The organism is Undibacterium sp. GW821-FHT11H02 (genome assembly GCF_058808015.1).
Map to the genome: position 1 here is coordinate 1 of NZ_JBXARG010000007.1, position 115,343 is coordinate 115,343.

The window sequence follows — 115,343 nt, forward strand, 5'->3', positions numbered from 1 at the left end:
AGGCACAAATGCTATCGCATCTTGCCCTCATCAACCGGTACCGTTCATAAATTGCACTTCATCCTAGAATTCGCCAAACTATTTAAAGGAAGAATGATGAGTATTTTCAATAGGATTATGGGCAGTATCGTTGGCGTCGATAAAGAGCTTCCAGCAAATGCATGTCTGATTGATGTCAGATCTCCTGCTGAATATGCTTCCGGCTACCTTGAAGGTGCGATCTCCATTCCTTTGGGCGATTTAATGCCAGGCATTAGCAAAGCGGTACCAGATAAAACGACCGAAATAATTGTGTATTGCCAATCTGGTGCGCGTTCTGCCGCTGCGAAAAATCAATTACACAGCATGGGTTATCAAAATGTGAGTAATGGGGGCGGTATAGGCAGTCTCGCGACCGCTCTGCAAAAGAAGATCTGTTAAGTAAGCACGCTTTCCTGCGCACAAACTAAAACGCCGATGTGGAATGTATTCCACATCGGCGTTTTTCATCATTTATGCCAACTCAATTCAACTTATTTGAGTGCTCATTTGTATCCTTTAGCACGCTGTATCAATTTAAAAGAAGCGGACAAATCCGCTAATTTCTGCGCCTGATCTTGCAAGGTAACAGAAATTGCCGAGGTTTCCTCGACCAGCGCAGCGTTTTGCTGCGTCACGCCGTCAAGTTCCAATACCGATTGATTAATTTGTCCAATACCGGCGGATTGCTCGCGACTTGCCTGCGCGATTTCACCAACGATGGAGGCAACGCGGGCAATGCTACTGACGATCTCTTCCATGGTCGCACCGGCACTCGCCACTTGCGAAGTGCCTAATGCGACTTTTTCTACCGAATTCGTAATCAGGTTTTTAATTTCTTTAGCAGCCTCAGCGCTACGTCCTGCCAATGATCGAACTTCACTCGCTACCACTGCAAAACCTCGGCCTTGTTCACCGGCTCTGGCAGCTTCGACCGCCGCATTTAATGCCAGAATATTCGTCTGAAATGCGATGCCATCAATCACCGAAATAATATCGACGATTTTTTTCGAAGAAGCATTGATCTCTTCCATCGTCACGACAACATTGGCGACCACCGCACCGCCAGCAGTTGCGGTATCCGCCGCCGTAAAGGCCAGCTTACTGGCTTCGGCAGCGCTTTCAGCATTCAATTTAACGGTACTATTTAATTGGTCTGAAGCGGATGCAGTTTTTTCTAATTCATTCGCCTGTTGCTCAGTACGCCCAGATAAATCCAGCGTACCAGTGGCAACCTCGCTGGCGGATGAGGCAATCGCATCAGCACCCTCACGAAAACTCACCAAAAGACTATGCAATTTCGAGCGCATAATCTCCATATTTGCCAATAACTCAGCAATTTCATCTTGCCCATCATGCGCAACCGGCTTGGATAAATCGCCTTCCGCAATAGCCGCAGCAGCACTGTCTGCCGAACCGAATCCTGACTTAAGACGCTGAAAAAGTGCAATTGTCATCCACGATGCCGGAATGCCCAAAAATACCACGATACCGATCGCTATTATGACTGCCAGCTTAAATCTTGCCTGCGCATCTTTGTAAGCGACTTCTCCTTGGGTTTGATAAAAATTACGCAACTGTACCGCCGCCGCTAAGGCTGCTTCCGCTTCCACTCTACCTGCCGCTAAAAAAGCAGCCATCGTCGCGGGACTGAAATCATTCGCCTTGACTGCCGCAGTCGTTTGATCAAGTTTGATGCGCCAGGCTTTACGCTTTTCTTGCATCGCTAAAAACATAGACTGGCTACCATTTTTCTCGGAAAAATTGGACAGCTCTTTCAGCATTTGATCAGCGGCAGTGCGATTATTTTCAACTGCATCCACATGCACACTGGTTGCATGATCGTGAATACTCGCCAAAGGTCCCTCCGGCGCATGTTGAAATGCCAGCAAAATCTGCAAACGATTTTTCGTCAAAATATCGTTAATCGCGTCTAACTTCAAAGACATAGACATCGATTCTTCGTGCAAGGTTTTCAAGCTATTTTGTGACATATTCATGCCCCAAAACCCCGTCACAACGATAGTTGTAAAGGCTATCCAAAATGCGATCAGGACTAAGCTAAAACGTTGTGTGATGCGAAAATTATTCAACATAGACAAGGAAGGTAAAGTGAATTAAATAAAGAATGACTAGAAATTAATATTGAAATAAGATTGGAGACCGTCAATCTATGTGAGCGCCCTGCGAGGATCGCAGCCCTATCCAAATAGCGCCAATTCAATATAAGCGATATCCAATCACCCATCAATAATAATTAAGTTGATTCAAGTCAATTTAACCCACATTAACAATCTGTGCACACAAGGCAAGCCTGTTTTTGCATATGTGTATCAAAAAGCCATCATGATAGATTTTTACTACGCACCACAGGATCAAGTTCACCTTTGCGATAACGCTGCGCCATCTCATCTAAAGAGATGACTTTGATTTTTGAAGCTTGTCCGGCTGAACCGAAGGCCTCAAAACGCAGTTGACATAAGCCTTTTGCTGCAACTGTGGCATCTTTAAAAAACTTACGTGGGTCAAATTCCGCCGGATGTTGCGCCATCGTTCTGCGCATTGCACCTGTCATTGCGAGACGAATATCCGTATCAATATTAATCTTACGCACACCGTATTTAATGCCTTCTACAATTTCTTCGACTGGCACACCATAGGTTTCTTTCATATCGCCGCCATACTGACGAATGATATTCAGCCACTCTTGCGGTACGGAAGACGAACCATGCATCACCAGATGCGTATTTGGCAAACGCGCATGAATTTCTTTAATACGTTTGATGGCGAGAATATCGCCGGTCGGTTTGCGGCTGAATTTATACGCACCGTGGCTGGTTCCTATCGCAATCGCCAAAGCATCAACCCCAGTCTGCTTCACAAAATCAGCGGCCTGCTCCGGATCGGTCAGCATTTGCTCGTGCGATAAAATACCTTCCGCGCCCGAACCATCTTCTTCACCCGCTTGTCCAGATTCTAAAGAGCCGAGGCAACCCAATTCGCCTTCGACTGAAACGCCAATATAGTGCGCGAAATCCACCACCTTACGCGTCACTTCCCTATTGTATTCATAGGATGCAGGCGTCTTCATATCTTCTTGCAGCGAGCCATCCATCATCACGCTAGAAAATCCTGAACGTATCGACGCCTGACAAACGGCCGGACTAGCGCCATGATCTTGATGCATACAAATCGGAATATGCGGATAGGCTTCAACTGCTGCTTCCACCATTTTTCTCAAGAACACTTCGCCTGCATATTTACGCGCACCGGCAGATGCTTGCAAAATAACCGGACTATCGCAAGCATCAGCGGCTTGCATAATAGCCAGAATTTGTTCCAGATTATTTACATTAAATGCGGGCAAACCATACTGATGTTCTGCAGCGTGATCCAGCAATTGACGCAGGGATACGAGGGCCATAACTATCTCCTTAATTGATGTTTTAAAACCGTTTTTTATATTAGGACTTACGCAAAACAGACGCTGGCGTTGTTGTGTTCGCCTTGCCGTGCAATTGCACTGTCTTCGGCTCCACGCCTAGCCAGCGCAATTTTGCGTAAGTCCCATATATTCAGAAATCTATGCAAACCTGCTCCGTAAGCAAATTCATTCAGGCAGTGGCGCCAATATCCGCTTTCATGCCGCTCTTAATGGCGATAAATTGATAGGGGATTTCGATGAACGACTGGATTAAGGCGTCGCATTCCAATTCATGCAAAGCTTGCACGCCGGGATAGCCATATTTGACGATCAGCACGGGCATACCGGCAGCTTTAGCGGCAGCACAATCGACCTTGGAATCGCCTACCATCACGGCATGTTTTGCGCTGCCTTTAAAAACCGCGCAGGCATGTAACAATGGTTCTGCTGCTGGTTTCATCTGCGGTAAAGAATCACCGCCGATCAGCAATTCAAAATAATTCGCCAGACCAGTGATGCGCAATAAATCTTGCGCTAGTAAAAAAGGTTTGTTCGTCACGCAAGCCAATCGAAAACCGTGTTTTTTTAAAATTCCCAAGCCTTCCAATACACCCGGATAAACCTTACCAAGACTGCCGTTCAATACCCGATAGTGTTTAAAGAAAATCATCTCAGCCGTCGTCACGCTGATCTGCGTATTCAATTCGCTGACATTCAACACGCAATGCACCAGATTCGTCACACCTTTACCGATAAAACTGCTAACCAAATCAAACGGCAACGCCGGAGCGTGCAAGTCCGCCAGCATGCAATTTGCTGCCGCCACAATATCGGGCGCAGTATCGACCAAAGTACCATCTAGATCGATCAAAATAATCGCCGGAGAATATTCCTCGTTCAACATCCTCATCCTTTCTTGAGCAAGGCTAGCACCGCATCGGCGACATGTCCGGATGTCATTTGAAAATGTTGATACAACTGCGCAGCGGGTGCGGATTCACCGAAACTATCGATGCCGATTGCCACACCTTGTTCACCGACCACAGCGCGCCAGAACCAGCTCACGCCAGCTTCCAGACTGATGCGCGGCAGCCCAGCTGGCAATACGCTGTGACGATAAGCGGCATCTTGTTGATAGAAAATTTCAACACAAGGCATGGACACCACGCGTACAGCAATGCCTTGTTGCAGCAATTCGCGTGCGGCCTGATAAGCGATTTCGACTTCAGAACCTGTCGCAATAAGCACAGCCTGTGGCTCTGCGACATCATGCAAAACATAAGCGCCGCGCGCAATCTCCGCGCACTGCTGCGCACTACGCACAAAAGGCGTTAAGGCCTGACGTGATAACAATAGGCAGGTTGGCCCATCTTTGCGATTGATTGCCGCTTGCCAGGCGACTGCAGTTTCTATGCCATCACATGGACGCCAAACTTGATTATTCGGGATTAAACGCAAACAGGCGGCGTGTTCTATCGGCTGATGCGTAGGGCCATCTTCGCCCAAACCTATGGAGTCATGCGTCAACACATGGATCACGCGTTGCTTCATCAAGGCCGCCATGCGTATCGCATTGCGCGAATAATCCGAGAAGGTCATGAACGTTCCGCCGTAGGGAATAAAGCCACCATACAAAGCCATCCCGTTCATGATCGCGGCCATACCGAATTCGCGCACGCCGTAACTCAGATAATTACCACTCCCCTCTTGATTCACCCAACGTGATGCCTTGACGTTGGTCAGATTCGAACCAGTCAAATCAGCCGAACCGCCAAAAAATTCTGGCAAACTCGCACTAATATGTTCCAACACTAATTGCGAAGCTTTGCGAGTGGCGACTTTCTTATGTAATTCGCCTGGCGTGCTAATGAGATCAGAAAATACGCTTGCCAATGTAGCAGGCAACTGCTCTCGTGTTCGACGCAATAAGTCGGCAGCCAATTCAGGATAAGCTTGCTGATAAGCCGCAAACTGGCTCTCCCAATCACTTTGCATCGCGCCACCATGCTCACGCGCATCCCAAGTTTTGGCGAATGCTGCTGGCACTTCAAACGGTGCAAAGTTCCATCCTTTCTGATCCCGCATACGGGCAATTTCGGCGGCACCCAATGGCGCGCCGTGTACATCATGACTGCCCGCTTTACTTGGCGCACCTTGTCCTATCACAGTCTTACAGCATATTAATGTTGGACTTGCATCGTCCGATTTTGCTTGCTGTTTCGCTTTGCGAATTGCCAGATCCAAGGCACTCACATCATGCCCATCGACATCGGCAATCACATGCCAGCCATAGGCCGCAAACCTTTGTGGCGTGTCATCGGCAAACCAGCCACGCACATCACCATCGATAGAAATCCCATTATCGTCATACAAACAAATCAGTTTTCCCAAACCCAGCGTGCCTGCTAAAGAACAGACCTCATGACTGATGCCCTCCATCAGACAACCATCTCCCACAAATACATACGTAAAGTGATCGATGATGTTGTGCTCAGGCTGATTGAAACTCGCTGCCAGCATTTTTTCCGCGAGCGCCATACCAACAGCATTTGCTAAACCTTGGCCGAGCGGGCCGGTGGTCGTTTCTACACCGGGTGTGACGTCGACTTCAGGATGTCCCGGCGTCTTAGAATGTAATTGACGAAATTGCTTAAGCTGGTCGATGCTGAGATCGTAGCCAGTCAAATGCAATAAGGCATACAACATCATCGATGCATGCCCATTCGAGAGTACAAAGCGATCGCGATTTAACCACTGCGGATCAGCAGGATTATGGCGCAGGTGCTGACGCCACAAGACCTCAGCCATTTCTGCCATACCCAGCGGCGCGCCGGGGTGTCCGGATTGCGCTTTCTCAACCGCATCTGCAACTAAAAATCGTAGTGCATCGGCGGCGATCGCCGCCACCTTATTGTGTTCAGGAGCATTCATTTTGTGTCCTTATTAATTCAAACTAAGACAACCTAAAGCAAACCAAAGCAAACTACAGCAGGCCCGTGGCGCGTTTTTTTCGCTCCATCATGCGTAAGATAAATGGCGTGAAAATCAATTGCATTGCCAGTTCCATCTTCCCACCCGGTACCACGATGGTATTCGCGCGCGACATAAATGAATCACCTATCATGTTCAGCAAATAAGGGAAATCGATGCCCTTAGGATTGGCAAACCGGATCACCACAAAGCTCTCATCCGGTGCAGGAATTTCACGGGCAATAAAAGGATTGGATGTATCAACACAAGGTACCCGCTGAAAATTCACATGCGTGTGCGAAAACTGCGGGCAAATGTAGTTCACGTAATCAGGCATACGACGCAAAATGGTATCGGTCACGGCCTCGGTCGAATAACCGCGCTTGGACTTATCACGCCACAATTTTTGTATCCATTCGAGATTGATGACCGGTACGACACCAATCAGCAAATCAGGGTGTTGAGCGATATTCACCTTATCGGTCACAACACCGCCATGCAAACCCTCATAGAACAATAAGTCATTATCTTTATCGAGATTTTCCCAAGGCGTAAAAGTGCCAGGTTCTTGCTGATACGGCGCTGCTTCTTCTGCATCATGTAAATATTTTCTATGCTGGCCCGTGCCTGTTTTAGCGTAATTCGCAAATAAAGACTCAAGCTCTGCAAACAAATTATTGTCGGGGCCAAAGTGACTAAAATTTTTATCGCCACTCGCTTCGGCTTCAGCTAACTTGATTTTCATTTCCTGACGGTTATAGCGATGAAAACTATCGCCTTCAACAATCACAGAACGTACCTTTTCACGACGAAAAATATTCTCGAAAGTACGCGTCACGGAAGTAGTTCCGGCACCGGATGAACCGGTAATAGCAATAATAGGATGGCGTTCAGACATAATATTCTCTCGAAAAATTAAAGGGCAACACGGAACAAACTGCGCTCGTTAAATAAAGGATTTGGCAATTCATTGGTATTGGGTGCGAGGTGATAACTTTCGATACGCTCGACTTCATTGCGCGAACCAAAAATCAAGCCTATGCGCTGATGCAGTGACGTAGGTTGCACGCCACTAATCGCCTGACGACCTGTACTCGCTTTACCACCCGCCTGCTCCATCAAGAAAGCAATAGGATTCGCTTCATACAACAAACGCAGACGCCCTGGCTTATTTAAATCTTTGCAATCACGTGGATACATGAAAACACCGCCACGCATTAATATGCGATGCGCCTCTGCCACCATGGATGCGATCCAGCGCATATTGAAATCTTTATCGCGCACGCCACTTTTACCGGCCAGACATTCATCCACATAACGTTTAATTGGCTCCTCCCAAAACCGGCTATTCGATGCATTGATGGCGAATTCATTGGTGTCGGCAGGGATTTGTAAATTCGGATGTGTCAAAATAAATTCACCCAGATTCGGATCTAAGGTGAAGCCATTCACGCCCGTACCAACCGTCAGCATCAACATCGTCGAGGGACCATAAATGGCATAACCGGCGGCGACTTGCTGTGAGCCAGCCTGCAAAAAGTCTTGTTCGCTCACACTCTCAACGCCATCGGGTGCGCGCAGCACTGAGAAAATACTCCCCACCGCCACATTCACATCGATGTTCGATGAGCCATCTAAGGGATCAAATACCAGTAGATATTTTCCCTTCGGAAAAGCGGCTGGAATTTGATAAGGTTCTTCCATTTCTTCTGATGCCATTCCCGCCAACTGACCGCCCCACTCAGTAATATGCAAGAAGGCGTCATTGCTTAACACGTCGAGTTTTTTTTGCGTTTCTCCTTGTACATTCACCGAAGCTGTATCACCGCCAGCGTTTCCTAATACACCTCCCAATGCGCCTAAGGCGACGGCACGGGTAATGCTTTTGCAAGCGAGTGCCACATTTAAAATCAGGCTATTAAAGTCGCCGCTCGCGTCAGGAAAACGGCGCCGTTCTTCGATCAAAAATTGCGTTAATGTGGTGCGATGCTGAGTTAAAGGCATGATGCTCTCCATTCATAAATTATGTGGCCGCACTAATCGTTTTTTTATTCATTTCGCAGCTATCAGTTGTCAGTTGCTAGTTGTCAGGCAGGGACTGGCACCATGTTTCGGTGCCAGTCTTGTAATGTCGCCAGGTCGGCGACATCGCTCAATTGCGGAAGTACCCGCAAAGCCTGTTCAAATTGATGATGTTGGGTAAATTTGGTGGGCGTAATGATGGTTGGAATTCCGGCTAAAGCAGCCGCCCGAAAACCGTTTTCCGAGTCTTCAAAAGCCATACATTCCGCACCATGCAAACCAAGTAAATCTAAAGCGCGCAGATACACATCCGGCGCGGGCTTTTTAATTTTGACGCTAGAAGCATCACACACGGCGACAAAATATTTGCGCCAGTCTTTGCCTAAATTCATGCCTAGCAAAACTTCAATGTTTTCTGGCGTGGTGGTAGTCGCAATTGCCATCGGTAGTTGTGCGGCATACGCTTGCTCAATCAAGTCTTGAACACCTGAACGCAAAGGCAATTCTCCACTCTTCACCAGTTGCTCGTAATGCCGAGTCTTGGCGCGATGTATGTGATCCACCATTTCACCAACTCGGCTATTGTCCATGTGATCAGGATCATGCATTTTCCAGAAGTACAAAATACGCTCTTTGCCGCCTGCAATCTTCAATAGATCGGCATATAAAACTTCGTTCCAATGCCAATCCAAATCCAGATCTTTAAACGCCAGATTAAAGGCAGCGCAATGCACGCTCTCCGTATCGGCCAGCGTCCCATCGACATCAAAAATTAAAGCCTTTAGCGTTGTGAACATGGCTCATCGCTCTTTTCGCACAACTTATTTTCAGCATCAGAAAAAACCCGGCTGGCTAACAAATCTGCCGCCGTGATGGTTGTCAATGTGGTGTCGGTCAACTGCGCCAAAGGATCTTGTAAGAGCCGCGATGCATGGCGCAAACGCGCTCTATCCAAAGCGTTTCTGACACTGCGGGCATTCGCAAAATGTGGCTGCTGCATACGTTTTTGCAGGTAGTTGCTGAATACCTGTGTGGCCTCGGTATCAAAGCGGTACTGCATGGTTTCCAGCATCAAGTCAGCGATCTGCGCCAACTCGTCCACAGCATAATCAGGGAAATCTATGTGATGAGCAATCCGCGAAGACATCCCGGGATTGGATGCAAAGAATTGATCCATACGATCTTTATAACCAGCCAAAATTACAACCAGATCATCGCGATTGTTTTCCATGACTTGCAATAAAATTTCTATCGCTTCTTGCCCATAGTCTCTTTCGTTTTCTGGGCGGTATAAATAGTAAGCTTCGTCAATAAACAACACGCCGCCCATGGCTTTCTTTAATATTTCTTTGGTTTTAGGCGCGGTGTGACCGATGTATTGCCCCACCAAATCGTCGCGCGTAACGGCGACCATGTGCCCTTTGCGCACATAACCCAGACGATGCAAAATTTCCGCCATGCGCAATGCAACCGTGGTTTTTCCGGTGCCAGGATTGCCCGAAAAACACATGTGCAAACTTGGCGCGCCCGCACTAAATCCGCGTTCCAATCTTAATTTATCGACTAAGAGTAAAGCCGCAATATCACGAATCCTTTGTTTGACTGGTGCCAGACCAATCAATTCACGATCAAGTTGCGCCAATAATTCTGTGATACCAGAACTGGCTAGGACCGTTACCAAGGGATGAGAGACACTGTCAGTCACGCCGGGATTCGCTAAAATATTCATGATCTTCACTCAACAATATTTCTCCCTCTTATGCCAAATCTCATGCCAAATCGAGAGGGAGAAGTTTGACGTCTTAGTAGCGCGCACCCTCAGGATTCGCCTGCACTGCATAACTCTCTATGCTGTAGCGAATCGTGCGCCCTGCCTCTTCGTGTCGTACCAGCCGGAAGCCAGGCTCGACTTTCGGTCGGTTGACGATAAAGGCCATCACTAAAGATTCGACACCCTGACTAGAATCAAAGGCCGTTAAGCGGATGTAGTAATTCGAAAACGTATTGCGGCAGTTAGTCAGCTCTTGCATGATGCCAGCCGAATCATGCAGATCAAACATCGGTGGCCCATACATTTCCCAGTAGGTATTACGAGGATGCGGATCGTCTGTGTACTCAACTGCGAGTGCCCAGCCCTTGCCCAGACAATAATTGATTTGCTTAGTGATCTGTTCATCTGTCAGATCGGGCAAAAATGAAAACGTACCTTGTGTAACGCGCATGATATTCCTCTCGATTGCGAAGTCAGTTTTTCAATAACTTAATGTTTCAATACTGCTTCAAGATACCGAAGCAGTCGGTGTAAAGTCCGATGTATCGGTAGAAGCGTAGTTAAAAGAGATATCGCCCCAGGTATCGAGTGCGGCACGTAAGGGGCCGCACCATTTCGCCGCATCACGGAGAATTTCTGGCCCTTCGTTTTTGATGTCACGTCCTTCATTGCGTGCCATAACCATCGCTTCCAAAGCCACCCGATTCGCTTGCGCACCCGCCTGAATTCCTTGTGGATGTCCGATCGTGCCGCCACCAAATTGCAGCACCACATCGTCACCAAATAAGTCCAGCAACTGATGCATCTGACCTGCATGTATGCCGCCTGAAGCCACAGGCATCACCTTGCGTAATGAGCCCCAATCCTGATCGAAGAAAATGCCGCGCTCTAAATCCATCTTGGTATGGGTATCTCGACAAATATTGTAGTAACCCTGTACCGTCATAGGATCACCTTCGAGCTTGCCGACGGCGGTGCCGGTATGCAAATGATCGACACCGCACATGCGCAGCCATTTCGCAATCACGCGGAAAGAAATTCCATGATTTTTTTGGCGGGTGTAAGTACCATGCCCGGCTCTGTGCATGTGCAAAACCATATCGTTTTGACGACACCAGTTCGACATCGATTGGATCGCTGTCCAGCCCACCACCAGATCAATCATCACGACCACAGATCCTAGTTCTTTTGCGAACTGCGCACGGCGATACATCTCTTCCATCGTGCCCGCAGTGATGTTGAGGTAGTGTCCTTTGACTTCACCTGTCGCGGCGGTAGCGCGGTTGACGGCTTCCATCACAAACAGAAAGCGATCACGCCAATGCATGAAGGGTTGCGAGTTAATGTTCTCGTCATCCTTCATGAAATCGAGCCCACCTTTCAAACCTTCATACACGACCCGGCCATAATTACGACCAGATAAACCCAACTTAGGTTTCGTAGTAGCACCCAGCAAAGGACGTCCGAATTTATCTAAGCGCTCACGCTCAACAATGATGCCAGTTGGCGGGCCAGGGAAAGTTTTGATATACGCTACGGGAAATTTCATATCTTCCAAACGCGCGGCTTTGAGTGGTTTAAAGCTAAAGACATTACCGATAATCGACGCTGTCACATTGGCAATCGAACCTTCTTCAAACAAAGATAAGTCGTAAGCCACCCAACAAAAATATTGACCCGGTGTATTCGGCACAGGATCTACCCGGTACGCCTTAGCACGATACATATCACAAGCAGTCAGACGATCAGTCCAAACCACCGTCCAGGTCGCGGTGGAAGATTCACCAGCGACAGCCGCCGCCGCTTCGATAGGATCAACGCCATCCTGTGGGGTAATGCGGAACAGGGCCAGAACATCGGTCTCCTTAGGAACATAGTCGGCATCCCAATATCCCATTTGTGCGTATTTCAAGACACCTGCGGAATAACGCTTTTTGCTGTCAGTAATCAAACTAGATGCTGCTTTGTCCATGCTATTCTCCTATATGCGTTTATGCTTAAATAACCATGGACTTGACTCTACAAAGCTTTTATCATCAGGTCTAATCAATAAAAATGTTACTCACATCAGCAAAAACTTATAGGTGACTTGTTATGCGACGTTACACCTTGCGCCAATTGGATACTTTTCTGGAGGTTGCCCGTGATCTGTCGATCTCGCAGGCGGCTGAGAAAATGCACGTCACGCAACCAGCGGTCTCTATGCAAATGCGGCAGTTAGAAGACGCTGTTGGAGTGCCTCTATATGAGCAAATGGGACGCAAAATACGATTAACGGAAGCGGGTGAAGACTTTCAGCAATATGCGATTGCGGCGATTGCACAATTAAAGCAAATGGAAGATGCAATGGCACAAAGGCGAGGCTTGAAAAAAGGCCGGGTCGAGTTAGCCATCGTCAGCACAGCGAAGTACTTTGTGCCCATGTTGTTAGTGAAATTTCGCAAACGCTTCCCGGATATCGATGTCACTTTACACATACACAATCGTGAAAACATCGTCAAACTACTGAATCGCAATGAGATCGATCTGATCGTCATGGGCAGAGCGCCCGACAATCTCGATTGTGCAGCGACTGCATTCGCTACCAATCCCATGGGCGTCATCAGCGCCCCGGAACATCCCTTATCCAGACGACGTAGTGCGCCACTGGCGATTTTGAATGATCAGGAATTTGTGGTGCGAGAAAGCGGCTCAGGCACGCGTCAGGCAATGGAAAGACTCTTTGCAGAACACCAGATTCAAGCCAAAATAGTGATGGAAATGCCGAGCAATGAAACCATCAAACAAGCCGTAATGGCGGGCATGGGATTGAGTTTTCTGTCACTACGCACAATACGCCACGAATTGGCATCTGGCCATTTAGTCCGGCTGGATATCGAAGGTTTACCCTTAATCAAACACTGGTATGTCACCCACCTCAATTCAAAACGACTGTCTCCCGCCACCGAAGCACTGAAGAATTTTCTGATCGAAGAGGCTGGGCCTTTGATTAATTTGTGGGCTTAAAAACAGCATGGGAATTTACCGCTGAATTTACCGCGTAAACCGCAGTACAAAGCACCTTCATTAATTTATCCGAAACCTCAAATAAATCCTTTTTTATTTCTGCAAACCTTGACGGATCGCTTTAGCTAACAAAGCAAAAGCCGGCTCAATATGCGAATCTTCTACACAGGCATACCCCAGCACCAAACCTGTGTCATTGCTTGATGCATCGTGAAAATAAGAAGACAGTGGGCGCACCGCAATCCCGAGTGTGTTTGCGTCTTGCGCTATCGTTTTATCGTCAACCCCAGCCGGAAATTTTAAGGCCAGATGCAAACCCGCATCGGTGCCAACGGTGAGCACTTCTTTTGCATCAAAGTGCTTGCGCACTGCCTCTTGCAAAATCTCATTGCGACGGCCATACACAATTCGCATACGCCGGATATGCGAGGTGAAATGTCCTTGCTGCATAAACTCCGCCATCGTCGCTTGCAAAGGCGTCTGACCAGAGCGATGCAATTCTTCCATGCCTGTAATGAAGGGTGTTGCCAAACCTGGTGGCAGCACCATATAACCTAAGCGCATACCCGGAAACATGGTTTTACTAAACGTGCCCATATAGATCACGCGCTCATCATTATCCATTCCTTGCAACGAGGCTAAAGGTCTGCCGCCATACCGAAACTCACTATCGTAATCATCTTCGATGATCCAGCACTGATGCTGCCTTGCGTACTCCAGCAAAGCGCGCCGCCGTGCCAGGCTCATGACCATACCCAGCGGATATTGGTGCGATGGCGTGATAAAAATAAAGCGTGGTACCACCGCCAAATCTTCGGAATTTGGACACATGCCTTCGGCATCAACACTAATCGGGCGGATTTTTATTCCCGATGCCGAGAGCAAATTTCGTGCACCCCAATAGCAAGGATCTTCTACCCATGCGATATCACCTGGATCTCCCAGCAAGCGCAAACATAAATCTATCGATTGGTGTATCCCGTTCGTGATCACTACCTGACTGGCATCACCGGCGACAGAGCGCGAGCCGATCAGATATTCTGCCACCGCTTCACGCAGGGGCTGATAGCCGCCACCATGCCCATAGGTCAACGCGGCGACTGCGGGTTTGCGCCAGACTTTGTTTTGAATCTTGTTCCAGATCTGATGGGAAAATTGCGTCACGTCGGGAACCCCCGGTACAAATGCACCCCACTGACGCGGAGCTGCACCTGCATGCTTTACCAGCTCTCTACCTCGTCCAGATAAATCGGCACGGGTGTTTTTCATCTTAGCCGTCGTCTTTTTTGAAACTGGTAACAACATGGTGTCAGGCACAGTATCTGCGACATAGGTACCACTTCCAGAACGCGCTTCGACATAGCCTTCGGCGAGTAACTGCTCATAGGCATAGAGCACAGTGTTTCTTGAAATAGACAATTCCAGGGCTAAATCACGACTCGAAGGCAGCCGCGTATCTATCGTCAATACCTGATCCAAAATTGCCTGACGTAGCAGACGGTATAACTGACGATTCACGGGGATATGCAGATTTTTATCTAAATGCTGCAAAAGATAATCCGACAAATTAAAAGCACGCATAGCAAATTCCTTGTATGAATTTTGATTATAGATGGAAAAGCAAAGTGGCTCCATTAAAAACATGTAATTGGCGCTATTTAATAGATCCAAAATACAGCACCATTTGTCTGCGATTTTAATTTCATTTTTTTAAGGAAAATCATGCATACCAATCTTGACCTGCAAACACGTAAGAACAAAATCACCCCAAGAGGGGTCGGCGTCATGTGCAATTTTTATGCCGAAAAAGCGATCAATGCAGAACTATGGGATGTCGAAGGCCGCCGCTACATTGACTTCGCAGCCGGTATCGCCGTTCTCAATACGGGACATCGCCATCCAAAAATCGTCGCTGCGATCAACCAACAATTAAACCAGTTCACGCATACTGCCTATCAAATTGTGCCGTATCCAAGCTATGTCGAACTGGCAGAAAAAATATGCGATCTGATGCCGGGTTCACATGAGAAAAAGATCGCATTTTTTACGACGGGTGCAGAAGCCGTTGAAAACGCGATCAAGATCGCACGGGCAGCAACCGGACGCGCAGGGGTCATTGCTTTTTCAGGTGGATTCCATGGTCGCACCATGATGGGGATGGCCTTAACTGGCAAAGTTGATCCTTACAAATTAAATTTCGGCCCGTTTCCTGCCGAGGTTTTTCATGCGCCGTATCCCAACCAGTTGCATGGTGTCAGCGTGGATGACTCCCTCGACGCATTGCAGATGTTATTTAAAGCCAGTATTGATCCTAAGCGGGTCGCTGCCATCATTCTTGAACCGGTTCAAGGTGAAGGTGGATTCGTCGTGGCACCAATTGAATTTATGCGTGCGCTACGTGCTTTATGTGATCAACACGGCATTTTGCTCATTGCGGATGAAATTCAGACTGGCTTTGCCAGAACCGGCAAGCTTTTCGCGATGGAACACTATGATGTGCATCCCGATCTGACAACCATGGCAAAGAGCCTTGCTGGTGGCCTGCCTTTATCGGCAGTTTGTGGGCGCGCTGAAATCATGGATGCGCCAGCACCCGGTGGCTTGGGCGGAACCTATGCAGGTAATCCCTTAGCGATTGCCTCTGCACTGGCCGTGTTAGAAATTATTCAGGATGAACAACTTTGTTCGCAAGCCAACCGCTTAGGTAGTCTGTTAAGAAAACGCGTACTCGAAGCACAAAGCACAGTTCCTGAAATCGCAGAGATTCGCGGTCTGGGCGGCATGTTGGCAGCCGAATTCCACCACCCTGACAGCAAAAAACCCAATCCTGAATTCGCCAAAAAAGTGCAGACCTATGCCCTGCAGCACGGTTTGATTTTACTGACCTGTGGCACCTATGGAAATGTGATCCGTTTCTTATTTCCGTTGACGATTTCTGAGGCAACGATGGAAGAAGCATTAGCTATCCTCGATAAGGCTTTGCACGCTTAACCGCTTTTATACTGTAGAGAAAAATGTTAACTTTAAAAGACCCAAGCTTACTCAAACACCAGGCTTTCATTGATGGTGCCTGGGTAAATGCAGATAATCACACGACCATAGACGTATTCAATCCAGCGACGGGAGCCCTTGTAGGCACGGTTCCTCAAATGGGAGTGAGCGAAACGAAATGTGCTATTGCCGCCTCTGACAAAGCAAAGAAATCCTGGCGTCAGCTATTGGCAAAAGATCGCGCTGCCATTTTGCGCCGCTGGTATAACCTCATGCTAGAACATTGCGAAGACCTCGCCATTATCATGACGGCGGAACAAGGCAAATCACTCAGCGAAGCGAGAGCCGAGGTGTTGTATAGCGCCGCCTATATCGAATGGTTTGCAGAAGAAGGCAAACGCGTGTATGGCGATACCATCCCTGCAGCGGCGCCGGGGCGACGCATCATGGTCACCAAAGAACCAATCGGTGTTTGTGCCGCAATTACGCCTTGGAATTTCCCATCTGCAATGATAGGTCGCAAAGTCGGCCCGGCATTGGCGGCTGGTTGCACGATGGTGGTCAAACCATCAGAACTAACCCCACTCTCTGCACTGGCACTCGCCGAACTGGCGCATCGCGCTGGCGTTCCACCGGGCGTCTTCAATGTCATTACCGGTAATCCGGTAGAAATCGGTAATGAATTATGTGCCAATAGCATCGTCAGAAAAATCAGCTTTACCGGTTCCACTGCCGTTGGGCGCCTACTGATGAAGCAATCCGCAGACAACATCAAAAAATTGTCTTTGGAATTGGGCGGCAATGCCCCCTTCATCGTATTTAATGATGCCGATCTCGATGCCGCAGTGGAAGGTGCGCTGGCATCTAAATACCGTAACTCGGGTCAAACCTGTGTGTGCGTTAACCGCTTCTATGTACAAGATGAAGTGTACGAAGCCTTTGCCCAAAAATTGGTGGAAGCCGTCAAAAAGAACTTCAAAGTTGGCAATGGATTTGATGCGGGCGTCAATCAAGGCCCGCTAATCAACGAAAGTGCCGTATGCAAAGTTGAAAATCAAATCAGCGATGCAGTCGCAAAAGGGGCGCGCATTTTAACTGGCGGGCGCAGGCATATCTTAGGCGGTACTTTCTTTGAGCCTACGGTATTGGCCGATGTCGATCAAGACATGTTGGTGTCCAAGGAAGAAACTTTCGGCCCAGTCGCGCCCTTATTTCGTTTCAAAACCGTGGACGATGTTATTGCGATGGCCAACGATACAGAATTTGGCTTGGCGTCTTATTTCTACAGCCGCGATATTGGCTTGATTTTTCAAGTGGCAGAACAACTGGAGTATGGCATGGTCGGTATTAACACCGGCCTCATTTCCAGCGAGGCTGCGCCCTTTGGTGGCGTCAAACAATCCGGGACGGGGCGAGAGGGTTCTAAATACGGCATTGAAGAATATCTGGTGATGAAATATTGGTGTTTGGCTGGTATGTGAAATGTAAATCACTCCCTGAAAAATTCTAGGTGAATTTGAGTGGCTGACAAAATACTTCTGATACCAAAAATCAGACTGGTATTGCGTCAGCCATTTTTGTTTTATCGACGCAAAGCGCATTTTTATTTACGGCAGTCGAATACGATTGTCAACTTTTTGGATGATATCGATCATGTTTGTCTCTCTTGCTTTTAAACCCATTGTATTAAAAGATCCAACCTTACTCAAAGACGCTGCCCTCATTAATGGACATTGGCATAAGGAGGAAGATGGGCCAGTTTTCACGGTTCACGATGCAGCAACCGGCATCTACCTTAACGAAGTCCCGAATAGTTCACGCGCAACACTAGTATCCGCGATTTCCCAAGCGCACAGCGCATTTAACCAATGGCAACATCAGCCCGACTCACTAAGAGTTGCTTGTCTTATCGAATTAAATAAGCTGATATTGGATAACCTGCAAGATTTAGCAAACATCATTCGTAGCGAAAACGGAAAGTCAGCTGAAGAAGCAAAACAAGAAGTTCACTATGCAAGCGCATTCTTGGACTATCTTTTATTAAGTGAAAATGCAGAATCTATCCGGAACAAAGTCGTCCAAATCGACGATCATGATATCAGTGTTAAAACACAGGCATTGGGGGTTTGTGCCGGTATCACCTCGCTCGATTTTCCGCTTGCCAGTGCCGTTAGCATTCTTGCGCACGCCTTATTCTTTAACTGTTCCGTGGTGTTGGTCGCGAATGAAAGTCAACCTTTATCCGCATTAGCGATTGCCGAACTTGCGACAAGAACCGGACTGCCAGCGGGCATCCTGAATGTACTGAGCTGTGAATCTAATCTCGCTAGGGAGGAACTTTTGTTAAATTCCATAGTTCGCAAAGTCACGCTGCCTTCCATCCGTGAAATTAATTGCTACGACAAAGAAGCCTGCATGACTATCGTTAACAAATCCATGCTGGAATCAAAACAAAATATTGATCTCCTTGTTTTTGACGATGCCGATTGCGATCTGGCGTACGACACCGCGCTCACTTTGGCGGCGATGAATAGGCATATTAGTCAAACATTAAGCGGCAATCAAAGCAATTTCCGCCTCTACGCACAAGAACATATTTATGCACGACTTCTCAAGAAACTATCGAAGGTGACTCCAAATCAATTAACGCTCTCGGGACAATTTAATGGAGCGAACTCAGTGCCGGTGGAATTTCCTTCTTTTTCTTTTAAGGAAGGATGCGAAGTGATAGAGAGTATTCGGACAAAGAATAAAAAACAGACACCTGCCATCTACTTTTTTGCTCGCGATGTTGATCAGGTATGGCCTGTCGCAGCGGCGCTGCGTTGTGAAATTTTGGGTATCAACCCGTGTCTGATACGAACAGATATCTCGATCGATACCGGACTATACCCTTTAATTACTGACATGCACGGAATGGTAGCAACCCGAAGCGAATATAGTATCGTCAAATGCACAGCACTTGCCTAGTCCTATAACTAGAAAGCAACGAAGGTGATTGAAAAGAATCACCTTCATCGGCCTAGACTTGGCGTTTTTATGGCTTTACAAACTTGGCTCTGCAACATCAGATCTGGTTGAACGATCGAGTCGCCATGCAGGCATACCAGAAGCAATTGTCGCAATCATTAATAGCACAACCGCCATCCAAATCAGTAACACATAATTATTCTGAACTAACAAAAATGACCCTATCATCGGCCCTGACGCCAACCCCATTTTAGAAGCGAAACCGCCCCACACTGCCGTTTGCCCGGTCTGATCAAATCGCGCGCACATACCTAATAAGTACGCGATACAAAAATTCCAGGTAATACCTGTAGTGAAGTTCGCTGATATCCAAATCCATTTCACTTCACTATGCATTAACGCCCAACTACCAATAACGGCGACTAACATACCACCGAGAATTGGCTTGAAAATGCCAAACCGTGTGGACAGCACAACCACTAGCAATGCGCCTAACATGCCCAACCAATTTGCAACGCCCAAGGTATCGCTGATAAATGCTATATCAAGACCTGCATTTTTTCCTAGACCAATGATAAAAGCATACAGCCCCATATTGGCAGCTTGAAATAGGAACACACTAAACAAAGCAAACAATAAAGGTTTCAGCATTAAGGGTGCAGTCGTGACTGAAGCTGAAACCGGACTGACTGCTTGATATGCCGGTAAAAAATTCAGCATCAACAAAGTAATAAGGGAAAAGCCAATCAAGGTAATGAACAAGATTGGCGTACCAAATGCACCAACGAGGAAAGGTAAGAACATCACACCTAATCCACCAGCACCTGCCTGTACAAGTAATAAGATACCGAAGGTGCGATCAGGCGCTTTCGTTCTGGCAAAGACGGAGAATCCAACGCCGACTAAAGCGCCGCCGATACAACCATGCACAAAGCGAACCAACATGAGTAAGACCGGATCTCGTACCGGCATCGATAGCAAATCTATGAGGATTAATCCTAGCAGCATCCACCGGGCAACTGACTTCCATGCTACGCGCCGGATGATAAAGGCGATTAGTAAAGCGCCACAAGCACCGCCATACATATTGAATGAGCCGACCATCCCTGCTTCTTTATTGGTGAAACCTATCCCCTCTTTTAATCCATCGATTAAAGCTGGCATGATATTTACGTAAAACAAACCGGCTGTCGCTAGGAAAGACAGAAGTATGCGCGCGACCATACCATCTGCATCTACGGGTCGAAAAAACTTTGAAATTATCATTGTGATTTTTATTTTGTTTATTGTTTTGATTCAGGAGAAAAAAACTAACTGCAATCAATCCCATTTTTTTCTAAAAATGTAGCGAGAGGAGCGAGCTCTTCCGCATAGTCTTTCCATCGTTGCAGTGAACTTCTATACACCGGCTGTCTGACTTGTGCGGCACTAGCTGTGGCTGCTGGAGCTGCATTCTTTTGGAACTCCAAACAATCATCTTCCCATGCCAACCCGCAAAATTCCAAAAGCGCGCGACTGGTAAGTTCCTGTTGATCAACAAGCGTTTCATAGTCAATATCAAGAAATTTTCCAGGTAAGACATCGCGCCAATGTTGCATCAACTGATGATAAGCGAGGTAGTAATGTCCAAGATCTTCCAAATTATAGGAGAATGGATAACCCATGCGAAACAAAGTCTTATACATCGCATAGCAGCTATCCAATGGATGCCGCCGCAAATGAATCATCTTAGATTCTGGAAGTGCCAGATGAATCAATCCGGCATAGAGAAAATTTTGTGGAGTTTTATTAATCAGATGCGGTGCAGTAGCACCAAAACCTTGAATTCCCTGACCATAAATACGACCCAAATCAGCCATGTCTATCGTCGCCGAGCGCTTGATCATTGCTAACTTGCCGCCAGGACCTGAGGCTAATTGCATAATCGCATACGCTAAATTACTAATTTCGCCTAAGCTGTCCACTTCGCTATGTGAACTTAAAATACGATCCACCAAAGTCGTACCCGTGCGAGGCAAACCAAATACGAAATAGGCTTGCGCACCTTGCGCTTGTGAAGACGCACCAGCAAATAATTCGCTATTAAAAGTTTCTCTGATTTGACGCATTGCATCGACATCTTGCTCTACTTTGTAGGCCAGCATCGTACGACGCCTGTCAGCACCACGTCGCAAATATGCAAATGATTTCTTGAATTCACCAAGATCTTCATATTCTTTGGCAAGTGCATAACTCAGCGGAACTTCGCCAGCATCGTTTGGTTTCAATCGAGAGAGGGAATCAATGAGTTGTTTGATGTGATGTGTTTCTGATTTCCATGTTTTTAGCATGGAACGATTGAGCAAAGCACCATAGTCTAAAGGGCTTTTTTCAATCAATTGATTAAAAACTTGTTCGGCACGAGCAATGTCGCCCAGTGTCACTAGAGAGGATGCTAGATTAAATAAATAAGGTGCATGATCTGGCTTTAATTCAACCGCCTTCTCGTAACATCGCCCTGCCTCGACGTGCGCAGAACAATGCAAGTAAAGTTGGGCAACTTCTTGAAGCAATTGGGTATCGGATCCAGCAAGTTTCTCCAAATGCGCAAGATTTAATCGTGCTAGCTGTATATCACCGCAATAAATGTCGCTTTCAATCTCACGCAACAACACCTCAGGATGAATAGAATTTAACGCGCGCGCAGTTTGCGTAGCCTTACGCATCGCTTGAAAATCTCCCAATCGTTGCCAGATCCGACTCAACAATAGGTATTCTGGAATCGATAACGAAGTATTGTCACCCAATTCAGCACAAGCAATTTTTGCTTCTGCATACCTATCTTGTTGAATTAACTGATCGAGATGCTTAACTTTTTTTGAAAATTTATCGGAATACATACACGCTCTAACAGTTAAATCAAAGGACCAATCTCTCTTCTCATCAATCCGCTGACTGTCATTTCTGAAGTCAGCGGATTGCACTCAGTTAGAAATTATAGTTTGCCGAAACGCCAATCGTGCGAGGTTGAGAAATCAACACTTTGGAACCATTACCATAATAATTTTGAGCTGGACTTGTTCCCATAGAGGACTCAAGGAAACCACCAGTAATACCATCATTATTAGTCAAATTCTTCACGTAGAAAGTTGCACTCCAGTTGTCACTCATCAGCGTAGATGAGAAACCCCACTGTGAGAAAGCCTTCCAGGTATTTTTAACTTTGACCGAAGAGGAAATCGCATTCTCAGTATCACCCTGATAATACGCATTAATACGATTTGTCCAATACCAACCATTCTCAAACATTTGCGTGTTTTCCAACGAAACGCTGAACGTGTTTTTTGCGGTGCCAGGCAAACGCGTTCCTTTTGCTGCAGTAATGATGCTTGGCTTATCCGCACGCAATACGTCCTCATCCAACTTCGCATCGATGTAAGCATAGCTCATGCCATAGCGCCAAGCATCGCTCAATTTTCCACTCAATTCCAATTCCAATCCACGACTACTTGCCTTGCCACCGTTTTGCGCAACGTAGAAGCCCCAATTAGGTGTCGTTGTATCGATTTGAATATCTTTCCAGGCGATATTAAATACTGACAAGTTATATCGGAAATCGCCTTGTGTTCCTTTGATACCTAATTCGGTATTGACATTGGTGTCCGGCTTAAAAGTTTGCCAAGCTTTGTTTTCTGCAAAATTTCCTGTTAGGGGAACTGCATTGGCGCCAGCACGACGATAACCTTCGGATACAGTCATATACAACATTTGTGTTGGCGTTAAATCCCAAGAAGCATTTGCTTTAAATAGATTGCCAGAGTCATTTTGCGCAAATACCGTATGTGTAGTCGCGTTATAAGGCGCGACTACACCAGAACCCAAGGTAGAGTCGTTATTGAAATCTGTCTTAAAGGAACGCATTCCACCGGTTAAACGAAATACCGGTGAAAGATTCCAAGTAAGTTCACCAAACAATGCTTTTTCCGTAAAATTTTGCGTCCGTTCAAACACAAAATCATTATCGTTAGTCACGCCCGCTTTTGGTTTCGCGACATCTGCCCAAGCCTTCAGACCACGCAAATAACTATATTGCGCAGCACTTAAATCTTGATTCTGATAATAAGCGCCAACGATATAGTCCAGAGCACCGCCCTTTTTCGAAGCAAGTTTTAATTCCTGAACAAAGGCCTTATCGCCGTAGCTGCGGCTAGCCTGCGCCATCGGACGTGGGTAGTTGTAGTAGTAGTCAGCCAACCAGCTATTCTTTGCATAAAAACCCGTATTCTCGGACAAGCTACTGCCACTTTGATCGTAGTGCGACGTGCCGCTAGAAAGTGTCGCAAAACCCAAGTCCAGATCCATTTCTAAAGACGCGAGTTTGACTTCACGATCTGATGGTTCAAGTTGGATCGAACCGTTTTCATACTGTCCATAAGCTACGCCATGACCATCATTGCCACGGGTAGGCTGTCTTCTGCCGCCGATATCATCGCTTTGAATCTGATAAGTCAACAGTGCTTGAAAATTTGAGCTCGGCTTCGCCAACATCGAGACCCTTGCATAATCGATTTTTACCGTATCGGCATCTTTCACGTTACGATAACTAGCAGCTTGATTCAACAAACCATTTGGTGCGACCGGAGTACCTTGACCATCCAGTACATAGACATTTTTGTAGTCAATAATACCGGCGTTATCTACCTTCCCTGCAGCCACCCTAAAGGCGACATTGTCACCCAAGGGCATATTAAGAACAGCATCGACCGTCTTATTCAGACCATCAGAGCCATCTGTTTTACTCACACTAGCTTCAACTTTGCCTGAGAAGCTCTTCAATTCTGGACGACGGGTCAGATAGCGCACTGTTCCACCTAAAGAACCGGAACCATACAAAGTACCCTGAGGTCCACGCAGAACTTCTACCCGTTCCAAATCTTTAATCAGAAAATTGGCAAAAATGGGCGTGTTATTAACGTAGGTAGAGACTGATGGCACTGCGGATGTCTGAAAATCACCGAGGGCTGAACCGTTCACGTTCAAACCACGAATCGTTACGCCGCTGATGACACCAGAATTGCGTGCGCCGCGGTCAACCACGGAAGCACCCGCAATAAAGCGCAACATTTCGGATTGTTCGGTAATATTCTTATCCTCTAAACTCTGACCGCTTATCGCCGAAATATTGTAAGGAATCTTTAAGATATTCTCCTTACGTCCCTGTGCAGTAACGGTGACGGTTGCTATTTCATCCTTTTTTGTGTCTTGTGCAATGGCTATCTGTGCCGAACTTATGGCTATGGTCATGGCAACTGCCGATACGATGACTTTCTGCTTTAATTGAATATTTCTGTTCATAACTACTCTCTCCAGTTTATGCTCGAGCCTACTCGATGCGTGTTGTTGATCTCGTGATCGCAAGCTAAGTTCTTGCTATGTGTGTCGCACTATCAGCGATTCAAATAACACGGTCAATTCCCAGTTAGGGTTACCAAGTTTATGTAATTGTGGTTGCGCAGATTCTTCAATACATTCCATCTGCGCCAAAACGATTGATTCAAATGAATGCATCCGAACGAAACAGCGTTAAAAAAGCGGACAATTGAAAACACGTGAAACGAGGACACGATGAAAAACTCCATCAAGACGTTAGCGAAAGCCGATACTTGCTTTAGACAGTTGTATTTCACGCACAAGCCGCCTCTTCCAATGAATTAAAAGCGTTTTCACTTTTTTCAATTAATGAGTGCAAATGAATAAGGATACGATCAATACTAAATCGCCACAGCGCATTTGTTGTAAAGCGACACAATCTAAATCCAATAGAATTCGTAACAGAAATAAGGAAGTTGAACGGACCGAACTGAGTCACATTGCCAGCAAACTGAATCAGATACGGAAAGTATCCGCAGACTTATGCCATTCGATACATTAATTTTTGTAATATGAAAGAAAACCAGAAATGACGTTCTTCACCATAGCCGCAGTTCAAATCCCAGTCCCTGCTAATGCCGATAATATGGCGAATATGCGCCAGCAGCTAGACGCTACCGTTAAGCGCTTTCCTTCAGTGAAAATGATTATTTTCAGTGAACTATGTGCCATGGGGCCATCGAAATCACATGCACAATCACAAGGTGGCTCGATAGAAAAAGCATTTTGTGAAATGGCAGCCACATACAAAATCTGGTTAATTCCTGGTTCCATATATGAACAGGATGGAGAACATATTTACAATACAAGCCCGGTAATCAACCCTGATGGAATCATTGTCACCAGATATCGAAAAATGTTTCCATTTCTGCCTTACGAAACTGGCGTCAGTGCAGGCAGTGAATTTTGCATCTTTGATGTACCTGATGTTGGCCGTTTCGGCGTTTCAATCTGCTACGACAAATGGTTTCCCGAAACAACCCGCACCTTAGCCTTGATGGGTGCAGAAGTGATTCTGCAGCCGACCATGACAGACACTATTGATCGCGGTATCGAGTTAATTATTGCCCGTACCAATGCAGCCATTAATCAATGTTACTTTATTGATGTCAATGGAATTGGGGAGTGTGGCAATGGTCAATCAATCATCGTTGGACCTGCTGGAGATATCATTCATCAAGCCGGCGTTGGGCGCGAAATTATTCCTGTCGAGCTTGATTTTACGAGGGTCAGAAGGGAACGTCAGCGTGGACTAATGCAGCTCGGACAACCCTTAAAAAGCTATCGCGATCGCCCTATCGATTTCTCTCAAGCTCAAGACTCGGTTGAAATCAATCAATATTTAAATTCGCTTGGCGAAATTCAGAAACCCTCATGACCAGAAACATGCCAGATCAGAATTACTTCAGGTAGATCCGCTGGCATCTTGATTTTTTTGTGCCTGATAAAAAATGGCGAACAATTCTGATTGCGAATTAATCTCGAGCTTGGCGTAAATATGTTTCTTATGCGCTCGAACTGTTTCAATTGAAATCATCAATTTCGCAGCAATATTTTTCGAAGAGTATCCGCTCATCATCAATTGCCCAATCTCCACTTCCCTAGAAGTTAACTTTGGGCCCTTTACTTTACTGATCGCTTTTTCAACACCTTCCCGCCAACTGGTTTCATTTTTAGTCTTGGCCTGCTCCTCATTCGGCGTCTCAAAGTGTTCTCGCTGTTGCATCAGTGCGATGACCCAAGCAGATATCACCGACAAAAAAGCAATTTCGTCTAAACTAAATTTTCTACTACGTCCGATTGAAAAGCATAGAGTTTGCCGATTATCACTGGCATAGTTAAATTGAATTTCATCTGCCACTATATTTTTTTGAAAATACAAGCGATAGTAATCAGTACTCGTGAAACTTTCTGGCGCTACCTCATCTAGCACAAACATGCCAGATTGATGTTGATTGCGGCTCGCGATAAAAAAAGGATCGAATAAATATAGTCCATTCAAATAATCTTGAAATAACAAATCAGCCGTGCCATCTTCCGTAGGGTTCTCGACATAAACGACAGGTTTTTCGGTATCTGAAAAGCGCAACACAACCCAATTATCAAAATCAATATGCGTCTTGATCGTCCGCACCAATAACATCCAGAAATTAGGTTTATCTAACGATGCGATCAAATGCGCAATTTGGCGATTTTGAGTCAGCTCTTTTAATTTCAATTCCATTTTTTTCGATCAAGAATCTGCAATATCTGAAAAATACCTGATTCACGTAATTTCAGCGAGATGATCCAGATTTCTGTCTCATTTTAGTGCTGAATCTTATGTAGACCTGTATTTTTCGCACGATATAAAGCAAGGTCTGATGACTTCAACAAATGCTCGGCACTCAAGAGTCCATCTGAAGTGACCATTCAAATACTCGGGTGACGAACTCTTCACCGTCATACTGTGTCACGAGATTGCCTGGCTTAATTGTCACTTGTGCGACGACCGGCACAATCTTATGCTTGCAATCATCGCCTTATTGAAGTCTAAAAATTGGCCAAGGATAGTATAGAGTGACCGACACCGATCATAAACAGCGTAATCGCCTTAGCGTCACGAATTACCGGGTATCAATCAAGATTTCCTGAAGAATTTACCAAAATAGAATCAATCGCGACCATTTTGAGAATAGATTCAATCTGAGGTTTTACTGTCTATCCTAACTAAGAATAACAATGCTTAATGGATTAAGCAGCAAATGCTTTCAGAAGAGCTAGATGGTTCAAGCTGCAACAGCTATGCGCTGAATGTCTTGCGACGCAAGAGCAGCTAAACCGTTGCTGATTTTAATAACATCAGAATTGAAACCACTGTCGCTAAGCAAGCAAAGGCTAATTGACGATAACTACTGTCAATTCCTTTCGCCATTTTTTGCGTCAACGATAATGACGACATCGCGCCTAGTGAAAATGGTATAGCGATCTCCCAAATCACCCGTCCACTTACCATAGCCACGAGTACAGCGCTAGACGAAACTAATCCAATCACGGCGAGTGATGTCGCTTGAATGCTGCGCAAATTCAAATTGGAGTAGTGGCTCAAAGCGGGAACAATCACGAAACCGCCTCCAACCCCTAATAATCCACTAAGTAAGCCTGAAACTGCGCCGATCGAGACGAGCACTTTCACACAAGAAGTAGACCAATTTAAATGCTTTGATGTTGAATTTAATCTGCAAACAAATGCGTTCACTAAAGCAATGTTCTCTCGCTGTTGGTTTGCAACGCGCCAAGCTGCAATCAACAAAACTAAAGCAAACATAATCAACAACGGTCTACTTGGCAAATATTTGGCTATGAGCATACCAACCGGAGCCATGATCATCCCAATGCCCCCAATAAGAGCTGCTGCGCGATATCGTACGATCCCTTCGCGCAAACCAAACCCTGCACCTAGCGTTGCACTTAAACCGACTGCCAATAGTCCTATTGGCGCAGCCTGTTGAACCGAGAGATGCTGGGTAAAGAAAAGCAAGGGAATAGAAAGTACACCACCGCCAGCCCCGGTCATTCCCATGACGGAGCCAATCATGGCACCCAAAGTAAATGTAACTAAGAAAGCTTCTAACATTCGAATATAGATATTTTAATGATCCACTAATGGCTTGTTGAAAACATCTCCACCATATTTAAATTTACCTAAAAAGTCACAAATGAGTGTTCACGACTTCCCACTACAATTTTCTAAATGAGTGGCATCAATTTCAAAGCGCTCAAACTTTGAGCGCTTTCTTTTGCATATGAATCGCAAAGGTTTTCAAGTGCACAGGTTACGTATCTTCTGCAATTCAATTAATGTTTTCTTAAACCCATACTCGCCTTTATCACTGACATAGTAATAGACCATATTATTTGGCAATAATACGATACCAATACCACCGTAGCCTGACATGTAAGGTACCCACTTGGTGTTAGCACAAATTGCCGCTCCAGTATCAGCACTTGCCAAATTCCAGAGCCAAAAACCATGGTGATAGTTATTGTTTGCACCGCTTGCAGTTAAACCATGTGCACTAGTTCTTTGCATAGCCTCGTTATAAAGAGTGCTGTCTAACATACTCACACCGTTGATAGTGGCATTGTTCTTGTTTAAGAACTCGCCAATTTTAACCATATCGTCATGATGTAAAGTCATGCCGTAACCGGTAAAAGCCTGCGCAACAGTATCAATCGTACGAGTCGATGTGTAGGTGGTGGGGCTCATACCTAATGGTTTGTAGATTTCTTCTACCAACATATCGCGGTAAAAATCCTTAGTGCTGCCATTCCAATATTGGTATCTTGTGTTGAGTGCTTTTCCTAGTAAAAAAGTATCCGTTGTATGATAAATCCACTTCGTACCAGGAGTTGCCTTGCGACTGTAGCTACAAGCAAAAGTCGCCTTAGCATCATAGGTGTCAACTTTAAAAAATTTATTCTTAGTTGCTGTCGAATTTTCATCTGACTCATAACCAGCTAATGCATAATTTCCAGTAGCCATATCCAGCGCATTTAGCAAACTTGAATCAGACCATTGCGTTCCCGTACATTTGTCGACAGTTGAACCTATAGACAAAGACTTAGTCCCGGTATATTTTTTCTCCATACGCATCAAGCCTATCGATCCAACGATTGATTTGGCTGTTGAATACGAAGGTAAATCCAGCACTGCACAATACGGATAAGTTCCATAACGCGTACCGCAACCGCCAACATAATTTGTACCATCCACGGCAACGCCAAAGACAGTCATATAAGACGCCGTTTGATCACTACCGATATTCGCAATCGTCACACCCGCAGCAGGAAAATCGACCGCCAATTGCGCAATCGGCTTGGTTGGCATACGCCCAGCGACTTCTGCTTCATAGGCCGTGATTGCGGTATCTGCCGAGGGAATAGTTTGTGGTGTATAGGTAGCTGAGACCTGCCCCCACATATTGAATTGATAGTACTGGCAAGTTTCACCGGCAATCTGGTAAGCCACATTGGAAATGCTGCTATCCGACTTAAACAAGAAAGTCAGAACACCGTTATGCGTACAATTTGCTCCACTCTCTTGTAAGGAGAAAGGAATTGCGACGCGAGAATATCCATTGTCGCCAGTCTCTTTCCAGACACGTCCTGGCTCTAAAACGTAGTACCAGTCTGGATGTGAGGTGCTAATGAGTCCACGTTGAATTGGAAAGATATGCGTGCCATGCTGCACAAACTGATAAGAAAATGCGGGCAGATGACCAGGATCTACGTAGCCAGTTGAACTTTTCACTGTTGCAAAGCTACCAGTCGTAGCAACATTATTAAGTGTCAGCGTTCCTTGAAATGTGGAATCCGGATTGGCAGCATTTGCAGGTACTGCGTAAGCACTATAATCAACCAAGCTGGCTGTGGTACCTATTAAAGTGTTGTAAGTTAAATTTGTACGTGTGACCGCACCAGTTCCGGTGAGCGGGTCATATACCTGGGCACAGGCAACTCCGCTCATGCAGAATATCAGCCCAAGGGTGCTTAATAGCCGTTTCATCAAATCTCCCATTCTTTGTAATTTATCGATTAATCTCTTTGTAGATGCCAACGCACTTTAAGGATTCGAATTACAAGAATCAGAAATCATTTTCCCTCAGTGCTAATGGAACTATCAGTGATCGTCCAAATCACGTCAATTACCAAAAATGGGTAACCTTTATATGGGATTTCTAATTTGACCAATCGCCATATGGCAACAAAAAACTCAACATCAGAAAATCTGACGGCTCATTATCACGCAAATACAGCGCTTCAATGCCATAGGAATCACTATGTCAGCATCAATTACAAGCTGTGTAATCGCTGCCGCGCTGAAAGTTTTACAGATGCGACAGGGTGTTATAGACGAATGTGTTGATATGCAAAGGCGCTGGCTGGTTCGACAGCGAATCGTTTATTGGTGTTTGTGCCCATTTCTGCCCAAATTTTAATCGCAGTGATCGTCAGCGCAGCTTTTTGGTTCGTGACGACGAATGAAGCAAGGTAAGTCCGTGAGAAGTACTTTGCACCCGGTCTGATTTGTTTTCCTGGCGCCGTGGCTAGTGACAATTAAGCTGACTCGGCTTGCATGGGCAATCCCACAAAATTTCTTCGATGGTACAATCAAAGCGGAATCAATACTCTTTAATTTTAATTATTTGACAGATGAAACTTCGATAAGTGAACTCAAAATTTCAACCTTCAAAAACACCATTTGTCATTTGGTTTACCGGATTAAGTGGCTCAGGAAAAACAACGCTAGCGCATGCCTTAATCAACTTCTTTAATGAGCATGAGCACAATGTTGCATTACTAGATGGAGATACACTCAGAAATGGTCTAAATAAAGATTTAGGATTTACAGACCAAGATCGACGCGAAAATATTCGACGGGTTGGCGAAATCGCTGCGCTGTTCGCATCAAACAAAGTCTCCAGCATAACGAGTCTAATCTCGCCATTTCGAACTGACCGCGCGAAGGTACGAGAAATGCTACGTGAATTTAGATTCATTGAGGTCTATTTAAGTACGCCATTTTCTATTTGTGAAACCCGCGACTGTAAAGGGCTCTATAAAAAAGCAAGAGCAGGATTAATACCCAATTTCACTGGCATTGATTCAGCTTATGAACCACCAGACAAGCCAGAAATCATTATTGACACATCGATGTTTGATATTCCCACATGTGTCGAAATCATCGTCAGTCATTTGTCTGATTAGTGGGCATTACTAATGACTCTAACGATTTCGAAGAAACGATCTGCTTTCTGGACATTGTAAGCACTTTCAATTCTAAACACGAGATATCAACTAACTAGCCGTTGCTGCTTTGCTCTACTCAAATGTTCCTGTTTGCGCTCGATAGCCCTCGCGCCGAGCTAAGGCTTAAAATTGATAAAGCCCTCGGTTGTTACGACACTAGTGGCATACATGTGACCGCATATTTAAGTCACTTAAATTGGAACCATTATTTAATCCAAAGACACTGGCGAAGCTCCTTGATATCTCTGAACAAACTATTTGTAAAAGACAGTCAACAGCGGAGATTTACCACCCTCGATAACTTGGCCCACTACGTCGATTTCGCGCTGCAGATGTGTGGTCATAGCTCGAAAAAAACAGCTAGCTGAAAAACTAGAGTCGACTACTTACGTAAAAACAAAATGGCGATGTGGCCGTCCAACCAAAAAAGAGGTATTTGAAGGCCGTCGCAAATGAAAATATTGCAGTGCCAACGAATACCATCATTAAATGGATAATGGATGAACGACTCAATGCAAAAAGCTGATCAGGTTAAATGCCTTTCTTAACCTAACTTCACTATCCCCATCATGTCAATCGAAGAACATTTCACTTAGGGCACAATAGATAAACAGGAGAGATCAAGTCTATGTCAATACAGCGACAACTTAATTCACGCAGGCCACTCCATGTTTACTCGTACTTCTGATGCAGTGAATACTAAGTAAGCGCCTGACCTGCTCAGCATTCGATTTAGCAATATTTCGAATTGAATACTGATCCGAGCATCTGGCCCTACTCTGTGCCAGAATACAAGCGCAACCTCTGCTGCCCCGATACATGACGCTCTCTCGACAAAGGTACTGACAAGCACAATTTTGCGGATGTCGATGCCATGCCTGAACGTAGCGGTTGCGGCAAACGCACCAAAAATCAGCGAACCTGGTATTTAGCTTGAACGGCAGCGATGAATTTTGGCCACTCGGCGGCTCGTTGCGCTGCGATTGACTGTACATGCGGTCTCGCGCCCAGGCGTTGAAGCAAATCGCTGGCTTGAGGGAAGCCTTCCAGAAGATCGATGGCGAACAGTTTCTTGGCGACAGAGACTCCCAGTTCAACCGAGTAAAGAAACACGATGTCGGCCATGGTAAAGGAGTCGCCCGCCAGGTAGGGGGAAAACGTCGCGTGTCGCTTCAGCGCCGCAAAGCCGGCGATCAACTCGTCACGAGCCTTGGTTTTGATTGCATCCGGAGACTGCGCCCCGAACAGGGCCTCCGGATAGCAACTACGTGCCGGCAACTCAACGTATAGCTCAAGTTCTTTCATCAAAGCGCACACACGGGCTTTCTCAGCTGGATCCTTAGGAAGCAGCGGAACACCCTCGGTCGCTTCTTCGATGTAGTCGAGCAGGACGCTGGTTTCATTCAGATAGCCGTTGGGTGTTTCCAAGTACGGTACTTTTCCGCGTGGGCTTTTGGCGAGAAATTCGGGATTTTGGCCCGGATATGTCAACACAAATTCGAAGGGCACGCCTTTTTCGAGCAATGCCAGTTGCACCATATTGACGTAATTACTGGATGGGAAACCGTAAAGTTTAAGCATCATTTTTCCTAGTGTTTTTTGAATATTAAGCCAGTGAAGGATTGATCAGGTATTTACCCCCGGTGGCGCGCTGGGTATAGTTAGCAATTTCGTCGAGATGGAGTGCTTCGGCCAGCGACACCACCTTCGTATAGTGGCAGGCGAACACCGTTTTCAGGTCGGCAAGTACGCGTGCTTGCATCTGCAAGCGCTCGCTAGCACTGAGTGTTTGCATGTAATGCGTTAGCAACCAACCACTGATATCAAAGGCCAAACCAAAGTTGAGTCTGATGGTGGTCGGGGAACGATCAAGCACCCCGTAGATGTAAGCCTGCTTACGCGTTGCCGACCCATATCTACTGTAGGGCTCGGATTGAAGCAGCGACTTTTCCATCACGGTCATAATCTGTGCGAGCAAATCGCCCCCGCCAATCGGATCGAATACCAGCGTCGCTCCGGTGGCCTCAATCGCGTTGGTTAATTCTTGCAGAAACTGAGGAGATGCGGAATTGCAAACCCACTTGGCGCCCATTTCCTTGAGCAGATCATATTGGGATTGGCCACGAACAATATTGACCAAGTTGATATTCTCTTTCAGACACAACTTGATTAGCATCTGCCCCAGATTGCTCGCCGCGACTGTATGCACGATCGCCTTGTGTCCCTGCTTGCGCATGACATCCACCATACTCAATGCAGTGAGTGGGTTAACAAACATGGCCGCTCCATCTGCAGCCGTGCAATCGGCCGGCAGTGCTACGCATTGCGCAGCCTTGGCACAGCGATATTGCGAATACATCTCGCCACCGAATGTGGCGACCGTTCTGCCGAGCAAGGCCTGTGCTTCTGGTGATTTACCGGCGCTTACCACCACGCCGGCACCTTCATTACCGACTGGCATCGATTGATTGAGTCGGCCTTGCATAGCGGGCATCGCCAGCGCCGGTACGGTGGCAGTGACAATCGGAAATTCTGCGGTTCCGGATACGTTCGCAGTGCTCATGTCTGCTGCGCCAAACAGCAAGTTGAAATCAGACGGATTGAGTGGTGCAGCCTCAACCCGGATGATCACGTCATCTATTGCAGGTTCGGCGACAGGAATTTGCCGCAGGGATAATTCCAACTCTCCACTGTCTTTGATTAGAGAGTGTAATTGCAATCCTGTAGTCGCTGGATGTGTCATGATTTTCCTAGTTGGATGCTTTTTGAGTTGGCAGGTCTACACGCTCTCGTGGCCCATCCGAAAACTGTGTTAGTAGTTTCGGATAAATTACTTCCGAGGACTATCAGTTTTCCGCAATTTGTGAATTTGCTCGACGACCGAGCACTGTGCCTCAACTTAGATTAGCACTTTTTCCACAGAAAATTCATTAGCACTTTTTCCACAGAAAATTCTCGCAATGAATTTCAAAAAATCAAACTAGCAATGCCGTTTTTTCTCAGCGGATCACCTCATTTTTTATTAAAATGAAAATCTCGTTCAAGAAAAGATAAGTCCTTCCAATATTCGTAATATCTCAAAATATTCAAGTTAATAACCAGCTTGACGCCCCAAATGAAGCAGCGCATAGTATGAGCATGAGCAAAGACAATGATCAACATCTCCCCCCCGCCGTGGAAGTCACCGAGATCGATAATCCTGCATTAGCAAATGCGGGATTCGAAGGCTTTGAGCAAGATCTGGTGCAACTGCAATCTAAACCGCTCAAAGCGCGCCAGATTATCGTCCGTCTCGAAGGTAGCGCCGTCGTCTATCACTCTACCAATTTACGCCTGCGCACGCGTCCAACGCTGATTAAAGACTATATCGCTTACGTCAGCTTTGGTCCGCAGGCAAGTGGTACCGCGAACGGCTTGCAAGTGAGAAATGATTTGATGTTGGCGGTACCACCTTCCGCCAGCATTGGTATCGTCACCGATCCTGATTACGAGAGTGTAACCCTGTTATTTCGCCCGGAAGACATTACCGCGCATCTGAGCGTGCGTGAAACCGAAGATAGCTTTCACCTACCAAACGAAGTCGAAGTACTAAACGTAGGCGCGGCGCAAGCAGGACATCTTTTTGCTTTAGGAAAACGACTAGCCGAAGCTGCAGCGGAAAATCCCGCACAGTTTGAAACATCGCGTGAACACAGAATTGCGGCGCAAGCAGATTTAACAGATAGCTTGCTCACCACACTGTCAGGAACCCATAAGTTAGAACCTGAACGACGTGAACGAACACGTCAATTACAAAGTGAAATTGTACGCGCCGCAGAAAGATATGCCCTGGCCAATATCGATGAACGCTTATACGTCACTGACTTGTGTCGGGCGGCAGAGGTAAGTGAACGAACTTTGGAATACGCTTTTCGCGCAGTCATGGGACTTAGCCCAACCGCCTATCTGACCCGAATACGCTTACACCGTGTGCATCATGCACTGCTGCTAGCGCGCCCAGGAACCACAACCGTCACAGCGGAAGCGTTGAGCTGGGGCTTTTGGCATTTTGGTGAATTTTCGCGTGCCTATAAAGATTGTTTTGATGAGCTTCCTTCTGACACCTTACGGCGCTCTTCAAATCCTGAAAAAAATCTTAAACCTTAATTCAGTAACTAAGTTGAGCAACTTAGTTTAGTAACTTAGTTCAGCGCTCTAATTCACGCAACAGTCCAAGCCTGAAGATGTTTGCTGACGCTCTGCATGCGCGGAATGTGTCAAGCCATATAAGGCAATGTCGATATAGTGTTCCAGATAATCGTGCCAACTATCCGCATGGATTTGCGTATAGCGTGAATGCTTCCAAATCATCATCATGATGATAGGTGCGGTCAATAATCGCGCATGAATTTCTAAATCGACTGAGCGGATTTCACCGCGTTGCATACCACGCGCCAAAATACTGGCAACTAATTGCTCGCCACGGACAATAATTTCTTCTTGATAAAAACGCGCCAATTCAGGAAAATTAGCGGCTTCTGCCATCATTAATTTAGGCAAACCTGACAACTTCGTTTCGCCCATTTTATGCCACCAAGAGCGCATCACCAATCGAAACAAGTCCTGCGTATTTCCTTCAAATTGTGCTATCAAATGTTCCGCTTCACCTAACAATGGCCCAACGTTTTCACGCACAACGGCCTTGAACAATTCTTCCTTACTCGAAAAATACAAATACAAGGTCCCTTTCGATACGCCAGCCGCTTGTGCTACATCGTCCAAACGTGTGGCAGCGTAGCCAAACTCGACGAACAAATCCAGAGCCGCCGCTAATAACTCCTGAGGGCGTGCGTCTTTTCGTCGGGCTCTGCGCGGCTTACACAAACAAGGCATCATGGTGATCAATTCCATTTAAATTATCGACCAACACTACTTGGACGAATCAGAAAAATAAGTCGGTCGCCGATACACGCTAACGTTCTTTTAAGCAGGTACGCAACCAAGTCAAAGCCTCGCTCATTGATTCAAAAGCGCACCATCGCACCTTATTTTCTTGGAAAATTTTTTCAAAAAAAGGCAGCATGATGGAACGGCCTTCTACTTCTTCTGGCACGACGTAAGCGACTATCATCGGTGTGCTTAGCTGTGACAAATGTTGTTTAAATTCTTGTGCATAGAGTGCAAGCGCATCGGGCGCCATCAACATACTGTGTCGATATTCGACAATCGCAGGGATTAATTCTGTCACTTTCGATTCAGCAATACAGGCACGCCGGACTCTGCCGAGCGCCTTAATCCCTTCTACATTCATAGGTCCAGTCAGAACGCAATGAAAAATATTATGCTCTATCCAGACTTCATAATCGCCATGTGCATTGCGATTTTCATAGTGAAAATTTTTACTCGAAAATACCTTAGGCATCGCAAACCCTGATCAAAAATTCACTACGATTGATATTTGATTTTGCGTAGTAATTATTTCGCACAGTGCATGGCGCTCATATTAGGCAATGGCATCCACAAACATCAAAGTTGAAGCAACCCAGGCACCACCCAATGCGATAACGACTGAGGTGACAAAACAAGCAATCTGATCAAGTATTTCCTGCATACGCATGATTACACTCCTTCTTACACAGCGACCAACAAAGCAATTCAATAATGACTTTAGTTTGCTCACATCTCGCGTATTGCGATCAAGGTGGTGAGCAAAAACTTAGCGCTCAAAATTCCAGTAAATCTTTACCGACAATCACCGTTCCGGAAAAATATTTACGCACGCCATTGGTATAGCGACTCATATCGGTTTCTCCATCGGTGCCTGGCGAAATATGTGTCAAGACGACCGATTTCACACCAGCTTTCTTCGCAATCTGACCGATTTGTTCAGGTGTAATGTGTTGCTTTTCCATATGCATACGCACCGCATTCAAAGCTGGGGGCGGTAAGCGAGTCGTCGCAGCCAATTCTTTCATGGACGCTTCCAAATCATTGACTTCGCATACCAAGACATCCGCATTTTTTGCAAATTCGATTAAGGCATCGTTAGGTCCCGTATCACCACAAAACACCACAGAGCGATCTGCTGCATCAAAGCGATAAGAAAAGGATTTGTCGGTGCTGGCTGTTGGGTTCGTCTTCGCGCCTTGATAATGATTATTTTCCATCGCGGTCACCACAACGCGATCATCCTTAAATACCACCCCATTCGACTGAATATCATGTGCTGCAAAATTTCCATTCACAGGTTTCATAGGGACACCTGCGCGAAAAATGCGCTCAGCAACACTCAAATAATTTTGCGCTGCTTGCACTAAATCTGTGGTGGATGGTGGTCCATAAAAACGTATCGGTGCGACATTTTTATCATTGCGCTTGTTATCTTCCAACCACGCAAATGACATCAAGGCACCGAGATCGGCATTGTGATCAATATGATGATGGGTGATAAAAACAGTACGCACATCAGATGGCACTAAACCCATCTGTGCTAGCTGTCGCGCAACGCCGTTGCCAGCATCGATCAAGTAAGGACGACCACCGACGATCAACAGATTGGCCGGTTGTGAACGTTCTTTACGAGGAATAGGTCCGGCTCCTGTTCCGAGCAATATCAAGCGAGTCGCCGACAAAGTTTGCGGAGCATTGTCTGCCGTAGCTTGTTGTGCATATGCGGCGACCGACACCATGGCCGGAATGATGCAGCCTATCAGCTGCGATGCGATTTTCAATTTCAGCGGATATCTCATATGCACTCTTTCATCAAGATAAATAGGTTAACAGCAAGCTTGCGAAGTCATTCTCTGACTCATGCAATCAAGCGTCTATCGGAATTCCGCAATCTCCTTCGCATTCCGTCAAATGCACAACATAACAATTTTTTTAAAGTTAAATTACGCACAAAATCCTGCCGCCGGCACGTCAACTTCAATTAGTCGCAATGTCGCGCTAGGCTTATTCGCAATCTCGACAGGGTTGTGTGTGTCTGAAGTACAAATCAATAAGTGCTTTCCATCAGGACCACCTAAGGCGACCGCGTACGCGTGGGTATCAAGCTGTACTGCTTCGACAACTTCACCACCTTCCAGTACACGTAAGACGCTGTGTTCGCCCTCGGGATTCGCCAACCAGACAGCACCTTCGGCATCCAATGCAATACCATCAGGTCGCGTTCCTTCTGGCAATCGCGCATAAGCCCTAGCTTCTGACAATCCGCCATCCTTTGCGATATGGAACGCTGTAATTTGAGTTCCCATACATTCCGCAAGCAACAAAGTATTGCCGTCCGGCGTGATCGCCATGCCATTCGGAAAACTTAAATCTCGCGCAACGATGCGATGACTACCATCGGGATCGACACAAGCAATCACACAAGTATGCACAGGTGCATTTTGCGGATCGAAAAAATTGTAGCCAATATCACCAATATAAAATCGCCCTGCACTATCCAAGATGCCATCACTCAAACAAAATACGGTCGAATCACGCAGATCAGCAAGCAAAGATAAGGCGCCATCTCGCCATTCAACTACTTGTCTTTGCAATGCATCCGCGAACACTAAAGTTCCATCGTCACGAATTCCAAAACCATTTGGCTTGAACGGCAAGTCAAGCACAGTCTCCAACTGACCTTGCAAATCCACAGTGCGAATAGCATTGCCATGGATATCTAAGAACCAAAATTTTCCTGCGTGCCAACGTGGACTCTCAGTAAAGCGAAGTCCTTGCCCTCTCTCTACTAACACACGCGTCTGGGTATGTATTTCCATAGCATCCACTCAATAACAATAGAAATCGGACGGAATGCAATCGTTCATTTGCCATTTGCAAACTACGAGCTTCCACACTCTGCACTTCCAAACTTTGTCATGGCCAGGGAAGAAAATTCACTCAGCGAAAAAGTGAATTAATTCGACATTCGATGCCAATCAAATTCATCCATCAACGCTATCTCTCTTTTTTGCACATAGTCTTCGGCAGTGTGAGTTGAGTATCTAGAATGCGCGCAAGCCACACTATCGAAAATCCGCAAATACCACAGTTATCTGGAAATAATATCGACATATTTTTTTCACATCCGTAACAACACAACGCCAACGCTATGCAAGCTTCCTCACATTAATAAAGAGCGGCAGCTTGTCAGCATTCATATTTTTCATACTGCGTTTTATTGCAGCCTTGTTTGAACTACGCAACACACTTCAAAACATTTTCTCTTTTTTTGTTTCTTGCGGAATTCTGATAGCGAAGCTTTGGCATGAAGTTGAAACTGCACACACTACGCCATTTCTATTCAATAAGAGGAGACATTCAATGCCACGCCTTATCGACCTAACACAAACGCTCGATCCAGAAAATCGCGCCAAGCTTCCACCTCCGCTTGCAGGTGCTGCGAAGATCGTCTCACCCGCGATTGAATACGCCCATCCCGCCAAAACTGGCGCAGATGAATTTTGTCGTTACCTCGGATGCACACATGATGATTTGCCACATGGCGAAGGCTGGGGCGAAGAAACATTAACCGATATGTCTTCACACTGCGGCACGCATGTTGATGCGCCTTTACACAGTGGTTCTATGATCGAAGGCCAACAAGCGCGCACGATTACGGATATTCCATTAGATGAACTTTATCGTCCTGGCATCGTATTAGATGTGCGCCCTTGGGCCAAACACAATGAAGAAATTACGATAGAAATGCTGGATGCGGCATTGGCTGCAACTGGCACTACGATCAAAGCTGGCGACGCAGTCTTAATCCGCACTGGGCAAGAACGCTACACATTAAGCGATCCTTTATTTTATCAACAGCCAGGCATGAGTCGTGCGAGCACTCTGCATTTAACACGTCAAGGCGCGACCATACTTGGCACGGACGCGATTGGTTGGGATTTGTCTTTTGGCGTGATGTCGAAAAAATTTCAAGCATCTGGCGATAAGACCGTATTGTGGGATGGACACAAAGCCATCGTCGAACGCGAAGCCTTCATCGTGCAACAAATGACGAACCTAGGCGAACTACCTTTGAGTGGATTTATGGTCGGATTCTTCCCTATTAAATTGGCACGCTGTAGTGCTGCACCAGCACGCGTGGTGGCATTTGTAAACGACTAAGACAACAACAATTTTCCAGATGAACTTTGGTAGTGGCGACCTGTATCTCCACTACACCGATTTATTTTAACTTTCGAGGGGCCCGCATATGGCCATGATAGATTTCTTTGATCGCGGTTGGAGCATCCATCCCAATGGACCTGCATATATTCAAGATGATCGCGTCTACACATTTAATGAAGTTGGCGAATTATCCTGCCAAGTGGCAAACGCCTTATTAGCAAGCGGCTTGCCCAAAGAAACTAAAGGTGCGGTATGGGCTTTGAATGACACGACCGCATGGACTTGTGCACTAGCAATCTGGCGCGCGAATATGTGTTGGTTACCTGTCGGTGCGCGCAATTCCAACGATGAAAATCAATTTGTACTAGAACAATTCGACTGTGAAGTTTTGTTCTACCAAAAATATTTCGCGGCCAATATCGCGGAAATTCAAGCGCGCTTACCCAAGATCAAATATTGGATATGCATCGATGGCGAATCCCCTGAAATTAGCGCTTCTGTCAGCCTGAGCGACTGGATTAAAAATCAGCCTGCCACGAAGCCACGTGTTGCCGTTGATATGGATGATGTGGTTGCGATTGTGCCGACAGGCGGCACGACTGGTCATCCTAAGGGGGTCATGAACACGCATCGTAGTTATCAAACTGCATTTGCGCACTTGATGATCGCGCTTCACTATACAGGCGACGAGCAAGCAGTCGCCTTGGCTGCTGCACCGATGACACATACCTCGGGCTTATTATCCATTCCAGTCACGGCACGTGGCGGCGCAGTTGTTATTTTGTCGCGTCCTGATCCTGCGCTGATGTTAGCAGCTATCCCTAAACATCGTGTCACTGAATTGTTTTTACCGCCAACCGTCATCTATCGTCTATTGGATATCCCTGACCTGAATATGAAGGTGGATTTCTCATCACTGAAATATTTTGCTTACGGTGCAGCCCCAATGTCGGTCGAAAAACTGAAACAAGCGATAGAGGTATTTGGACCAGTGATGGCCGGCGGCTACGGACAAACAGAAGCACCGGGCACCATTTCAACCATGCCACCCGATGATCATTTTGTGGCAGGGCAGATTGCATCCGACTCACGTCTATCCGCAGTTGGCCGCCCCAATCCCTTCGTCGACGTCGTCATCATGAACGACGATAAGCAGATCGTCGCAAATGGAGAATCTGGTGAAATCTGTGCGCGTGGTGATCTGATCATGAAAGGCTATTACAAAGATCCCGTCAAGACGGCGGAGACCATTGTTGGTGGCTGGTTACATACGGGCGACATCGGCCATATCGATGAAGAAGGTTTCTTACATATCACCGATAGAAAAAAAGACATGATCATTTCTGGTGGCTTCAATGTCTACCCTAGTCAGGTCGAGCAAGTCATTTGGGCACATCCAGCTGTACAAGACTGCGCTGTCATCGGTGTACCGGATGAGAAATGGGGCGAGGCAGTTAAGGCCGTGGTTGAGCTCAAAGCGGGACAAGAAATTGATACTGCAGAATTGATTGAATTATGCAAAGCGAAATTGGGTAGCGTGTGCGCACCTAAGAGTGTTGATGTGATTGAAGCATTGCCACGAAGTCCAGCTGGAAAAGTACTGAAAAAAGATTTGCGCGCACGTTATTGGGAACAATCGGGTCGCAAGATTTAAGCATTAGTTGGAAACATCTCGACTAACAACATCGATCACAGAAAGAAAACTTAATATGAGTCATATCTACATTGCCGGTATCGCCATGACCACATTTGGCCGACATATCGATCGCAGTCTCGAAGATCTCGCAGGAGAAGCATTGCAAGGTGCGCTGAAAGATGCTGGTTGCAATATCAGTGACATTGGTGCCGCCTACTATGCGGGTATTACCAATGGTCCACTGCAAGGTCAATTTGCGATTCCTGGTCAAGTTGTTCTGAGCAAAATTGGTATCGAACAAATCCCCATCTTCAACATTGACAACGGTTGCGCCGCAGGTAGTTCCGCCTTCCATTTAGCTGTGCAGTCTTTGAAGGCTGGCAGTACCGACGTCGCGCTCGCGATTGGTTGCGAAAAAATGAATATTCCTGATCGCTTGCGCGCACTCACCGTGATGGAAGCAGGATGGGACGTCTCTCGTGCAGCGCAAAACTATGAGATGTTGATCAAGATGGGTGATGGTATCGAGATTCCGGATGGATCGGAATCGGATAAACCATTTAGTAAATTCATGTCGATTTACGCTGCCATGTGCCGCTATCACATGAAGACTTTCGGCACGACCCAACGTCAGATTGCAGCGGTAGCGGCAAAGAATCATGGCCACTCCGTACACAATCCTTATTCCCAATCCCGGAAGACGTTCAGTGTGGAAGAAATCCTTGCCGCACCACCGATTACCTATCCATTGACACTCCCTATGTGCGCGCCATTATCCGACGGCGCGGCCGCAGCCATCGTCTGCACAGAAGAAGGCTTGAAGCGCATCGGCGCAGACAAATCACGTTGCATCAAGGTTGCCGCCAGTGTGATTCGTAGCTTTAGCCTACGTAGGTTCAATCAACCTGAATTGCATTTAGCACGTTTGGCGGCGGATCAAGCCTATGAAATGGCGGGCCTAGGACCGAACGATATGCATGTCGCTGAAGTACACGATGCAGCAGCGATGGGTGAAATCATTCAAACCGAAAATCTTGGTTTCGTCCCGCTGGGTGAAGGTGGACCTGCCGCTGAGCGCGGTGATTTCGCTTTAGGCGGACGCATCCCTGTCAACACCTCTGGCGGGTTGGAATCAAAAGGTCACCCATTAGGTGCGACGGGGATCGGTCAACTTTTTGAGTTGGTCACCCAACTACGCGGCGAAGCAGGTTCACGCCAAGTGCCAGGAGCACGCCACGCGATTCAGGAAAATGGTGGCGGCATGATAGGCGTAGAAGAAGCCGCAGTCGGAATACATATTCTGACCAAATAAATTTAAACCGATGTAAAAAATAGCGTCGATGAAAAATAGCGCATGACATCAAATCACTTGCAGTTCTATAAAAGTCTAAGGAGACAGCTTTGAAATCACATCATTCCTCCCATCAGCAACCACGCCGATCGACCTTACGTAAATCGGCTCTGAGTATCGCCGTCATGACCTTGTGCTCGATGACAAGCGGCTTTGCATCAGCAGAAGATTTGAAAATCGGCAATGCCGACGTCGTCGTGCGCTGGGACAATACGGTTCGTTACAACTACGGTATTCGTATGCAGGAACAAAATCCTGCTTTGTTAGCCAATCCGAATACCGACGATGGCAACCGAAATTTCGGCAAAGGTCAAACCATTGCAAATCGACTCGATTTACTCAGTGAATTTGATTTGATTGTCGATAAAAATTTTGGTCTGCGTGTAAGTGGCACAGCCTGGGCTGACGATGCATATCGTCATCTCTCTAAAGACAAAGTCAATCCCGCCTCGTATAACGGCCTAGCAGGTCCGGGCAACTTAAACGCTTATACCAAGCGCTATGCGCAAGGTGTCTCTGGCGAAGTTCTCGACGCATTTGTGTTTGCCAATTTTGATGCCGGCGACACGCCAATCAATGTCCGTGCTGGTCGGCACACCGCTTATTGGGGTGAAGGATTGATGTTGGGTAGCGCGATGCATGGTGTCAGCTATGGTCAATACTCGCTGGATTTGTGGAAGGCCTATTCAACACCAGGTGCAGAAGCGAAAGAATTATTCCGTCCTCGAAATTCGACCACGGTGTCAATACAACCGGCCAATGATCTGTCGATCTCTGCACAATTGTTCTTTGACTGGGAAGCTGCACGTTTAGCAGAAAGTGGCGCATACCTCGCCTCGAATGACGCTTTATTCAGCGCTGGTGAAAGCTTTATTTTAGCTACTGCGCCACGTACCCTGCGTGCCTTACCTGGTGAAACTGGTAAGCCAAAGAAGACCGGTGACTGGGGGCTCTCCGCACGTTGGAGTCCAGATTGGCTGGATGGCACCTTAGGATTCTATGCCCGTCGCACCAGTGATATTTTGCCGCAACTGTCTTTGATGAATGCCACCACAGCATTACCAGCCGCTGCTTGCCCGACAAGTTCACAATTACCAGTACCGACCGGTGTGCCAGGTACCGTCACTTGCTACATTAACCCAGCCGCGGCATCCTTACCACAATTGGGCGTGGGTCAAGTCGCTAAGTACTACACTAACTTTGGCAGCGACATCGGCGTTTTTGGTCTCTCCTTAAGCAAAAATGTAGCGGGCTTGAGCGTTGGCGCAGAATTAAGCATGCGTACCAATATGCCACTCAATAGTGCACCGGTATTTATTCTGCCAGATGCCTTAGCTGCGACCCGTACTGGTTTTGCAAGCATGACCGCTGCAGCGAAAGCCCGCAGCAATGGTGAAGTATTGGGCGCACGTGGCGAAACGATGCATGGTGTATTGAATTTAGTGGGCGTCATGCCTAGCAATGGCTTCTATGATATCGCCTCCCTAAGTACAGAGTTAACGTGGAATCGTGTATTGCGCGTGACGGATGATCCTTACGGCGTCTATAAAGGCACGAAAACCTATGCAGCCAATCCCTTGAATATTGATGCCGTAACGCGAGATGCATTTGGTATTGCTTTAGGGTTCACACCGAGCTGGTTAAGTGCATTGCCGAATGTCGATATCTCAGTGCCAATTGCCTATAGCCGTGGCTTGCGTGGTAACTCTGCAATCTCTAATGGTGGTTCAGTCGGTGCAGGTAGCTGGTCGGTCGGCATCATGGCCGACGTACAGGCGCGTTATAACTTTGCTTTACGTTACGTTGGCTCATTTGGTCCATTTAGCATGAGTCCAACTGGCGCGATGTTAGTACCAGCGAGCGCAAACTCAGTTTTATCTGACCGCGGTATGTTACTGCTGACGTTCAAAGCATCCTTCTAAATTCAATTTATTCACGGAGACAAGCATGTTAACAAAATTTGCAAAAAAACATATCTGGACTTTTTCGGCTCTGACCTTGGCAACCGCTTCAGCGCTAGCAGCCGTCGGTGCAGATGAAGCAAAAAAACTCGGCACGACCTTAACGGTGTTTGGTGCGGAAGTGGCTGGGAATGCAGACAAAACCATTCCTCCCTACACTGGTGGACTCACCACCATACCTGCGGGCTATCAAAAGGGTTCGGGCCTGCGTCCTGACCCGTTTGCTGGCGAAAAATCAGTGTATTCAATTACTGCGGCGAACGTCGGCCAGTACGAATCCAAATTGACGGCTGGAACACGCGAATTATTGAAGCGTTACCCAAGCATGCGAGTGGATGTCTATCCAACACATCGCAGTGCGGCTTATCCAAAGTATGTACTCGACAATACCTTGAAAAATGCAACTTCAGTCAAGACCATTGACAATGGCTTGGGTGTAGAAGGAACTTACGCAGGCATTCCTTTCCCTATTCCCAAAACGGGCAATGAAGCGATGTGGAATCACTTGCTACGATTTGCTGGTCATACTTATAACGCGAAGTATGATTCCATCAATGTCAGCAATTCTGGTAGCGTGGTGTTAGCAACCACCGGTGACATTACGGTGGAATACCCTTACTACGACCCTAAACGCACTGGCGTATCGGGCGACAAGGATATCTACTTCCGTACCAAGGTAACTTACACCGCACCAGCACGTCGCACTGGCGAAGCCTTATTGATTCAGGATTACATCAATCCTTTGCAAAACAATCGTAAAGCATGGCAGTACCTGCCTGGTCAACGACGTGTAAAAATGTCGCCTGATCTCGCTTACGATACGCCCAATCCAGCAACCGCGGGAACCTCGACTTTCGACGATAGCTTCGTGTTTGGTGGTGCATTAGATCGTTTCGATTGGAAGTTAGTCGGCAAGCGCGAAATCATTGTTCCTTACAATGCGTATAAATTGTCGTATGCAAAAGATCCGTACGCAGTCGCGACTGTCAATCACGTTAATCCAGACTTCTTGCGTTGGGAATTACATCGTGTTTGGGTAGTAGAAGCCACTCTCAAAGAAGGTAAGCGTCACATTTACGCAAAACGGACTTTCTATTTAGATGAAGATAGCTGGTATGCCTTGGCATCAGATCAGTATGATGCACACGGCAAATTGTATCGTGCTGGCTTCACTGCATTCACGCCAGCCTATGAGCAACCCGCACCAGGCGCGACTGCACAATTCTTCTACGATTTCGCTACTGGTAGTTATAACATCATTGGATTGCTCGGTGCTTATCCGTTCGGCATCAAGTACATTGATCCACTTCCTGAGAAACAATGGACCGCTGACGCATTGGCAGGTTCTGGCATTCGCTAATTAGTTCCGGCGCTCTACGTCTCCTTAGAGCGCCTTCTCTTGGAAAAATCTATGCGCATTAAGTTCTCTACCTGCGTGATCGCCTGTGTCGTAAGCTGCGCCAGCTTCGGTATCTTCGCGACAACCGCCATACAAAGTAATTCAGATACTTTGCTAAGACCTGCACGCATCAGTGCATTAGCACCACAGCGTCTGGTGACAGCAATCGCCTCAGCGGGCTCACAACGGATTGTGGCGGTGGGTCAACGTGGACACATTCTGTTGTCCGACGACGCCGGAAAAAGCTGGGCCCAATCTGCTTCCCCAGTCAGTGCAGATCTGACTGGCGTGCAATTTCTCAATCAACAACACGGTTTTGCGATTGGTCACAATGGAGTGGTATTAGCGACCGAGAATGGTGGCGCCACCTGGAAAAAAATACTCGACGGAATCAGTGCAAATCGTCTGACACTAGCAGCACTCAATACCAACGCTACTAGTCCTGATCATCAATTTCTTACCGCGGAAGCACAACGTAATCTCGAAGTCGGTCCCGATAAGCCCTTCCTCGACATCTATTTCTTCAATCAAAATGAAGGCTTCGTGGTCGGCGCCTACAATCTCATCTTCCATACCAAAGATGGAGGAAAATCTTGGGAAAGTTGGTATGACCGTACCGACAACAGTGAAAAATTATTGAATTTCAATGCGATCCGCGCACATCAAGGTTCCCTATTTATCGCCGGAGAAGCTGGTCTGGTGCTGGTTCTAGATCAACAGAAACAAAGATTCGTAAAACGACAAACACCGTATGAAGGCAGCTTCTTTGGTCTACTCGACACCGGTAGAGCCATCATCGCCCACGGTATGCGTGGTAATGCGGTCATCAGCGAAGATGCCGGTCAACATTGGACGCTACTACAAACTGGATTACATGCAAGCATTACCTCGTCGGCAATCGAGGCAGATGGCAGTATTTGGCTAGCCGATCAAAGTGGTGCACTCAGCGTTAGTTCAGATGGCGGAAAGAATTTTGAAGTTGTGAAAATGGCAGAATCTTTACCCCTCTCAGCAATTCATTTCACTTCCGGCAAACTGATACTTGCCGGGGCGCGCGGATTGCGCAGCCTTCCCATTCCGAAAGAGTAAATCATGGCGCTCACTTCTGCCTCTAATGAAATGCCCGTGGTGCGAGATCTGGCCGATTTCCCCGCTAATTCGGGTAATCTACTTGAACGTATTGTCTTTAATCATCGTCGCTGGATGCTGCTGGTTTGCGCCATCATCACGCTCGTTCTCGGTTGGCTGGCAACCCGTGTCGACATCAATGCCAGCTTTGAAAAGATGATCCCGACCGGACATCCCTACATCCAGAATTTCTTGGAAAATAGAAAAGACTTGCGCAGTATGGGCAATAACCTGCGCATCGTCGTTGAAAATACCCAAGGTGAAGTGCTCGATGCGCGTTATCTCGAAGCGTTCAAACGCATCAACGACGAATTGTTTTTAATGCCGGGCGTCGATAGAGCTTGGATGAAGTCGATTTGGACTCCCGCAGTACGTTGGACGGAAGTGACGGAAGAAGGTTTTAGTGGCGGCCCTGTTATCCCAGATGGCTTTGATGGATCCGCTGCCAACCTGGATAAATTACGCGTGAATATCAATCGTGCCAATCTGGTTGGCAACTTGATCGCCAACGATATGAAATCAGCGGTGGTCCAGTTGCCCTTATTAGATAAGGGGGCAGATGGTAAGCGCATTAATTATTGGCAACTCAGTCGCAATATCGACCAGCTACGTGCGAATTTTGAACACGGTGTTGGCCCAGACGGCAAACCTTGGGGCGTGAAAATACATGTGATCGGCTTTGCAAAAATTGCCGGTGACTTACTCGATGGCTTGGTCCAAGTTGCACTGTATTTTGGTATCGCCATCTTGATCACCACCGTCTTACTGTATTTTTATACACGCTGCTTACGTTCTAGCATGTTAGTACTTGGCTGTTCTTTGGTCGCGGTCTTGTGGCAATCAGGGTTGCTGGTCGTCTTTGGATTAGAACTCGATCCTTACTCTATGCTGGTGCCATTCTTGGTTTTTGCGATAGGCGTAAGTCACGGTGCGCAAAAAATGAACGGCATCATGCAAGACATCGCGCGTGGCACACATCGATTAGTCGCCGCCAGATATACCTTCCGTCGCTTATTCCTAGCAGGTGTCACCGCACTCCTCGCGGATGCAGTTGGCTTTGCGGTGCTCGTGTTAATCCCTATTCCAGTCATTCGAGAATTGGCATTGACGGCGAGCATCGGGGTCGCGGTCTTAGTATTTACGAACCTTTTATTACTCCCAGTCTTACTCAGCTATGTCGGCGTTAGTCCAGTCGCAGCACGGCGCGCTTTGGAACAAGAACAACGTCAACTCGCAGGGCATCGTGGAATGTGGGTGGTTCTTGACCATTTTGCGGAAAAACGCTGTTGGGCACTGAGCGCTATTGTGGTTTCACTATTACTCGGAATTGTCGGCTTTATCATCGCTGGTCGCTTACAAATTGGAGACTTAGATCCAGGTGCGCCTGAGCTAAGACCCCATTCACGCTACAACCAAGATAATAATTACATTACTAGCCGCTACGCTCTATCCAGCGATGTCTTTGCCGTCATTGTCAAAACCCCGCCAGAAGGCTGTTTGAAGTATGAAACCTTAGACCACGTCGATCAACTGGCATGGGAGTTACAACAACTACCCCAAGTACGTATGACCATGGGCTTACCCGATGTGATCCGTCAAGTGACTGCCGGTTCTTTTGAAGCGAATCCGAAGTGGCTAACGATTAGCCGTAATCAAGATGTTTTAAACTATGCGGCACAACAAGCAAGCATCAATATGCCTGATTTGTTTAATACGGAATGCTCGGTGATGCCGCTGGTAGCTTTCTTGAAAGACCACAAAGCAGAAACGCTCAGCACAGTATTAAAAACCGTCGAGAATTTCATCGCCAGTCATCCAACTAATCCTGCGCAACTGCAGTTATTGCCTGCGGCCGGAAATTCAGGGATCGAAGCAGCGACGAATATTGTGGTACGCGAAGCAAATAGCACGATGCTGATGTATGTGTATATCGCCGTGATTTTGTTGTGCCTGGTCACCTTCCGCTCATGGCGTGCCACTATCGTCGCAGTCTTACCGCTGGTATTGACGTCAATCTTATGCGAAGCCTTGATGGTCATGTTGGGTATAGGCGTGAAAGTGGCGACTTTGCCAGTCATCGCGCTCGGGGTCGGTATTGGTGTTGATTATGCTTTGTATTTGTTATCAGTACAGCTAGCAGGTCAGCGGCGCGGCATGAACTTAGCACAAGCCTATGGTGAGGCTGTATTGTTCACTGGGAGAGTAGTCGCCTTGGTCGGCGTAACCTTAGCTGCGGGCGTCGTCACTTGGGCCTTCTCACCGATCAAATTCCAGGCAGACATGGGTGTCTTGCTCACCTTCATGTTTGTGTGGAATATGATAGGCGCTTTAATCTTGATCCCATCGCTATCGCACTTCCTATTAAAGAAAGTGAAAGCATAAACAATGGCTGCTTACTTGATTCCTTGGATTGGATCAAGGAGTCGCTAAGTCAATGAGTCATTGCAAAATTCAGCCTACTAGTGCGGAAAACATCATACATAACACGGATGTTTTCTGCATTTTCAACAGTGTAGGCCGTTGTACATGCTCAAATATCGCGCTAACAAAGATCGAATATCTGCTAACGCCATCTCCTCTTGAAAGATTGACTGCAAAAAAAGATTCCCTCTAATTCTAACCGTCAGATCTAGATTCGCATTGTCGCAATATAAGATCATCAGTTTGCGTGAATATTCTGCCGACCTCCAAAAAATGGCCTAATACCCTGCTAATCAATTCCACGGAATTTTGACATTATGCGGCGCAAAATAGACCACTCCAAAGCATCTCCTCGACACAGGGATCGCCTATTGATATCGACCTAAAAATGGGAACGGATTAAGAAATTGGTAAGGACCACGATGAATAATTGATGCCATACATTGCTCCAAAAAGTAGTTAAGGAACAAGGTATAGGTACCGGTTTATATCAACTGCAGCAAAATTGCAGCAAATAACCCGACAGACGTAAAAAAAGGCTGACGTCATTTACGTAAGCCTTTGATTTTACTGAAGAATTTTGGTTGCGGGGGCAGGATTTGAACCTACGACCTTCGGGTTATGAGCCCGACGAGCTGCCAGACTGCTCCACCCCGCGTCTGATAAGTAGAACTATACAGGACTTTGCTGCTTTGCGCAATTTCTTTCTATGCTTAAGTATTATTCGTCGGCGTATTTGTATGGCAGCTTTATGACGCTAAGTAGTTTTATCATCGCTTCACACAGAGAAACAAGCAGGCGGTGATACACTTTCACAGATACAATTTATGTCTTTGCTCCGAAAGCTTTACACCATGAAATTTTGCTCTGCTTGCGCTGCACCTGTGGCTCTGAAAGTTCCCGCTGACGATACGCGTGAACGCTTTGTCTGCACGGAGTGTGGCACAATTCATTATCAAAATCCGAACATGGTGGTCGGCACTGTGCCGATTTGGAATATCGCTGGCGAAGTCAAAGTGCTGCTCTGCAAACGCGCAATCGAGCCGCGTTATGGCTACTGGACTTTGCCTGCGGGTTTTATGGAAAATCAAGAAACCTGTCGCCAGGCCGCGCAACGCGAGACGATAGAAGAAGCTGGTGCGAATATAGAACTACACGAATTATTTTCGGTACTCAGCGTGCCGCACGTAGATCAAGTTCACCTATTCTATAGAGCGACCTTAATTGACACTAATTATTTGGCCGGTACCGAGAGCCTTGAAGTCGCCTTATTTGCTGAACATGAAATCCCTTGGAACGAGATTGCCTTTCCAACTGTTAGCCAGACATTAAAATTCTTTTTTGAAGACCTGAAAAAAGTACGTGTCGGCGGACAATTTAGTTTGCACGAACATGATTTTTATAAATCGCATCGCACTGACTAAACATTTCGGCATTCAGCACTCATGATTCCTTGGTTAGAATTAGATAGTCCTTTCCCTGATGTGGAACAAGCATTGACGGAAGAACAAGGCGCCGCGGGCTTATTGGCCGCCGGTGCAGATTTATCGCCAGAGCGATTATTAAATGCCTACCAAAATGGCATCTTTCCCTGGTTTTCTGAAGGCCAACCCGTGTTGTGGTGGTCGACTGATCCGCGTATGGTATTAAAGACTACAGACTTTAAGCTATCAGATAGTTTAAAGAAACATCTGAACAAATCACTCAAAGATCCGCACTGGAGTTTTCGTTTTGACACGGCATTTGAACAGGTCATGCGTCACTGTGCAGAACCACGCAAGAATCAAGATGGAACCTGGATTTCAGAAGAAATTATTGCTGGTTACACCTCCCTACACAAAATGGGTTATGCGCACAGCTCAGAAGTCTGGCTAGCTGACGAACTGGTGGGTGGTGCTTATGGTATTTGTATAGGCAAGATGTTTTATGGCGAATCCATGTTTGCCAAGGTGACAGATGCCTCTAAAATGGCTTTAAGTCAGTTGGTCGTTTTCTTACGCAAGCACGATGTAGAAATGATAGACTGCCAGCAAGAAACTGCGCATTTGGCGACATTTGGCGCTAAGCCCATCAGCCGACGCGATTTCATGCAACATGTGAACCTAGCCATTAAGCAAAACACAATCAGTCATTGGCAGCCCTTAGATTTACTCAGCTTAAAAGAATACCTACAAACCGCGCATCCCCAGCCAGCAGAAAGATGAATTGCGATGCAATCCCGAACTAATCCGCCAGTGTCACCAATATCGCCAAATGCTAACGATGTTAGTGACGCTGTTGAGGACGGCAATAGTGCCGACGACTACATCACGCTGCATTATTATGCGACGGCGCCCTATGCTTGTAGCTATCTCGATGATAGACAAGCGCGCTCACAGGTGGCAACGCCAGCACATCTGATTGGCAATGAGGTTTATTCGGAACTAGTCAGTCGTGGCTTTCGGCGTAGCGGCGTTTTTATCTATCGCCCTTATTGCGACCATTGTTCAGCTTGTACTCCTGTGCGTACTTTAGTTGACGAATTCAAAACCAATCGCAGTCAACGCCGCGCATTGCGACAACACGCAGATCTGCATGCAGAGATTTTGCCTCTGGAATTTGTGGAGGAACATTTTGAACTCTATCAACGCTATCAAAGTCGTCGTCATGCAGGTGGTGGTATGGATCAAGATGGTCGCGATCAATATGCACAGTTTTTATTGCAAAGCCGGGTCGATACGAGGCTAGTTGCTTTTCGCGATGAACAAAATATCTTGCGCATGATTAGCATCATCGATATTTTGAACGACGGCTTATCGTCGGTCTACACATTCTACGACCCGGACGCACCTCATAGCTCTTACGGCACCTTCAATGTCCTATGGCAAATCGCGCAAACCAAAATTCTCGGCCTGCCTTATCTGTATCTCGGTTACTGGATAGAAGCCAGCCGCAAAATGTCGTACAAAACTAATTTCAAACCGCTGCAAGCCTTACTCGATGGCAGCTGGAAATCAATCTAAATTTAATTCACTTAAAGTTCCTCTACATTATGTCCGATCAATTGCTCTACTCTTTAGCCCGCCCTTTCCTCTTCTTTATGGATCCAGAAAGCGCACATGACCTAACGCTGCCGGGTTTAAAGCGTGCTCACAATATGGGCCTGACGCGTCTGCTACCGAAGCCTGCCGCCGATCCGCGCAAAGTAATGGGCATTACGTTTCCCAATCCGGTTGGTCTAGCTGCAGGCCTGGATAAAGATGGGCGTTACATCGATGGCTTGGCATCGCTAGGTTTTGGCTCGATAGAAATAGGCACCGTCACACCCCGCGCTCAAGCTGGCAACCCTAAGCCACGCATGTTTCGCCTGCCGCAAGCCAATGCGATTATCAATCGTATGGGATTTAATAATGGCGGCGTCGATGCCTTTATCGCCAATGTCCAAGCTTCGCGTTTTTATCAAGAGAAACAAGGCGTGCTCGGTCTCAACATCGGCAAGAACGCTGACACGCCTATAGAAAAAGCCGCTGACGATTATTTACTGTGCTTGAACAAAGTCTATCCTTACGCCAGCTATGTGACTGTCAACATCTCTTCACCGAACACCAAAAACCTGCGCCAACTACAAGGTGTTTCTGAACTCGACGACCTATTATCCAAACTTAAAGATGCACAACAACGCTTAGCAGATCAACACAAACGCTATGTGCCAATTACCTTAAAAATCGCACCCGATATCGACAGCGAACAAATCAAAAACATCGCCGAATCTCTATTGCGTCACAAAATCGACGGCGTAATTGCGACCAACACCACCATCACCCGCGATGCCGTCAAAGGCCTGCAACACGGCGAAGAAGCTGGTGGTTTATCGGGCGAACCGGTATTTGAATTATCCAATAAGGTAATTCGCGCATTGAAGTCAGAACTCGGCGACGCCCTACCTATCATCGGTGTTGGTGGCATTTTTTCAGGCAAAGATGCGGTAGCAAAAATGGACGCGGGCGCCTCTTTGGTGCAAGTGTATTCCGGCTTGATCTATCGCGGCCCCGCCTTGGTACGTGAATGTGCATTAGCGATACGGAATAACAAATCATGAGACTCAAAAAACTAGGCAGCAGCGATTTAATGGTGTCAGAAGTGTGTCTCGGCACCATGACATTCGGTGAACAAAACACCGAGGCCGAAGCGCATCAACAGCTTGATTTCGCACTAGCACATGGCGTGAATTTCATTGACACCGCCGAAATGTATCCCGTCATGCCACGCGCAGAAACGGTGAATCGTACCGAGCAATACATAGGCAGTTGGCTCAAACAATCAGCTCAACGTGACAAAGTCATTTTAGCCACCAAAGTTGCAGGCCCTTCACGCGGTATGCCATGGATACGCAATGGCGACAACGATCTCGATGCGAAAAATATCCGAATTGCAGTTGAAGCGAGTTTGCAACGTCTGAACACCGATTACATCGATCTCTATCAATTGCATTGGCCTAGCCGCAACGCGCCTATCTTCGGCCAGAAAGAATTTAATCCCGATTTGGAACATGGCAGCGTCGCGATTGAAGCAACTTTGGATGTCTTAGATAGTCTGATCAAAGAAGGCAAGATTCGTCACATCGGCGTCTCCAACGAAACACCATGGGGCGTGAGCGAATTTATCAAACATGCCGAACGCAAGCAACAAGCCCGCATCATCTCGATTCAAAACCCTTATCACCTGATGAACCGTAGCTACGAACAAGGATTAACCGAAACCTGTTATCGCGAACAAGTTGGTTTATTGGCCTACAGCCCACTCGCCTTTGGACGTTTAACGGGTAAATACGTTGATGATGCACATGCCAAAGGACGCTTAACTCAATTCCCACCAACCTGGAGTCCACGCTATTTGCGTCCCGAAGTCATCGCCACCAGCGCGCGTTACACAGCGTTGGCCCGCGAACATGGGCTGACACCAACGCAACTCGCATTGGCTTGGTGCTATACACGTTGGTTTGTGGCGAGTACGATTATTGGCGCGACGAATTTGCAGCAGTTGGAAGAAGATATTCGTGCAACTGACATACATTTGAGTGATGAGCTGATTGCTGCGGTCAACCAAATTCATGCGCAAGGTGCAAATCCAGCGCAGTAATAAGTTCGTAGCTTGGCACTGAGCTAAGCCCAATAATATTGCGCGACTACCGAAAAAATGCTGGGCTTTGCAGCCCAGCCTACAGCGTCATTTATGTTCGATCTCAATAAGTTCTTGAAATTAATACTGCCCCTTCAAAAATTCCCGATAAGCGGCAAGAGTAACCGGAAAAGTCATGGCATCCATATGTCCAGCATTCACTTTCAAATATCGTTTATTGGTTTGATTCAAACTATCGAATAAATCACGTGCAGTGGATTCAGGCGTGGTGGCGTCATGTTCACCTGCGATAATGAAAATCGGAAACTGTGCGTTTAGTAACGAGCGACGGTTATCAATTTGGGCGATATCACCAGTCAACTGAATATTCACAAAAGGTCGTGCAAACCAAGGCGTTAAATTTCTTGTGTAAGTTGCAGCATCAGTCCCGGTTCCTTCTAAGACTAAACTATCAACAGGCCGCAAGTTAGCCAGTTTCGCCGCAACAAAACTACCGAATGAATGTCCGTGCACGACTAATTTTCCGCTCACTTTCTTACGCGCATAGTCATAAAGAGCCAAGGTATCGGTTTCGATTTCTTTCAAGTCATGTGTTTGTCCTGTTGAATCGCTGCGCCCAAAGCCGCGATAATCAAATGCGATGACATTGGCATTGAGGTCTGTAAATGGCTTCAAAAAATACGCGCCATCAGCGTCGACGCGAATACCGCTACCTAGAAAATACAATACGGTAAACTCTGCACCGGGTTTATGAAAATACACTCCACGACTAATAGCGCCATCGGCCTGAACAAATTCAATACTTTCGGTCTGATATTCTGGCGCAAGCGTTTTTAAGAGCGTGATTTTATTTCTATCTCGCGGAATAAACTGCTTTGAGCTGACATTGACGGTCATGCAACCAGTAGAAATTAAAACCGTCATCAACAATAAGAGGACACTTTTTTTCAGCATAAAAATCCAAAAGAGAAATCGAGTCTTGCAACCAATATTTTTTATTTCACAACCCGTACCGGAATCGGCACATTACACAGTTCAATATGATTCGCTGCAAACTTATACCAATCACCACTACGATTTCTTTGTGCTTCAACCAGTGCTTGAAATTGAGCGGTATCGGTGCGGAAGACTTCTAACTTGGTACGTTCCGCTTCTGGTACCTCAGCGGCGAGACGTACGGATTTGATTGGAGTGCGCTCTTCAGGTTTTTCATAAAATCCTAATGCCCCCGTGCCGCGTGGCAAGCTCGATAGTAGTTCTATGCCATGCATAACGCGGCCAACTACGGTGATATTACGATCCAGATTGCGCGGCGCATGACCGGTGACGGCATACAAAGAGCTACCATTACCACTATCGGTTTCATTTCCTCGAGCTACGCCAATCGCGCCGTAACAATGTGTGAGCCAGGTAGTTTGTGTTTTGGGATCACGAGCAGCGGCAAAACTATTCACATGGCCGACTTGCGGCGCGTAGCCATCCACATCGGGTAAGCGTGTGAACTGGGCATCTTTTTTATATTTGACCGTAAATTCGCCTTCAACTTTTTTGGCAGCGTTTTTGAATTCACGTTTTTCACCTGGATCGCCCCACTGAGCTACGTAATTGTCATGCGAACGTATCATGGCTAAGCCGTCGAAATAGCCGTCTTTGACCAAGGCTTTAATATTCGCGACATTTTTCGGTGCAAACTCAGGTGCCAATTCGATCACCACACGGCCTTTGTCCATATCCAGATAGAGCGTATTGTCTGGGTCTAATGGCCGCCAGTCCCCCGCTTTTGATACTTTCAAAACATCCTGCATACTGGGCTTGGCGACTGGTTTCGCTGGAGTCTGCGCTGTCGCTATTGTGTTCATAGCGTGAACAGTACTCAATACACTGAGGCAAACAAGTAGCTTGATTTTTTTAGTCATGATTAGAGTCGCTTTCTTTTTTTATGGTCGGCACAGTTGATGGGCTTACGAAATAAGGAATTCTAGATAAAACTGTCGTTCTTTATGATTGCTCTCAACAAATAAGAACAAAGATAAGAAAGTCCGCTTATGCAAAAGTTCCATTTTCTGCTTACAAATTATTTCCCCACATCTTAATTTGCACTTTTATTTTCTTACTTAGCGGACTCTGGATACATCACTATTTGTATAAAATTCTTCGTATCCAAATAGCTTAGTGCCGCATCTTGTATGTCTTTCGTGTTCAGTGCTTTAACTCTATCTTCGAATTTAAATATCTCAGCAGGATCGTCTTGATTCTGCAATGCGTTGCTCATAGCCGATAACCAAAAGCCGTTCGTTTTGATATTCTCCTTACGATTTTTTAACCAGTTCTCTTTAACTTTATTCAGCTCATCTTCCGTTGCGGGCGCGGCTTTCATTTGTTCCATCAGCGCAAAGCTACTGGCCAATAACTTATCGACGTTTTCAGGGCCGCTTGGTAATGCCAATACCACAGAGTACCCCTGATACGGTATGCGCTTTAGCGAGCCGGTGACTCTCGGGCTATACACAGCCCCCAATTCTTCGCGCATCTTGGCGGTCAAACGTAATTGCAAAACTTCGACCATGGCAGAAAAACGCAAGCGTTCTTCAATAGTCATTGCTCGCTCACCATGCATTTGCAGCGTCACCATACTTTGCTGTTCTTTGCCAACATAAACGTCTTTCTTGACTATGCCCTTATTCGGACGTAAACCTCTATCCTTAATACCGAGTTCAATATCGTGTGTCGGCAAACTGCCTAAATAAGTCAGTAACAATGGTTTCACTTTGTCTATATCAAAACTGCCGACGATGAAGAAAGTAAAACCTTTGGCGCTAGAAAATCTGGCACGATAAATCTGCATGATACGATCCAAATCCAATTGAGCGATATGCTCAGGCTTTGGCAATACGGGAATGCGTGGATGTGCTGGGAAAGTTGCTTGAATAAATTGTTCCTGAAATAGGGCTGCTGGCGTTGCCATTTGATTTTTTAAGGCATCCATTTGTTTACCAACATAGGACTGAAACAAGGCTGGATCTTTACGTGGCTGCGTCAATACTAAGTGTAAAACTTGCAGCATGGATTCGAGGTCTTCCTTATTCGAAGTACCGCTCACGCCTTCACTGTTTTCACCGAACGTGGTCGAAACATTGGCGATTTTGCCCGCCAGTATTTTACCGAGATCAATCGGTGATAAATCCTTCACACCCATAGAACCAACCACGGTGGTTGCATAGCGACTTTGCAGATAATCGGCATCCTCAATTAAGGCAGTGCCGCCAGCCCGCGTCGCACTCAACAAGATTTGATCACTCTTGAAATCAGTCGGTTTTAGTACGACTTTGACGCCGTTACTTAAGATCAATTCCGTCGTAGCTAATAAAGCATTTTGACTTTCTTGTACTATTGAACCTGGCGTTAGTGTCTTGTCAAACAAGGACTTTGCTAACACTTTTTCAATTCTGGCATTAACCGTTTTTTGCTCAGCGGATTTAACCATGGCTTGCAATTGTGCAGCGTCTGGAATGCTTTGATCTGGTTTACTGCTGCCTTGATACATAATTAATTTTGGCGCATTAGCGGTGAGCACTGACTTAGCAAAGCGATTAAGCTCGTCTAGTTGAATGCTATCCACTATCTCTTTGTGGAACACATATTCGGCCTCTATGCCCGGAATAGATTCGCCTTGTAGAAAGTTACGAATGAACTCTTCCGCCAAAGTAGCGGACTGCGTTTTTTCTCTTTCTTTGTACGAGTGCTCTAGATTACGCAGAGAATTTAGTTTGGCTCTATCTAATTCGGCCGCACTAAAACCAAATTGCGCCACTCGCTTATTTTCTTCCATCAAGGCATCAATCGCAGCCTGTGCTCCCGCTTTGCCTATAGCCGCGGATGAATTGACTTCCTGGTAGTCGCCAATAATCGAACTAATTCCACTACTGCCGCCCAAGAATGGTGGATTCGCCACTTGGGTCAATTCCCGCAAACGCTCTGCCAACATGGAATTAAAGAAATTTTGAATGCGGCGCTGACGATAGCTAGCAAATGTCCCGTCGTTCTTATTCAAAAAGCGGGCTTGCGAAATACTAATCGACGAAATATTCATTTCGGGATCAGTCGCGATCACGGCTTCGCCGATATTCTTTAGAGGAATACTCGCCTGCGTGCGTACCCGTGGTTTGGCTGGATTCTTTAAGCCGGAAAAATTCTTTTCAATCAAAGTCTTAACCTGAGCCGTATCGACATCTCCCACCACCACGACCGCCATCAGATTTGGGCGATACCAATCTTTATAAAATCGTTGTAAAGCGGCGTAAGGAAAATGTTTAATGACTTCTTCTTTCCCAATCGGTAAGCGCTCTGCATATTGCGAGCCATGCAGCACCTTGGGCAAAATTTGCTTGCGGATACGATCGCCTGCGCCCTTGCCTAAACGCGCTTCTTCCAAGACAACACCACGCTCTTTATCAATCTCCGCAGGATCAAAACTCAGACCGCTTGCCCAATCCGATAAGACTAAAAATCCTTTTTCCAAATTGTCGGGCTTATCAGTAGGAATCGGTAAAATATAAACGGTTTCATCAAAGCTGGTATAGGCATTCAGATCCGCACCAAATTTGACACCTATCGACTCTAAGAAAGACACCAATTCATTTTTCTTAAAATGCTTGCTGCCATTGAACGCCATGTGTTCTGTGAAATGTGCCAAGCCTTGCTGATCAGCGTCTTCCAGAACCGAGCCCGCCTTAATCACCAAACGTAGTTCAGCTTTTTGTTCGGGCTTGCTATTTTTTTGTATGTAATACGTCAAGCCATTCGCCAACTGTCCCTTGATCAATTTTGGCGAATAAGGAATCAAGTGATTATCAGGGTAAGCAGATACCTTGGACACACCCTGCGTTTGCGCTGTTACCTTAACTTGCGCTATTGCGGTGGAAAACGACAGCACTAGCGGCATCAGAGATAAACCTGAGATCAATAAGAGTCGGGGGAAATTAATTTGGCACATAAATCGCTCAAGGGAAGAAAGAATAGCGAGCAAAGTACAACAATTTTGCAAAAAATACAAATTAATCCGCCATTCAAAATAAGCGCTCAGCACAAACAGAAAATCAATTCAAATCCAAAGAAAATCGAGCAAACCCACATCGCTATATAAAAATGTTAGGGTAGACTCCAAATCTTTAATTCAATATCTAGCCATCATGAGCATTCAACTAAAAACCGAAATTCGCAAACAAGCGATCGAATCTTTACAACGCTATTTTGATATCAATATGGAAGAAAGTTTAGGCAATCTTCCCGCCAATGCCCTGCTCGACTTCATACTGGAAGAAATCGGGCCGTGTATCTACAATCAAGCCGTCCGCGATGCTCAAGACCATTTACTCACTCAAGTGCAGGAAATGGACATTGACGTTCACGCCGATGAATTCAGTTATTGGAGTAATCGCAAAAAACGGTCTTAATCAATTTTTCACTGCATAGATGTCGGCGCTCCGCCGCAGAGAGCGCAGAGAAAAACTTGGTTTCTGCTTTTCTCTAAGCCGCCGGCCCCTTTGCGACTCACTTGCGCTCAATCAAAGTGCAAAGAAGATGTTGGAATTTATCCTACAAACTCGGACAATTCTTGACGCACTCCTTCCGCTAAGGAATACTCATGCGGTGCCTAACAATTGACTGAACCACTTAGCGAATAAACATGACAGGCACTCAATTTGATTCTGAAGATCTGATCAAAGCATTATTGCAGCTTTGCAAACAGCTAGAACGCGCCTGGAAAATTGAGGACATACTCAATGCCTACGCACCTGTTGCCATCGAGATTCTGGGCTACCCACATGTATGGCTCGCCCTGTTTAATGAGAGACCCGGCATCGTATCGATTGTCAGTCATCTCAGCGGCGGCATAGAATCCGAAACGTCGCGCTTAATTCAAAGTATAGACATTCCCATCGCGGGTGATCCCATGATAGAAGAAATCATGGACGCAAATCATGTCGTGATAGTCGAAGATGCGCGTACCGATCCACGTACTAATAAAGAGATGGTCGCTTTATTACATAACAGAACAATCATCAATGTTCCACTCATACTCGCCGACCAAAAATTAGGTTCATTAGGCCTTGGGACTTATGGCGATGTCGAGGGTGTGCGCCCACCACAAGCCTGGCAATTAGAATTCATGCAGGCGATGGCCGGTCACGTCGCAGTTGCATTGGACCGCGTTAAGTTTATACAAGCCCGACAACAAGCCGAAGATGCTTTACATGCCTCCGTCGAGTTTGCCAATAGCCTGATCCATGCGATGCAAGATGGATTTTCTGTAATAAGTCCTCAAGGACAACAAATTGAAGTCAATCCTTCATTGTGCAAAATGACAGGATTTAGTCGTGAAGAATTGCTCGGTCATGGCACGCCTCACCCGTATTGGCCTGAAGAAGAAATAGAAGCAATACAAATCGCAATGGACGCCTTGATCGCTGGTGAGTTTAAAGAGCTTGAATTAGTATTCATGCGTAAGAACGGCGAGCGTTTCCCTGTGTATATGAATCCTTCGCCCGTGCGGAACAAAGACGGCAATATCGTCAATTACATCGCCACCATTAAAGATATCTCAGAACGTAAAGCAGCGGAGAATGTCATCAAGTTTCAGGCAACGCATGACGAGTTAACAGGATTGGGTAACCGGCGCGCCTTTGAACACCTACTCGCTAAGCTGTTTGATCAAACCCGGGAAAAATCACAACAGCATGTTCTTTGCTATCTGGATTTAGACGAATTTAAGGTTATCAATGACACTTGCGGTCACGCCGCTGGTGATGAGCTCTTGCGCCAGGTCGCACAATGCTTTAGTAGCTCCTTGCGTGCAGAAGATGATTTATGTCGTATAGGCGGCGACGAGTTTGGCATGATTTTGCACCATCAAAGCGTAGAGCAAGCTTTACAAATCGCAGAACGTTTACAGAATAATTTGTCGACTTTTCGCTTTCAATGGCAGGATCGCACTTTCGCAATTGGCGTCAGCATAGGCATGGTGATGTTGAACCAAAATAGCGAGAGCGTAGGCTCACTTTTGCAGTCTGCCGATAGTGCATGCTACGTCGCCAAAGATGCAGGACGCGGACGTATCCACGTCTATGCCAGCGATGACCCGGCACTCGCCCAACGCTACGGGGTCATGGAATGGATTAGCCGGATAGAAAACGCATTAGCTCGCAATTTATTCGTGCTATATGCGCAGCCAATTGTGGATATCATGGCACCCCAGAACAAGGGCATCCATTGTGAATTTCTATTACGTATGCAGGGTAGTAAAGGAGAAATGATCGCACCGGGTGCTTTCATGCCTGCCGTAGAACGCTACCATTTGGCCGCCCGGGTTGACCGCTGGGTAGTGCAAAACGCCCTAGCGTGGATGACAGAGCATAGGGACAAAATTCAGCTTTGCTCAATTAATTTATCAGGTCAAAGTTTAAGTGACAAAAATTTTCTCAATTTTGTACAAGCCCAAATTGCGGCATCCCAATTGCCGTGCGAAAAAATTTGCTTTGAAATCACAGAAACCGCCGCCATAGGCAATCTCGACTTTGCCAAGAATTTTATGCAAACACTGAGTGCCCTAGGCTGTCAATTTTCACTCGATGATTTTGGCAGTGGCTTATCGTCTTTCGCCTATTTACGTACCCTGCCCGTGAATATTTTAAAGATCGACGGACAATTTATTCACGACATAGAAACGAACCCAATTAACTTAGCGATGGTGAAATCGATTCATGAAATCGGCTGTCTGATGGGTAAAAAAACGGTTGCTGAATTTGTCGAAAATACAGCAATTTTAGATTTACTCAAAGACTTAGGTGTGCATTACGCGCAGGGTTATGGCGTCGGCTACCCTATGCCTTTAGATCAAATTTTGGTACGAAACTGATCTCCACCTTGCAACACCCACATTCAAGCTCCGAATCACTGCTGGTTTATTCATCCAACATAATGTTGCCTCATTCTATGGTCGATAAGGCTTGAATATGATGATCTTGTATCGAAGTGAAAAGTGCGCTTTTTACAAACTCACTATGCATAAATAACAATCATAGAATTTTTCTCTGTCGGGTAAAATCGCATATCATGTGGTGCTAATTTTTTAGATAATTTCGCAGCCACATTTGAAACAAATTCTGAGTTTAGTAAAACCGGATACCATAGGATTAATGTAAGGATTCTCGCTATGCGCAAACGCCTGCCGCCGCTATTCGCGTTACAAGTATTTGAGGCAGCTGCACGTCATGGCAAATTTAACTTAGCGGCGCGAGAATTAAAATTAACGCAAAGCGTGGTCAGTCGTCAGGTCAAACAATTGGAAGATTGGTCGGGTCTATGTTTGTTTTCACGCCACGGCCCACGAGTAGAATTAACCAAGGAAGGTCAAGATTTACTTGACCGCCTCAATGCGCCACTCAATGCCTTACATGCGGCGGTCTATTCAAACGCTGAAGTCGAACAAAAAACACTGCAAATTAACACGCTGGCCTCAGCAGCTTTGACGCTCTTATTGCCACAATTAGCGCAGTTCAGATTGGCACATCCCGATATTCGTACCAGCATTCAAGCCGATTACGCACTAACGAGTTTGCCACCGCAATTGGCCACGGTAGCTATTCGTTTTACCAGTCGTCCTGATCCGACTTTAAAATCACACTTATTAATCAACGATCGTTTGGTCGTAGTTGGCACCGCCGAACTAGTAAAAAAATTGGGGAAAAATCCCGCTAAATGGCCCGCCTCGCAGTTATTACGACACACCCATATGGATTGGTCGGCATGGACCAGTTCACAAGACTTAGCCACACAGCTAGAAGTCGATGGCTTGGAATTTAATGACGCTGTCATATTATTAGATGCAGCGAAACGTGGCCTGGGCTTAGGTATTTCCCGGCTCTCAGTGGCATGGGAAAGTTTAGAGAAAGGCGAACTGGTACTGGCATCCAATCATGTTTGCAACTCTCCCCTTAATTTTTACCTGATGTATCGCTATGACTGCGCGGACAATCCGGCCATTCGCGCGTTTACTGACTGGGTGATTGAAGCCACCAAAGTCTGGGAAAAACGCCTGCAACAATACGGTAAAAAAACTAGCAAGAAAACCTCTCAGAACACATTCAAAAGCTAAACAAAATGAATAATTCCCTCGATTACAGCCTGCAAGACATGCAATCTTTATTGCAGAAAACGACAGACATAGTGCTCGATCAATATGCCAGACTAGCCCAACAAAAAGGCTTTCATGCGTTTGAACAGAAAGAAGTAGCGTCTTGGTTTGACGAGCCATTGCCATTGGCGGGTAGCGATGCACTCGATCTTTTGCAGCTCGTCAAAGAGCGCGTGCTCGACACCGCCACCGGCAATCTCGGCCCGAACATGTATGCCTATGTGATGGCGGGTGGCAATCAAATATCGACTATCGCTGATTTCTTGGCGTCGACCATCAACCAAAACGCAACCAAATGGCATCTAGGGCATGCCATGACCGAAATCGAAAAACGTGTTGTGTCGTGGACCGCAGACATGGTCGGCTTCACACCCGAAGCTGGCGGTGTCATGGTAAGTGGTGGTTCAGCAGCGACCTTGACCGGACTGACCGTCGCCCGCAATATATTTTTCCGCAAACACAATGTAAATAAAAACGGCCTGTTTGGCATGAACCCCTGCACCGTTTATTGCAGCAAAGAGACCCATAGCAGCACCGATAAAAGTGTTTCTTTACTGGGCTTAGGTACGAATAATTTACGTAAGATCGTGACCGATAGCGATTTTAAGATCGATCTCGCCGCTTTGGAACAACAAATAGCCACCGATATCGCGGCAGGTTTCACGCCTTTCTGTATTGTCGGCAATGCTGGCACAGTCAACACAGGCGCCATTGATGATTTAAGCGCACTTTCAAAAATCGCAAAGCAACACGGTATGTGGCTGCATGTCGATGGTGCTTACGGTGGCTTGGTGTCATCTCTTCCTGAACTGAAAGACAAATACTCGGGAATGGAACTAGCGGATTCCGTGGCGCTCGATTTTCATAAGTGGTTGTATCAACCGTTTGAAATTGGCTGCACTTTAGTCCGTAACTGGGAGGTCTTAAGGGAATCCTACTTCAAGCAAGCCGACTATCTCGATACTTCCTTAGAAGCAAAAAGCGACCGCTTAGAATTTAACGAACATTACTTCCAGCTCTCACGCAACGCCAAAGCGTTCAAGGTCTGGATGTCTTTGAAAGCTTATGGCTTCACAAAATTTCAGGCCATGATGCAAAAAGATTTGGATTTAACGCGTTATCTGGAGAGACAAGTCATCGCTGCACCTGATTTTGAATTGAAATCGAAGAGTGATTTAGCAATCGCTTGCTTCCGCTATATCGGCCAGGATTTGCCCGCCGAGAAAATTATCGAGATCAATCAAAGACTGATTCCCGCGCTAGAAGCCGATGGACGGGTATTCATCACAGGCACGCGTTTAAATGGTGAATTTGTCCTGCGTGCCTGCATCATCAACCATCGCAAAACAGAGGCATCTATTGATTATTTGTTAGATGTGATACGCGATGTGGCGTCTACTTTGATTTAATAAATCACTTTGCAAGCACTGCAACTATCTAGTAGCGAGTTGCAATAACTCACGAAATTAACTATGACTGATATACAAATACGTAATGCACTAAACAGCGATGCCAAAGAAATCTGCTCAATTTACAACCCCTATGTTTTGACTACGACCATCAGCTTTGAAGAATCGCCTGTCTCTATCGAAGAGATGGAGCGCAGAATCATCGACAACACTCGTACCTTGCCTTGGTTGCTCGCGTGTAGTGGAGATGTTGTTCTTGGTTACGCCTATGCGACAGCCTGGAGAGCCCGCAGCGCATACCGTGCATCGGTAGAAACAACCGTTTATGTTAGCGATCAGCATGCACGCAAGGGCATAGGATCCATGTTATATCGGGAACTAATTCATCAATTACGAAAGCATCAAATACATTGTGCCATAGGCGGTATTGCCCAACCTAATATTGCCAGCGAGGCCTTACATCAAGCCTTGGGATTCGAAAAGGTCGCTGAATTCAAAGAGGTTGGCTACAAGTTCGATCGCTGGATCAATGTCGCCTATTGGGAGCTATTGCTGTAGCTACTCAGGTACTATCGCCGTCACCTCAATTTCCACACGGGCTCGGTCTTCGATCAAGCCCGCCACCTGTACCGCCGCCATCGCTGGAAAATGTTTACCAATGACATCGCGATAGGCAGCACCAATTTCTTTATACGCTGCCACATATTCTTTTTTGTCGATCACATACCAAGTCATACGCACGATATGCTCAGGTTTAGCGCCGCCTTCAGCTAAGACCTCAACAATATTTTGCAAGGCTTGGCGCGTTTGTCCGGCGATGTCATCGCAATGAAATTGCTCTTGCCCATCCCAACCTATCATGCCACCTACGCAAATCGTGCGTCCTGTGGCAGCGACGCCATTGGAATAGCCGCGAGGCCGGACCCAGCCCGGTGGTTGTAAAAAATCCATATTCATTCCTTTCGATTTTTGTTCTCAGATCTAGCGAGATGACGCCATCAAATATTTCTGCATGTGTTCGCGTAACCTAACTGGTAAAGCGATTGCTTTGCGCTCTTTGACCTGCGCCATCACCAACACGAGTTGGGCTTTGAGTCGTAGATCTTGTTCTTGCCCCAACATTTGAACTTCTACCGTCGCCGAAGCTCGTCCTAATTTAATTACGCGCAACTCGGCCACCAATTCATCACCCATTACACTGGTTTTGACGAAATCCGTTTCTATATGCACAGTTGGCAAACCTATGCCCTGCACCATGTGCATTTCATGAAAACTCATGCCCAAAGCTTGCGCACACCAGTCTTCCACTACGCCATTGATCAATTCAAAATAGCGCGGATAAAATACGATGCCTGCTGGATCACAATGGGCAAAACGAATGCTGATCGGTGTGCTAAAGACTAAGCTCATGGATAGGCTTCCTTGTAATCTTTCAACATTTCCCTGGCAATAATCAGTTGCTGCACCTCGGTCGCGCCTTCGTAAATGCGCAATGCGCGGATCTCGCGATACAGTCTTTCTACCGGAACTTCGCTCATCACACCCATGCCGCCAAACATCTGCACGGCCGCATCAATCACTTGTTGCGCACCTTCGGTCGCGACCATTTTCGCCATCGCGGCTTCTTTAGTCACGCGCTGCCCTTGATCACGTTGCCATGCCGCGCGATACACAAGTAAAGCGGCGCTATCTATCGTCGTCGCCATCTGCGCCAGCTTGGCTTGCGTCAATTGAAAATCAGCCAGCGTTTGCCCAAACATTTGGCGACTGGTGGCGCGCGCCATCGCTTCGTCTAAAGCACGACGTGCAAAACCTAATGCGGCGGCGGCAACTGAAGTGCGGAACACATCGAGCGTCGCCATTGCCACTTTAAAGCCTTGTCCGCCTTCTCCTATACGCTGGCTAACTGGAATGCGGCATTGATTGAATTTCAAACGCGCTAAAGGATGGGGCGCGATCACGTCGATACGCTCAGCAATTTCAAACCCTTCGGTGTCAGCATCAACGATCAAAGCTGAAATCCCGCGCGCTCCCGCCGCCTCACCCGTTCTGACAAATACCACGTAAAAATCGGCGATACCACCATTCGAGATCCACGTCTTTTCACCTTCCAGCACATAATAGTCACCCTGCGCATCGTGTACCAAAGTTGCAGCACATTGCATGGCAGCGACATCGGAACCGGCATTCGGTTCTGATAAGGCAAAAGCGGAGATCAATTTGCCTTGTCCGACTTTTTCTAGATAAGTGGCTTTTTGTTGTTCGCTACCGAATAAGCTAATTGCGCCAGTGCCCAATCCCTGCATGGCAAACGCGAAATCAGCTAAACCCGAATAACGCGCCAAGGTTTCACGCAATATGCAAATCGCACGCGTATCGATCACGTCTTGATTCGCACCGTAAGCTTTGCCACCTATCGCATTCTTAAGCCAACCTGCGTCCCCAAGTTGTTTGACTAAATCGCGACAGGCTTGATCGACATCATTCCCGTGGGTTTGATGCAAATTCTGGCTCGCCCAATTGTCTAATTCGGTTTGTAATTGTCGGTGTTCTTCGTTGAAGAAAGGCCAGCTTAGGTATGCAGTATCTGACATGTGTTTCCTGTTATTTTTACGAGAGAAAATGATTAAGCATCATTCACCATCTTTTATTATTTAATTCTATTTCAAGCCACGAAGCCCCTTCTCCCGCAAGCGGGAGAAGGGTCGGGGATGAGGGTGTTTTAGCTGGTCGCAAAGTTCATTAAATTCCGACACTCCATTTTTCAACTCTGAGCACACAACTCATCAATCTGAACCGCCCTCACCCCAACCCTCTCCCGCTTGCGGGAGAGGGAGTTTAAAACGTTTCCCATAGATCGGTCAGCCACGCTCTATGCGTTGGCGGCGCGGCTTTCACCCGCCCTACATCTTAAGTTCATCATCAACCTATGCAGAGAAAGTCAATTCCAGGGACGCAGTACAAGGCGCAAACCGCAGCAATCCGTTGGTATTGCGAGAATTTGCAACGCCGTAATGCGCCCTGCAATTGGATTTAACTTTAATTACCCTCAAACTTTGGCTTCTCTTTTTTAACAAACGCATGATAAGCCCTATGAAAATCATTGGTCATCATGCAAATCGCTTGCGCCTTCGCTTCTGCGTCGATCGCCTGATCGACACTCATATCCCATTCTTCATGCAACATTTTCTTGGTCATCGCATGGGCGAATGTGGGGCCATTTGCTAAATTATTGGCATAAGTTTGCGCGGCGCTGATCACTTGTTCGGGTTCGCTTAATTGATTAAAAAATCCCCAACGTTCGCCCTCTTCGCCTGACATGCTTCGACCGCTGTACAACAAATCAGCGGCACGCCCTTGGCCTATGATGCGTGGCAAGATCGCACAAGCGCCCATGTCACAACCGGCGAGTCCAACGCGTGTAAACAGAAACGCGGTTTTGCTGCGACTTGTTCCGATTCGTATATCGGATGCCATTGCAATGATCGCTCCCGCACCGGCGCAGATACCGTCCACCGCAGCAATGATAGGCTGAGGACAGGCGCGCATGGCTTTCACCAGATCACCGGTCATTTGTGTGAAGCGAAGTAAGCCTGGCATATCGAGTTCAGTCAATGGCCCGATGATTTCATGCACATCACCACCCGAACAGAAATTCTCACCAGCGCCCGTGATCACGATGGCTTTGATATCGTCGGCATAACACATCGCGCGAAACAATGCACGCAATTCTGCGTAGGAATCAAAGGTTAAAGGGTTCTTACGCTCAGGGCGATTTAAAGTAATCGTCGCGACCTTATCCTTGACCTGATACGCAAAATGCGTGGCCTGATAATTCGCCAAGTTTTGATGATTGCCTGGTAAATCGCTGGCTTTTCCATTGAGATAGTTCATATTATTCTCATTTATCGTATTAATCGTCTGTATCAATGCACAACCACTCTGCTTGCATTTCATTTTTCTCGATCATTTCTGAAATCACTTTTTCAATGACGTCTCGATCCAATCGCTCTACAAATAAATCTGGCGGTAACACATATAGACTTGGCACGGAGTCAGATTTCTTTTCGTAGGGCCAACTAAATCTAGCAAGTGGTAAGAAATCGAAAGTCCATACATTTAATGCGTATCTCCGTCCATCATCTAATGTCACAGAGATATTGCAGAAATTTTCAGTACTTCTATTTGCAGGGTGTTCAGGATCCTGACCATCTTCTATCTCTAACCACAGATGAAACTTATTCATAATTAATCCAAGGTAAAACTAAACCGTATCTTCTTTGCTTGCCGCACTCAAATCCGACTTAACACTCGACAACAAGCTAATCATTTGATTTTTTTGTTCTGCATCCAAGCCAGAAAACAATTCAGCCACCCACGCTTCGTGCACACTGGCCATGGTTTTAAATGCCTTACGTCCGGCAGCTGTGAGTTTCACGCTATAGGCACGTCGGTCTTGCTTATCCGTTACACGCATGACCAAACCTTCTTGCTCTAACTGGTCGGTGATGCCCGTGATATTGCCACCGGTGACCATCATGCGCTTAGATAATTCGCCCATACGCAAGCCATCGGGATGACGTTCAAGTTGTGCCATCAAATCAAAGCGCGGCAAAGTAATATCAAATTCTGCCCGCAAGCGATTGCGGATTTCATTTTCTATCATGACTGTAGTCGATAACATGCGCAGCCATAATTTTAAAGACTGATGATGATCTTGGGTTAAACGTGTTTCCAGATCAAAAGTAGCGTCGCGCTCACTCATCACATCACCTCGCCACCAGCGACTGCGATAGCCTGACCATTTTGCGATGCGCTCGCAGGCGAACAGAGCCAGAGCACGGCATCGGCGACTTCTTCAGGTTGAATCAGCCGTTTTTGAGGATTCCCTGCCGCGAGTTCTACACGCGCTTGCTGTTCGCTGCGTCCGGTTTTTGTCATGATGTTAGCAATCGCATCGCGCACGATATCCGTTTCGGTATAACCGGGGCACACGGCATTCACCGTAACTCCTTTTTGTGCCACTTCTAAAGCGAGTGACTTAGTTAAACCGATCACCCCATGTTTCGCGGCTGCATAGGCTGCAACGTAGGCATAGCCTTTCAATCCTGCTGTGCTTACGACGTTCACAATGCGGCCCCATGATTGCGACAGCATGGCGGGCAAAGCTTGTTGCGTACACAAGAACGTGCCAGTCAGATTGACCGCCAGCATTTGCTGCCATTGCGTTTCTGTCGTCTTTAAAAATGGCGCAGAGCTTGCCTGCCCTGCATTATTAATCAAGATATCGACAGTGCCGAATTGCTCCACGGCTTGCGCAAAGCCAGTCGTGACCGAAGTGCTATCGCTGACATCCATTACGACGGCTTGAATCAATCCAGCCTCGCTCAACTGCTGTACGGCCGTTTGCAAGTTCGATTCAGTACGTCCGGTGATCGTCACTTTGATCCCTTGCGCTAACAATGCCTGTGCAATGGCGTAACCTATGCCGGTCGCACCGCCGGTAACGACCGCATGTTTTCCAACCAATGCAGGATGAAAGAAATTCATATCAGCCTTCCAATAATTTTGCTGCAATTTCTTGCGGACTCATGCCACGACTGGCCGCTGCGACTTGACGCTCACGATCCAGATTGCGTTCTAATTGCAACTTACCGGCGATGTACTGCTGCGGCCAATTGATATTGGTAAATCCTAGTTTGGCCGCTTCGTGCAAAGTCCAGGCAGGGTCTGCCAAATGTGGCCTCGCAATCGCGCACAAATCGGCGCGACCCGCGGCGATAATACTATTCACATGATCGGCTTCAAAAATCGCACCGACAGCAATCGTGGCGATCTGCACTTCATTCCGAATCCGATCTGAGAATGGCGTTTGGAACATGCGTCCATAAACAGGTTTTTCTTGTTTGCTGACTTGGCCTGATGAGCAATCGATCATGTCGGCACCCGCTTGCTTAAACAGTTTGGCGATTGCCACAGCGTCATCCGGCGTGATGCCTCCGTCCACCCAATCGTGCGCCGAGATACGCACCGACATAGGCTTTTGCGCTGGCCAAACTGCGCGCATTGCTGCAAATACTTCCAAAGGATAACGACAGCGATTCTCCAGGCTGCCACCGTATTCATCATCACGCTGATTCGTCAGTGGAGAAATGAAGCTCGATAGAAAGTAACCGTGCGCACAATGCAACTCCATCCAGTCAAAACCAGCCTGATCAGCGGCAATAGTCGCTGCGACGAATTCATTCAAGACTTGCGTCATTTGCGCTTTTGTCGCTGCTTTAGCGACTTGCGACACGCCTTGTAAATATTGTTGATCAGAAGCCGAGATCAAAGGCCAATTATCGGAATCCAATGGCTGATCGATACCATCCCAAGCACGTTTGGTGGAGCCTTTAGCACCTGCATGACCAAGCTGCACCGCGATTTTGGCATCGCTGTTGGCGTGCACGAAATCAACGATGCGCTTCCATGCTTGTGTATGTTCTGGCGCATACAAGCCAGGGCAAGCCGGTGTGATTCTGCCCTCTGCCGAGACGCAAGTCATTTCAGCAAACACCAGACCTGCACCACCCATCGCACGGCTACCGAGATGCACTAAGTGGTAATCCCCAGCGACGCCATCGACAGCTGAATACTGCGCCATTGGCGACACCACGATGCGATTTTTCAAAACCACATCACGTACTTTGAAAGGCGTGAACATGGGTGGAATCGTCTGCTTCGTGCTGGGCATCTCGACGCCTGCTTTAGCGAAGGCTTGCTCCGCAATCCAAGTTTCAAAACTCCGCACATAACTTGCATCGCGCAGGCGCAAATTCTCATGCGACAAACGCTGGCTACGTGTCAGCATCGAGTAGGCAAATTGGGGCGCTTGCATCGCGGTATAGCGATTCACGTTTTCAAACCACTCCATGGAATTACGCGCTGCGCTCTGTATCTTCAGCACTTCAATTGCACGCACTTCTTGATACGCATCCATTACCGCTTGCATGCCTTTGGCACCATGCTGTGTAAAACAATCAGCGAGTTCAATCGCGTCTTCGAGTGCAAGCTTGGTACCTGAGCCTATTGAAAAATGCGCCGTGTGTGCAGCATCGCCCATTAAAACGACAGGCACATTCTTGCCATTGATGTGATTTTGATGCACCCATTGCTTGCAAATAATGCGCGGAAATTTAATCCAACTCGCCGAGCCACGCAGATGACTAGCATTACTCATCAAGGCATTGCCGTCCAAATACTTCGCGAATAACTTTTCACAAAACGCGATGGCTTGCGCCTGATCCATTTGATCGAGTCCCGCTTTCAACCACACATCTTCTGGGGTCTCGACGATGAAAGTCGCCGTATCACCATCGTATTGATAAGCATGCGCTTGAAACCAGCCATGCTCGGTTTCTTCAAATGCAAAAGTGAAGGCAGAAAACAATTTCTTGGTACCGAGCCAGACAAAGCGACATTTGCGCGTATCGATATCGGCTTGGTAAGTCGACTCATACCTTGTACGAATTCGGCTATTCAAACCATCACTAGCAATCACCAAATCAGCATCGTAGCTTTGTGCTAAAACTTGATCATCCTGTACATCGGTTTCAAATACCAATTCCACACCTAATTGTTCGCAGCGCTCTTGCAGAATATTCAGTAAGCGTTTGCGACCAATACCGCAAAAACCATGTCCTCCCGAGGTGACAACCTGACCTTTAAAATGGACATCGATATCATCCCAATGATTGAAGGCTTGCAGTATGGTTTTGGCAGTTGCTTCATCCGCCTTCACCAAATTCCCCAAAGTCTGATCGGAAAACACCACGCCCCAACCGAAGGTATCGTAGGGACGATTGCGTTCAACCACCACAATACGGTGCTCTGGATTTTGCTTCTTCATCAGCAAAGCAAAGTACAAACCTGCGGGACCACCGCCTATGCATAGTATGTTCATGTTTTTATAGCTTCGTTTTTTGTGCAAACTTGGTTCAACATAGATCTCGTAGAGCGGATGCAAGCCGCGCTGTTCAAGTGCTCGGTGTGTTGGCGGCGCGGGTTTCACCCGCCCTACAACTCAATTGGTCAGCTTTAACTTAAATCGTTGGACTTTGCCAGTCTCAGTTCGAGGCAAGGCATCTTTGAATTCGATACAGCGCGGATATTTGTAAGGTGCGACATTGGCTTTGACGAATTGCTGGATATCGCTGACTAAAGCTTCGCTCGCCAAAGGATCACGCGCCTTCGATGTATCACGCAAGACCACAAAGGCTTTGACGATTTGTCCACGCTCTTCGTCGGGTAAGCCGATCACCGCACATTCGGCGACTTCGGGATGTTTCAGGATGATCTCCTCCACTTCAGGTCCTGCAACGTTGTAACCTGAGGTGATGATCATGTCGTCGGTGCGGGCGCGATAATGGAAATAGCCTTCAGCATCCATTTCGTAGGCATCACCGGTCAGATTCCAACCATTCAAAACATAATTTTTTTGTCGGTCGTCAGCCAGATAACGGCAACCCGTCGGCCCTTTCACCGCCAGCCTGCCTGTCACACCCACCGGCGCTGGATTACCGTTCTCGTCAAGAACACAAGCTTGATAACCCGGAACCGCTTTACCGGTCGCTCCTGAACGTGCATGCTCACCCGCTGCGGAAATAAAAATATGCAACATCTCTGTTGCACCTATCCCGTCTATCATGATCAGCCCCGTCGCAGCTTGCCAAGCTTCGCGTGTGGCTGTCGGTAAAGTCTCGCCAGCCGACACCGTTTTTTGTAGCGATTTCAATGAAAAATTCGGCACCATAGGCAGCATCTGACGATAGAAAGTCGGCGCGGTAAAACAAACCGTGGCCTGATATTCGTCTATCGCTTTGAGTAAGGTTTCTGGCGCTAACTTTTCCAGCAACACGGTAGTGGCACCAATCCGCAGTGGGAATAACAATAAGCCACCCAAACCAAAGGTAAATGCTAATGGTGGTGTGCCAATAAAGGTATCACTTGGCTGTGATTGCAAAATCGAACGCGGGAAGCAATCACAAATCGCCAACACATCGCGATGAAAGTGCATGGTGCCTTTGGGCATACCGGTTGTGCCCGACGTGAAGCTGATCAGGCAAACGTCCTCGGCATGCGTATCGATCGCGGTGAAATTGATTGATTTGGACGCCATCAATTGTTCGACCGAACCAGCAACTTCAGAATTAAAAATTGTTATCTGCTGCAATACCGGACTCAAAGTCTGCGCGCTTACCAATTCTTCTTGCAGCGCCGCTGAACACAAGGCCGCAGAGATTTGCGCTTTATCGATAATCACGCTCAACTCTTTGGCGCGCAACAATGGCATAGTCGGTACCGCTACGCACCCCACTTTCCACACTGCCAAAATACAGGCGGCCATCATGGGATTGTTAGCACCACGTAGTAACACGCGATTACCAGGCACAAGATGCATCTCATCGACCAAGACATGCGCAATCTGATTCACTTTCGCGCATAGCTCGGCATAAGTCCAGGTCACACTGGCACTACGTATAGCGATTTTATCGGCAAAGCCTTGGGCGCTGATGTCTTCTAAAAATGCATAGGCGCAATTCAGGCGCTCTGGATACTGTAATTCGGGCAAATCAAACAGCAAATCCGGCCATTGTTCAGGTGGCGGCAAATGCTCGAAGGCGAAGGTATCGACATGGGCAGATTGCAAAAATTGCTTAGACATCAGTCAGTCTCCATTAATTGATTGGATATTTTTGATTTTTATTTAGTTTTTATTCAAAATACCGCGATAGATAAATACTTTAAACCTAAACTATTTAAAGGTAAAGTAATTAGTCACATCAATAGGGCTTACGCAAAATTGCGATGGCTAGGCGTGGAGCCGAAGACAGTGCAATTGCACGGCGAGGCGAACACAACAACGCCAGCGTCTGTTTTGCGTAAGTCCGAATCAATAAAACAACTATTTGCTCATACCCAAATTAAAGATAGATTTCTCTTCAAGCTTCAGAGCCAATTAAAAAACTTTCTCAATCAAGCTCAAAATGCCCTTAATTCAATCTATCTCGACTAAAAATTAAGGTATATTCAGCACCTATTTCATCCATTGAGCAGAAGTGGCTTACTTCTGTATAAAAAATTAATGCGTCTTCTCTATTCTTTAGCCTGGTCTCTCGCCCTCCCCTTCGTCCTCTTACGTTTGTGGTTACGCGGCAAACAAGAACCCGGTTATCGACAACACATTGCTGAACGCTTGGGCTGGTATCCACACACAAAGACACAAAAAACCATCTGGGTGCACGCCGTCTCTGCTGGCGAAACCCGCGCCGCGGAACCCATAGTCCGAGCGCTGTTGGCGGCCTATCCAGAACATCATATTTTGCTGACCCACATGACGCCGATAGGTCGAAGTACGGGTCAGGCTTTATTTAGCAATGTCGCTGATCGCCTCACCCAAGCCTTTGTGCCCTACGATATCAATTGGATGATACGGCGCTTTTTGCACCACTTTTCTCCCACCATCTGTATCTTGATCGAGACCGAAGTCTGGCCGAACCTGATTGCACAATGCAAGGCATCAGCAATTCCAGTGACATTAGTAAATGCGCGCCTGTCCGAACGTTCACTTAAAAAAGCCCAACGTCTGTCCAGTCTCATGTTGCCCGCCGCACAGGCAATTGACTATGTAGCGGCGCAATCGGGTCCCGACGCCGAACGCTTGCGCGCGCTCGGTGTTCGTGATTTATGTGTGACCGGCAATATGAAATTTGACGTCAGCCCACCGCCCTTGATGGCCGAACGTGGCGCCAAATTGCGCGCTTATTTTGCGGATCGTCCTGTATTCATTTGCGCCAGTACGCGCGAAGGTGAAGAAACATTAATCATTGACGCTTTCACGCAATTGCAATTGCCTCGTGCCTTATTAATTATTACGCCGCGCCATCCTCAGCGTTTTGATCAAGTCGCCGCCTTATTAAGCCAGCATCAATTACGATTTGTACGACGCTCTTCCTTAGATTTAGATCAGTCTGCTTTACCTATTCCTAGCGACACTCAGGTATTTTTGGGTGATAGCATGGGCGAGATGTATATGTATTACGCTGCCAGCGATCTCGCTTTTGTTGGAGGTAGTTTAGTCCCTCTGGGTGGGCACAATCTGATTGAAGCTTTTGCCATGAGTCGCCCGGTTTTGACTGGCCCGCATACGTTTAATTTTTCCGAGATTACCGAACAAGCGATTATTGCTCACTGCGCGCAACGCGCCAATGATGCCGGGGATGTCATGCGTCGCGCTCAAAGCTTACTCGACGATGTAAGGACACGCACACAAATGGGCGCCCAAGCCCATGCATTTTTCTTGCAGCATCAAGGTGCAACAGAAAGAACCATGAAAGCCATTGCACCACTCATACGCTGAAGTCCACTGAACCTAGCCATTTTTATGGGAGACGCCGCCATGAAATCGTTTTACCAATTCGCAATCACCAGCTTACTACTCAGTTTTAGCGCAGTCACTTTTGCGGCATGTCCGCCCGACGGCAAGACGCAAGAAAAATTACTGGCTCTAAAAGAAAGCAAATGGCAAATCGCTGACGCACAACAACGACAGCAAAGCGCGCTCGCGCTACTCGATTGCTTAGCTAGCCCTGATCCCCAGTTACGCGATGAAATAGCGTTTGAGGCGCTGTCGTTTTGGATGCGTGGCGAACTACTCTCCAGCGACACCTTACATGTCATTCGTCAACGATTACAGACTCAAATCTCCATGCCCCCGGCGGCAAACGATCCTGGATTTCAGCAGCCATTTGCGGCATTAGTATTGGCTGAAGTGGCGCGTGTCGATAGACGCAAAGCTTTCATGAACGAAGAACAAAGGCAAGACATGGTCAGCAAGGCCGCGCACTATTTAAGCCATGTGCGCGACTATCGCGGTTACGATGAAAAACAAGGCTGGCGTCACGGCGTGGCGCATGCGGCCGATTGGATGATGCAACTCTCGCTCAATCCGGCGCTCAACAAATCCCAACATAGCATGATGTTAGAAGCACTGGCACAGCAGATTCGAAACGATCAACACTTCTATCAATATGGTGAAAGCGAACGCCTGATGACGCCGGTATTTTATTTGGGATTACGCTCGGCACTGACGACCGAAGAATGGGATAACTGGTTTGCTAGTTTATTACTGACTTCACTCGACTTAAAGAAAACGACACAAGCAAGCCTGGCACGCAAACATAATTTGACCGCATTTTTTTCGGCACTCTATCTGAATCTTCAAGAAAGTAAGCAAACTGCTTTGCAAGAGAAATTTTTACCGCTCGTCATCAAGTCTTTGAAAAAACTAAATTAAATTAAATTAAGTTAAACACAACTGAGTTCAATTAAGTTGAACTAAAGAACAAAATAAGCATCTTAAACTGTCAGCTTTTTGACCTTAAAAAATTTTATTTTGCATTATCCAACTATCAAGAAAAATCATTTGGAGGATCAGGTATGAAACGCACTATTCCCTTGAACGCAATCGCGCTCGCCTTAGTCACGGGTTTCGCGGCTAGCGGCGCAGCCTATGCTGGCGATGGCAAATTGACTTTAGAGATGCTGTATCACCCAGAACAAAAACAAAATTTCAATGCAGCGCCGATGACGCGCTTATCGTGGGACAATCAAAACCGCCTGATCGAATCCAAGGTCAACAAAGGCGCGGCCGAGCTTTTTGTTATCAACCCAACGACTTGGGAAAAAACCGCCTTGCCCGCCGACGGCAACGTGCTAAATATTCTAAAAGCGGCCAAGATAGATGAAAAAGAAATCACTAAACTCGCGGATCAATTAAGCGCGAGGATTAAACCAGAAACAAAAAGTTATATCTTCACTTACAAGAACGATATCTGGTTACTCGATCTGAACGCGGCTAAAGCGCGTGCTCTAACGAATACACCGAACGAAAAAGAAGATGAAGCATTATTGTCACCGGACGCAAAAACAGTTGCCTACTTAAAAGGCAATGATATGTATGCGACTAATGTCGCGACCGCCAAAGAAAAACGCCTGACGACTGGTGGTAGTGAAACCATTTTCAATGGTCGTTTAGATTGGGTGTATCAAGAAGAAGTCTATGGTCGCGGCGATTTTCGCGCATTTCGCTGGGCACCTGATTCTAAAAAATTGGCCTTCTTAAGTTTTGATGAAACCAAAGTACCGGTCTACACTTTAAGTGGTGATCATGCTCAACCAGTCAAAACCGATCGTACCCGCTATCCTAAAGCCGGCGATTCCAACCCCATCACCAAACTCGGGGTGGTAGATCTGAATGGCAAAATCAGCTGGACCCAAGACCCTTACGCAGGCAAAGAAACGCTAATCGTACAAGTTGACTGGACGCCCGATGGTCGCCTCATGGCCGCTTGGCAGGATCGCGTGCAAACTTGGCTGGATCTGCGCATTTATGACGCCAAACTCAATAGCAAAGCGGTAGTTAAAGAAACCAGCCCGGCATGGACTGAGCGTCTGCCTCTGCCTCACTTCTTGAAAGACGGCGGCTTCATTTGGGAATCTAGCCGCACCGGTCATCACCATTTATATCACTACGACAAAGACTTCCAATTAATCAAAGCGGTCACGCAAGGTGATTGGGACGTACGCGCAGTGCATGGCGTAGATGAAGCCAAAGGCCGCGTGCTATTTTCCGCCAACGAGCGCAACCCTATCGGTAACGATGAATACAGTGTCAATCTCGACGGCAGCAATTTCAAACGCCTGACCGAAGAAAAAGGCACGCACATGGTGCGTTGGAACAAAACCTTCACTCACTATGTAGACAGCTGGAGCAGCATGACCCAGACGCCAAAGCAAGCGCTGTTCACCGACGCTGGTGTGCAAGTGAAATTGGTGGATGATGCAGGTGTACCCGCTAAAGTCAAAGATCTGCAATTGGCAACGGTAAAGCACCAACAAGTCAAATCACGCAATGGCTTCTTGATGGAAAGTGTCTTGTTCTTGCCGCCGAATTTTGACGCGACTAAGAAGTACCCGGTGTACCAACATTTATATGCGGGTCCGATGGCGCCACAAGTACGTGATCAGTGGAGTGCCAATTTGTACTACCACTTCCTGGCGCAACAAGGTTATGTTGTATGGATCATGGATAATCAGAGCGCCAGCAACAAAGGCGTATCGAGCGCCTGGCCTATTCATAAAAAACTCGGTCAGCTAGAGTTACAAGATCAGTTGGATGGTTTGGACTGGTTGCGTCAACAAGGCTTTGCCGATATGGACCGAATCGCCTTAAATGGTTGGAGCTATGGTGGCTATTTCACCTCCTATGCAATGACCCATAGCAAAGCTTGGAAAGTCGGCTTTGTTGGTGCACCTGTAACCGATTGGCGTTTCTATGACAGCATTTACACCGAACGCTACATGGGTCTTCCCCAAGAAAATGCCGAAGGTTACGACAAAGGTTCCAGCCTGAAAGCAGCCAAAGATTTGAGCGGCAAGATCATGATCATGCACGGCACTATGGATGACAATGTACATCCACAAAACACTGTCATGTTTATCGACGCGCTGGCCAAAGGCAATAAAGACTACAGCTTGCAACTCTACCCAGGCCAAGGTCATGGCGTCGCCGATGCTTGGCAGAATTGGTCAATGCAAAAAGCGAAGTGGAAATTTTTGCAGGACAATTTGTAAGACTTAGCATCTTTCCTAGCATAAAAAAATGCCAGCAGCGTAAAACCTGCTGGCATTTTTTTTAGCGCTACAAGTAACGCGAGTGTGCAACTTTGCCCCTTACGGCTCATGCCTCTGATTCTGCACTTGGTCGGAATCCGCGTTGTCGAAAGACGGCTTAGGCTTATAGTTCGCTCACTTGCATTATTCCTGCTAAAGCGAGAGCAACGCATCTTCATCTCGACCTGGCCATACTAACTCTCACCATGCCCCTATCATGACCACAACTCAGCTTGCTACCCCCACGAATACCTCACTAGCACAACGCATCATACAATTTCCTGTAACACGTATCGTATTGGGAATCCTGTCTTTTCTCTTACCTTTTATATTGATACAAGCGGCCTTCAGCAAATCAATCGATGACAAATTGATCGTCAAGTTTGGGCAACTTTTGGGCGCATGCGTAGGCTATGTCTGCTATAGCTTGTACGCGCGTAAAGTAGAAAAACGTGCGACACCCGAATTGGCCTTATCCGGTTTTTTGGGGGAGTTTAGTCTGGGTTTTGCCATCGGCGGCGTCTTGGTCTGTGCCACCGTAGCAACGATTGCTTTCCTGGGTGGTTTTCAAATCACCGCAAGCTCACCATGGTCAGTGTTACTGATTCCATTACTGATGCATCTTACCGTAGGCTTGATAGAGGAAATGATGTTGCGCGGCGTGTTCTTTCGAGTGCTTCAACAATCCCTGGGCAGCTGGCTAGCACTGTTGGCATCGGCAGTCTTATTTGGTGTCATGCATCTCGCGAATGACAATATCAGTGTATTAGGTTTTGCCAATATCACGGCCGCAGGATTGTTGTTAGCGGCTGCGTTTATGGTCACTGGCCGTCTTTGGTTAGCCGTTGCGATGCACGCAGCGTGGAATTTCTTTCAAGACGGTATTTTCTCCGTCGCCGTGTCTGGACACGAAGCTCGTAAGGGCTTATTTATAGGAAAAATGACGGGGCCAGATTGGCTAACTGGTGGCGCATTTGGCATAGAAGGTTCTGCCATCGCCCTAGGGATTATTATTGCGGCGACTATCGGTTTATTGCTGATTGCTAAAAACCGAGGCCATATCGTTTTACCTTATTGGAAGCGTAAGACTAAGTGAGAATACAAGATGGTGGTTGACCATTGCTTCGTTCAAGCACCATCTTGTTTCAGTCGTTCGACAATTCAATACAGATCAGCTTATTACAGAGAAAGTCGAAAATTATTTCTGAACGGTCTCTGGAACGCCACTTAGACCTTCAATGAATCCTTTCGCAAATGGCTCAATGCCGCCGCTCATTGTCAGGAAAATTGCACCTACCAACATCCAGTTGCGATTTATTTTACGGTAGCCATAAGCAAAGCTCAGCACACCAATCAACAAAAATATGTAACTAAGACTATTAAGCATGATTTAGCTCTTTCGTAAGCGATTTATAAAAATAATATTTTAACATCGCATCATAACTAAATCATACTAAAAATCATCTACTGTGGCTTGGACTTATGAAAAACCAAAGGACTAGTCACCGTACTCGGCGGAGCGGACCTAAGGATATGCGGTTTCATGCTGCCCATGACGTGCATTTCGCAGGGCTTGCAATCAAAACGTAAAGTGAATTTTTCGTCACCGTTCACCAAAGTCATAGGCTCTGCCTTGACCTGACCCTGCACACCTGTCACACCCTTTGCCTGTTTCGGGCAAAGATTGAATGAGAAGCGCAGACAATGCTTGGTGATCATCAGCGGTACTTCACCCGCTTCTTCATGTGACTCGTAAGCAGCAGCGATCAGTTGCACACCGTGCTTTTTATAAAATGCGCTGGCTTTATGGTTGTATACGTTGGCGAGATAAGTGAGCGTGGTTTCTGGATAGGGCACCAAAGGCTCCTGCGCTGCTTCGCGCAATGGGCGCTTCCAATGTTGCACACGCGCTTGTTCATGCTTAGCGACCGCATCACGGCGCAAGGCATTGATGACAGACGATGGCACGAACCAAGCCTGGCTCAGATTCAAATCTATCTGTTCCGCGTAGAACATGGTGTTACCCAATTTACCCAGATTCTCACGCAAACCCGCCTCAGCTTTATCCGCTTGCTGCGCAGGCTCCAAAGTGAGTTCCACCACGGTGCTGGTGTTGACACCATCAGCATCTGATAAATTCAACACTAAGCCATTCTCAGCTTCGGACAAATTCATCCATAAACCCAACTTACGATCCGAAGACTTTTTGCTTAATGCCATTTCCCATTGCTGATCGCGATTGCGATGTACCGACATGCCGACTTTGAGGCTGGCAAACTCCGCCATTTTTTCATTTGGATGCACGCGCCAGATTGTGCCATTTTCATTCGTCGTTTTTTTCTCTACGGTATTTGCGTGCACGCCGACGACTTCACGCTTATGCATGTAATTGAGTCCATCGCCGTTCGCTAAGTCTTCATTGGTTTCCAATTCAAACCAATCGGGTCCGAGTCGAGTCACGTAGCCTATATGCAAACCGACAAACTTAGGGGAATCAAACGCACCAATATTATCCAAACGCCCATTGGCAAAATAAGCCGTGTGACCACGGTGGAAAGTCTTATCCACGTTCGGTGTAAAAGCAATCTGCGTATGACCACTGGAAGCACGATAATACTCAGGACGGCGCTCCAAAATTTCATCCAACAACAAACGATAGTGTGCAGTGATATTTTTCACATAGCCCATATCTTTATAGCGGCCTTCTATCTTCAGCGATTGAATACCGGCATCGAGCAAGGCTTCCAGATTCGCGCTTTGATCATTGTCTTTCATCGACAACAAATGCTTGTCGTAAGCGACGACGCGGCCTTCACCATCAGTCAGTGTATAAGGCAAACGACAGGCTTGCGAACAATCACCGCGATTCGCACTGCGTCCATCTTTCGCGTGCGAGATATAACATTGACCGGAAAATGCCACGCACAAAGCACCATGCACAAAATATTCCAAAGGCGTATTGGTCTGCGCTTTGATTGCTTTAATTTGTTCTAAAGTGAGTTCACGTGCCAGCACCAATTGTGAAAAACCGGATGCGCCTAAAAAATGGGCTTTCGCAGGTGTACGGATATCGCATTGTGTACTGGCATGAATTTGTATCGGGGGAATATCTAACTCCATCACCCCCATATCTTGCACGATCAAGGCATCGACACCCGCATCGTAAAATTGATGTATCAATTTTTGCGCGGGCTCTAATTCAGTGTCATGCAAAATGGTATTGAGTGTGACAAAAATTCTGGCGTGGTAGCGATGCGCAAACTCGACTAATTTGGCGATCTCGCTGATTTCATTGCTGGCATTATGCCGCGCACCGAATGAGGGGCCGCCGATATACACGGCATCGGCACCGTGCAGTATCGCCTCACGTCCTATCTCGACTGTTTTGGCAGGCGATAATAATTCAATTTCATTGGTACGTAGGGTCATAATGGGAGCTTATTCATGCGGGAGAAAGAAGGGGCAGATTATAGCGAAAAGCCCTGCTCTATGCCGAAAAGTACGGAGAAGACTGGCACTTTAATAACATAAAAACAAATTTCATTCCCCTTTATCCAAGATAGTCTTGTTCTTAAACCAAGAAAGGGTCTTAGCGAACCAGGATTTCACTTTTCTTCTTTAGGACTTACGCAAAATTGCGCTGGCTAGGCGTGGAGCCGAAGACAGTGCAATTGCACGACGAGGCGAACACAACAACGCCTGCGTCTGTTTTGCGTAAGTCCTATTCTTGTTGATCTAACCATTGCTGCGCCTGGCTCATCGTTCTATCCAGCACGTCTTTAATTTCAATAAACAATGCGTCAACTTGCGTCGCTTCATTTTGTTTGATCGCATTTTCTATTTGCCGCGATATCTCTACAAACTCAAGCGCACCCAGAGTACCTAAAGAACCACGCATGGTATGAAAAATGCGGGCGGCATCTTCGACCTGACCTTGCACCCATGCTTGTTGGGCTTCTGCATATTGGGTTGAACTTTTGTGAATCATATTCTTAATCAGAACCAAAAACGTCGAGCGATAGCTGGGATTGCCTTCGCAAAACGCCATGAAACGATCTGGATCGAAGTACTTTATTGCTGCTTGTTCCTCGTTCGACATCGTCGTTGCGAGCTCCTGCGCCTGTGAGGTTGCCTGCAAATCGCTTGATGGAATCGCAGACGCAAATTCAATGCCCTGCAATTTGAAATAATCATACAGTGCACGCTGTAAGTCAGCTATTTCTAAAGGCTTGCTGACATAATCATTCATACCGGCTTGCAGGCACATTTCTCTATCGCCGTGCATGGCAGCCGCGGTCATAGCAACGATATGAGGTTGCCGTATTGCCGATTGACGCAAAATTTTGGTGCTCTCCAATCCATCTAAATTGGGCATGTGCACATCCATCCAAATCAAATCAAATGGCTGTAAAGCAGTATCGGCCGCCAGCACGATATCCACCGCCTCGCGTCCGTCATTTACGGTGTCGACGCCATAACCAATTCGCTCTAACATCATCGATGCCACCTTACGGTTAGTGGCATTGTCATCGGCAATCAACATACGCAATGGGTGTTGCTGCACCCAGAGTTTTGCTTCCGACTTTATTTTGGCATGCAATGCACTTTCATTAATATGTGCAATTTTCTGCACACTTTGCGCACGCTGCTGAGCCGCACTTCCATTCAAATTCAAAGCAACAATGAGGGCATCGAGCAGCAGGCTTTCTTTGATAGGCTTGAATAAATGCACGGGGCAAAATAATTCGGGATCGAGTGTTCTACTGTCAGCGACATTGCTGAGCAACACCACCGGTATCGTTTTTTTCAAGTTCAAAATTTGCGCCACGCTCAAGCCATTCGCGTCTGGCATTTCAAAATCAATGAGCGCGCAATCAAACCCTAGATCCTCGGCAATGAGCTCATGCAAAGCAGATAAGTTGTGAACCGCTGTACTGAGCACGCCGTAATGTGCCAACCTCTGTTGCAAGATACGCAGGCTGCTTGCATTATCATCTATCACCAGTGCACGCTTGCCTTGCAACGCCTGCAATATCGCCAGCGAGGCATGGGGTGCACTCAATGAACCAGACAATGAGGCTGACGTCAGATTACTCGCCACTGCCGGATGTGCCTTAATACGTACGATAAAACGACTGCCGCGCCCCACTTCACTATGCACTTGAATTGAACCATGCATCAATTCAGCGAGACGGCGGCTAATTGCCAGACCCAAGCCTGTACCGCCATATTTGCGTGTGGTCGCCGCGTCAATTTGGGTAAAAGGAGAAAACAATAATTCAATTCTATCGGCAGGTATACCAATCCCCGTATCGCGTACCGTAAAGCTTAACATCTCGGGTTGCAGCGGATTCTCCTGCTGTACATGAACATGAACTTCTCCCGACTCTGTGAACTTCACGGCGTTGCTCAGCAAGTTCAGAATAATCTGGCGTAGACGTGTGATATCCCCCATCACCAAAGCGGGCACTTCAGCATCGATTTCATACAGTAATTCCAGGTTCTTACGATTTGCCGCACCCGCGACCAAAGCCAGACTCTCCTCTATCAATTGCACAACCGATAAAGGCTCACGTTCCAAATCCATTTTTCCAGAGTCTATCTTGGAAAAATCAAGAATATCGTTGATGATCGTCAGCAGAGCATCGCCCGAAGAGCGTATGGTATTCACATAATCGCGCTGTTCGGCGCTAAGCGCGGTTCCCGCCAGCAGATCCGTCATACCGATGACACCATTCATAGGTGTACGAATTTCATGACTCATAGTCGCCAGGAACGCGGCCTTAGCATGGACTGCTTGCATGGCTTCTTCGGTTTGGTGAGCCAGATCACGCGTGCGCTCCAACACCCGCTTCTCTAATTCCGCATTTTGTGCCATCAATGCATTTCTTGATTCACGTAATGCATCCGCGGTATGCTCCAATTCATCACTGATTTGGCGAAATTCAGAAAAATAGGTACGAATTGGGCTATGCTCTAAATCACCATGCCCTAACTTCACTGCCGCACGGGCAATGGCGCTGATGATGCTATTGAGGCGGCGCGCAAACCAGATACCAAATGCAGAGGCAATCAACGCTAACAAAGCAGCAAGTAATAAAGTTCGTTGACTCTTTTCCTTGATCACATAGTTAAAATCATCGGCTGGCAAGGCGATGATCAAACGCCATTCAGGAAAATTCGCGCCGCGTGCTAATTTATTTAAGACGGGATAAGTTGAGCTCTGTTCATCCTCTGGTAAATGATTGAGCAAGGAGGCTTGCGATAATATCGTTTGCCCATTCAATTCAAACTGAAAATTCTCACAACGGCCCGAATCCAGGCAAGTCGCATTCGCATTCTTCTTTTGAGTAGCTTGCTCTTCGGTTCTATAAATAATTCGCGAGCCCGATTTGATACGTTGAGGTAAATTTTCTATAGCGCCACGAACCATAGGCGAGCTTGACGTGAGTGCCGACATCAAAGGAATATCACGCGCCCCACTAAGTTCGTTTTCTATGGAAGAAGCGACCAAATTACCTTTATGATCAACAATAAAGGCAATCGCATTTGGACTGATTTGCATGCTCTGCAGCAGTTCATTCAGCAATTTAAATGACACATCAAGTGCCAATACCCCGATTAATTCACGCTTATCATTTCGAACCGCTACTGAATGGGCGATTTGTAATTGGTTGCGTGAAAAGGAAGGATACACATCGGTCCAGGCACGTTGATCGGTAGCAGTACCGGTTTGATCTGCGGCTTTCATCGCAGCTTGATACCAAGGGCGCGAGCTCGCCACGTAGTCAACTTTATCTGTGCCTATCAACATGCGTCGGTCTAAGGGGAAAACGCTGCGATAGTGTTTTCGTTTGGTTTGACCCGCCTCTTGCACCAGGATTTCCGGCAAGGCATCTTCGTCGTATAAATTAATTGCACGATAGCTGCCATCCACCGATGCAAAAGAGACGAATTTAACTAAGCGTGTACCACGCATTGCCCCCCAAGCGACCTCTTCAAAACGATCTGAGCTAGTGAAATTTTGCGGATCGGGTTCGCCACCGACAGCATCGCCATAACTGGAAAAATAATTCATCAGGCGACTACTCTCAGCCAAATCTGCATTCGCCGCCTCACTGGCACGCAAACTTGCTTGCACCATCACACTATTGGCCGCATCGATTGCGGTCTGTTGCGCGGCCGTGTAACTAAACCAGGTAATTAACAAAGCCGGAACCAGCACCAACAAACCGATGGCGAATGGTAAAAATAATTTGAGATGGATATTTTTCACACCCAGGTCATCCCCGAAATGAAAACAAGCCTGCGATCAAAAGAGAGAGAAGATTCTCACAAGTAATAAAATCAGTATCTTAGTGAAAAATCTTAGTGTCAATCCCTTTCTAAACTGTTGGCAGGGTTTTAAGTATAGTGAGTGAACTTTCGCAAAAAAATGTCTTTTTTTAACTCAGATTCCTCAATAGGATTTGCGATGATGGTGGATGTGATGTCTGAAGCCATTTTGTCGCAAATGAAGCGCCAACAAGCAGTCATGTATCAAAAGGAATAAAAATGGCCAAAATGCGCCGCCTGCACAGCAATAGCAGCAACTTGATAAATTGATCGCTTTTGCACTTCAAGGTCCAAGATTTTCTTCGCAAGCTTCTCAATTTTTCAAAAGTGGGCTTGGAAAAGCCTTGAGCAATCCTTCCCTGCCTAGCGCTGCCCAATACAGGGCGATATCGCCAGGCGTGATTTCTTGCCTCGCTTTGATTGGGATACTTTCCCAGGCGTTCAATATTCGCTGAGGTTCAATGCTATCTTGCCAGGTATAACAACGGCAAAATTCGAGCTATTTTTTACCGCCCCTATATTTTGTCGCAATAAAAGTGCAGCTCTCGATAGACGCCAATTTGTGCTAGATGTTGTGGGATTTCTATTCACTTAATGCGTGGGAGGCGTGGCATTCTTCTATGCTCGTTTTAGCTTATGGAAACAATGCGATTGCTGCCCCCTTTGGTTCCTGTTGTCATATATATCTCGAAGGATAAAAAGAATTAATTTAAAAATTTAAGAGTGGTTATACATGTTGATATAAGTGATGCAATTTGCGTTGTCATCGGATAAAACCACAAGCAAGTTTGCACCTTCTTTTTTAAGATAAGTTTCATGAAGAATTGGTCGATGATTAAAAAATCGTGCTTCACCGACTAGCTTCCATCCTGCTGTTTTCGCGATTTCTCGAAAGTCTTTGTAGGGAATACACATTGTGGAGTCCAAGAACAATTGAAAACTAGAGACTTGCTCTCCTAGTGTTAGCCCCATACCAAAATACCAATCAACTCTAGGCCTAAGATAAAATCTAGACATATTTGGATAATTTATCTCAGCATCCTTTAATGGCTTATCAGAAAATTTCACATTAAATGCACGTTCTACAGCCTCTCTCTTAGTTCGACCGTCTTCACTCAACAAGACTTTGCCGAGATTCAGAACGAATTCGTCTTTCGAAAATGGATAGGGTGGAAGAAATTCCTTCATTGTCTCAGAGGTAGGCACCTCTTTTTTCCCTTTATCACTCTTATTTTTCGAATTTTCTTGAGCAAGAAAAGCATTAGCATTTGATTCACCAATCAAATTACTAAGCAAGAATAACGATATCGCCATAATCATCGTCTTAAAAACTCGTCGGCTTCGCTTCTGCCATTTTGAATCCGTGCACGTCTCAAATTCACCGCCTACTAAATTTTGAATAGCCATTTCTTCAAGCTCACTGTTCAATAAATTAAAAAAATTTAAGGCCTTACTTTTTTTCCAACAAAATATTTCGCTGCAAGCCGTTTGATTCGTTTTTCCAATAACCTCATTGGCCAATTCAAGCGGTCGTACTCAACAATACTGCATTCGTCTTACGCCACTCGCGACACTCATCGCTTCTTTGAATTTTTCGCTACCAACAGTCTGGCCTTGCTGCAAAGCGAGGCGAATATCGTCAAGTGCCTTTTTCTTCTAATGCACTTCTAAGAAAATATCGGTAAGCGGCTTGCCGTGTTTGTATATGCCTGCCGAAAGCGACGTACTGAAGCTGTGGATACAAACCCGTATCGGCACTAGTTCCTGTTAACCTAGTGCATGATATCGATAACTTGTGCATTAAAAAATACTTTATTAGCTCAAACAAAAAAGAGAGCCAGGATTTCTCCCGCTCTCTTTAATTTTGCTGTACCAATTTAATGTGTACGATCAATTCACATTTAATTATTGTTTACGACCGTTAAACGTTCCTTGTCCTGACTGATTGCCTTCCCATTGCCACATCCCCACCACGGCGCCAGACTGCAAATCCACGGTACCCATGAATTTTGCACCGCCGGCTTTTCCTGAGCCTGCCAGGGACAATTCTCCATCTGGGCTGACTGTGCCGGATACGTTGAAATTGAAATTATATTTGCTTGATTTACCCATGCCCGTGACATTGCCGTTCTTATTGATCATGACGTTGACGGTGCCCTCGTCGTCTCCGGTAAATTTAACCGCATACACGCCAACCAAGCCTGAAGTTGTTACCGGTGCGGATGGCGCTGGTGCTACATACTGTTGAGCTGCGACTTGAGAAGGTGGTGTGGCTTGAATAGAATTGGCCGCATTGTTCTTCGACGCTTGTGATGTCGCTTGAATTAACTGCTCTTTGTTACGCACGCTTTGCACGATTTTATTGTAGTTATCGAGCAAGCTGGCAGCGATCAACTTACCTTCGGGTGTTTTGCTATAACCACCGGCGCTGGCCCAACCAAAGCCACCCCAACCCCAACCACCCAGACTAAAATCCATTTTACTGGCTTGACCTTCAGCGCTTGCGACTTGAATGCCTGAGCGCACATCGGCTAACAGTAAAGTCGTTTCAGCTTCTTTAAATTTAACACCCCCGGCGAGCCCACCGAGTGCGCCCCAACCGCCGCCGAAACGTCCTAACAAACCACCGACGGCACCACCGACACCGCCAGTATCACTGGCAAATTGCACCGCTGGTGTCATGACAAAATCGGCTGCCTGCAATTGACCACCGCCGACATTCGAGCCTTGTTGCAATTGCCCAGCAGAAGCCAGTTCGCGTTCTTGACGAATATTTTGCATCGCCACACCGCGTTCAACTACCGTAAAACAGCCAGACTCTTCGACTATCATGCGCAACATGGTCGATGGTGAACCCAGTTTGTATTGCGATAATGACGCTAACATATGACTTTGTGGTTCAACCACGGCCAAAGTGCCAAAATTCTTGGCACACTTCTCAATCGCTCCTTTTTGTATGCTTTGTGCGCTGGCTGTATTTGCCAGACAAGCACTGAGTAACAAAGATGAGACGGTCAATAAAGGCGAACGAAAAGTCATAAAAGCTTCCTTATATTCAAAAATTAAGAATCTCTGGCGTTGAAGCCTCACTCAAATCATAAAGTGAGCGAACCAACATAAAAAAAGGAAGCGAGTATAACTTAAACTTTAGCCAATACTATTAATTTAGCGATATTTGCAGAGAGGAGCCGATAAGAGGCAGAAAAACCGCGACAGTAGTAAGACTATCGTCGCACTCAGGCGCAGTTTTCCTTGAGGAAATATAACTCGGTATTGACACCTTATTTTGCCTTAGCGCGTGCCTTAGCCCGCGCTGCCGCATCCGCTACCCATATGTCCAAATGTGGCTCATGTTTTAAGACTCGAGCGCCCGGATCTATGGTGTATGTGGCGTTTGGTGGCAAAACGACTTTACCCACACCATGCGTCATAGGCAGGCTGACGATTTTGTCATTGACCCTGACTTGCAAGGGCAAAGGAAATTCGCTGTCGTCTGGCAATTTCCATTTCAAATGCAAAGTATTCCCTTCGCGTTGTTCCAAAACTTCTGGCAAACGTGCATGTGTCAAATAGCCTTTGAAGAACCAATTCCAATCTCTCTTGGTCACTTGATTCACGATCTGAATAAACTCTTTGCTAGTGCTGTAACGCGGTGCGAAATTGCCTGGTTTGGGATCATTGCGACCATACACCAACAAGCGCACGGCTTTAAAAAAGGCTTCATCACCGATCAAACCACGTAAGGTATGCAAGAGATTAGAACCTTTAAAGTACACATCATTGCCGGGGCCATTCGACACATCGTGCTCGCTCATAGAGTGACCGGTCACCATAGGGAATTTATTCACGATACGAATTCTTTGCTCGTGTAAAGCCACCTGATAATCACGCTCACCACGCAGGTATTGCAAATACAGCGGTTGCATGTAGGAGCCGAAACCTTCATGTAACCAGAAATCATCCCAATTCTCATTGGTCAACTGATTACCAAACCATTCGTGTGAAAATTCATGATGTAAAAGCCAGTCATAACCATGGGCAGACTTGAGATAATCATTGCCGTAAGCATTGATGGTTTGATGCTCCATACCTAAATGCGGCGTTTCCACCACGCCCATTTTTTCTTCACCAAACGGGTAAGGACCGAATTTACTCTCAAAGAAATCCAGCATAGGTGCAAACTCCGCCATCAAGCCTTGTGCCTTTTCTTTGTTCGCTGGCAGATGCCACATGCGCAGCGCAATCCGATTGCCAAAACGGCTCTGATACTCGCCTTCTAATAATTCATAAGGGCCTACGTTGATGGCAATCCCGTAGGTACTGGGATTTTTGGTTTGCCAGTGATAGGTACGCCAACCGTCTTTTTCTTCCATGCCTTGCGCTACGCCATTGCCAGCCACGACAAGAGGTGCAGGCACTGTGATATGGAGGGTCATCAACTTTGGTTTTCCCATAGGGTGATCTATACATGGCCAGAATAAATCGCAGCCCTCACCTTGCACCGCAGACGCTATCCATGGCTCGCCAGATGGCGTCTTGCTCCAGACAAAGCCGCCATCCCATGGTGCGCGCTTGGCAATTCGTGGTATGCCATGATAACGGATACTGACTTCAGCCTTTTCACCCGTTTTCAAAGGCTTGGGCAGAGTCAGGAACAAGCGTCCTTCGACATTGCTGATCGCGTCAAAGGCTAAGGGCACGCCATCGATAGTGACTGCCTCAATTGGCAAGTTCTTATCCAATTCCACGGCAATACGTTTTAAGCTTGATTTGGCAGAAAACACCAATACCGCTGTGCCTTGAATGCTGCGTGTTTCCGGATCTAGCTTTAAGCTCAAGTCCGCCTTTTCAAACACCATGGCGAGTTGCTCGGCACTACGCTCGGTGCCTGAACTCATGGTGAAAGCGCTAGGCTGGGATGAAGCAGGCAAAGTGTTTTGCGCCTGAACGCTGGTGACGTACAAGATTGAGCACAACAAAGCGAGAGTTTTAAGTTTCATAGAGTATTCGCGGTAGAGATTAATAGTAGGACTTATGCAAAACAGACGTTGGCCTTGCTGTGGTCGCCTCGTCGTGCGATTGCACTGTTTTAGGCTTCACTCCCCCGGCTCAAACATGCTCAAGGGTTGACACTAGCCAATGCGATTTAAAGAGCTTAAATTGGTTATAGATATATTTAGAGCGCAATCCTATCCTAAAAGTTCAACAAGCTGAGCGGGAATTTATATTGACATGGCATACTGGCAATCCTTACCGCATTCTTTGATTGAAGGCCAGATCCATGCATCTACCCCGCTTCCTTATTTCTTTCGTATTAGGTAGCTTAATCTCTATTCCCAGCATGGCTCAAGATCTATTGCCTAGCAGCGTAGAGAGTTTATTAAAGAAAGCCAATCTCCCAAAATCGGCCCTCAGCGTCGTGATTGCGCCAAATCGCCAGAACGGTGATGTGCTCAACCTACAAGGTGATAAAGCGCTCAACCCCGCCTCAACGATGAAACTACTGACCAGCTTCATCGCTCTAGATGAACTGGGTCCGAACTTTCGTTGGAAAACCCAGATCTACGCCGATGCAACGATCAAGCAGAACAGCTTGAATGGCAAACTGTACTTTAAAGGTGGTGGCGATCCCAATTTCACCTGGGACAAATTGAGTCAGCTACTACGCAATTTACGCCAACTAGGCTTACGTGACATCCAAGGCGACATCGTGCTCGATCGCAGTTATTTCCAACCGGCTCGCCCCGAATTGAACTTCACGTCCTTCGATGAAAATCCCGATGCGTATTACAACGTTATTCCAGATGCCCTACTTATACACAGCAATATCAGCGCATTTTCCATTAGCGCTGATAGCAATACGGTAGAAACCAAATTATTGACGCCTATGGAACGCGTCACGCTAAAAAATCAAATGACACGCAGTAACGCAGCTTGCAATGAATGGAAAAATGGCTGGCTTGCACCGCAAACCACGATCGATAAACAAGCACAGATAGAGATCACGCTCAGTGGCGTTTTTCCTAAAAACTGTCAAGCCACGGTGTATCTGAATGTCATGGAACGCAATGCCTATATTGGCAGCGTGATACGCGCACTCTGGACCGAACTGGGTGGCAGTTGGCAAGGACAAATTCAAGACGGCAGCACGCCGGCGAATGCTACCTTGCTAGTGCAGAGAGAATCTGAAAGCTTGGCAGAAACGATACGCATCATCAATAAATTCTCCGACAATGCCATGGCACGCATCTTATTTTTAACCATGGGCGCCGAGTCGCCGCTAGCGAGAAATTTTGCCGATACCAGTCAAACGGCAAATGCGGTAGTGCGCGCCTGGCTAGCAAAAAATAATATAGCCGACACCGGTTTATCTATTGAAAACGGCTCGGGTTTATCGCGCAGCGATCGCATTAGCGCGAATCAATTAACCAGTATTTTGAGAGTCGCAGCGAACAGCAACTGGTATCCAGAATTTGCTGCCAGCTTACCGATAGTTGGCATGGATGGCAGCATGCGCAAGCGTCTCAAATCCAGTGCCGCAGAAGCGCGTGCGCGGATTAAAACGGGCACGCTAAAAAACGTCGTCGCGATTGCCGGTTATGTACGCGATCAGCAGCAAAACGACTGGATCGTGGTAGGAATAATCAATAGTGATGAGGCTGGCATCAGCCGTGCGCGTCCGATTTTGGACGAATTAATAAATTGGGTGGCGAGCGGCAGGCCGTGATCTGATCGCGATTGAAATCACCGTTCACACCCAAAGGTCGTTCAGTTAAGGTGAAAACAAAATGATATCGAGTGGTAAATAAATCGCTTTGCTAGCAATAGGATCGAATTGAACACTTGCGGCTTTAGACAAAAATCAAAACCACTCAACGCCTAGACGCCTAGACGCTGAGAGGCAGAGGCGCAGAGATACGCGGAGAGAATCAGTAAGGTCTTTGCTTTTCTCTGAGCTCCCCGGCGCCTCGGCACCTCGGAATTGAAGGGTTTTAAAACATGATTGAACGCCCAATTTGTTTAAAGAACAGCTCTACCGTTCGAACCCCGCATTTTGCGTTCTATCTCATTACGATTGCATCGAGACGCGTAGATTCGCTACAGTAATAGCGACTTACTCGTTCATTGATTTTTGCTCATTGATTTAACAGGAGTTTCGCCATGATAGGCTTTTTGCTTTGGATTATAGTGTTCTTGCTGTGCTGGCCTCTGGCCTTGCTGGCGCTACTGCTTTATCCCATCGTATGGTTATTACTCCTACCATTTCGATTACTGGGGATTGCGCTCGATGGGGTGTTTGAATTATTACGCGCTATCGTGTTTTTACCAGCACGTATCTTAGGTGGCAAACCGCGCTAATCGATTTAGCTACCCTATAAAGATCAATGTGTCTGATTGAACATGTCCTGCAATTCTTCACACCAGTCCTCAGCATCGTGTAGCCCTATACCGAGGTACTGGCATACGCGTTCACTGGCCTTAAACCACTCGGCTGAACTTTCCTGTCCTTCGTACTTTTGAATCGCATATTCGGCCAGGGTCGATAAGGCGATCAAGCCCCGCACACCGTCTTCGGTCGCCGTATCTTCTAAGGTACTGTAATCATGGTGCAGCAAAATCGCCGTTGATACTTGTTCTGGCAAACCCCATGTGCGTGCCATCAAAGAACCGATAGAAGCATGATTAGTGATGTGATGCTGGTCTTCAATTTGTGTTAATGGCAGATCGAATTCATTATTCGCCTTCGCCCAAGTCTCAGCATAATCAGGAAAGCGTTCCATTAAAATCGGCACGCCAATATCGCAGAACAAACCAAAGGTATGGGCGACATCAGCCGAACAGACAGGAAAGCGCTTCACCATTGCACTCAAAGCCTGCGCCCGCTTGGTCGAAAAATCCCAAAATTTACCGAGCGCCGGCCCCGCAGAATTAACCGACTGACGCGCAAGAATACCCGTCATCAGCATGCCAGTTTGATTAGTCCCTATCAAACCCACTGCATGATCGACCGATTGCGCTTTCAAACGCAAACCAAAAAAAGACGAGTTTGTCAGCTTTAATAAAGACGCCGCGAGCGACACATCATTGGCAATAATTTTTGCTAAACCTCGCGCACTCGGTTCATCCTTATTTAATTCCTTTTGCATCTCGACCAGTAAACTTGGGCGTGGTGGGATACGTATGGTTTTTAACAAACTATCGACAGCTTGCTTGTCAGACACCACAGGTTGGACGCTAGAATTCATCGTGATTGCAAAAGATAATTTAAAAAAAATATTAGACTGAAGGAAGGCTTATTCCCAGTATTAGACATTATTTCCTTTGGGAAATCAATTCAAACCCAATAGTAAGCTCATTAGGCCCTAGAACTAGCCCTCAGTTTATATGCTCATTGCACGCTCTTAGTTCGTTCAAACATGGCCGAGTTCTATGAAACCCCTCCAATAGTTTAATCAATTTCAATTACTTTAATGGAATCGGCAAATGACGTTCAACAGGCACCGCTGTCACACTATTTTGAGGTGAACCTTCAATCAATTTATCAGAATAGGTCAAATACACCAGCGTGTTTCTTTCCACATCAACCATGCGCACTATTCGCAATTTTTTAAACAAAATAGAAAGACTTTGATTAAATACTTCTTCCTGTTGCTTCAAAGGTTTTTCGAAACTGATCGCGCCGACTTGACGACAAGAAATCGATGCTTCGGCTTTATCCTCGGCCAAACCTAAACCGCCTTTAATGCCGCCAGTTTTAGCACGCGACACATAGCAGGTAACACCTTTGACTTTGGGGTCATCGTAAGCTTCCACCACTATTTTATGATCGGGGCCAATTAGCTTGAAAACAGTATCAACACTACCGATTTTTTGGGCTTGCGCATTGTTCGCGATCAATAACAAACCGAAAATTACTTTATTGAGATGCTTCATTTTTCGACTTTCATTTAAGATTAATGTCCCGCACTGTACGCTTGTTTTCATATTAATCAAGCTAGGCGTCCTTGCTCTTTAATCTGGCGCATAATCTGCAGCGTTATCTGGCCGCAGTCATTTTCTGCTACAATCGCGCCCCATGTTCTCTTCCTCCCTATTCCATCACTTACGCCGTGCTAATAAGCTCGTGATCGCTGTGTTGTTCCTGTACGGATTAACACTCAGTGTCGCGATGGCTGCGCCTATGGTGGCTGGAAAAGGCATGAGCATGATATGTACCAGCACTGGCATTAAGTTTGTCAATGAGTCAGGTAAGATCGTTGATGGTAAAGCTACAACGCACAGCTTAGAATGCTCGTTCTGTGTACCGACCGGTATCGCTCCTGAACTTCCCGTTTCGGATGTTTGTCCGCCGGTTCATACATTATCCTATGCGACACAATCGATTCCAGCCGCACGTCTTGCTGCAATCGTCTCCGCCCCTCTGCCCGCTCGCGGGCCACCACTGTTCAATTAAATCAAACGCTGTTGACGCTTTAATTCGCCATTCATTTTAGCGTCACAAATTGTTTCGAACTTTGCTTGCTGTTGGACTATTCAATCTGATTCTCAGTTTGAATTGTCTACGCACTAAAGCACCGTTCTATTTTGACTTTCTCTGTGCGCAAACGCCAAAGTTTTTGCGCCAGATAGTGAACACTGAGCTCATGAAAAACGCATTTCAACACCATACCATCGCATTAGCGATTGCTGCCGCCTTCCCTCTGTTTTGCGCAAGCGCGTTTGCGGCGGACGACGATAAATCGAAGGACGATCAACAGAATCGTAAAGACCAAATCGAGCGCGTCACGATCAAGGGTGATAGACCCACCACACTGCCAACTGAAATTCCGACCACGATAGAAGGTATCAGCGACAAAACTTTAGAAACGACCATCAATGCCATCGACGCCGAAGATGCACTCAAATACTTGCCGAGTTTGCTGGTGCGCAAGCGCTATGTCGGCGATTACAATCACGCCGTGTTAGCGACCCGCGCTTCTGGTACAGGTAATAGCGCCCGATCTTTGGTGTATGCCGATGGCATCTTGCTGTCTAACCTATTGGGCAATAGCGCTACTTTCACGCCGCGTTGGGGTCTGGTCACGCCGGAAGAGATTCAAAGAGTTGATGTGCTGTATGGTCCCTTTTCTGCGGCCTACTCGGGTAATTCTGTCGGCGCGGTAGTTGATTATGTGACGCGTATGCCAGAAAAATTTGAAGCGCACGCAAAACTTTTAGGCATCTCTGAAAATTTTCAAGAAAGCGGCACTGATCAGCGTTACAGCGGGAAACAACTGAGCGCGAGCTTGGGTAATAAACAGGGTGCATTTTCTTGGTGGGCGAATATCAATCGCCTTGATAGCAACGGTCACCCGATTGCCTTCGTGAATAAATTGGTCTCAGCCGGCGTAACAGGCACTGCGGGTAAACCTGTAACCGGTGCAATTCCTGGTAAGAATCCACAAGGACTTGATTGGTGGTTAGTCGCTGCAACAGGTCAATACCATACGATACAAGATCACGCCAAGATCAAACTGGCTTTCGAAATCACATCAACGCTACGCGCTAGCTATACTTTTGGCGCGTGGCGCAATGATATGCATAGCAGTGCCGTATCTTATTTGCGCGACGCCGCTGGCAATCCAGTCTATAGCGGTGACGTCAATATCGCTGGTAAAAAATATACGCTCAATCCTGGCGATGTCACGAATAGCAAAAACCAGCCTGTCGACATCTCAAACAGCAAGAATCAACTAGAACACATCACCCACGGCTTGAATGTAAAGAGCAATACCAAAGGCGAATGGGATTGGGAGTTGGCAGCCAGTTTGTACGACTACCAAAAAGACATCGTCCGAGCGCCAACCGTAGCGATACCGATCGCCGATACTGGCGGCGCAGGACGTATCACGAATGGTAGCGGCACAGGTTGGAACACCTTCGCAATTAAAGGCATCTGGCGTCCGAATCCGCAACATACTGCCGAATTTGGCTACCAACGAGAAGCCTATCAACTGCGTACTGAAGTATCCGATACCACAGACTGGATTAGCGCCGCTGCAACCAAACCTTACTCCGCATTTCAAGGCAATTCAGAACTGAATAGTTTCTACCTACAAGATGCATGGCGCATCAACACGGAATGGAAATCGATTATGGGTGGCCGTTTCGAACAATGGTCTGCTCATGATGGCGCGCTCTCGAATGCGACCACGACTTTGCCTTTTGCCCAACGTGATGAATCCTACTTCTCTCCAAAAGCGGCGCTCGCCTATCGCGCCAACGATGAACTGACACTCAAAGCTTCACTAGGTCGCGCGATTCGCATGCCTACCGTGTCGGAGCTGTATCAAGGTACGGTATCTACTCAAACCATCGTCAACAATGATCCTAATCTCAAACCTGAAAAATCCTGGACCAGCGAATGGAGTGCTGAGCAGTCATTAGACTATGGCAAAGGTTTATTGCGCGTCACTTTCTTCCACGAAGACACGCAAGATGCGCTGTATTCACAAACGAATACTTTGCTCTCGCCGGCCATTACGAATATTCAAAACGTCGACAAGATACGCACCAATGGCTTAGAAATCGCCTATCAGGCCAGTGATGTAGGACTGCAAGGTTTGGATCTCGCGGCCAGCATGACTTACGCGAATTCAAAAATCGTCAAGAACGATAAATTTCTCAAGAGTGTAGGCAAGTGGCAACCACGCGTACCAGAATGGCGTGCCAATTTTGTTGCCAGCTATCGCTACAACGATCAATTGAGTACAACGCTAGGCGTAAGGTATAGCGGTCGCCAATTCGGCTCACTAGACAATAGCGATATTAACGAGTTCACCTACACTGGCGTTTCTCGCTTCATCGTTGCGGATTTACGCGTGCGCTACAAAATCGACAAGCAATGGAGTACCGCCATTGGCATCGACAATTTGAATAACAAGAAGTATTGGGCCTTCCATCCTTACACCCAACGTAGTGTGGTGGCGGAATTGAAGTTTGATTACTAAGTGATTTGGATGACCGTCGTTCGCTGATTTAGGCGTAGCCGGTCTATTCAAGTAAAACAGAGTCATTTCAACCTAAACCAAAAAATCATCATGAATTTTTCTCAGATCGATTCAAAAGAGCGACGCGTATTTTTGATGTCGGCCTTGGCACTAAGCCTGACAGCATGTGAAAAAAAACTCACCCACTTCAATAGCATAGACATTACAGGTACCGACTATTGTCGTGACTTCAGGCTCAGTGATAGCGATGGGAAGCTGCGACAACTGGCCGAGTTTAAAGGTCGCTACGTGTTAGTCTTTTTTGGCTTTACGCAATGTCCTGATATCTGCCCGACCGCGCTGGCTCGTGCCGCAGCAGTCAAACAAAAACTAGGTAAAGATGGCGAGCAATTACAAGTGATCTTCATCAGCATTGATCCCGAACGTGACACTGCCGACCTGATGCGCGCCTACACGCAAAATTTTGATACTAGCTTTATCGGCCTGCGCGGCAATGCAGAACAAACAAGACACGTTGCTGACGAGTTTAAAGTTTTTTATGCTAAGGTCGCTACCGGCAATAGCTACACCATGGATCACTCCACGCTCAGTTATCTGTTCGATACGCAAGGCAAAATCAGACTGGCCATGCGGCACGAACATAAGGCAGAACAATTCGCAGATGATATTCGCCAATTGATGAAACAAGCATCTTGAATTCTTTTGTTCCCGTTTTGCAGTAAACTTATTTTTATGCAGTTCCCATCACCGAAAGGAAATACCATGAAACCAATCATTACTCCCCTCTTGGCTGCACTCAGCTTAACGATCAGTGCCGCCGCGTTTTCTCAAGTGACCGTCAAAGACCCATGGGTGCGCGCCACCGTTCCACAACAAAAAGCTACGGGCGCCTTCATGCAGCTAACCGCCACCCAAGATGCGAAAATCATTTCGGCCAGCTCACCAGCGGCCAAAAACGTCGAGATACACACCATGGAAATGGACAAAGACGTCATGAAAATGCGCCAAATCATGAGCCTCGATTTGCCCGCAGGTAAAACCGTGGAATTGAAACCAGGTAGCTATCACGTGATGCTGTTGGGCTTAACTTCTCAAGTAAAAGAAGGCGACCTTATCCCACTGACCTTGACAGTCGAAGGCAAAGATAAAAAGACGCAAACCATAGAAGTGAAAGCGGTTGGCAAGGCAATGGCTGCCACTGCGCACAAAATGTGATCCACTGTTCCATTGGTTCACAAACGCGATGTCATCGAAAATCCCATTTCCAGAGAATGCACCAGGCGACTTCTATGTTGAAGATGGATGCTGTACGTCCTGCGGTATGCCGACTACGGAAGCGCCTGATCTGTTCGCTTACGCTTCAGACGGTCATTGCTTTGTGATGAGGCAGCCTAAGACATCCGGCGAGATCTTCCGGATGATCAGCGCCTTTTCCGTGCAGGACGTTGGGTGCATTCGATACAAGGGCGTAAATCGTGTCATTCAAATTCGACTGATTGGGGTCAATGAGGGAGACCAATGCGATGCGCTTCCTCATGACCTTTCTGCGCTGAATGAAGAGGTGAAAGCCGAGAACATTCGGATGAGAACTGAGCAATCAGGTCAATGACTAACAAGCAGTCGGCTCAGCTTCAAGCTTGAGAATAAAAAAGCCGGATTTCTCCGGCTGGCTTAAATTTCTCAAATTTCCAATGACAAGCTTGCTTGTCGGCCTTAACAAAAAAAGCTAACAAATAAAAATTATCGGCGATTTAAATCTTCAATCGCATCAATAATCATGCTAGTGCCTATAGCCATCAACAAAATGTCATTCGCCACACGGACGTATTTGTGTCCTGTTGGAGGTGCGCCTATCACGGTGATTATTCGCTGCGGTACTTCCTCATAGATAACGTCTCTTGGCAATGCTTGTCCACGTTTCCATTTCTTGGCCTGACCTGGTGGCAGGCATCCATTCTTTTTCTTGGCTAGGCCCGGAGGGCAACCCTTCTCGCGAAATTCATTGGAGTAATAATCAACAAAGACCGTCCTTTGTTGTGTGGTGAAATAATTGCGAGTTACTTCACGCTGATTTCCCTCACCTCTGCCATCGTACCCGCCTTTATCATCGCGGTCGCGATCATCGCCTCTGTCATGCTTATCACGCTTATCTTGCTTGTCATGGCCTTTTCCTTTGCCATGTTGTTCTGATTTGCCTTGATCGGACCCAGCCCAGGCCGGTTTATCCGCAAAGGCTGGCGCCGACATCAAGCTGGCACTGATTAGTAACAACAGTGACTTATGCAGGGTAGATAATTTTTTCATACGCATCCTCTTCAATCAAAATACCATCATAGGCTGATCGACCTTAAAGGTCTAGTAGTCATTGCTCAAGGAGATTTACACGTCTGAGTACCAATTTCGCATGTAAAGAATTTGAATTTAACACGTAATTTCTCCCAGCTTAGTGCCATTACGATCACATTCTGAGATGATTATTCTGATTACAAGAATATGCAAACACAGATTACGCAATGAGTCGCAATGGTGGATCTGATCTGGTTTCTGACATTCTGGCTTGTCGAACAGACGACAACTTGAGTCGATTTCCATGTTGAAGTGATCCATCGTACTCACTAAGTTTAAAAGTATTGACCAAACTACTTAATTGCTCCGCCTGCTCTTCTAAAGCCGCGGCGGCGGCGGCAGCTTCTTCCACCAGGGCGGCGTTTTGTTGAGTCACATTGTCCATGCCCGATACTGCGACATTGATTTGATCGATGCCAGAAGACTGTTCACTGCTGGCATGGCTAATGTCATTAATGATGTTTGAAACACGCTGCACACTGCTGACCACCTCTTGCATAGTGACGCCTGCTTCATCGACCAATTTTGCGCCTAAATTGACTTGTTGTACCGAGTGATCAATCAGTGATTTGATTTCTTTTGCGGCACTGGCAGAGCGCTGCGCCAGATTTCTGACTTCGGATGCTACGACAGCAAACCCACGGCCCTGCTCACCGGCGCGTGCGGCTTCCACCGCTGCATTCAAAGCCAGGATATTGGTCTGAAAGGCAATACTATCTATGACAGAAATAATATCAACAATGCGTTTTGATGAGGCATTAATGGAACCCATGGTCGAGACGACTTCAGCCACCACGCTGCCGCCTTTGACCGCGACTTCAGAAGCTGAACTCGCCAGTTGGCTGGCCTGGCGCGCATTGTCGGCATTTTGCCTGACATTGCTGGTTAATTCTTCTAATGAAGATGCGGTCTCTTCCAGCGAACTGGCCTGTTCTTCGGTGCGCGAGGACAGATCTAAATTGCCTGTGGCGATCTGACTAGAGGAAGTCGCAATCGTATCGGTGGCACCGCGTACCTGACTAACGACGTTGGCCAGATTACTGTTCATTTCTTTCATACTAAACAGCAAACTCGATTGATCATTATTTTTTAAGGCAATCTCTTGCGTTAAATCGCCTTGCGCTATCGCTTGTGCAATCCGCGCCACATCGATAGGTTCGCCGCCCAGTTGACGACTGATGTAACGCACCGTCATCCAACCAAACGCCGTCGCCCCCATCAAACCGAGAACAGTAACGATAATCGCTGTCATTCGGATTGCTTCAAAGCGCGCAATGGCGGCATCGAACTCCTCCTTAGCGACATCCATTTGCAGCTGCAATAGCGCATCGCCTTTCTCTTTTACGGGTAACATAAGCGGACTGACTTTGTCTAACATCAGTGCTTGCGCTTGGGTAAAATCACCGGCCCGCAGCGCGCTCATCGTCGGCAGCAGGCCCTCTTGTAAATATCGCGCCCGATTGGCCGCAAAATCATGTGCCAGGCTCGCTTCTTCGGGAGTTAAATAGGTTGCCATATAGGCTTCCCACATCTTGTTCGCACTGGCGATATTCGCCTCTAAGTGCTGCACGGCTCGCTGCGCAGATTCGGGTTTTTGGTCCAACAAAGCCATAGCAATTTCCAGTCGATTACTGACCACTAAGCTTTGAATTTTGCCAATATCAACGGCGGGAACGGTTCTGTCAGCATAAATGGTGAGTATCGCGGCATTTGATTTGATTAAGCCGTACATGCCTATACCGCTTACGACAAAACAGACCAGCGCCAGACTAGAAATGAGGAGAATAAGACGGGTTGCAATTTTCATACTTTCATCCTTTATTGGGAAGCGAATGTCATTACGAGCCTGATTGAGCTACTTTGTCCTACCGAACTAGCTGATCTCATGAAACAGTGCAGCAGCAAGACATATCGAATAATTCGAATAAATAAGTATTTACAAAACAAAATAATAGTAAATAAAAACATTTCCGTACAGAACTATTTTTACTGCAAATTGCAAGTTGATTTAAAGCACTTGGTTTTTGAGGTGGGACTTACCTAAAACAGATGCTGGCGTTCTGGTGTGCGCCTAGCCAGCGCAATTTTGCATAAGTCCTATGTGGATCCTCACCTCAGCACTAAGCGCCAGAAGCTGGCAAGCCACCCTAATTCAATTTACATAAAAAAATTACTAACCATAGCCATAAGCAAAATTCACGCCTGAGCTTGACCAAACTATGATTTAGTCGCACACTGGCAATTACTAGTCACTCGCCTAATAATGAAGCCACATGGCCAGACCTTCACAAAATATCGATCAAACCTTGCTGCAAAGTGGGCGCGAATTGTTCCCACATTGCGGTTGCTGTGATTTATCGCTACGCGCCCTGACAGAACATGCGCAAGTCAATATGGGCATGTTTCACTACCACTTTCGTAGCAAAAACAACTTTCTGGCGATCTTGCTGCAATCAATGTACGAAGATTTGTTCCAACAATTGCAGGCAGAGACCCTGCATCCCGGCACCGCCCTACAACGTCTGCGCCAGACCATGTTGTTGCTGCCTCGTTTGCTACGCGAGCATGGCGGATGGCTGAGCAGAGTGTGGAGCGACGCTAGTCGGGGCGATGCTGCGGCCAATCAATTTTTACAAAAAAATGGTGCACGCCATATGCAATTGATTTTGAGTCTGATCCTGCAGGCAATTCAAGATAAGGAACTTGCAGACATCGCACCTATGCAAGCCTTCAGCTTTTTGATGGGATCGATAGCCGCGCCTATGCTCATCGCACCACGCGTCATGCAACTCGGTTTCGCACCCGACTTCTTTCAAGAACAAATGAAGGAAACCGTACTCAGCGACGCCGGCATTGCTGAGCGCGTTGATCGTGCCTTGTTCGCCTTAAAGCAAAGCGTCAACACCATCGCCGAATCGCACTGCATTTTAGTCAAACAAACCAATCCTGAATGAGAGTCTGCCATGTCTTTGTTACGCCCTAAAACACTGCTAACAGGCCTAAGTTGCCTGCTCTTCATGGCCTGTCAGCCGACAGCATCGACCAACTGGTCGGGCTATGTCGAAGGCGAATATCTGTATTTGTCGGCGCCTATCGGTGGTCGCATAGAGAAGCTGGGCGTCACTGCGGGACAACAGATTGAAGCAAATGCATTCTTATTCCAGCTCGATAAAGAAGCCGAGGAAGCCAGTCGTGAAGAAGTCGCGGCCAGATTAATCGCCGCCAAAGCACAAGCCGAAAATACGAATAAAGGCCGACGTCAAGATGAGCTGGCAATCACGCAAGCACAACTGAGTAATGCCCAAGCACAGGCCACGCTGGCGCAAAACGATCTGCAGCGTCAACAACAATTAGTGACTCAAGGCTTCATCTCCAAAGCCAAACTCGACGATGCCCTCACCAATGTCAAACTCACGCAAGCGCGCGTCAAAGAACTAACTGCGGCATTAGCCGTCGCCAAACTCCCCTCCAGAATCGATGAACGTAAAGCCGCTGGAGCCAACACCGACGCCGCGCAACAAGCCTTACGCCTCGCCAATTGGCGCAGCGCGCAGAAATCACAAAATGCACCGGTGGCAGGACAAATTGCCGAGGTGTTTTTCCGCGCTGGTGAAGTAGTCGCAGCGGGTCAGCCTATATTATCACTACTACCACCGGCGAATATCAAATTGCGTTTCTTCGTACCTGAAGCCGAGATTGCGACAGTGAAAGCAGGCCAGCAAGTGCAGATTTCTTGCGACCAATGCGGCACAGGTATCACAGCTACCGTCACACGGATTTCTACCCAAGCCGAATACACGCCCCCCGTCATTTACTCGAATTCACAACGCGCCAAATTGGTCTTTATGGTCGAAGCGAAACCCGACCCTGCTTCCCCTCGCCTGCATCCCGGACAGCCTATTGATGTTAAGAGACTCAACACTGAGGTGGAGAAAAAATCGTGAATTCAATGGCGATTGATGTCACCGGCTTAAGCAAGTCCTACGATGGTCGCAAGGTAGTCGATCAAGTCGACATTCAGCTTGCGCAAGGCAGCATTTGCGGATTTCTTGGACCCAATGGCAGCGGCAAAACGACGACCATACGCATGCTCTGTGGTTTGCTCACACCCGATGCTGGCAGCGGCACTTGTCTGGGTTTAGATATCTTTAAAGACGCGGCGCAGATCAAACGTCAAGTCGGCTATATGACACAAAAATTTGGCTTATATGAAGATCTCTCCATACGCCAAAACCTCGATTTTATTGGCCGTCTGTTTGAACTGCCACAGCGCAAGGATGCAGTCGACGCCTGCCTGGAGCGCTTGGGTTTGACTGCCCGCCAATCACAACTCGCAGGCTCGCTCTCAGGGGGCTGGAAACAAAGATTAGCCTTAGCTGCTTGTTTAATCCATCAGCCGCGCTTGCTTTTACTTGATGAGCCGACTGCTGGCGTTGATCCACGTGCGCGCCGAGAATTCTGGGATCAGATTCATGATCTGGCATCACAAGGCATCACCGTTTTAGTCTCCACCCATTACATGGACGAAGCGGAGCGCTGTCACGAATTAGTGTACATCGCCTATGGAAAAATTTTGGCGCGCGGTACCGAGGCACAGATCATCGCTGACTCTGCACTGAAAGTTTGGACGCTACAAGGTCAGGGACTAAGCGCTCTATTAGCCCCCTTAAAGTCCTCACCAGGCGTGCTGAGTGTCGCCGCTTTTGGCAATGCCTTGCATGTCGCGGGTCTGGATGAAAACTTAGTATTAGCCGCGCTTGATAAGATTCGTAATGACAGATTAACGATAACGCCCAGCTCTGCCAATCTGGAAGATGTGTTCATCAGCATGATCGCTGCCGCGCCGGACAATTTCACGCTCGACAAAATTCACACACAGGTGAAATCATGAGCCGCTTTTCTGTGGCACGCATGTTAGCGGTCTTCATCAAAGAGTTTCAACAGATGATGCGCGACCGCCTCACGTTTGCGATGGCAGTCGGGATTCCTATCATGCAGTTAATCATGTTTGGCTATGCCATCAATACCGATCCCAAAGGCCTGCCGACTGCCTTAGTCAATCTCGATCATGGCCCATTGGCACGCAGTTTTTCTGCCGCCTTACAAAATACCGGCTACTTTCGAATTGATCACACGGGCTTTAGTGAACGCGAAGCCGATGCCTTAGTAGAAAATGGCAAAGTCCAATTCATGCTCGTGATTCCGCCTGACTTTAGTCAAAAATTAATCCGCGGCGAAAAGCCCAGCATTTTGCTGTCGGCCGATGCGACCGATCCATCGGCTGCAGGCAATGCGATTTCTGCCTTAAATGCCATTGTGCCACTCGCCTTACGGCACGACCTCGTCGGTCCACTGCGCTACTTACAAAATACCGCACCCACTTACGAAGTGCGTGTTCACAAACGCTATAACCCGGAAGGCTTGTCGCGTTACAACATCGTGCCTGGCTTGATCGGCACCATACTTACCATGACCATGGTGATGCTGACCTCGTTGGCAATGACACGCGAACGTGAACGCGGCACCATGGAGAATTTACTTGCCACACCGGTGCGTCCGGCGGAAGTCATGGTCGGTAAAATTTTGCCCTATGTCTTGATTGGCTACATCCAATTAACCGTCATCATCAGCGCGGCCTTAGTGATTTTTGATGTGCCTATGGTCGGTAGTTTGACGCTGTTATTAGCCTTGATCGGCATTTTCATTATGGCCAATCTCGCAGTCGGCTTTACCTTTTCGACGATCGCCAAAAATCAATTGCAGGCGATGCAGATGACTTTCTTTTTCTTCTTGCCGTCGATACTGCTATCGGGGTTCATGTTCCCCTTCCGCGCTATGCCAGTCTGGGCACAATACATAGGTGAAGTCCTGCCTCTGACCCATTTTCTACGTATTGTGCGCGGCATTTTATTGAAAGGTAATTCGATCACACAACTGACGCAAGAACTGTGGCCGATGCTGGCGTTTTTATTTGTAGCGGGATTTATTGCGCTCAAACGTTATCGTCAGACTTTGGATTAAATTGACACTTGCTTAGTAGCGAAAATAGGCCGGGCTTCGCCGCCCAGCCTGCGGCAACAAATCGCGTGTAGGTTGGCGTTGAGCTTAGCGAAGCCCAACAAAACGCATGTCACCTAACCCAAGATCGAACTGCCAGCACAGTCTATGACACTGTGATTTAAGACTTACTCTCACGAACAGGCAACTGATTTAGCTTGGTAACTGATAAGCATCTTCAAGGAATAGCTTAAGGCAAGCGTCGACCACAACAGGGTCATAAAAAATTCCGCGATTTTTTCGAATCTCTTCGAGTGCAGCATCTATTCCTAAGCCCGGGCGATAAGGGCGATGTGAGGTCATAGACTCCACAACATCGGCTACCGCGATAATGCGAGCCTCTAACAAAATTTGATCTCCACGCAGACCGCATGGGTAACCGCTACCATCCATACGCTCATGGTGCTGGTAGGCCACTTGGGCAATCGGCCATGGGAACTCAATGTTCTTTAAGATGTTATAGCCAGTCTGCGCATGCTCTTTCACCAACGCCATTTCAATATTGCTTAAGCGGGATGGTTTAGAGAGAATTTCGGCTGGCACACTAATTTTTCCGACATCGTGCACCATACCAGCTAAGCGTAAGCCTTGGACGACATCAGCCGACAAACCCATTGCCAGACCGATGTCACCAGCAATGATTCCTACGCGTTTTTCATGTCCGGCAGTGTAAGGATCGCGCTGTTCAACCATCAAAGACACCGCCTCCAAAGTACCCTCGGTTGCGTGTTCCAATAACGAAATATAATGCGCGATCTCGGCTTGACTGCGCACACGTTCGCTAATATCTTGCGCCATCCCCAAGACTGCCGGTACGCCATCAAATTCAATACTGACTTCTTGCAATCCAAGTTCGACTAGGGTGCCATCTTTGCGCTTGCCTCGTAAGGTGTAGCTTCCTGTCCGCCCTTCGAGCGCCAAGCTTTCTTGGGCACGTTCAGCAATAGTAAGGTCTTCGCGGGCGATGATGGAGTTAAGGAAAACACCCTCCAATTCGGCTTTTTGATAGCCAAGAATTTCTTCAAACCGTGGGTTCGCGTAGCTAATTTGTCCCATGTAACATGAGTAAATACCGATTGGCGACAATTCTATCAGCATGCGAAAACGATGCTCTTTCTCTGACACTTCTTTGATCAAGGTGTGGCCGAGTTCGCGCGCCTGCAACAGATCAATTCCGCGAGTCAACTCGGCGGCCATTTCTTCTAGCAAGCTAACTTCATCATCGTCAAAACTAGCGCCGTCGCTTGCGTAAATACTCAGGGCACCAAAATTGACATCGTTGACGATAAGCGGCAAAGCGATGGAGGCATTGAAACCATTGTCCAAAGCTGTTTGACGCCAACGATTAAAGCGCGGATCCGTTTGTATGTTTCGGGCGATCACGGTCTGACGTGTACGAATCGCACTGCCCGTTGGACCGCGTCCCGCTTCGTTATCGGCCCAAGTCAGCTGGAGATTTGCAATGTAATTTTTTTGATCACCCGCACTGGCTATCGGACGGACTTTTTTTTCTTCATCAAATTCTGCCGCGCCTATCCATGCCATCCGATAACCAGTATGATCAATGAGGACCATACAAATATTCGCCAATAGCATATCCAAAGTTTTTGCATTTGAAATGACATTGGTACAGGCACGCAAGGCTTCTAATGCCCGATTACGGTGGTGCAGTGATAGCTCCAGTTTTTTACGCTCGCTGATATCACGAATAAAGCATTGGCGGTAGCGTTTGCCATCGACCATGAGCGCGTTTGAACTGATCTCAACAGAAAAGCAATTACCCTCACTATCTTGATGTTTCGCTTCGATGAGTGAACTAGGGTTGTTCATCGCCTCTAACCATACTTTTGTTTGCAACTCTAACTCAGTCTGACAAAAAAGATCGCGAATATTTAGCCCCTGCAGGGTTGAAGCGGCATACCTGTACATCGTCAATGCTGCCTGATTCGTTTCAATAACATTGTCGTTCTCATCGATAAGAATCAAACCATCACGGGCACTTTCCAATATATTGGCATAGTGCAGCGTTAAGGCGTCGTGCTGTACACGCTTCTGATCTAATTCGCTTAACATTGCATTGAGTTGCAAGGCGACCTCGTCAATTTCAGTCGGACCTGATACAGATAAGGTTTTTTTTTCACCCAAACCAATTGCACGCGCTGAGCTTGCCAAATAACGAATTGGGCGAGCAATCCCTTCAGAAAAACGCCAGGCTATCAGCAGAGCAAGCGACAAGCAAACGATGAAGTAGAGTAAGCCAAATACCAAATTTCTTTGTAAGCTCGCGGAGATTTTTGATTCAGGCTCTCCGACCATCACATACCAGCCTAGCGTGGACAACCACCGTTGCGCATAGACCATCTGTTTGCCATCACGCAATTTGACATAGACAATTTGATTCAACTCATCACGTGGAATATTTTCTGCGTATTTACTAGCCTCGACACTTACCCAGCGTGCGCCATCTGCCTCATGTAGCAAATTGATGCCCTGTCTATCGATCACAAAGGCATCAAGCCCAGTGGGAATACTGAACATCAATATTCTATTTAATTCCAATAAATCAATCGTAAAAGAGAAAAACACCGACACTTGATTCGCATTAATGAAAGGATAGATCATGACTATCTTGGGGCGACCGCTTGCCTGATCAACATACAAAGAACTCAGCACAAGGTCCTTATTGAATTTGCGCTGCGCTATTAAAGCTCGAATAGGCAACGCGCCGTTATTGATTGGTGCGAACGAATAAATGAGCTCACCATCCTCACGATGCAAAGCGATGTTCGATAAATGCTGATGTAAGCGCATGAACTGCTTAGGATTAAACTCACCTTTAATCTCGCCATCGACGGCTACCATTTCTTCTGCAGTCATTTTGATCAATCGTTGCAGCTCGCCCATTTCGGCCTTAGCATGATCTTCGATATTGCCAGCGACCAAATTGAGCGCTTTGTACGACGCTTCACGTAATGCGTTTTGGTTATCGTTGAGCTGCCAAACGCCGATTAGGGCAAATGGTAGTAGCGACAGACAAGCCAGTAACATTAACCATGTTCGGATTGACCAATGGCTGGAGTCTAGCGGTTTAAGTATCCCCAAATTGCGCTTATTCATATTAGAGATGTGGGAAGTGAAGAGATCAATTTAATATACACGCAAACTAAATATTTTCCAAAGGAAAGCTTTTTCCAAATAAGCAAGTATCAGAAAACAACAAAGACTTTTGCATATCGATAGCCAATCACGCAGTCGGTTTCAGCTTGTCGAGCATCGCCAAAATTCCACTGTTGGCAGACCTCGAAAAGCACCATGCTTGGCTAGATTGGTACTGAGCATAGTGACGCCCAAGATCGTGTTTATGTTGCATAGGTTGTGCTGGTCTTACTAGCCCAACATACGACAAATTGCTAATCTCAATTTTCAAGCTGTGCTTGCTTGATAGCCAGTGCAGAAAATGCCTCAACCAAAGGATTACTGTCACGCTTAGCGCGTACCAGCAATAACGAAGTCATCGCATTGCTATCCGACAGCGGCCGATAGCAAACCCCCTCCATTTGCAAACGTTCAAACGAGCCTGGCAAAATCGAAATGCCACAGCCTGCTGCGACCAAACCTATGATGGTGGACGCCTCGCCGACTTCATGTGCGACTTTGGGCGCGAAACCTTGCGCTTGGCACAGCCGCATGATTTGCGGATAGATACCAGTGCCCGCTTGATGCGGATACATAATGAAGGATTCGTCGGCCAATTCTTTCAGCGCGATTTTCCTCTTTTTACTTAAAGCGTGCGTCGTCGGCAATACGGCCATCAAGGGATCGCGTCGTAAGGAATTCACACGCAGATTATTCAGCTTCACTGTCTCTTCGATTGCCCCATCCGGTGGTCGGATCAAGCCAAGATCTAATTGCTGCTTTTCGATTTCTTCTAGTTGTCGATTGGTAGACAACTCACGAAAAATCAAATTCACCTCGGGATAATTTTCTCTGTAGCGATGAATTACCTTAGAAAACAACACAGTAAATGGCGTAGAAAAAGTAAATCCTATACGCAGTTCACCAGTCTCGCCTCGTGCGGCTTTTCTAGCCAGCTCGCCGGCACTTTCGGTCAAGGCAATGATGCGCCTTGCATCTTGTAAAAATAATTGACCGGCAGAAGTCAGACGCACCGAACGTTTGCTGCGTTCGAACAACCGCACACCAATATCATCTTCCAGCATTTGTATCGCATGACTCAAAGGTGGCTGTCCTATGTGAATGCGTAAAGCAGCCCGGGTGAAGTGTAGCTCTTCGGCGACCGCAATAAAGTAACGTAGTTGGCGCAGTTCCATCATCTATTTAATGTATTAAAAGTAGCATTAATATATATTGGACAGACATAAAGCACAATCCTAAGATGACGGCATTCACAGCAAGCGGACCTATGCCATGCTTAGTCGTAGCCAAACTATCCCTCTCCCTACTTCCGTTAGTAGCCGTCAAAAAAATATACGACGCGCCATGTTATTTGGTGGTTTCGCAAGTTTTTCTATGCTGTATTGCGTGCAACCCCTAATGCCATTATTGGCGACAGAATTTACTTTGAGTGCGGCACAGAGTAGTTGGATTTTATCGATCTCCACCTTGTGTTTAGCATTCTCACTTTTAATCTCCAGTGTCATTAGCGAGATCATCGGGCGCAAAACTTTGATGTTGTGGGCGGTCACCATCGCCGCCGCCACTACCGTACTTTGCAGTCTCGTGCACAGTTTTGAGCAACTCATTTTCTTACGTGCATTGCTAGGTATTGCGCTTGGCGGTATGCCCGCAGTCGCCATTGCCTACTTAAGCGAAGAAGTCGACGCTAGTGCATTGGCTAGCACCATCGGCCTATATATCGCTGGCAGTGCCTTAGGTGGCATGTCAGGTCGGCTACTTACGGCCCTGTTCTGCGACTATTTTTCATGGCAAGTTGCGTTCGCCATCATGGGAAGCATTGGACTCTATTCCGCAGGGGAGTTTTGGCGGACACTGCCAGACGCACAGCATTTTAAATCCAGCGAAGTATCTGCTCGCTCACAAGCATTGCTGATCATCGCTGGTTTTCGCTCACACGCTGGTAACCGCGATTTACTGTGTTTGTTTGGTTTGGCATTTATCTTGACCGGGTGCTTCACTAGCTTCTATAACTACATCAGCTTTCATCTGGTCGCCGCGCCTTTTCATTTTTCTCAAGCCAGCCTCGGTGCGATTTCTATTTTCTATCTACTCGGCATGCTGAGCTCGGTGTTAGCCGCGTCTTTAATCGCCAGATTTGGTAGAAAAAAGATGATGTTAAGCGCTTTATATGGGATGGTCGTGGGCTTGTTTTTCACCTTATCGACAAACCTGATTCCCATCATCGCCGGCATCGCCATTTTCACCTTTTGTTTTTTTGCCGCCCATAGTATTGCCAGTAGCTGGGTGGCTCGCTTGGCGCTGTCCTCAAAAGCCTTAGCATCTGCAATGTACTTATTCTGCTATTACGCGGGTGCTAGTGTGCTCGGCGCTGTCGGTGGCGGTATGTGGACTACTGCCGCTTGGCCTGGCCTGATCATTTTCATGAGCGGCCTACTATTATTGGGAAGCAGTCTCGCAGCGGTACTACGCAGCACCGAGCAAAATTGAACGGCTTAGCCGTGAAACATGTTTTCAGAAAGCATGCATTTGATGTTACACCTGCAGCATGCTACAATTGAAGCATGCTGCAGGTGTAACATTTTCTAAATGTGGCATGCACCATTCAAGTCCTACCTAATCAAAAGCCTTTAAAAAAATGAACCAAACCACCGCCCATATCGCCGCTGACAACGATGAATACTGGACCTATATCAGCGCGCACTTTCCCAGCCAAACAGCGTTTACAAACTTAGAAAATGGGTATTGCGGCGTGTTGTCGCAATCGGTAATGGCAGCCTTGCAAGCTTATCAGGCAGAGGTCAATACTAAAACCTCCTTTTTTTTGAGAACACAACTGCATGATAGGCTACATGAAGTCAAAGAAAGGCTTGCAGAATTTTGCGGGGTCGATGCAGAGGAACTACTGATTACAAATAATCTAACGGAAGCGATACATCTGGTTCTGCAAGCCTATCCGTTCAATGTGGGTGATGAAATTTTATATGCAAGTACCGAGTATGATAGCGTCCAAAAAACGATACAAAGCCTAGCGTCTCGTAAACAATTGAACACGAATGTCATTTCAATCGCCGATCCATGCATAAGCGATGATGAGATTATTAGCAAATATGAGGACGCCATCACAAGGGAAACGCGCGTCATCATGCTGACGCATTTGCTACACAGGAATGGTCAAATTCTTCCGGTCGCACGAATCACGACAATGGCGAAACAGTACCAGGTCGATGTCATTGTGGATGCGGCTCATTCATTTGCACAACTCAATTATCAATTGCCGGATCTGGGCTGCGATTTTATCGGTGTCAATCTGCATAAATGGCTAGGCGCACCACTAGGTACGGGATTACTCTATGTCAGGCGTAACCGAATTAAGGACCTAACTGCATCGCATGAGCTTAAATTAGAGTCGCTTAATTTGGGTGGCACTTTTTCTCCTGCTCCAGTCATGGCGATTACCGATGCGATCCGATTTCATCAATCCATAGGCACTCGTAACATTGAAGCTCGCTTACGCCATCTGAGCCAGTATTGGCTGGAACAAGTAAGCGATCTAACGGCAATTCAACATCACACTCCACATGAACCTCATCGCTCATGTGCGATTCGTGCCATCAGCGTCGAAGGATTCTCAGCACAAAAAGTTGTTGACCACTTGA

The 115,343-nt window shown here is 46.9% G+C and carries 88 protein-coding genes and 1 tRNA gene (1 of these 89 running past the window's edge); 41 read left to right on the plus strand and 48 right to left on the minus strand.

Annotated elements, in window-relative coordinates:
• Positions 1-96 precede the first annotated feature (96 nt).
• Entirely contained in the window at positions 97-420 is a 324-nt protein-coding gene (locus AC1RR2_RS08950) for a rhodanese-like domain-containing protein (RefSeq protein ID WP_493221903.1), read from the plus strand.
• 104 nt (positions 421-524) lie between these two features.
• Here AC1RR2_RS08950 and AC1RR2_RS08955 read toward each other — a convergent pair whose 3' ends face one another.
• The 10 genes from AC1RR2_RS08955 to AC1RR2_RS09000 form a co-directional block, all read right to left on the minus strand.
• Positions 525-2,114, minus strand: coding sequence for a methyl-accepting chemotaxis protein (locus AC1RR2_RS08955; RefSeq protein WP_493221904.1), 1,590 nt, complete (start codon positions 2,112-2,114; stop codon positions 525-527).
• Between the two features lie 248 nt (positions 2,115-2,362).
• On the minus strand, positions 2,363-3,442 hold the full coding sequence (fba, locus tag AC1RR2_RS08960; protein WP_493221905.1) for a class II fructose-bisphosphate aldolase: 1,080 nt from the start codon (positions 3,440-3,442) through the stop codon (positions 2,363-2,365).
• Positions 3,443-3,632: 190 nt separating this feature from the next.
• Positions 3,633-4,346 (minus strand): phosphoglycolate phosphatase, encoded by a 714-nt coding sequence (gph, locus tag AC1RR2_RS08965; RefSeq protein ID WP_493221906.1) that lies wholly within the window; start codon positions 4,344-4,346, stop codon positions 3,633-3,635.
• 2 nt (positions 4,347-4,348) lie between these two features.
• Positions 4,349-6,373, minus strand: a complete 2,025-nt coding sequence (tkt, locus tag AC1RR2_RS08970; RefSeq protein WP_493221907.1) for a transketolase — start codon at positions 6,371-6,373, stop codon at positions 4,349-4,351.
• 52 nt (positions 6,374-6,425) lie between these two features.
• Positions 6,426-7,310, minus strand: coding sequence for a phosphoribulokinase (locus tag AC1RR2_RS08975; protein ID WP_493221908.1), 885 nt, complete (start codon positions 7,308-7,310; stop codon positions 6,426-6,428).
• A 17-nt stretch (positions 7,311-7,327) separates the two neighbouring features.
• The gene (locus AC1RR2_RS08980; protein ID WP_493221909.1) at positions 7,328-8,416 is read right to left on the minus strand and encodes a class 1 fructose-bisphosphatase; all 1,089 of its coding nucleotides are present in this window, start codon (positions 8,414-8,416) and stop codon (positions 7,328-7,330) included.
• 83 nt (positions 8,417-8,499) lie between these two features.
• A complete protein-coding gene (locus AC1RR2_RS08985) occupies positions 8,500-9,231 on the minus strand; it encodes an HAD-IA family hydrolase (protein WP_493221910.1) in 732 nt (243 codons plus the stop codon).
• Positions 9,216-10,163, minus strand: coding sequence for a CbbX protein (gene cbbX / locus AC1RR2_RS08990; RefSeq protein WP_493221911.1), 948 nt, complete (start codon positions 10,161-10,163; stop codon positions 9,216-9,218). Before cbbX ends, AC1RR2_RS08985 begins: the two co-directional genes overlap by 16 nt.
• A gap of 73 nt (positions 10,164-10,236) precedes the next feature.
• On the minus strand, positions 10,237-10,656 hold the full coding sequence (locus AC1RR2_RS08995; RefSeq protein ID WP_493221912.1) for a ribulose bisphosphate carboxylase small subunit: 420 nt from the start codon (positions 10,654-10,656) through the stop codon (positions 10,237-10,239).
• Positions 10,657-10,713: 57 nt separating this feature from the next.
• Positions 10,714-12,177, minus strand: a complete 1,464-nt coding sequence (locus tag AC1RR2_RS09000) for a form I ribulose bisphosphate carboxylase large subunit (RefSeq protein WP_493221913.1) — start codon at positions 12,175-12,177, stop codon at positions 10,714-10,716.
• A 122-nt stretch (positions 12,178-12,299) separates the two neighbouring features.
• On the opposite strand from AC1RR2_RS09000, the gene AC1RR2_RS09005 reads away from it, so the two are divergent.
• Positions 12,300-13,211: a LysR family transcriptional regulator gene (locus tag AC1RR2_RS09005; RefSeq protein ID WP_493221914.1), complete on the plus strand. Its 912-nt coding sequence runs from the start codon at positions 12,300-12,302 to the stop codon at positions 13,209-13,211.
• Positions 13,212-13,304: 93 nt separating this feature from the next.
• Here the strand turns inward: AC1RR2_RS09005 and pdxR are convergent, their stop codons facing one another.
• A complete protein-coding gene (pdxR, locus tag AC1RR2_RS09010; protein WP_493221915.1) occupies positions 13,305-14,792 on the minus strand; it encodes a MocR-like pyridoxine biosynthesis transcription factor PdxR in 1,488 nt (495 codons plus the stop codon).
• Positions 14,793-14,933: 141 nt separating this feature from the next.
• Between pdxR and gabT the strand changes: the two genes are divergently transcribed.
• From gabT to AC1RR2_RS09025, 3 genes are all read left to right on the plus strand, one after another.
• A complete protein-coding gene (gene gabT, locus AC1RR2_RS09015; RefSeq protein ID WP_493221916.1) occupies positions 14,934-16,202 on the plus strand; it encodes a 4-aminobutyrate--2-oxoglutarate transaminase in 1,269 nt (422 codons plus the stop codon).
• A 23-nt stretch (positions 16,203-16,225) separates the two neighbouring features.
• Positions 16,226-17,683, plus strand: a complete 1,458-nt coding sequence (locus AC1RR2_RS09020; RefSeq protein ID WP_493221917.1) for an NAD-dependent succinate-semialdehyde dehydrogenase — start codon at positions 16,226-16,228, stop codon at positions 17,681-17,683.
• A gap of 172 nt (positions 17,684-17,855) precedes the next feature.
• Positions 17,856-19,172: an aldehyde dehydrogenase family protein gene (locus AC1RR2_RS09025; protein ID WP_493221918.1), complete on the plus strand. Its 1,317-nt coding sequence runs from the start codon at positions 17,856-17,858 to the stop codon at positions 19,170-19,172.
• 75 nt (positions 19,173-19,247) lie between these two features.
• Here AC1RR2_RS09025 and AC1RR2_RS09030 read toward each other — a convergent pair whose 3' ends face one another.
• From AC1RR2_RS09030 to AC1RR2_RS09040, 3 genes are all read right to left on the minus strand, one after another.
• Positions 19,248-20,438, minus strand: coding sequence for an MFS transporter (locus AC1RR2_RS09030; protein ID WP_493221919.1), 1,191 nt, complete (start codon positions 20,436-20,438; stop codon positions 19,248-19,250).
• Between the two features lie 44 nt (positions 20,439-20,482).
• Positions 20,483-22,051 carry a sulfotransferase family protein gene (locus tag AC1RR2_RS09035; protein WP_493221920.1) on the minus strand — a complete coding sequence of 523 codons (1,569 nt, stop codon included), beginning with the start codon at positions 22,049-22,051 and terminating at the stop codon, positions 20,483-20,485.
• An 88-nt stretch (positions 22,052-22,139) separates the two neighbouring features.
• Positions 22,140-24,506 (minus strand): TonB-dependent receptor, encoded by a 2,367-nt coding sequence (locus AC1RR2_RS09040; protein ID WP_493221921.1) that lies wholly within the window; start codon positions 24,504-24,506, stop codon positions 22,140-22,142.
• 604 nt (positions 24,507-25,110) lie between these two features.
• Here AC1RR2_RS09040 and AC1RR2_RS09045 point away from each other — a divergent pair.
• Entirely contained in the window at positions 25,111-25,959 is an 849-nt protein-coding gene (locus AC1RR2_RS09045) for a carbon-nitrogen hydrolase family protein (RefSeq protein WP_493221922.1), read from the plus strand.
• Positions 25,960-25,986: 27 nt separating this feature from the next.
• Here AC1RR2_RS09045 and AC1RR2_RS09050 read toward each other — a convergent pair whose 3' ends face one another.
• The 3 genes from AC1RR2_RS09050 to AC1RR2_RS09060 form a co-directional block, all read right to left on the minus strand.
• Positions 25,987-26,805 carry a helix-turn-helix transcriptional regulator gene (locus tag AC1RR2_RS09050; protein WP_493221923.1) on the minus strand — a complete coding sequence of 273 codons (819 nt, stop codon included), beginning with the start codon at positions 26,803-26,805 and terminating at the stop codon, positions 25,987-25,989.
• 591 nt (positions 26,806-27,396) lie between these two features.
• Positions 27,397-28,197, minus strand: a complete 801-nt coding sequence (locus AC1RR2_RS09055; protein WP_493221924.1) for a sulfite exporter TauE/SafE family protein — start codon at positions 28,195-28,197, stop codon at positions 27,397-27,399.
• 186 nt (positions 28,198-28,383) lie between these two features.
• Positions 28,384-30,129, minus strand: coding sequence for a serine hydrolase domain-containing protein (locus tag AC1RR2_RS09060; protein WP_493221925.1), 1,746 nt, complete (start codon positions 30,127-30,129; stop codon positions 28,384-28,386).
• Between the two features lie 662 nt (positions 30,130-30,791).
• On the opposite strand from AC1RR2_RS09060, the gene cysC reads away from it, so the two are divergent.
• The gene (gene cysC / locus AC1RR2_RS09065) at positions 30,792-31,331 is read left to right on the plus strand and encodes an adenylyl-sulfate kinase (protein WP_493221926.1); all 540 of its coding nucleotides are present in this window, start codon (positions 30,792-30,794) and stop codon (positions 31,329-31,331) included.
• Between the two features lie 954 nt (positions 31,332-32,285).
• On the opposite strand, the gene AC1RR2_RS09070 is transcribed toward cysC, so the two are convergent.
• Positions 32,286-32,954 (minus strand): glutathione S-transferase family protein, encoded by a 669-nt coding sequence (locus AC1RR2_RS09070; RefSeq protein ID WP_493221927.1) that lies wholly within the window; start codon positions 32,952-32,954, stop codon positions 32,286-32,288.
• A 25-nt stretch (positions 32,955-32,979) separates the two neighbouring features.
• On the minus strand, positions 32,980-34,116 hold the full coding sequence (locus AC1RR2_RS09075; protein WP_493221928.1) for a zinc-binding dehydrogenase: 1,137 nt from the start codon (positions 34,114-34,116) through the stop codon (positions 32,980-32,982).
• Positions 34,117-34,505: 389 nt separating this feature from the next.
• On the opposite strand from AC1RR2_RS09075, the gene AC1RR2_RS09080 reads away from it, so the two are divergent.
• The gene (locus AC1RR2_RS09080; protein ID WP_493221929.1) at positions 34,506-35,519 is read left to right on the plus strand and encodes a helix-turn-helix domain-containing protein; all 1,014 of its coding nucleotides are present in this window, start codon (positions 34,506-34,508) and stop codon (positions 35,517-35,519) included.
• Between the two features lie 48 nt (positions 35,520-35,567).
• Here the strand turns inward: AC1RR2_RS09080 and AC1RR2_RS09085 are convergent, their stop codons facing one another.
• The 4 genes from AC1RR2_RS09085 to AC1RR2_RS09100 form a co-directional block, all read right to left on the minus strand.
• Positions 35,568-36,263 (minus strand): TetR/AcrR family transcriptional regulator, encoded by a 696-nt coding sequence (locus AC1RR2_RS09085; protein WP_493221930.1) that lies wholly within the window; start codon positions 36,261-36,263, stop codon positions 35,568-35,570.
• 61 nt (positions 36,264-36,324) lie between these two features.
• Positions 36,325-36,774, minus strand: a complete 450-nt coding sequence (locus AC1RR2_RS09090) for a hypothetical protein (RefSeq protein WP_493221931.1) — start codon at positions 36,772-36,774, stop codon at positions 36,325-36,327.
• Positions 36,775-37,075: 301 nt separating this feature from the next.
• Positions 37,076-38,101 (minus strand): MBL fold metallo-hydrolase, encoded by a 1,026-nt coding sequence (locus tag AC1RR2_RS09095; protein WP_493221932.1) that lies wholly within the window; start codon positions 38,099-38,101, stop codon positions 37,076-37,078.
• Positions 38,102-38,245: 144 nt separating this feature from the next.
• Positions 38,246-39,121 (minus strand): SMP-30/gluconolactonase/LRE family protein, encoded by an 876-nt coding sequence (locus AC1RR2_RS09100; protein ID WP_493221933.1) that lies wholly within the window; start codon positions 39,119-39,121, stop codon positions 38,246-38,248.
• 544 nt (positions 39,122-39,665) lie between these two features.
• Between AC1RR2_RS09100 and AC1RR2_RS09105 the strand changes: the two genes are divergently transcribed.
• The 7 genes from AC1RR2_RS09105 (at position 39,666) to AC1RR2_RS09135 (ending at position 50,326) form a co-directional block, all read left to right on the plus strand.
• Positions 39,666-40,466 (plus strand): cyclase family protein, encoded by an 801-nt coding sequence (locus tag AC1RR2_RS09105; RefSeq protein WP_493221934.1) that lies wholly within the window; start codon positions 39,666-39,668, stop codon positions 40,464-40,466.
• An 88-nt stretch (positions 40,467-40,554) separates the two neighbouring features.
• Positions 40,555-42,123: an AMP-binding protein gene (locus AC1RR2_RS09110; protein WP_493221935.1), complete on the plus strand. Its 1,569-nt coding sequence runs from the start codon at positions 40,555-40,557 to the stop codon at positions 42,121-42,123.
• A 55-nt stretch (positions 42,124-42,178) separates the two neighbouring features.
• Positions 42,179-43,417 (plus strand): thiolase family protein, encoded by a 1,239-nt coding sequence (locus AC1RR2_RS09115; protein WP_493221936.1) that lies wholly within the window; start codon positions 42,179-42,181, stop codon positions 43,415-43,417.
• 89 nt (positions 43,418-43,506) lie between these two features.
• Positions 43,507-45,378, plus strand: coding sequence for a DUF1302 domain-containing protein (locus AC1RR2_RS09120; RefSeq protein WP_493221937.1), 1,872 nt, complete (start codon positions 43,507-43,509; stop codon positions 45,376-45,378).
• A 25-nt stretch (positions 45,379-45,403) separates the two neighbouring features.
• Positions 45,404-46,777, plus strand: a complete 1,374-nt coding sequence (locus AC1RR2_RS09125; protein WP_493221938.1) for a DUF1329 domain-containing protein — start codon at positions 45,404-45,406, stop codon at positions 46,775-46,777.
• 51 nt (positions 46,778-46,828) lie between these two features.
• The gene (locus tag AC1RR2_RS09130; RefSeq protein WP_493221939.1) at positions 46,829-47,905 is read left to right on the plus strand and encodes a WD40/YVTN/BNR-like repeat-containing protein; all 1,077 of its coding nucleotides are present in this window, start codon (positions 46,829-46,831) and stop codon (positions 47,903-47,905) included.
• Between the two features lie 3 nt (positions 47,906-47,908).
• On the plus strand, positions 47,909-50,326 hold the full coding sequence (locus AC1RR2_RS09135) for an efflux RND transporter permease subunit (RefSeq protein WP_493221940.1): 2,418 nt from the start codon (positions 47,909-47,911) through the stop codon (positions 50,324-50,326).
• 620 nt (positions 50,327-50,946) lie between these two features.
• Here AC1RR2_RS09135 and AC1RR2_RS09140 read toward each other — a convergent pair.
• Positions 50,947-51,023: transfer RNA gene (locus AC1RR2_RS09140), tRNA-Met, on the minus strand.
• Positions 51,024-51,219: 196 nt separating this feature from the next.
• Between AC1RR2_RS09140 and AC1RR2_RS09145 the strand changes: the two genes are divergently transcribed.
• From AC1RR2_RS09145 to AC1RR2_RS09165, 5 genes are read left to right on the plus strand one after another with little or no spacing between them, the layout of a single operon-like run.
• Positions 51,220-51,789, plus strand: coding sequence for an NUDIX hydrolase (locus AC1RR2_RS09145; RefSeq protein ID WP_493221941.1), 570 nt, complete (start codon positions 51,220-51,222; stop codon positions 51,787-51,789).
• Positions 51,790-51,810: 21 nt separating this feature from the next.
• Positions 51,811-52,569 carry a leucyl/phenylalanyl-tRNA--protein transferase gene (gene aat / locus AC1RR2_RS09150; protein WP_493221942.1) on the plus strand — a complete coding sequence of 253 codons (759 nt, stop codon included), beginning with the start codon at positions 51,811-51,813 and terminating at the stop codon, positions 52,567-52,569.
• A 6-nt stretch (positions 52,570-52,575) separates the two neighbouring features.
• Positions 52,576-53,367 (plus strand): arginyltransferase, encoded by a 792-nt coding sequence (locus AC1RR2_RS09155; protein ID WP_493221943.1) that lies wholly within the window; start codon positions 52,576-52,578, stop codon positions 53,365-53,367.
• Between the two features lie 29 nt (positions 53,368-53,396).
• Positions 53,397-54,443, plus strand: coding sequence for a quinone-dependent dihydroorotate dehydrogenase (locus AC1RR2_RS09160; protein ID WP_493221944.1), 1,047 nt, complete (start codon positions 53,397-53,399; stop codon positions 54,441-54,443).
• The gene (locus AC1RR2_RS09165) at positions 54,440-55,483 is read left to right on the plus strand and encodes an aldo/keto reductase (RefSeq protein ID WP_493221945.1); all 1,044 of its coding nucleotides are present in this window, start codon (positions 54,440-54,442) and stop codon (positions 55,481-55,483) included. Before AC1RR2_RS09160 ends, AC1RR2_RS09165 begins: the two co-directional genes overlap by 4 nt.
• A 120-nt stretch (positions 55,484-55,603) precedes the next feature.
• On the opposite strand, the gene AC1RR2_RS09170 is transcribed toward AC1RR2_RS09165, so the two are convergent.
• The 3 genes from AC1RR2_RS09170 to AC1RR2_RS09180 form a co-directional block, all read right to left on the minus strand.
• A complete protein-coding gene (locus AC1RR2_RS09170) occupies positions 55,604-56,437 on the minus strand; it encodes an alpha/beta hydrolase (RefSeq protein ID WP_493221946.1) in 834 nt (277 codons plus the stop codon).
• A gap of 41 nt (positions 56,438-56,478) precedes the next feature.
• A complete protein-coding gene (locus tag AC1RR2_RS09175; RefSeq protein ID WP_493221947.1) occupies positions 56,479-57,342 on the minus strand; it encodes a peptidylprolyl isomerase in 864 nt (287 codons plus the stop codon).
• A gap of 251 nt (positions 57,343-57,593) precedes the next feature.
• The gene (locus AC1RR2_RS09180) at positions 57,594-60,476 is read right to left on the minus strand and encodes a M16 family metallopeptidase (RefSeq protein ID WP_493221948.1); all 2,883 of its coding nucleotides are present in this window, start codon (positions 60,474-60,476) and stop codon (positions 57,594-57,596) included.
• Between the two features lie 196 nt (positions 60,477-60,672).
• Between AC1RR2_RS09180 and AC1RR2_RS09185 the strand changes: the two genes are divergently transcribed.
• From AC1RR2_RS09185 to AC1RR2_RS09205, 5 genes are all read left to right on the plus strand, one after another.
• Positions 60,673-60,936 carry a DUF2164 domain-containing protein gene (locus AC1RR2_RS09185; RefSeq protein ID WP_493221949.1) on the plus strand — a complete coding sequence of 88 codons (264 nt, stop codon included), beginning with the start codon at positions 60,673-60,675 and terminating at the stop codon, positions 60,934-60,936.
• 233 nt (positions 60,937-61,169) lie between these two features.
• Positions 61,170-63,398: a putative bifunctional diguanylate cyclase/phosphodiesterase gene (locus tag AC1RR2_RS09190; protein WP_493221950.1), complete on the plus strand. Its 2,229-nt coding sequence runs from the start codon at positions 61,170-61,172 to the stop codon at positions 63,396-63,398.
• 297 nt (positions 63,399-63,695) lie between these two features.
• Positions 63,696-64,637 carry a LysR substrate-binding domain-containing protein gene (locus AC1RR2_RS09195; RefSeq protein WP_493221951.1) on the plus strand — a complete coding sequence of 314 codons (942 nt, stop codon included), beginning with the start codon at positions 63,696-63,698 and terminating at the stop codon, positions 64,635-64,637.
• A gap of 5 nt (positions 64,638-64,642) precedes the next feature.
• Positions 64,643-66,085, plus strand: coding sequence for a pyridoxal phosphate-dependent decarboxylase family protein (locus AC1RR2_RS09200; protein ID WP_493221952.1), 1,443 nt, complete (start codon positions 64,643-64,645; stop codon positions 66,083-66,085).
• 63 nt (positions 66,086-66,148) lie between these two features.
• A complete protein-coding gene (locus AC1RR2_RS09205; RefSeq protein WP_493221953.1) occupies positions 66,149-66,643 on the plus strand; it encodes an arsinothricin resistance N-acetyltransferase ArsN1 family B in 495 nt (164 codons plus the stop codon).
• On the opposite strand, the gene AC1RR2_RS09210 is transcribed toward AC1RR2_RS09205, so the two are convergent.
• The 9 genes from AC1RR2_RS09210 to AC1RR2_RS09250 form a co-directional block, all read right to left on the minus strand.
• Entirely contained in the window at positions 66,644-67,036 is a 393-nt protein-coding gene (locus AC1RR2_RS09210; RefSeq protein WP_493221954.1) for a RidA family protein, read from the minus strand.
• Positions 67,037-67,066: 30 nt separating this feature from the next.
• Positions 67,067-67,495 carry an acyl-CoA thioesterase gene (locus AC1RR2_RS09215; RefSeq protein WP_493221955.1) on the minus strand — a complete coding sequence of 143 codons (429 nt, stop codon included), beginning with the start codon at positions 67,493-67,495 and terminating at the stop codon, positions 67,067-67,069.
• Positions 67,492-68,679, minus strand: coding sequence for an acyl-CoA dehydrogenase family protein (locus tag AC1RR2_RS09220; RefSeq protein ID WP_493221956.1), 1,188 nt, complete (start codon positions 68,677-68,679; stop codon positions 67,492-67,494). The genes AC1RR2_RS09215 and AC1RR2_RS09220 overlap by 4 nt, the downstream gene beginning before the upstream one ends.
• A 445-nt stretch (positions 68,680-69,124) precedes the next feature.
• A complete protein-coding gene (locus AC1RR2_RS09225; protein WP_493221957.1) occupies positions 69,125-69,979 on the minus strand; it encodes an enoyl-CoA hydratase family protein in 855 nt (284 codons plus the stop codon).
• A gap of 19 nt (positions 69,980-69,998) precedes the next feature.
• On the minus strand, positions 69,999-70,331 hold the full coding sequence (locus tag AC1RR2_RS09230) for a hypothetical protein (RefSeq protein WP_493221958.1): 333 nt from the start codon (positions 70,329-70,331) through the stop codon (positions 69,999-70,001).
• Between the two features lie 18 nt (positions 70,332-70,349).
• Positions 70,350-70,850, minus strand: a complete 501-nt coding sequence (locus AC1RR2_RS09235) for a MarR family winged helix-turn-helix transcriptional regulator (RefSeq protein WP_493221959.1) — start codon at positions 70,848-70,850, stop codon at positions 70,350-70,352.
• Positions 70,850-71,635 (minus strand): SDR family NAD(P)-dependent oxidoreductase, encoded by a 786-nt coding sequence (locus tag AC1RR2_RS09240; RefSeq protein ID WP_493221960.1) that lies wholly within the window; start codon positions 71,633-71,635, stop codon positions 70,850-70,852. Before AC1RR2_RS09240 ends, AC1RR2_RS09235 begins: the two co-directional genes overlap by 1 nt.
• A 1-nt stretch (position 71,636) precedes the next feature.
• Positions 71,637-74,030 carry a bifunctional salicylyl-CoA 5-hydroxylase/oxidoreductase gene (locus tag AC1RR2_RS09245; protein ID WP_493221961.1) on the minus strand — a complete coding sequence of 798 codons (2,394 nt, stop codon included), beginning with the start codon at positions 74,028-74,030 and terminating at the stop codon, positions 71,637-71,639.
• A gap of 120 nt (positions 74,031-74,150) precedes the next feature.
• Positions 74,151-75,791, minus strand: coding sequence for an AMP-binding protein (locus AC1RR2_RS09250; RefSeq protein WP_493221962.1), 1,641 nt, complete (start codon positions 75,789-75,791; stop codon positions 74,151-74,153).
• A gap of 420 nt (positions 75,792-76,211) precedes the next feature.
• On the opposite strand from AC1RR2_RS09250, the gene waaA reads away from it, so the two are divergent.
• From waaA to AC1RR2_RS09270, 4 genes are all read left to right on the plus strand, one after another.
• Entirely contained in the window at positions 76,212-77,486 is a 1,275-nt protein-coding gene (gene waaA, locus AC1RR2_RS09255) for a lipid IV(A) 3-deoxy-D-manno-octulosonic acid transferase (RefSeq protein ID WP_493221963.1), read from the plus strand.
• A 39-nt stretch (positions 77,487-77,525) separates the two neighbouring features.
• Positions 77,526-78,422: a DUF2785 domain-containing protein gene (locus AC1RR2_RS09260; protein WP_493221964.1), complete on the plus strand. Its 897-nt coding sequence runs from the start codon at positions 77,526-77,528 to the stop codon at positions 78,420-78,422.
• Positions 78,423-78,565: 143 nt separating this feature from the next.
• A complete protein-coding gene (locus AC1RR2_RS09265; RefSeq protein ID WP_493221965.1) occupies positions 78,566-80,761 on the plus strand; it encodes a S9 family peptidase in 2,196 nt (731 codons plus the stop codon).
• A 256-nt stretch (positions 80,762-81,017) separates the two neighbouring features.
• Positions 81,018-81,896, plus strand: coding sequence for a CPBP family intramembrane glutamic endopeptidase (locus AC1RR2_RS09270; protein ID WP_493221966.1), 879 nt, complete (start codon positions 81,018-81,020; stop codon positions 81,894-81,896).
• Positions 81,897-81,998: 102 nt separating this feature from the next.
• Here AC1RR2_RS09270 and AC1RR2_RS09275 read toward each other — a convergent pair whose 3' ends face one another.
• The 6 genes from AC1RR2_RS09275 to AC1RR2_RS09300 form a co-directional block, all read right to left on the minus strand.
• Positions 81,999-82,187, minus strand: a complete 189-nt coding sequence (locus AC1RR2_RS09275) for a hypothetical protein (protein ID WP_493221967.1) — start codon at positions 82,185-82,187, stop codon at positions 81,999-82,001.
• Between the two features lie 77 nt (positions 82,188-82,264).
• Positions 82,265-84,229 (minus strand): peptidase U32 family protein, encoded by a 1,965-nt coding sequence (locus tag AC1RR2_RS09280; RefSeq protein WP_493221968.1) that lies wholly within the window; start codon positions 84,227-84,229, stop codon positions 82,265-82,267.
• 292 nt (positions 84,230-84,521) lie between these two features.
• The gene (locus tag AC1RR2_RS09285) at positions 84,522-88,076 is read right to left on the minus strand and encodes a hybrid sensor histidine kinase/response regulator (RefSeq protein ID WP_493221969.1); all 3,555 of its coding nucleotides are present in this window, start codon (positions 88,074-88,076) and stop codon (positions 84,522-84,524) included.
• Positions 88,077-88,852: 776 nt separating this feature from the next.
• Positions 88,853-89,656: a hypothetical protein gene (locus tag AC1RR2_RS09290; RefSeq protein WP_493221970.1), complete on the minus strand. Its 804-nt coding sequence runs from the start codon at positions 89,654-89,656 to the stop codon at positions 88,853-88,855.
• 384 nt (positions 89,657-90,040) lie between these two features.
• Positions 90,041-91,174, minus strand: coding sequence for a CsgG/HfaB family protein (locus tag AC1RR2_RS09295; protein WP_493221971.1), 1,134 nt, complete (start codon positions 91,172-91,174; stop codon positions 90,041-90,043).
• Positions 91,175-91,416: 242 nt separating this feature from the next.
• On the minus strand, positions 91,417-93,135 hold the full coding sequence (locus AC1RR2_RS09300; protein ID WP_493221972.1) for a M1 family metallopeptidase: 1,719 nt from the start codon (positions 93,133-93,135) through the stop codon (positions 91,417-91,419).
• A 281-nt stretch (positions 93,136-93,416) separates the two neighbouring features.
• Here AC1RR2_RS09300 and dacB point away from each other — a divergent pair, with 281 nt between their 5' ends.
• Both dacB and AC1RR2_RS09310 read left to right on the plus strand, forming a co-directional pair.
• The gene (dacB, locus tag AC1RR2_RS09305; protein ID WP_493221973.1) at positions 93,417-94,862 is read left to right on the plus strand and encodes a D-alanyl-D-alanine carboxypeptidase/D-alanyl-D-alanine endopeptidase; all 1,446 of its coding nucleotides are present in this window, start codon (positions 93,417-93,419) and stop codon (positions 94,860-94,862) included.
• A gap of 434 nt (positions 94,863-95,296) precedes the next feature.
• Positions 95,297-95,494, plus strand: a complete 198-nt coding sequence (locus AC1RR2_RS09310; RefSeq protein WP_493221974.1) for a hypothetical protein — start codon at positions 95,297-95,299, stop codon at positions 95,492-95,494.
• 23 nt (positions 95,495-95,517) lie between these two features.
• Here AC1RR2_RS09310 and AC1RR2_RS09315 read toward each other — a convergent pair whose 3' ends face one another.
• Positions 95,518-96,381, minus strand: a complete 864-nt coding sequence (locus AC1RR2_RS09315) for an HDOD domain-containing protein (protein WP_493221975.1) — start codon at positions 96,379-96,381, stop codon at positions 95,518-95,520.
• Positions 96,382-96,598: 217 nt separating this feature from the next.
• Positions 96,599-97,069, minus strand: coding sequence for a CreA family protein (locus AC1RR2_RS09320; RefSeq protein WP_493221976.1), 471 nt, complete (start codon positions 97,067-97,069; stop codon positions 96,599-96,601).
• Between the two features lie 142 nt (positions 97,070-97,211).
• Between AC1RR2_RS09320 and AC1RR2_RS09325 the strand changes: the two genes are divergently transcribed.
• From AC1RR2_RS09325 to AC1RR2_RS09340, 4 genes are all read left to right on the plus strand, one after another.
• Positions 97,212-97,589, plus strand: a complete 378-nt coding sequence (locus tag AC1RR2_RS09325; protein WP_493221977.1) for a DUF2946 family protein — start codon at positions 97,212-97,214, stop codon at positions 97,587-97,589.
• Positions 97,590-97,779: 190 nt separating this feature from the next.
• A complete protein-coding gene (locus AC1RR2_RS09330; RefSeq protein ID WP_493221978.1) occupies positions 97,780-100,125 on the plus strand; it encodes a TonB-dependent receptor in 2,346 nt (781 codons plus the stop codon).
• A 90-nt stretch (positions 100,126-100,215) separates the two neighbouring features.
• Complete coding sequence (locus AC1RR2_RS09335) at positions 100,216-100,821, plus strand: SCO family protein (RefSeq protein ID WP_493221979.1); 606 nt, start codon at positions 100,216-100,218, stop codon at positions 100,819-100,821.
• Positions 100,822-100,887: 66 nt separating this feature from the next.
• Entirely contained in the window at positions 100,888-101,340 is a 453-nt protein-coding gene (locus AC1RR2_RS09340) for a copper chaperone PCu(A)C (protein WP_493221980.1), read from the plus strand.
• Positions 101,341-101,865: 525 nt separating this feature from the next.
• Here AC1RR2_RS09340 and AC1RR2_RS09345 read toward each other — a convergent pair.
• Together AC1RR2_RS09345 and AC1RR2_RS09350 are read right to left on the minus strand one after the other, a co-directional pair.
• Positions 101,866-102,429, minus strand: coding sequence for a hypothetical protein (locus tag AC1RR2_RS09345; RefSeq protein ID WP_493221981.1), 564 nt, complete (start codon positions 102,427-102,429; stop codon positions 101,866-101,868).
• Positions 102,430-102,631: 202 nt separating this feature from the next.
• Positions 102,632-104,278, minus strand: a complete 1,647-nt coding sequence (locus AC1RR2_RS09350; protein WP_493221982.1) for a methyl-accepting chemotaxis protein — start codon at positions 104,276-104,278, stop codon at positions 102,632-102,634.
• 466 nt (positions 104,279-104,744) lie between these two features.
• On the opposite strand from AC1RR2_RS09350, the gene AC1RR2_RS09355 reads away from it, so the two are divergent.
• From AC1RR2_RS09355 to AC1RR2_RS09370, 4 genes are read left to right on the plus strand one after another with little or no spacing between them, the layout of a single operon-like run.
• Entirely contained in the window at positions 104,745-105,425 is a 681-nt protein-coding gene (locus AC1RR2_RS09355; RefSeq protein ID WP_493221983.1) for a TetR/AcrR family transcriptional regulator, read from the plus strand.
• Positions 105,426-105,434: 9 nt separating this feature from the next.
• On the plus strand, positions 105,435-106,415 hold the full coding sequence (locus tag AC1RR2_RS09360; protein WP_493221984.1) for an HlyD family secretion protein: 981 nt from the start codon (positions 105,435-105,437) through the stop codon (positions 106,413-106,415).
• A 5-nt stretch (positions 106,416-106,420) separates the two neighbouring features.
• A complete protein-coding gene (locus AC1RR2_RS09365; protein WP_493222090.1) occupies positions 106,421-107,362 on the plus strand; it encodes an ABC transporter ATP-binding protein in 942 nt (313 codons plus the stop codon).
• A complete protein-coding gene (locus AC1RR2_RS09370; protein WP_493221985.1) occupies positions 107,359-108,492 on the plus strand; it encodes an ABC transporter permease in 1,134 nt (377 codons plus the stop codon). Before AC1RR2_RS09365 ends, AC1RR2_RS09370 begins: the two co-directional genes overlap by 4 nt.
• A gap of 189 nt (positions 108,493-108,681) precedes the next feature.
• Here the strand turns inward: AC1RR2_RS09370 and AC1RR2_RS09375 are convergent, their stop codons facing one another.
• Positions 108,682-111,645, minus strand: coding sequence for a PAS domain S-box protein (locus AC1RR2_RS09375; protein WP_493221986.1), 2,964 nt, complete (start codon positions 111,643-111,645; stop codon positions 108,682-108,684).
• Positions 111,646-111,944: 299 nt separating this feature from the next.
• Entirely contained in the window at positions 111,945-112,862 is a 918-nt protein-coding gene (locus tag AC1RR2_RS09380; protein WP_493221987.1) for a LysR family transcriptional regulator, read from the minus strand.
• Between the two features lie 94 nt (positions 112,863-112,956).
• Here AC1RR2_RS09380 and AC1RR2_RS09385 point away from each other — a divergent pair, with 94 nt between their 5' ends.
• Complete coding sequence (locus AC1RR2_RS09385) at positions 112,957-114,174, plus strand: MFS transporter (RefSeq protein ID WP_493221988.1); 1,218 nt, start codon at positions 112,957-112,959, stop codon at positions 114,172-114,174.
• Between the two features lie 148 nt (positions 114,175-114,322).
• Positions 114,323-115,343, plus strand: the 5' portion of a protein-coding gene (locus AC1RR2_RS09390) for an aminotransferase class V-fold PLP-dependent enzyme (RefSeq protein ID WP_493221989.1). It continues 188 nt past the right edge of the window; only the first 1,021 of its 1,209 coding nucleotides appear in the window; the start codon lies at positions 114,323-114,325; its stop codon lies off the right edge, out of view.

Coding starts and splice junctions, on each gene's coding strand:
- AC1RR2_RS08950 (WP_493221903.1), top strand. CDS start 97: ATGAGTATTTTCAATAGGATTATGGGCAGTATCGTTGGCGTCGATAAA.
- AC1RR2_RS08955 (WP_493221904.1), bottom strand. CDS start 2,114: ATGTTGAATAATTTTCGCATCACACAACGTTTTAGCTTAGTCCTGATC.
- fba (WP_493221905.1), bottom strand. CDS start 3,442: ATGGCCCTCGTATCCCTGCGTCAATTGCTGGATCACGCTGCAGAACAT.
- gph (WP_493221906.1), bottom strand. CDS start 4,346: ATGTTGAACGAGGAATATTCTCCGGCGATTATTTTGATCGATCTAGAT.
- tkt (WP_493221907.1), bottom strand. CDS start 6,373: ATGAATGCTCCTGAACACAATAAGGTGGCGGCGATCGCCGCCGATGCA.
- AC1RR2_RS08975 (WP_493221908.1), bottom strand. CDS start 7,310: ATGTCTGAACGCCATCCTATTATTGCTATTACCGGTTCATCCGGTGCC.
- AC1RR2_RS08980 (WP_493221909.1), bottom strand. CDS start 8,416: ATGCCTTTAACTCAGCATCGCACCACATTAACGCAATTTTTGATCGAA.
- AC1RR2_RS08985 (WP_493221910.1), bottom strand. CDS start 9,231: ATGTTCACAACGCTAAAGGCTTTAATTTTTGATGTCGATGGGACGCTG.
- cbbX (WP_493221911.1), bottom strand. CDS start 10,163: ATGAATATTTTAGCGAATCCCGGCGTGACTGACAGTGTCTCTCATCCC.
- AC1RR2_RS08995 (WP_493221912.1), bottom strand. CDS start 10,656: ATGCGCGTTACACAAGGTACGTTTTCATTTTTGCCCGATCTGACAGAT.
- AC1RR2_RS09000 (WP_493221913.1), bottom strand. CDS start 12,177: ATGGACAAAGCAGCATCTAGTTTGATTACTGACAGCAAAAAGCGTTAT.
- AC1RR2_RS09005 (WP_493221914.1), top strand. CDS start 12,300: ATGCGACGTTACACCTTGCGCCAATTGGATACTTTTCTGGAGGTTGCC.
- pdxR (WP_493221915.1), bottom strand. CDS start 14,792: ATGCGTGCTTTTAATTTGTCGGATTATCTTTTGCAGCATTTAGATAAA.
- gabT (WP_493221916.1), top strand. CDS start 14,934: ATGCATACCAATCTTGACCTGCAAACACGTAAGAACAAAATCACCCCA.
- AC1RR2_RS09020 (WP_493221917.1), top strand. CDS start 16,226: ATGTTAACTTTAAAAGACCCAAGCTTACTCAAACACCAGGCTTTCATT.
- AC1RR2_RS09025 (WP_493221918.1), top strand. CDS start 17,856: ATGTTTGTCTCTCTTGCTTTTAAACCCATTGTATTAAAAGATCCAACC.
- AC1RR2_RS09030 (WP_493221919.1), bottom strand. CDS start 20,438: ATGATAATTTCAAAGTTTTTTCGACCCGTAGATGCAGATGGTATGGTC.
- AC1RR2_RS09035 (WP_493221920.1), bottom strand. CDS start 22,051: ATGTATTCCGATAAATTTTCAAAAAAAGTTAAGCATCTCGATCAGTTA.
- AC1RR2_RS09040 (WP_493221921.1), bottom strand. CDS start 24,506: ATGAACAGAAATATTCAATTAAAGCAGAAAGTCATCGTATCGGCAGTT.
- AC1RR2_RS09045 (WP_493221922.1), top strand. CDS start 25,111: ATGACGTTCTTCACCATAGCCGCAGTTCAAATCCCAGTCCCTGCTAAT.
- AC1RR2_RS09050 (WP_493221923.1), bottom strand. CDS start 26,805: ATGGAATTGAAATTAAAAGAGCTGACTCAAAATCGCCAAATTGCGCAT.
- AC1RR2_RS09055 (WP_493221924.1), bottom strand. CDS start 28,197: ATGTTAGAAGCTTTCTTAGTTACATTTACTTTGGGTGCCATGATTGGC.
- AC1RR2_RS09060 (WP_493221925.1), bottom strand. CDS start 30,129: ATGAAACGGCTATTAAGCACCCTTGGGCTGATATTCTGCATGAGCGGA.
- AC1RR2_RS09070 (WP_493221927.1), bottom strand. CDS start 32,954: ATGCTTAAACTTTACGGTTTCCCATCCAGTAATTACGTCAATATGGTG.
- AC1RR2_RS09075 (WP_493221928.1), bottom strand. CDS start 34,116: ATGACACATCCAGCGACTACAGGATTGCAATTACACTCTCTAATCAAA.
- AC1RR2_RS09080 (WP_493221929.1), top strand. CDS start 34,506: ATGAGCATGAGCAAAGACAATGATCAACATCTCCCCCCCGCCGTGGAA.
- AC1RR2_RS09085 (WP_493221930.1), bottom strand. CDS start 36,263: ATGGAATTGATCACCATGATGCCTTGTTTGTGTAAGCCGCGCAGAGCC.
- AC1RR2_RS09090 (WP_493221931.1), bottom strand. CDS start 36,774: ATGCCTAAGGTATTTTCGAGTAAAAATTTTCACTATGAAAATCGCAAT.
- AC1RR2_RS09095 (WP_493221932.1), bottom strand. CDS start 38,101: ATGAGATATCCGCTGAAATTGAAAATCGCATCGCAGCTGATAGGCTGC.
- AC1RR2_RS09100 (WP_493221933.1), bottom strand. CDS start 39,121: ATGGAAATACATACCCAGACGCGTGTGTTAGTAGAGAGAGGGCAAGGA.
- AC1RR2_RS09105 (WP_493221934.1), top strand. CDS start 39,666: ATGCCACGCCTTATCGACCTAACACAAACGCTCGATCCAGAAAATCGC.
- AC1RR2_RS09110 (WP_493221935.1), top strand. CDS start 40,555: ATGGCCATGATAGATTTCTTTGATCGCGGTTGGAGCATCCATCCCAAT.
- AC1RR2_RS09115 (WP_493221936.1), top strand. CDS start 42,179: ATGAGTCATATCTACATTGCCGGTATCGCCATGACCACATTTGGCCGA.
- AC1RR2_RS09125 (WP_493221938.1), top strand. CDS start 45,404: ATGTTAACAAAATTTGCAAAAAAACATATCTGGACTTTTTCGGCTCTG.
- AC1RR2_RS09130 (WP_493221939.1), top strand. CDS start 46,829: ATGCGCATTAAGTTCTCTACCTGCGTGATCGCCTGTGTCGTAAGCTGC.
- AC1RR2_RS09135 (WP_493221940.1), top strand. CDS start 47,909: ATGGCGCTCACTTCTGCCTCTAATGAAATGCCCGTGGTGCGAGATCTG.
- AC1RR2_RS09145 (WP_493221941.1), top strand. CDS start 51,220: ATGAAATTTTGCTCTGCTTGCGCTGCACCTGTGGCTCTGAAAGTTCCC.
- aat (WP_493221942.1), top strand. CDS start 51,811: ATGATTCCTTGGTTAGAATTAGATAGTCCTTTCCCTGATGTGGAACAA.
- AC1RR2_RS09155 (WP_493221943.1), top strand. CDS start 52,576: ATGCAATCCCGAACTAATCCGCCAGTGTCACCAATATCGCCAAATGCT.
- AC1RR2_RS09160 (WP_493221944.1), top strand. CDS start 53,397: ATGTCCGATCAATTGCTCTACTCTTTAGCCCGCCCTTTCCTCTTCTTT.
- AC1RR2_RS09165 (WP_493221945.1), top strand. CDS start 54,440: ATGAGACTCAAAAAACTAGGCAGCAGCGATTTAATGGTGTCAGAAGTG.
- AC1RR2_RS09170 (WP_493221946.1), bottom strand. CDS start 56,437: ATGCTGAAAAAAAGTGTCCTCTTATTGTTGATGACGGTTTTAATTTCT.
- AC1RR2_RS09175 (WP_493221947.1), bottom strand. CDS start 57,342: ATGAACACAATAGCGACAGCGCAGACTCCAGCGAAACCAGTCGCCAAG.
- AC1RR2_RS09180 (WP_493221948.1), bottom strand. CDS start 60,476: ATGTGCCAAATTAATTTCCCCCGACTCTTATTGATCTCAGGTTTATCT.
- AC1RR2_RS09185 (WP_493221949.1), top strand. CDS start 60,673: ATGAGCATTCAACTAAAAACCGAAATTCGCAAACAAGCGATCGAATCT.
- AC1RR2_RS09190 (WP_493221950.1), top strand. CDS start 61,170: ATGACAGGCACTCAATTTGATTCTGAAGATCTGATCAAAGCATTATTG.
- AC1RR2_RS09195 (WP_493221951.1), top strand. CDS start 63,696: ATGCGCAAACGCCTGCCGCCGCTATTCGCGTTACAAGTATTTGAGGCA.
- AC1RR2_RS09200 (WP_493221952.1), top strand. CDS start 64,643: ATGAATAATTCCCTCGATTACAGCCTGCAAGACATGCAATCTTTATTG.
- AC1RR2_RS09205 (WP_493221953.1), top strand. CDS start 66,149: ATGACTGATATACAAATACGTAATGCACTAAACAGCGATGCCAAAGAA.
- AC1RR2_RS09210 (WP_493221954.1), bottom strand. CDS start 67,036: ATGGATTTTTTACAACCACCGGGCTGGGTCCGGCCTCGCGGCTATTCC.
- AC1RR2_RS09215 (WP_493221955.1), bottom strand. CDS start 67,495: ATGAGCTTAGTCTTTAGCACACCGATCAGCATTCGTTTTGCCCATTGT.
- AC1RR2_RS09220 (WP_493221956.1), bottom strand. CDS start 68,679: ATGTCAGATACTGCATACCTAAGCTGGCCTTTCTTCAACGAAGAACAC.
- AC1RR2_RS09225 (WP_493221957.1), bottom strand. CDS start 69,979: ATGAACTATCTCAATGGAAAAGCCAGCGATTTACCAGGCAATCATCAA.
- AC1RR2_RS09230 (WP_493221958.1), bottom strand. CDS start 70,331: ATGAATAAGTTTCATCTGTGGTTAGAGATAGAAGATGGTCAGGATCCT.
- AC1RR2_RS09235 (WP_493221959.1), bottom strand. CDS start 70,850: ATGAGTGAGCGCGACGCTACTTTTGATCTGGAAACACGTTTAACCCAA.
- AC1RR2_RS09240 (WP_493221960.1), bottom strand. CDS start 71,635: ATGAATTTCTTTCATCCTGCATTGGTTGGAAAACATGCGGTCGTTACC.
- AC1RR2_RS09245 (WP_493221961.1), bottom strand. CDS start 74,030: ATGAACATACTATGCATAGGCGGTGGTCCCGCAGGTTTGTACTTTGCT.
- AC1RR2_RS09250 (WP_493221962.1), bottom strand. CDS start 75,791: ATGTCTAAGCAATTTTTGCAATCTGCCCATGTCGATACCTTCGCCTTC.
- waaA (WP_493221963.1), top strand. CDS start 76,212: ATGCGTCTTCTCTATTCTTTAGCCTGGTCTCTCGCCCTCCCCTTCGTC.
- AC1RR2_RS09260 (WP_493221964.1), top strand. CDS start 77,526: ATGAAATCGTTTTACCAATTCGCAATCACCAGCTTACTACTCAGTTTT.
- AC1RR2_RS09265 (WP_493221965.1), top strand. CDS start 78,566: ATGAAACGCACTATTCCCTTGAACGCAATCGCGCTCGCCTTAGTCACG.
- AC1RR2_RS09270 (WP_493221966.1), top strand. CDS start 81,018: ATGACCACAACTCAGCTTGCTACCCCCACGAATACCTCACTAGCACAA.
- AC1RR2_RS09275 (WP_493221967.1), bottom strand. CDS start 82,187: ATGCTTAATAGTCTTAGTTACATATTTTTGTTGATTGGTGTGCTGAGC.
- AC1RR2_RS09280 (WP_493221968.1), bottom strand. CDS start 84,229: ATGACCCTACGTACCAATGAAATTGAATTATTATCGCCTGCCAAAACA.
- AC1RR2_RS09295 (WP_493221971.1), bottom strand. CDS start 91,174: ATGACTTTTCGTTCGCCTTTATTGACCGTCTCATCTTTGTTACTCAGT.
- AC1RR2_RS09300 (WP_493221972.1), bottom strand. CDS start 93,135: ATGAAACTTAAAACTCTCGCTTTGTTGTGCTCAATCTTGTACGTCACC.
- dacB (WP_493221973.1), top strand. CDS start 93,417: ATGCATCTACCCCGCTTCCTTATTTCTTTCGTATTAGGTAGCTTAATC.
- AC1RR2_RS09310 (WP_493221974.1), top strand. CDS start 95,297: ATGATAGGCTTTTTGCTTTGGATTATAGTGTTCTTGCTGTGCTGGCCT.
- AC1RR2_RS09315 (WP_493221975.1), bottom strand. CDS start 96,381: ATGAATTCTAGCGTCCAACCTGTGGTGTCTGACAAGCAAGCTGTCGAT.
- AC1RR2_RS09320 (WP_493221976.1), bottom strand. CDS start 97,069: ATGAAGCATCTCAATAAAGTAATTTTCGGTTTGTTATTGATCGCGAAC.
- AC1RR2_RS09325 (WP_493221977.1), top strand. CDS start 97,212: ATGTTCTCTTCCTCCCTATTCCATCACTTACGCCGTGCTAATAAGCTC.
- AC1RR2_RS09330 (WP_493221978.1), top strand. CDS start 97,780: ATGAAAAACGCATTTCAACACCATACCATCGCATTAGCGATTGCTGCC.
- AC1RR2_RS09335 (WP_493221979.1), top strand. CDS start 100,216: ATGAATTTTTCTCAGATCGATTCAAAAGAGCGACGCGTATTTTTGATG.
- AC1RR2_RS09340 (WP_493221980.1), top strand. CDS start 100,888: ATGAAACCAATCATTACTCCCCTCTTGGCTGCACTCAGCTTAACGATC.
- AC1RR2_RS09345 (WP_493221981.1), bottom strand. CDS start 102,429: ATGAAAAAATTATCTACCCTGCATAAGTCACTGTTGTTACTAATCAGT.
- AC1RR2_RS09350 (WP_493221982.1), bottom strand. CDS start 104,278: ATGAAAATTGCAACCCGTCTTATTCTCCTCATTTCTAGTCTGGCGCTG.
- AC1RR2_RS09355 (WP_493221983.1), top strand. CDS start 104,745: ATGGCCAGACCTTCACAAAATATCGATCAAACCTTGCTGCAAAGTGGG.
- AC1RR2_RS09360 (WP_493221984.1), top strand. CDS start 105,435: ATGTCTTTGTTACGCCCTAAAACACTGCTAACAGGCCTAAGTTGCCTG.
- AC1RR2_RS09365 (WP_493222090.1), top strand. CDS start 106,421: ATGGCGATTGATGTCACCGGCTTAAGCAAGTCCTACGATGGTCGCAAG.
- AC1RR2_RS09370 (WP_493221985.1), top strand. CDS start 107,359: ATGAGCCGCTTTTCTGTGGCACGCATGTTAGCGGTCTTCATCAAAGAG.
- AC1RR2_RS09375 (WP_493221986.1), bottom strand. CDS start 111,645: ATGAATAAGCGCAATTTGGGGATACTTAAACCGCTAGACTCCAGCCAT.
- AC1RR2_RS09380 (WP_493221987.1), bottom strand. CDS start 112,862: ATGATGGAACTGCGCCAACTACGTTACTTTATTGCGGTCGCCGAAGAG.
- AC1RR2_RS09385 (WP_493221988.1), top strand. CDS start 112,957: ATGCTTAGTCGTAGCCAAACTATCCCTCTCCCTACTTCCGTTAGTAGC.